General features: G+C 55.1%; 96 protein-coding genes and 1 tRNA gene (1 of these 97 running past the window's edge). 44 read left to right on the top strand and 53 right to left on the bottom strand.

All coding sequences use genetic code 11. From position 1 onward, the window contains the following. Positions 1-99 precede the first annotated feature (99 nt). The 6 genes from AC5S26_RS13415 to AC5S26_RS13440 all read left to right on the top strand — a co-directional run bounded on the left by AC5S26_RS13415 (position 100) and on the right by AC5S26_RS13440 (position 4,849). Positions 100-363, top strand: a complete 264-nt coding sequence (locus tag AC5S26_RS13415; protein WP_494186109.1) for a helix-turn-helix transcriptional regulator — start codon at positions 100-102, stop codon at positions 361-363. A gap of 588 nt (positions 364-951) precedes the next feature. Next, on the top strand, positions 952-2,049 hold the full coding sequence (locus tag AC5S26_RS13420; protein ID WP_494185421.1) for a glycosyltransferase: 1,098 nt from the start codon (positions 952-954) through the stop codon (positions 2,047-2,049). 210 nt (positions 2,050-2,259) lie between these two features. After that, positions 2,260-2,529: a hypothetical protein gene (locus AC5S26_RS13425; protein ID WP_494185422.1), complete on the top strand. Its 270-nt coding sequence runs from the start codon at positions 2,260-2,262 to the stop codon at positions 2,527-2,529. Between the two features lie 24 nt (positions 2,530-2,553). Further along, positions 2,554-4,107 carry a GMC family oxidoreductase gene (locus AC5S26_RS13430; RefSeq protein ID WP_494185423.1) on the top strand — a complete coding sequence of 518 codons (1,554 nt, stop codon included), beginning with the start codon at positions 2,554-2,556 and terminating at the stop codon, positions 4,105-4,107. Between the two features lie 180 nt (positions 4,108-4,287). Continuing rightward, positions 4,288-4,539, top strand: coding sequence for a tannase/feruloyl esterase family alpha/beta hydrolase (locus tag AC5S26_RS13435; protein WP_494185424.1), 252 nt, complete (start codon positions 4,288-4,290; stop codon positions 4,537-4,539). An 88-nt stretch (positions 4,540-4,627) separates the two neighbouring features. Beyond that, positions 4,628-4,849: a hypothetical protein gene (locus AC5S26_RS13440; RefSeq protein ID WP_494185425.1), complete on the top strand. Its 222-nt coding sequence runs from the start codon at positions 4,628-4,630 to the stop codon at positions 4,847-4,849. A gap of 463 nt (positions 4,850-5,312) precedes the next feature. Here AC5S26_RS13440 and AC5S26_RS13445 read toward each other — a convergent pair whose 3' ends face one another. Then, complete coding sequence (locus AC5S26_RS13445) at positions 5,313-5,912, bottom strand: helix-turn-helix domain-containing protein (protein WP_494185426.1); 600 nt, start codon at positions 5,910-5,912, stop codon at positions 5,313-5,315. A gap of 326 nt (positions 5,913-6,238) precedes the next feature. Between AC5S26_RS13445 and AC5S26_RS13450 the strand changes: the two genes are divergently transcribed. The 4 genes from AC5S26_RS13450 to AC5S26_RS13465 all read left to right on the top strand — a co-directional run bounded on the left by AC5S26_RS13450 (position 6,239) and on the right by AC5S26_RS13465 (position 8,956). Then, the gene (locus tag AC5S26_RS13450; RefSeq protein ID WP_494185427.1) at positions 6,239-6,811 is read left to right on the top strand and encodes a cupin domain-containing protein; all 573 of its coding nucleotides are present in this window, start codon (positions 6,239-6,241) and stop codon (positions 6,809-6,811) included. A gap of 534 nt (positions 6,812-7,345) precedes the next feature. Further along, on the top strand, positions 7,346-7,825 hold the full coding sequence (locus AC5S26_RS13455) for a nuclear transport factor 2 family protein (protein ID WP_494185428.1): 480 nt from the start codon (positions 7,346-7,348) through the stop codon (positions 7,823-7,825). 620 nt (positions 7,826-8,445) lie between these two features. Continuing rightward, a complete protein-coding gene (locus tag AC5S26_RS13460; protein ID WP_494186110.1) occupies positions 8,446-8,799 on the top strand; it encodes a two-component regulator propeller domain-containing protein in 354 nt (117 codons plus the stop codon). Next, the gene (locus tag AC5S26_RS13465) at positions 8,759-8,956 is read left to right on the top strand and encodes a hypothetical protein (RefSeq protein ID WP_494186129.1); all 198 of its coding nucleotides are present in this window, start codon (positions 8,759-8,761) and stop codon (positions 8,954-8,956) included. Before AC5S26_RS13460 ends, AC5S26_RS13465 begins: the two co-directional genes overlap by 41 nt. A 283-nt stretch (positions 8,957-9,239) precedes the next feature. Here AC5S26_RS13465 and AC5S26_RS13470 read toward each other — a convergent pair whose 3' ends face one another. The 7 genes from AC5S26_RS13470 to AC5S26_RS13500 form a co-directional block, all read right to left on the bottom strand. Further along, on the bottom strand, positions 9,240-10,481 hold the full coding sequence (locus AC5S26_RS13470; RefSeq protein WP_494185429.1) for a M28 family peptidase: 1,242 nt from the start codon (positions 10,479-10,481) through the stop codon (positions 9,240-9,242). A gap of 132 nt (positions 10,482-10,613) precedes the next feature. Next, positions 10,614-11,012, bottom strand: a complete 399-nt coding sequence (locus AC5S26_RS13475; protein ID WP_494185430.1) for a hypothetical protein — start codon at positions 11,010-11,012, stop codon at positions 10,614-10,616. Between the two features lie 102 nt (positions 11,013-11,114). Continuing rightward, a complete protein-coding gene (locus AC5S26_RS13480; protein ID WP_494185431.1) occupies positions 11,115-11,255 on the bottom strand; it encodes a hypothetical protein in 141 nt (46 codons plus the stop codon). A gap of 40 nt (positions 11,256-11,295) precedes the next feature. After that, entirely contained in the window at positions 11,296-12,210 is a 915-nt protein-coding gene (locus AC5S26_RS13485; protein WP_494186111.1) for a carboxypeptidase-like regulatory domain-containing protein, read from the bottom strand. A 943-nt stretch (positions 12,211-13,153) separates the two neighbouring features. Further along, entirely contained in the window at positions 13,154-13,543 is a 390-nt protein-coding gene (locus AC5S26_RS13490; protein WP_494185432.1) for an FCD domain-containing protein, read from the bottom strand. A gap of 60 nt (positions 13,544-13,603) precedes the next feature. Continuing rightward, on the bottom strand, positions 13,604-13,807 hold the full coding sequence (locus AC5S26_RS13495; protein WP_494185433.1) for a GntR family transcriptional regulator: 204 nt from the start codon (positions 13,805-13,807) through the stop codon (positions 13,604-13,606). 54 nt (positions 13,808-13,861) lie between these two features. Beyond that, positions 13,862-16,066, bottom strand: a complete 2,205-nt coding sequence (locus tag AC5S26_RS13500; protein ID WP_494185434.1) for a M20/M25/M40 family metallo-hydrolase — start codon at positions 16,064-16,066, stop codon at positions 13,862-13,864. 352 nt (positions 16,067-16,418) lie between these two features. On the opposite strand from AC5S26_RS13500, the gene AC5S26_RS13505 reads away from it, so the two are divergent. Together AC5S26_RS13505 and AC5S26_RS13510 are read left to right on the top strand one after the other, a co-directional pair. Next, complete coding sequence (locus tag AC5S26_RS13505) at positions 16,419-19,517, top strand: TonB-dependent receptor (RefSeq protein ID WP_494185435.1); 3,099 nt, start codon at positions 16,419-16,421, stop codon at positions 19,515-19,517. 78 nt (positions 19,518-19,595) lie between these two features. Further along, a complete protein-coding gene (locus AC5S26_RS13510; RefSeq protein ID WP_494185436.1) occupies positions 19,596-21,080 on the top strand; it encodes a M28 family metallopeptidase in 1,485 nt (494 codons plus the stop codon). On the opposite strand, the gene AC5S26_RS13515 is transcribed toward AC5S26_RS13510, so the two are convergent. The 5 genes from AC5S26_RS13515 to AC5S26_RS13535 form a co-directional block, all read right to left on the bottom strand. Continuing rightward, on the bottom strand, positions 21,081-22,883 hold the full coding sequence (locus AC5S26_RS13515) for an amidase (RefSeq protein ID WP_494185437.1): 1,803 nt from the start codon (positions 22,881-22,883) through the stop codon (positions 21,081-21,083). It lies immediately after the preceding gene. A 60-nt stretch (positions 22,884-22,943) separates the two neighbouring features. Beyond that, entirely contained in the window at positions 22,944-24,008 is a 1,065-nt protein-coding gene (locus AC5S26_RS13520) for a M28 family peptidase (RefSeq protein ID WP_494185438.1), read from the bottom strand. Positions 24,009-24,291: 283 nt separating this feature from the next. Continuing rightward, positions 24,292-25,314, bottom strand: a complete 1,023-nt coding sequence (locus AC5S26_RS13525; RefSeq protein ID WP_494185439.1) for an acetamidase/formamidase family protein — start codon at positions 25,312-25,314, stop codon at positions 24,292-24,294. A 70-nt stretch (positions 25,315-25,384) separates the two neighbouring features. Then, positions 25,385-28,915, bottom strand: a complete 3,531-nt coding sequence (locus AC5S26_RS13530) for a TonB-dependent receptor (protein ID WP_494185440.1) — start codon at positions 28,913-28,915, stop codon at positions 25,385-25,387. A 133-nt stretch (positions 28,916-29,048) separates the two neighbouring features. Beyond that, positions 29,049-30,392, bottom strand: a complete 1,344-nt coding sequence (locus AC5S26_RS13535; protein WP_494185441.1) for an acetamidase/formamidase family protein — start codon at positions 30,390-30,392, stop codon at positions 29,049-29,051. A 207-nt stretch (positions 30,393-30,599) separates the two neighbouring features. Here AC5S26_RS13535 and AC5S26_RS13540 point away from each other — a divergent pair, with 207 nt between their 5' ends. Next, the gene (locus AC5S26_RS13540; RefSeq protein ID WP_494185442.1) at positions 30,600-32,066 is read left to right on the top strand and encodes an amidohydrolase family protein; all 1,467 of its coding nucleotides are present in this window, start codon (positions 30,600-30,602) and stop codon (positions 32,064-32,066) included. 5 nt (positions 32,067-32,071) lie between these two features. On the opposite strand, the gene AC5S26_RS13545 is transcribed toward AC5S26_RS13540, so the two are convergent. Genes AC5S26_RS13545 through AC5S26_RS13560 form a run of 4 tightly spaced genes read right to left on the bottom strand, consistent with a single transcriptional unit; the run spans position 32,072 to position 34,538 of the window. Then, positions 32,072-32,725, bottom strand: coding sequence for a response regulator (locus AC5S26_RS13545; protein ID WP_494185443.1), 654 nt, complete (start codon positions 32,723-32,725; stop codon positions 32,072-32,074). After that, positions 32,718-34,007, bottom strand: a complete 1,290-nt coding sequence (locus tag AC5S26_RS13550; protein ID WP_494185444.1) for a PAS domain-containing sensor histidine kinase — start codon at positions 34,005-34,007, stop codon at positions 32,718-32,720. Before AC5S26_RS13550 ends, AC5S26_RS13545 begins: the two co-directional genes overlap by 8 nt. Next, entirely contained in the window at positions 33,901-34,326 is a 426-nt protein-coding gene (locus tag AC5S26_RS13555) for a C-terminal helicase domain-containing protein (protein ID WP_494185445.1), read from the bottom strand. Before AC5S26_RS13555 ends, AC5S26_RS13550 begins: the two co-directional genes overlap by 107 nt. Continuing rightward, positions 34,323-34,538, bottom strand: coding sequence for a hypothetical protein (locus AC5S26_RS13560; protein ID WP_494185446.1), 216 nt, complete (start codon positions 34,536-34,538; stop codon positions 34,323-34,325). Before AC5S26_RS13560 ends, AC5S26_RS13555 begins: the two co-directional genes overlap by 4 nt. A 930-nt stretch (positions 34,539-35,468) precedes the next feature. Here AC5S26_RS13560 and AC5S26_RS13565 point away from each other — a divergent pair. From AC5S26_RS13565 to AC5S26_RS13575, 3 genes are all read left to right on the top strand, one after another. Beyond that, positions 35,469-35,735: a hypothetical protein gene (locus AC5S26_RS13565; RefSeq protein WP_494185447.1), complete on the top strand. Its 267-nt coding sequence runs from the start codon at positions 35,469-35,471 to the stop codon at positions 35,733-35,735. A gap of 34 nt (positions 35,736-35,769) precedes the next feature. Next, a complete protein-coding gene (locus tag AC5S26_RS13570) occupies positions 35,770-36,072 on the top strand; it encodes a hypothetical protein (RefSeq protein ID WP_494185448.1) in 303 nt (100 codons plus the stop codon). Positions 36,073-36,208: 136 nt separating this feature from the next. Then, positions 36,209-36,436: a hypothetical protein gene (locus AC5S26_RS13575; RefSeq protein ID WP_494185449.1), complete on the top strand. Its 228-nt coding sequence runs from the start codon at positions 36,209-36,211 to the stop codon at positions 36,434-36,436. A 713-nt stretch (positions 36,437-37,149) separates the two neighbouring features. Here the strand turns inward: AC5S26_RS13575 and AC5S26_RS13580 are convergent. Beyond that, on the bottom strand, positions 37,150-37,833 hold the full coding sequence (locus AC5S26_RS13580; protein WP_494185450.1) for an HflX GTPase family protein: 684 nt from the start codon (positions 37,831-37,833) through the stop codon (positions 37,150-37,152). A 450-nt stretch (positions 37,834-38,283) separates the two neighbouring features. Here AC5S26_RS13580 and AC5S26_RS13585 point away from each other — a divergent pair, with 450 nt between their 5' ends. Continuing rightward, positions 38,284-39,153 carry a dihydrofolate reductase family protein gene (locus tag AC5S26_RS13585; RefSeq protein ID WP_494185451.1) on the top strand — a complete coding sequence of 290 codons (870 nt, stop codon included), beginning with the start codon at positions 38,284-38,286 and terminating at the stop codon, positions 39,151-39,153. A 178-nt stretch (positions 39,154-39,331) separates the two neighbouring features. Here AC5S26_RS13585 and AC5S26_RS13590 read toward each other — a convergent pair whose 3' ends face one another. Together AC5S26_RS13590 and AC5S26_RS13595 are read right to left on the bottom strand one after the other, a co-directional pair. After that, complete coding sequence (locus AC5S26_RS13590; protein ID WP_494185452.1) at positions 39,332-40,054, bottom strand: hypothetical protein; 723 nt, start codon at positions 40,052-40,054, stop codon at positions 39,332-39,334. Between the two features lie 196 nt (positions 40,055-40,250). Continuing rightward, on the bottom strand, positions 40,251-41,582 hold the full coding sequence (locus tag AC5S26_RS13595) for a peroxidase family protein (protein ID WP_494185453.1): 1,332 nt from the start codon (positions 41,580-41,582) through the stop codon (positions 40,251-40,253). Between the two features lie 170 nt (positions 41,583-41,752). Between AC5S26_RS13595 and AC5S26_RS13600 the strand changes: the two genes are divergently transcribed. The 3 genes from AC5S26_RS13600 (at position 41,753) to AC5S26_RS13610 (ending at position 44,048) form a co-directional block, all read left to right on the top strand. Continuing rightward, on the top strand, positions 41,753-41,884 hold the full coding sequence (locus AC5S26_RS13600; RefSeq protein ID WP_494185454.1) for a hypothetical protein: 132 nt from the start codon (positions 41,753-41,755) through the stop codon (positions 41,882-41,884). A gap of 563 nt (positions 41,885-42,447) precedes the next feature. Beyond that, a complete protein-coding gene (locus AC5S26_RS13605) occupies positions 42,448-42,699 on the top strand; it encodes an outer membrane beta-barrel protein (RefSeq protein WP_494186112.1) in 252 nt (83 codons plus the stop codon). A 104-nt stretch (positions 42,700-42,803) separates the two neighbouring features. After that, positions 42,804-44,048, top strand: coding sequence for a ComEC/Rec2 family competence protein (locus tag AC5S26_RS13610; protein ID WP_494185455.1), 1,245 nt, complete (start codon positions 42,804-42,806; stop codon positions 44,046-44,048). 209 nt (positions 44,049-44,257) lie between these two features. Here the strand turns inward: AC5S26_RS13610 and AC5S26_RS13615 are convergent, their stop codons facing one another. From AC5S26_RS13615 to AC5S26_RS13625, 3 genes are all read right to left on the bottom strand, one after another. Continuing rightward, positions 44,258-44,539 (bottom strand): hypothetical protein, encoded by a 282-nt coding sequence (locus tag AC5S26_RS13615; protein ID WP_494185456.1) that lies wholly within the window; start codon positions 44,537-44,539, stop codon positions 44,258-44,260. 20 nt (positions 44,540-44,559) lie between these two features. Then, the gene (locus AC5S26_RS13620; RefSeq protein ID WP_494185457.1) at positions 44,560-44,952 is read right to left on the bottom strand and encodes a hypothetical protein; all 393 of its coding nucleotides are present in this window, start codon (positions 44,950-44,952) and stop codon (positions 44,560-44,562) included. A gap of 491 nt (positions 44,953-45,443) precedes the next feature. Further along, on the bottom strand, positions 45,444-45,791 hold the full coding sequence (locus tag AC5S26_RS13625) for a DNA methyltransferase (protein ID WP_494185458.1): 348 nt from the start codon (positions 45,789-45,791) through the stop codon (positions 45,444-45,446). 428 nt (positions 45,792-46,219) lie between these two features. On the opposite strand from AC5S26_RS13625, the gene AC5S26_RS13630 reads away from it, so the two are divergent. Continuing rightward, positions 46,220-46,768 carry a tyrosine-type recombinase/integrase gene (locus AC5S26_RS13630; protein ID WP_494185459.1) on the top strand — a complete coding sequence of 183 codons (549 nt, stop codon included), beginning with the start codon at positions 46,220-46,222 and terminating at the stop codon, positions 46,766-46,768. Beyond that, positions 46,702-46,902, top strand: coding sequence for a tyrosine-type recombinase/integrase (locus tag AC5S26_RS13635; protein WP_494185460.1), 201 nt, complete (start codon positions 46,702-46,704; stop codon positions 46,900-46,902). Before AC5S26_RS13630 ends, AC5S26_RS13635 begins: the two co-directional genes overlap by 67 nt. Positions 46,903-46,988: 86 nt before the next feature. Here AC5S26_RS13635 and AC5S26_RS13640 read toward each other — a convergent pair. After that, positions 46,989-47,064 (bottom strand) — tRNA-Ala (locus AC5S26_RS13640). A gap of 205 nt (positions 47,065-47,269) precedes the next feature. On the opposite strand from AC5S26_RS13640, the gene AC5S26_RS13645 reads away from it, so the two are divergent. Together AC5S26_RS13645 and AC5S26_RS13650 are read left to right on the top strand one after the other, a co-directional pair. Continuing rightward, entirely contained in the window at positions 47,270-47,986 is a 717-nt protein-coding gene (locus AC5S26_RS13645; protein WP_494185461.1) for an RNA polymerase sigma factor, read from the top strand. Further along, positions 47,983-48,666 carry a zf-HC2 domain-containing protein gene (locus tag AC5S26_RS13650; protein ID WP_494185462.1) on the top strand — a complete coding sequence of 228 codons (684 nt, stop codon included), beginning with the start codon at positions 47,983-47,985 and terminating at the stop codon, positions 48,664-48,666. Before AC5S26_RS13645 ends, AC5S26_RS13650 begins: the two co-directional genes overlap by 4 nt. Positions 48,667-48,984: 318 nt before the next feature. On the opposite strand, the gene AC5S26_RS13655 is transcribed toward AC5S26_RS13650, so the two are convergent. The 3 genes from AC5S26_RS13655 to AC5S26_RS13665 all read right to left on the bottom strand — a co-directional run bounded on the left by AC5S26_RS13655 (position 48,985) and on the right by AC5S26_RS13665 (position 50,848). Continuing rightward, entirely contained in the window at positions 48,985-49,734 is a 750-nt protein-coding gene (locus AC5S26_RS13655; protein ID WP_494185463.1) for a hypothetical protein, read from the bottom strand. Continuing rightward, positions 49,724-50,071 (bottom strand): PadR family transcriptional regulator, encoded by a 348-nt coding sequence (locus AC5S26_RS13660; protein ID WP_494185464.1) that lies wholly within the window; start codon positions 50,069-50,071, stop codon positions 49,724-49,726. The genes AC5S26_RS13655 and AC5S26_RS13660 overlap by 11 nt, the downstream gene beginning before the upstream one ends. Positions 50,072-50,323: 252 nt before the next feature. Continuing rightward, positions 50,324-50,848: a GIY-YIG nuclease family protein gene (locus tag AC5S26_RS13665; RefSeq protein ID WP_494185465.1), complete on the bottom strand. Its 525-nt coding sequence runs from the start codon at positions 50,846-50,848 to the stop codon at positions 50,324-50,326. Positions 50,849-51,523: 675 nt separating this feature from the next. Between AC5S26_RS13665 and AC5S26_RS13670 the strand changes: the two genes are divergently transcribed. Further along, positions 51,524-51,886: a PadR family transcriptional regulator gene (locus tag AC5S26_RS13670; protein WP_494185466.1), complete on the top strand. Its 363-nt coding sequence runs from the start codon at positions 51,524-51,526 to the stop codon at positions 51,884-51,886. Beyond that, positions 51,883-53,013 carry an alpha/beta fold hydrolase gene (locus AC5S26_RS13675; protein WP_494185467.1) on the top strand — a complete coding sequence of 377 codons (1,131 nt, stop codon included), beginning with the start codon at positions 51,883-51,885 and terminating at the stop codon, positions 53,011-53,013. The genes AC5S26_RS13670 and AC5S26_RS13675 overlap by 4 nt, the downstream gene beginning before the upstream one ends. Positions 53,014-53,160: 147 nt before the next feature. Here AC5S26_RS13675 and AC5S26_RS13680 read toward each other — a convergent pair whose 3' ends face one another. The 9 genes from AC5S26_RS13680 to rlmB form a co-directional block, all read right to left on the bottom strand. Further along, entirely contained in the window at positions 53,161-55,044 is a 1,884-nt protein-coding gene (locus AC5S26_RS13680; RefSeq protein ID WP_494185468.1) for an AsmA family protein, read from the bottom strand. Between the two features lie 20 nt (positions 55,045-55,064). Further along, positions 55,065-55,859, bottom strand: coding sequence for a signal peptidase I (lepB, locus tag AC5S26_RS13685; RefSeq protein WP_494186113.1), 795 nt, complete (start codon positions 55,857-55,859; stop codon positions 55,065-55,067). 190 nt (positions 55,860-56,049) lie between these two features. Then, positions 56,050-57,795: an oleate hydratase gene (locus AC5S26_RS13690; protein ID WP_494185469.1), complete on the bottom strand. Its 1,746-nt coding sequence runs from the start codon at positions 57,793-57,795 to the stop codon at positions 56,050-56,052. Positions 57,796-57,957: 162 nt separating this feature from the next. Then, complete coding sequence (lepB, locus tag AC5S26_RS13695; RefSeq protein ID WP_494185470.1) at positions 57,958-58,839, bottom strand: signal peptidase I; 882 nt, start codon at positions 58,837-58,839, stop codon at positions 57,958-57,960. Further along, a complete protein-coding gene (gene rnc / locus AC5S26_RS13700; RefSeq protein WP_494185471.1) occupies positions 58,836-59,681 on the bottom strand; it encodes a ribonuclease III in 846 nt (281 codons plus the stop codon). The genes lepB (AC5S26_RS13695) and rnc overlap by 4 nt, the downstream gene beginning before the upstream one ends. 62 nt (positions 59,682-59,743) lie before the next feature. Next, positions 59,744-61,549, bottom strand: coding sequence for a tetratricopeptide repeat protein (locus AC5S26_RS13705; RefSeq protein ID WP_494185472.1), 1,806 nt, complete (start codon positions 61,547-61,549; stop codon positions 59,744-59,746). 133 nt (positions 61,550-61,682) lie between these two features. Next, positions 61,683-62,615, bottom strand: a complete 933-nt coding sequence (locus AC5S26_RS13710; RefSeq protein WP_494185473.1) for a rhamnogalacturonan acetylesterase — start codon at positions 62,613-62,615, stop codon at positions 61,683-61,685. Positions 62,616-62,796: 181 nt separating this feature from the next. Then, positions 62,797-64,893, bottom strand: a complete 2,097-nt coding sequence (locus AC5S26_RS13715; RefSeq protein WP_494185474.1) for a M1 aminopeptidase family protein — start codon at positions 64,891-64,893, stop codon at positions 62,797-62,799. A gap of 23 nt (positions 64,894-64,916) precedes the next feature. Continuing rightward, positions 64,917-65,717 carry a 23S rRNA (guanosine(2251)-2'-O)-methyltransferase RlmB gene (gene rlmB / locus AC5S26_RS13720; protein WP_494185475.1) on the bottom strand — a complete coding sequence of 267 codons (801 nt, stop codon included), beginning with the start codon at positions 65,715-65,717 and terminating at the stop codon, positions 64,917-64,919. 207 nt (positions 65,718-65,924) lie between these two features. Between rlmB and AC5S26_RS13725 the strand changes: the two genes are divergently transcribed. The 6 genes from AC5S26_RS13725 to AC5S26_RS13750 all read left to right on the top strand — a co-directional run bounded on the left by AC5S26_RS13725 (position 65,925) and on the right by AC5S26_RS13750 (position 71,427). Beyond that, complete coding sequence (locus AC5S26_RS13725; RefSeq protein WP_494186114.1) at positions 65,925-66,542, top strand: RNA polymerase sigma factor; 618 nt, start codon at positions 65,925-65,927, stop codon at positions 66,540-66,542. Beyond that, positions 66,539-66,928 (top strand): hypothetical protein, encoded by a 390-nt coding sequence (locus AC5S26_RS13730; protein ID WP_494185476.1) that lies wholly within the window; start codon positions 66,539-66,541, stop codon positions 66,926-66,928. Before AC5S26_RS13725 ends, AC5S26_RS13730 begins: the two co-directional genes overlap by 4 nt. Further along, complete coding sequence (locus AC5S26_RS13735; protein WP_494185477.1) at positions 66,925-67,470, top strand: zinc ribbon domain-containing protein; 546 nt, start codon at positions 66,925-66,927, stop codon at positions 67,468-67,470. The genes AC5S26_RS13730 and AC5S26_RS13735 overlap by 4 nt, the downstream gene beginning before the upstream one ends. 39 nt (positions 67,471-67,509) lie before the next feature. Further along, complete coding sequence (locus AC5S26_RS13740) at positions 67,510-68,322, top strand: LytR/AlgR family response regulator transcription factor (RefSeq protein WP_494185478.1); 813 nt, start codon at positions 67,510-67,512, stop codon at positions 68,320-68,322. A gap of 89 nt (positions 68,323-68,411) precedes the next feature. Next, positions 68,412-68,738 (top strand): PadR family transcriptional regulator, encoded by a 327-nt coding sequence (locus tag AC5S26_RS13745; RefSeq protein WP_494185479.1) that lies wholly within the window; start codon positions 68,412-68,414, stop codon positions 68,736-68,738. Positions 68,739-68,772: 34 nt separating this feature from the next. Then, on the top strand, positions 68,773-71,427 hold the full coding sequence (locus tag AC5S26_RS13750; protein WP_494185480.1) for an ABC transporter permease: 2,655 nt from the start codon (positions 68,773-68,775) through the stop codon (positions 71,425-71,427). A gap of 14 nt (positions 71,428-71,441) precedes the next feature. Here the strand turns inward: AC5S26_RS13750 and AC5S26_RS13755 are convergent, their stop codons facing one another. The 4 genes from AC5S26_RS13755 to AC5S26_RS13770 all read right to left on the bottom strand — a co-directional run bounded on the left by AC5S26_RS13755 (position 71,442) and on the right by AC5S26_RS13770 (position 74,339). Further along, complete coding sequence (locus tag AC5S26_RS13755; protein WP_494185481.1) at positions 71,442-72,113, bottom strand: BON domain-containing protein; 672 nt, start codon at positions 72,111-72,113, stop codon at positions 71,442-71,444. Positions 72,114-72,231: 118 nt separating this feature from the next. After that, positions 72,232-72,873, bottom strand: coding sequence for an O-methyltransferase (locus tag AC5S26_RS13760; RefSeq protein ID WP_494185482.1), 642 nt, complete (start codon positions 72,871-72,873; stop codon positions 72,232-72,234). 107 nt (positions 72,874-72,980) lie between these two features. Next, a complete protein-coding gene (locus AC5S26_RS13765) occupies positions 72,981-73,412 on the bottom strand; it encodes a hypothetical protein (protein ID WP_494185483.1) in 432 nt (143 codons plus the stop codon). Between the two features lie 12 nt (positions 73,413-73,424). Further along, positions 73,425-74,339, bottom strand: a complete 915-nt coding sequence (locus AC5S26_RS13770; protein WP_494185484.1) for a hypothetical protein — start codon at positions 74,337-74,339, stop codon at positions 73,425-73,427. 106 nt (positions 74,340-74,445) lie between these two features. On the opposite strand from AC5S26_RS13770, the gene AC5S26_RS13775 reads away from it, so the two are divergent. Then, positions 74,446-74,736: a hypothetical protein gene (locus AC5S26_RS13775; RefSeq protein ID WP_494185485.1), complete on the top strand. Its 291-nt coding sequence runs from the start codon at positions 74,446-74,448 to the stop codon at positions 74,734-74,736. A 98-nt stretch (positions 74,737-74,834) separates the two neighbouring features. After that, positions 74,835-75,158, top strand: a complete 324-nt coding sequence (locus tag AC5S26_RS13780; RefSeq protein WP_494185486.1) for a DUF2934 domain-containing protein — start codon at positions 74,835-74,837, stop codon at positions 75,156-75,158. A gap of 434 nt (positions 75,159-75,592) precedes the next feature. Here AC5S26_RS13780 and AC5S26_RS13785 read toward each other — a convergent pair whose 3' ends face one another. From AC5S26_RS13785 to AC5S26_RS13800, 4 genes are read right to left on the bottom strand one after another with little or no spacing between them, the layout of a single operon-like run. Next, the gene (locus AC5S26_RS13785) at positions 75,593-76,285 is read right to left on the bottom strand and encodes a hypothetical protein (protein ID WP_494185487.1); all 693 of its coding nucleotides are present in this window, start codon (positions 76,283-76,285) and stop codon (positions 75,593-75,595) included. Further along, positions 76,285-77,865, bottom strand: coding sequence for a hypothetical protein (locus AC5S26_RS13790; protein WP_494185488.1), 1,581 nt, complete (start codon positions 77,863-77,865; stop codon positions 76,285-76,287). The genes AC5S26_RS13785 and AC5S26_RS13790 overlap by 1 nt, the downstream gene beginning before the upstream one ends. Then, entirely contained in the window at positions 77,862-79,643 is a 1,782-nt protein-coding gene (locus AC5S26_RS13795) for an ATP-binding protein (RefSeq protein WP_494185489.1), read from the bottom strand. Before AC5S26_RS13795 ends, AC5S26_RS13790 begins: the two co-directional genes overlap by 4 nt. Positions 79,644-79,654: 11 nt before the next feature. Then, the gene (locus AC5S26_RS13800; protein ID WP_494185490.1) at positions 79,655-80,395 is read right to left on the bottom strand and encodes a response regulator transcription factor; all 741 of its coding nucleotides are present in this window, start codon (positions 80,393-80,395) and stop codon (positions 79,655-79,657) included. A 211-nt stretch (positions 80,396-80,606) separates the two neighbouring features. On the opposite strand from AC5S26_RS13800, the gene AC5S26_RS13805 reads away from it, so the two are divergent. From AC5S26_RS13805 to AC5S26_RS13825, 5 genes are all read left to right on the top strand, one after another. Then, positions 80,607-80,987, top strand: coding sequence for an MGMT family protein (locus AC5S26_RS13805; RefSeq protein ID WP_494186115.1), 381 nt, complete (start codon positions 80,607-80,609; stop codon positions 80,985-80,987). A gap of 7 nt (positions 80,988-80,994) precedes the next feature. Continuing rightward, positions 80,995-81,336, top strand: a complete 342-nt coding sequence (locus AC5S26_RS13810; RefSeq protein WP_494185491.1) for a DUF488 domain-containing protein — start codon at positions 80,995-80,997, stop codon at positions 81,334-81,336. A 426-nt stretch (positions 81,337-81,762) separates the two neighbouring features. After that, positions 81,763-84,201: an arylsulfatase gene (locus AC5S26_RS13815; RefSeq protein WP_494185492.1), complete on the top strand. Its 2,439-nt coding sequence runs from the start codon at positions 81,763-81,765 to the stop codon at positions 84,199-84,201. A gap of 301 nt (positions 84,202-84,502) precedes the next feature. Next, on the top strand, positions 84,503-87,751 hold the full coding sequence (locus AC5S26_RS13820) for a TonB-dependent receptor (RefSeq protein ID WP_494185493.1): 3,249 nt from the start codon (positions 84,503-84,505) through the stop codon (positions 87,749-87,751). 63 nt (positions 87,752-87,814) lie between these two features. After that, positions 87,815-89,998 carry a formylglycine-generating enzyme family protein gene (locus AC5S26_RS13825; protein ID WP_494185494.1) on the top strand — a complete coding sequence of 728 codons (2,184 nt, stop codon included), beginning with the start codon at positions 87,815-87,817 and terminating at the stop codon, positions 89,996-89,998. On the opposite strand, the gene AC5S26_RS13830 is transcribed toward AC5S26_RS13825, so the two are convergent. Further along, on the bottom strand, positions 89,995-91,056 hold the full coding sequence (locus tag AC5S26_RS13830; protein WP_494185495.1) for a LacI family DNA-binding transcriptional regulator: 1,062 nt from the start codon (positions 91,054-91,056) through the stop codon (positions 89,995-89,997). The two genes, AC5S26_RS13825 and AC5S26_RS13830, sit on opposite strands and share 4 nt — an antisense overlap. A gap of 187 nt (positions 91,057-91,243) precedes the next feature. Between AC5S26_RS13830 and AC5S26_RS13835 the strand changes: the two genes are divergently transcribed. Together AC5S26_RS13835 and rbsK are read left to right on the top strand one after the other, a co-directional pair. Then, positions 91,244-92,236 carry a GRP family sugar transporter gene (locus AC5S26_RS13835; RefSeq protein ID WP_494185496.1) on the top strand — a complete coding sequence of 331 codons (993 nt, stop codon included), beginning with the start codon at positions 91,244-91,246 and terminating at the stop codon, positions 92,234-92,236. 16 nt (positions 92,237-92,252) lie between these two features. Next, the gene (rbsK, locus tag AC5S26_RS13840) at positions 92,253-93,173 is read left to right on the top strand and encodes a ribokinase (RefSeq protein ID WP_494185497.1); all 921 of its coding nucleotides are present in this window, start codon (positions 92,253-92,255) and stop codon (positions 93,171-93,173) included. 83 nt (positions 93,174-93,256) lie between these two features. Here rbsK and AC5S26_RS13845 read toward each other — a convergent pair whose 3' ends face one another. Next, positions 93,257-95,680: an ABC transporter permease gene (locus AC5S26_RS13845; RefSeq protein ID WP_494185498.1), complete on the bottom strand. Its 2,424-nt coding sequence runs from the start codon at positions 95,678-95,680 to the stop codon at positions 93,257-93,259. Between the two features lie 279 nt (positions 95,681-95,959). Between AC5S26_RS13845 and AC5S26_RS13850 the strand changes: the two genes are divergently transcribed. After that, a complete protein-coding gene (locus tag AC5S26_RS13850) occupies positions 95,960-98,440 on the top strand; it encodes a phosphocholine-specific phospholipase C (RefSeq protein WP_494185499.1) in 2,481 nt (826 codons plus the stop codon). Between the two features lie 267 nt (positions 98,441-98,707). Here AC5S26_RS13850 and AC5S26_RS13855 read toward each other — a convergent pair whose 3' ends face one another. The 3 genes from AC5S26_RS13855 to AC5S26_RS13865 all read right to left on the bottom strand — a co-directional run bounded on the left by AC5S26_RS13855 (position 98,708) and on the right by AC5S26_RS13865 (position 104,110). Next, on the bottom strand, positions 98,708-102,085 hold the full coding sequence (locus AC5S26_RS13855; RefSeq protein WP_494185500.1) for a carboxypeptidase-like regulatory domain-containing protein: 3,378 nt from the start codon (positions 102,083-102,085) through the stop codon (positions 98,708-98,710). A gap of 476 nt (positions 102,086-102,561) precedes the next feature. Next, on the bottom strand, positions 102,562-103,197 hold the full coding sequence (locus AC5S26_RS13860) for a TetR/AcrR family transcriptional regulator (protein ID WP_494185501.1): 636 nt from the start codon (positions 103,195-103,197) through the stop codon (positions 102,562-102,564). A 103-nt stretch (positions 103,198-103,300) separates the two neighbouring features. Continuing rightward, complete coding sequence (locus AC5S26_RS13865) at positions 103,301-104,110, bottom strand: SDR family NAD(P)-dependent oxidoreductase (protein WP_494185502.1); 810 nt, start codon at positions 104,108-104,110, stop codon at positions 103,301-103,303. A gap of 518 nt (positions 104,111-104,628) precedes the next feature. Between AC5S26_RS13865 and AC5S26_RS13870 the strand changes: the two genes are divergently transcribed. Continuing rightward, entirely contained in the window at positions 104,629-108,237 is a 3,609-nt protein-coding gene (locus AC5S26_RS13870; RefSeq protein WP_494185503.1) for a TonB-dependent receptor, read from the top strand. 145 nt (positions 108,238-108,382) lie between these two features. On the opposite strand, the gene AC5S26_RS13875 is transcribed toward AC5S26_RS13870, so the two are convergent. Then, the gene (locus AC5S26_RS13875; protein ID WP_494185504.1) at positions 108,383-110,047 is read right to left on the bottom strand and encodes a glycoside hydrolase family 28 protein; all 1,665 of its coding nucleotides are present in this window, start codon (positions 110,045-110,047) and stop codon (positions 108,383-108,385) included. Positions 110,048-110,322: 275 nt separating this feature from the next. Here AC5S26_RS13875 and AC5S26_RS13880 point away from each other — a divergent pair, with 275 nt between their 5' ends. Further along, positions 110,323-111,327: a LacI family DNA-binding transcriptional regulator gene (locus tag AC5S26_RS13880; RefSeq protein WP_494185505.1), complete on the top strand. Its 1,005-nt coding sequence runs from the start codon at positions 110,323-110,325 to the stop codon at positions 111,325-111,327. A gap of 353 nt (positions 111,328-111,680) precedes the next feature. Here the strand turns inward: AC5S26_RS13880 and AC5S26_RS13885 are convergent, their stop codons facing one another. From AC5S26_RS13885 to AC5S26_RS13895, 3 genes are all read right to left on the bottom strand, one after another. Then, entirely contained in the window at positions 111,681-112,400 is a 720-nt protein-coding gene (locus AC5S26_RS13885; protein ID WP_494185506.1) for a response regulator transcription factor, read from the bottom strand. Next, entirely contained in the window at positions 112,397-112,675 is a 279-nt protein-coding gene (locus AC5S26_RS13890) for a hypothetical protein (protein WP_494185507.1), read from the bottom strand. Before AC5S26_RS13890 ends, AC5S26_RS13885 begins: the two co-directional genes overlap by 4 nt. Positions 112,676-112,810: 135 nt before the next feature. Continuing rightward, positions 112,811-115,343, bottom strand: partial view of an outer membrane beta-barrel protein gene (locus tag AC5S26_RS13895; RefSeq protein WP_494185508.1) — the 3' portion only. Its footprint extends 815 nt past the window's final position; 2,533 of the gene's 3,348 nt are visible here — the last part of the coding sequence; the start codon falls outside the window, past its right edge — the gene reads right to left on this strand; the stop codon is at positions 112,811-112,813.

Genomic DNA, 115,343 nt, shown 5'->3' on the forward strand with positions numbered 1-115,343 from the left:
TGCGGACTAGCTGATCCAAATATCGCGATTGTCCTCAACCTTATGCACCGGGATCCGAGTTACAGGTGGACCCTGAAACACTTTACGCAAGCAACAAGCATGTCACGGTCGGCGTTTTTATCGCTCTTCAAAAGGAGAGTCGGAACCGGGCCTCTCAACTATCTGTTACGGTGGCGGATGCAGCTAGCCGCCAAGCGCCTGCTTGCACGGAAAGAATCTGTCACCACGATTGCTTTGTCGTTGGGCTATGAATCGGAAAGCTCCTTTGGTAATGCATTTAAGCGAGTGACAGGGCAGTCTCCCAGAAGTTTTACTGCGGTAGATTTTGACGGAAATTTTCGAAACGGACGTCCCGTTGCCTAATATCTCTGGTCACAACCGGAGCACGTCCCTCTACACATCTCTTTGACCTTTGAATCGACGTTATGATTCTCTTATTTTGGATAATCCGGCGTTGACCCTAAACGTCTGGGTTGAGATCAACTCTCGCTTCGACGATTGGGCCCCGTTCCCTTTTGGCTGAGCTTCTGTCCGGCAAAGATGTTCATCTACCTGCTTGAAACATCCCAGTCGAAGTAACGAATCCCGGGGAAATGCTTGGACGATCAATAGAGTTGTGCGGTCGATCCAGCATAGAAAACTGATTTCCTTCACCCTATGATTTTGCAATGGAGGAATTGAAGCCTCGTGACGTCTACTGCCGTACTTTCGATTCATCCGAACACTGTTCATGCAGACTTGAGATAGGAATTTGAGGGTGAAATTATGCGAATCGGTTTTCTTAGCCTACCTGTAACTGGGCATGTTAATCCCATGACAAGCCTGGCTCGTAAGCTCCAGTCACGCGGTCATGACGTGGTATTTATTTGTCTGGCTGATATGGCGCCTTTTGTTGAGGCGGCGGGACTACCATTTGTAACCTGTTCGGAGACGATATATCCAGCCGGCTCGATGAAAACGTTCGTAAGCCGCCTCTGTGAGTTGTCAGGTGCGGATGCTCTACACTTTACCGTCAATACGATGATGAAGGGATATACCGCATCCTTATATAAGACCCTTCCGGATACACTCTCCAAAGCTGGGGTGGATGTGCTTGTCCTTGATCAGTATCAGCCTTATGTTGAATTGATACCGATGCACCTTCGAATGCCCTTCGTCCATGTGTCCAACGCGCTTCACGTTGACTACACGGGACGCACTCCTGTCTGTTTCATGGATTGGCAAAACGAGACTGGAGCTGATGCTATTGCCAGAAACATCGAGGGAGTCCGACTCTCGAGAAGAATCCTGGAGCCTTGCACGGCCATGGCCCAGTCTTACGCAAGCGAGGTTGGGCTCTCCGTTGACTGGAATAATCCGCATTCAACACTTTCTCCTCTTGCCTGGATTACCCAGTGCCCCAGAGAATTCGACTTTGATTGCGCTCCCGACTTTTCCCAATTCCACTATGCCGGACCATTCCACGATGGGCACGGTCGGATGGACTTCGATTTTCCATGGCAGCAGCTCACAGGTGCGCCGCTCGTCTACGCTTCGATGGGCACGCTACAGAATGGATTGGTAGAAGTTTTTCGTTCGATCACGCAGGCTGCGCTTGGATTAAAGGAACTACAGTTTGTCCTTGCTGTTGGTGGCCAGCTCGATCCGAAACAGCTCGGAGACCTCCCTGCGAATGTGATTGTGGTGAGACACGCCCCCCAAATCGAGCTTCTCAAGCGCAGTTCCCTGTGCATCACTCACGGGGGATTGAACACCGTCCTTGAATCCCTTTCCAGCGGTGTGCCTATGGTTGCGCTACCCGTAACGAGTGATCAACCGGGTGTGGCCGCGAGGATAACGAACCAGAATGTGGGCGTTGTCATGTCCGCGCCCCAGGCGTCTCCAGAGAATTTTGTAACGGCGATCAAATTGGTGTTGGAAGTTCCCACGTTCCGAGATAACGCTCAAAGAGTGCAGCAAACAATTCGCAGCGCGAACGGCCTTTCGGTCGCCGCAGGCATTCTGGAACGAGCATTTGATCTGGAGGCGAGGACACACGGGCGGGCCTAAGATCGCCTCCCATATGCGCCCGCATAGTGAGGCGAAGACGACCATGCGACATTTTGGTTTGGTCCGGAAAAGGCCAATTGATTTCGCCAAGGCTTCAAACCAATGTGTTCCCGAGAGTTCTGAAGAACAAAAAGAGGAGATCCAAGTGAGTCAGGTTCAACTGGAAAGCGCCTGACAGCAGGGAGATGTGATGGATCGAACTCTGATCAAATGGGGAATCTGGGTCCTATTCCTTCAGAGGTTGCTATTCCAATAAGCTGGGACCGGCCGGGAAATGCCGCCGGAATTGCACATCATGGCGCAGGCGAATTTATCGAAGATCTAACAACTGAACGCCAGAGTGAGTTGATTGATAAAGTTTTGCGGGATTCGAGCTATCGCGCTCGAGCCAATTACATCCACCAAATGATTGCAAAGACCCACGGGCTGGATCGCGCTGCCGATACTGTAGAGCAGGCATTTCAGAATTATCCAGACTGAGATCATGACAGAGAGGTGATTTACATGCGTCGTTACGATTATGTGATTGTGGGAGCTGGCTCGGCCGGCTGTGTATTGGCAGCAAGATTGTCAGCAGATCCCGACGTCAAGGTTGCCCTTTTGGAAGCAGGGGATGAAGATTCGGCCAATGAGATTCGTGTTCCGGCCGCAACTCTTCAACTTGCAAAGACGAAATATGATTGGGACTTTTATAGTGAAGCCGAACCCGGATTGGGCGGCAGATCTGTTCCCCTCGCTCGCGGCAAAGGGATCGGCGGCACTTCGTCAATCAATGCGATGGTTTATATCCGCGGCAACCCCGCGGATTTCGATAACTGGGAGAGGGGCGGCGCTTCAGGCTGGTCGTACAGGGAGATGTTGCCCTATTTCATCAGAGGAGAAAGCAACGAACGAGGGGAAGACCGTTTTCACGGCCGGTCCGGGCCGATGAACGTGCAGGATGCCCGTTACGTACATCCACTCAGCAAACGGTTCATCGAGGCGGCGAAGCAGGCCGGCCATCTTTATAACGAGGACTTTAACGGCGCCACGCAAATAGGCGTAGGACATTTTCAACTTACGCAGCGAAATGGAGAGCGCTGCAGCGCTGCTGATGCGTATCTTCACCCGGTGCGGCAACGCTCCAATCTCGACGTGATCACCGGTGCATTGGCACTCAAGGTGCTGCTGAACGGGACCCGGGCCACCGCCCTGTCGATATTCCGGTGCGGCCAGGAAGAAACGTTGCAAGTAGAACGTGAAGTCATCCTCTCTGCTGGCACTTATGGTTCGCCCCAGCTTCTTATGCTCTCCGGTATTGGTCCGGCTCCTCAGCTCAGAAGCTTCAATATAGCTACGGCCGTAGATCTGCCAGTCGGTGCGGATTTGCAGGACCATGTTTTGACGGCTATCACCTATCGCACGAGCGAGCCCTCGTTGTTGAGGGCGGGTACGGCGGCCGATGTAGAACTCTATGCGAGAGAGCGGAAAGGGCCGCTGAGCTCGAATGGGATTGGGACCGGTGCATTTCTTAGCACCGTGCCCGGCGAGACAATACCTGATATCGAGCTGTATATGGCTCCCCTGCTCATCGACGATCTCTACTCGCCCCCGCGGGAAGATGGCTTTGGTATCGCGGCTTCGCTGTTAAAAACAAGCAGCAGAGGTACAGTTACGCTGCGATCGCCTCGCCCCGATGCCAAGCCGCGAATTCTTACAAACGTTCTCACAACTCCTGAAGACCAAAGAACAATGGTCAACGGAGTAAAGGCGGCGATGCATATTGCGCGGCAGAACAGGTTGGCCGAAGTTCGCGTCTCTGACGCAAGCGTGCCCAAGTCGGAAAGAGAAGCCGACATCCTTGACTACCTCCGAAACAAGGCAATGACGGACCGTCATCCGGCCGGCACGTGCGGAATAGGCCGGGTGGTCGATTCTGAATTGAGGGTTTTGGGTATTGGCGGCCTGCGCGTAGCAGATGCGTCCGTGATCCCAACAATACCAAGGGGCAACCTGAATGCTGTTGTTCTAGCCATCGCAGAGAAGGCGGCAGACATGATTCTTCACAACGCAACGTAGTGACACTGAGGCGGGACAGAGGCGAGTATGACCTTGTAGTGGCGCACTTGCTAAAACTGTCTGGATGAAGCTAATTTGTCTTGAAAACTTTAGAAGAGATCGTTGGGGGAATCAATAGCGGATAAGTTGGATGGGAAGATTGCCGTCATCATGGGAATCGAAGTCCTCTGTAGAAACTGATTGTCTGATACGTCTTCCTCTCCTGCCTTAATTGCAGCTGCAGTCCCGAACCAGGACGACTGGTTCCGTCCCTTTATGGTCCCCGGCATGGACCATTGCGGGGGAGGAACCGATCCCAATCAGTTCAATAAGCTCGCTGCGCTCGAACGCTGGCGCGAACAGAACGAGCCCACAGAATCTAAAACCGCTGCCAGAGTCGATGGAAGTGGCGTCATCGACATGACTCACCCGCTCTGCCCATACCCTCAATAAGCTGTCTATAGAGGGATCGGCAGTACCAATGACGCCGCCAACTTTACCGGCAAGCTAAGGGCAACGGACCACGGCTGCGTCAGAGCGGATGTCGGCTATCCGGAAACTGGGTGGACTAGGAACGGGAAGTCTGCTCGATGCTCTGAATCCGGCTAATGAGCATGGTTCGGCAATTGTCGCACCGCTGGTGCGACAATTGCCCTGGTCTCATAACCTCTTCTCATTGGCGAAACAGCTCATCAACGGGAAGACTTCGAAGCTGGACCTGTCCACGTACAAGACTCGTCCGCATCCACAGAAGGCTCCCTGACATTTGAGAGGATCGATTTAGGGATAGGCAGTTCATCCTCATAACTAAGCAGGTAGAGCATGAGACCCTTTTGTTTTGGGTCTAGTGGAGCTCCGATTGCCGCCAAGTGTTCGCGACCACTAATTGCCATTTCGCCGATGCCGAAAGTATTGGTCTGCACGAAAGCTTAGCGCATGATGCCTAGCGCCTTTGCCTGAGTATCATCTTTCGGAACGACAAAATAAGGCTGATCAAAGAGTCCCGGTGACAAAATGACTATGAAGCCGCAGTGAAGAAACTGGTAGACGCAAAAAGGAAGGGAATGTGCGGAATCGCCGTTCTTTGGCGATTTTCCGCATTTCCATCCGTGCCGGCCGCGCGAAAATATTTGACGGCCGCGAAGATTATTTTCCATAAGCCGACTCATCGGGACCAAATTCAGTGTGAAGCAGTATCTCGTGGATGAGATTACAGCCAGCAACTATCAGCGGACGAACTCTCGCCGATAGTTGCTGGGCGAAGCCTTGAGAAGTCTTTGGAATACCTTGGCAAGCTGCTGGGAACTTTGGAAACCACAGGCGAGCGCAACCTCGATGACCGTTTTATCGGAGGTTCTTAATAGCTCTTTGGCTCGTTCCACCCGCGCCCGCAGAAGAAACTGGTGGGGAGGGCACCCGGTAGATTTGCGGAATGCCTCCGAGAAATATGCCGTACTCAACCCTGCTGTCGCGGCAAGGTCGGCGACGCTGAGACTCCGATCGATATGCCCCTGAATCCTTTCTGTAACCCTGCGCAATTGAAGGGATGACAAGGCCGCAGTGCCCGGCTTCAGAGGTCTGCGGAGGATGCCGCGGATCTGCATGAGTGCTGCGGCAAGAGCCGTAGCGACACTATCCAGAAAGATCCTGCCCGACGGAAACCCGTTTACTTGCTCTGCTTCCACGGCCTCGACCAAAGAGACGATGCGCCGGTCCTCAAGATAAGGCGTCCCCTCGATCTCGACCTTGTTCGTTCCCGTAGCATCGGCGATGTCTTGAAGAGCAGCATCCGGCAGTTCGAGCATCAGCATCTCTGCCTCGCTCATCCAGCGGACCCACTCTTCTGTGTTTCTGCGGGCGAGGATCAAATCCCCGGAAGCATAACGATATCGAATCATACGGTCGGGTTTGAGACCGTGATCGAAGCACCCCCTTTTGACGACCTTGAAAAGACATTGCTTCGTGAACGTCTGGGGGACGCTTTCCGGAATGGGTATCGTAACAAGCCGATGCAGTCTGAGCTCTTCGTCCATAGAAGGATTGTAGTGAAACGAGAAATTTCCTGAGATTTGGGAACAAAACGAATGTCTTGACACGCAGGATGTCACTCTGGAAGGTCTCATCAAGAGAGAATCCAAACTCTGGAGAATCGATGACCATAAGCAACCAAAACCCCACCCCAGCCCCAGATCAGATGTTCGATGTATTTGGTGTCCAGCTTCAGTTTCTGGTCTCTCCTGAAGAGACCGGGAATCGGACTAGTCTCTATAAGGGCATACTCCCATCCGGAGTCGTTATCCCGTTGCACAGCCATCCGGATTCCGAAGTCTTCTACATGCTTGAAGGGACGCTCGAGGTCTATCAACAGAACGGCGAATACAAAGGCTGGCATTCGGTATCGGCAGGTAATGCGATAGCCGTGGCTCCTGAAGTAAAGCACGCTTTGCGCAACACTTCATCAGCTCCATCAGCAGTCATTGCTGTAACCGAGCACGGCCTCTACGATTTTTTTCGCGAGATTGCAAAGCCCGCCCAGCAGGGATCTACGACGCCTCCGTCGCCTGAGGGCATGCAGCAATTCTTCGCCGTGGCCGCGAAGTATTCTTATTGGATGGGATCACCCGAAGAGAACGCCGCTGTTGGCATCAGGCTCGGCTTAGCGACCTCCCCACACCAGCAAACACCTCCCCCAAATGAAGTTCGATTCGATACGCAACGGGGTTAAGTAACGGGTGAAAGGCCTTTTGCAAATCGAAGCGAGCTCAGCTCAGCGTGAACGGCCATTACTGACGAGATGGGCGTTTCTGAGGATTAATTCGATGCATCCATTTACAGTGGGAGAAAATTCCATGAGCTAGCGCGGGTAGTTCCGCATCGGTTCCAACTGCCGAGCTAACCGGTATCGGTGGCAAACTTTGTTTGCATTAGGTCGAATGCTCAAGGGTTCTCTTAGCCCGCATCCTAAGTTGGTACTTTGAGAAGCTTACGATCTATGCCCAACACAAATTCGGCTGTAGACACAATCGTACACAATGTAGTCAGGTCTGAAGCATCACCGCAAACCCTCCTGCAGCCGAGCCTAGTCGGACGGGTTTTGGCAAATGCACTGTAACTTCGCGCGGCGAGAAATCGGTCAGAGCGACTGGACGCTGTGGCTGGATGTTCTATGTGGCTCTCGGCGTAATTGGGCAGTATCACCAAGTGTGCGGAAGAGCCCAAAGATTCTGAAAAACAACATCTCTAAAGGAGTAAATGACCCATGGGAAACAATCTTTCTATCAATGCAGCTTATCCTGATCGCGTACAAATCATCGATGCTTTATATCGACTTGTTACAGGAATCGACGATAATGATCCAGCCCTACTAATGAGCAGTCTAACTAGTGATTGTCACGTGGATTATCAAAAAGCGGGTCAAATCATGGGGCTGAGTTTTCCGGTTTTTGACGACCGCGACGCAGCCATAGGGACAGTCCTTGCTATGGTAGGTCCTCTGGATACCCTTCATAAAGTTTCCACTTCCCGCGTCTGGGTAAACGGCGACACAGGGAATATGGCTGCGGTGGTAGAGGCTCAGCATTTCCCGCACAACAACCGCTCACGACATCTGATGATGAATAGCCGTTACGAACTCGAAGTCAGGAAGGAGGATAGTGCATGGAAGATATCCAGCCTTGTTTGCAATTTAGTTTGGTTCGATGGCGATCCCCAGGTGCTCGTGGATCATTTGCCAAAGTAGGATGAGAATATGCTCTTATAGAGACTAGTCTGATTCCCTGTCTCATCAGGGGCAACTAGAAACACTCTCGTCGGAGTAATTGTTCTCTATCAGCGACAAATAGCTGACTCACTCATCGACAAACAAAATCGAGGCAAGTTGCCGAATAGCTGGCTCTTCGGGTGCCCTTATCTTCCTTCTGCATGGCAATTCCACCTCCCTCGTACCCCTGGCGTAACTTGTTGCCGCATCCACAGGAATGCCGTCAGACGGTTCCGAAAGGGTATACTGCGAGCTAAGTATCACATATCACGAGATTTAGTTAAATTAGCACGCTTTTGACCACTGACGTCTGCACCTATAATCTGTACCCGAAAATGCCTTGATAATTTGCAGTCGTGCAATCGGCAGCGACGGTCAAGTTTGCCAGCAATCTTCATTTGCCAAAGCTTAAGTGATCGTCGATGCACAAACATGACCGCCCATCCATATAAGGTTGTGCGCCGACCATCTGCGCCTTAACGGGGACGATGGCCTTAGAATGTTGGCGTTGGCCCTAAAGGTAAACGGTGCGCGATCTTCTAAGAACACTACTCCGAACGATTCCCGCAACAGTCTTCTATTTAGCAGCTTTCATTTGGATGTTGTCGGCACAGTCATGCTTAGCACAATACAGGTTTACACAATGGACGGCTGACACGGGCCTACCACATAGCAGCGTGCGCGGTATAGTGCAGACACCCGATGGTTATCTCTGGGTAGCTACTCTGAACGGGCTGGCGCGTTTCGACGGTGTCCGCTTCAAAGTCTATGACAAAAGCACTACACCTGAGATTAGTTCCAGCCGATTCATCACGATGGTGCCCGGCGCAGGCGGGGATCTATGGATGCTGAGCGAAGACTATAACCTCGTACTCATGCATCGTGGCTCATTCATAACGCTTGATGGGCGTCATGGCGTTAAACCTCACCGAAGTAAACGCGATCACTTATGACAGCGGCAAAGTCTGGGTCTTGTCTGAACACAACGTTCTTTTGTGGGATGAGACTAAACAAAGATTTGAACGAGCAAACTTAGCACAGATGATTTTCAGTTCGATGCGCTTCGATGGCGCGGAACTGGGTTTTGGGCCCAGCGTGGCCAGCAACTAATCTGTTTCAATCGGGTCAACTCACAACCTTTGTCATGCCTAAGGGGCTTGATTGATCCGAAATCCGTGGTGTGGTGATGAACGCCAATGGCGATGGGTGGATCGGAACAAAAGACGGACGAATCGGACGTCTCGCCGATAAACCAGGTTCGTTGACTCATGAGCTAGCGAGTTTCGCTTTGCACGGCCTCTCGAGTGAAGATTGGAAGGTTGATGTTACTCCTGATCGTTTCGAATCAGAATCGACGGTTCATGAATCCTTCCAAATTGCCTCATAAGTCATGTCACAAACTATCAACCTGAGTATTAGGTTGGCTGGCTGCCGTGCCTTGCAAGCAAGCTACGTGTGGGAGGAGGGACAGCGCGAGCGCCGCGCCACTAATGCTCATAAGAGGCAAAGCCTGCAATCTCCCTGAGATTTTATTTGGCTTCATGAATTGAAAGAGGATCGGGGGTGGGGATATGCGGAAGCATGTCCTTGCGGATGGCGGTGTTGTAGACGAACCATGCTTCAATAGCTGACCCTTGCATGACATCGCCGGGACGCGATCATAAAGATCCATGTTGGAGTGATGGGTGCGTGTGGCATACTCCATGGGATCCTGCATGAATCCGAAACCGGGCAGACCGATCCACAAGAAGCTGGTGTGGTCAGTTCCTCCGGGTTCGCGCGTGGGCGCGGCAGTAGCTCCTGTGACGGCGGTGATCTCGAGGTCACGGATGGGGCCAATCCAGGAGGAGAAGATCGCGGCGGTTATATCAGAACCCGCGGCAGCGATGCCACGGAAGCGTCCAGTGCCGGAGTCGTCGTTGAAGCTGGCATCCAGCTTTGCGTACTCCGCGGTCTGCTTCATCGTGTCGCGAGGAGCAGAGTGCTGTTGAACATATGCCTTGGATCCGAGAAGGCCTTCTTCTTCGCCACCCCAGAGCGCAATTCGCACGGTACGAGCCATTGGTTTGTGCAGAGTGGTGAGGATTCGAATGGCCTCGATGGCAACGGAGGATCCAGTGCCATTGTCGGTCGCCCCGGCGCCTCCCTGCCAAGAGTCAAAGTGGCCGCCGAGCATGACAATCTCATCCTTCTTCGTGTCTCCGGGAATCTCGCCGATGATGTTGAAGCCCATCTGATCTTCCTTGCTGTACTCGGTCTCGATATCGAGGGTGAGTTTGGGCGTGGCGCCATGCTCCAGCAGCCGGCAGACACGGTTGTAGTGCTCAGGGGTGATGGCGACCATAGGGAGAGGTGTGGGATCGGCTGGATTCTGCGAGCCGCCGAAGGTAGCAAAGACCGTACCGCCATCGCCATTGGTGCCGTAATTGACGGCGACGAGAGCGCCTTCGTCCTTCAGAAATTGGTTGGTGTCGTTGCGAAGTTTAAGAGCCGCGACGCGATCGATGGGAGCAGGACGAGCGGCAACGTTGGCTGGAGCCCCAGGGAAGGTTCCCAGATGGGAAGGATCGGGAACCCTGGTGCGCGCCTCGATCTGTTCCTCGGTGAGACGGCGGGCTTCGGGTTCGGTATGCATGAGGATGACTTTGGGATCGGCGATGAGGACGATCTTGCCGCGTAACTTGCCCTTGTATTTCGCGAAATCGGCCTGTGAATGAATGGGAGCGAGAATGGCTTCGCCGCTTACCGGGCCGTTAGTGCCTGGAGTTCAGGCCAAAGGAAAGCCAATGAGCGGAGCATACGCGGGATCGATGAGCGCGCCATAGAACTTTTTGATCTGCCAGCCATCACCGAAGGGCCCACATTTTTCGAGATGGACGTTCTGCACGCCATAACCGCGAAGACGCTCCATAGCCCATTCGGCGGCAGCACGCTGGTTACGTGAGTTATTAACGCGAGGACCGTAGACCTCGGAGAGGTAATAGAGATTATCCATGACCTGTGAGTGGTTGAAGGTCTGCTGCTTGATCTGATTGAGCACTGCAAGGTCGACCTGATCGCCATAGGGTCCTGGTTGCTGGCCAGGCTGAACCATTTGAGCCGAAAGTGTTGCCGACAGGCTGAGCAGGGCAATAGCGGAAGTTTTGAGAGTATCAACGCGAAGCATACTCTTTCACTTACCTTTCAGAAGAACACGATCTGCTGGAGATGCAGGGCAAGACAAAAAATAGATGAGCAGGAGTCGTGATCTGCAGGCTCTCGCGGATAGTTAGAAGCTGAACTTGAGAGCGAATTGCATGTTTCGCGGCTCGCCCTGCCCGAGACCAGGAGCGGAGGATCCGTTTCGAGTCTGCTCATTATAGAGATTCGTGGAGACACCGTTGGGAGCAAAGTTGTGAAGTTGCAGCATGGATCTCGCAGGGGAGATCCATGCATCGGAGAGAACGGTGTCACCAACACTGTTGTTGGCGTTTGCAATCTGGATCTCCCCGGCGAGGAAGAAGAAGGTATGATCCTTCCAGAGGGGGGCCGCCCAGTGTGAAGCCGCCCTGGTGGTTCCGAATCTCAGGGACGCGAGTATGGGGTGCCTGTACGGCAGAGCGCCAGGCGAAGAATTCGTTGCGATCAAAGTAGAAGACATCACCATGAAGTTGATTGGTCCCACTTTTGAGTACCATGTTGGAGTTGGCGCCGCCGTTACGTCCCATATCGGATTCGCCACTGGCCTGCATGGAGAACTGGTCGATAGCCTCAATGGGAACAAGCCCGCCCGCGATTCTGGCGACACCACCCTGATTGGAGGCGACGTTATTAGACCAGGGATCGTTGTTGTCGGCTCCGTCAATCTGATAGTTGATTCCGTTGGTACGGGCTCCATTGACGCTCTTATTGATATTTACACCAGCGGAGAGCGTGACCATTTGAGTAAAGTTTCTGCCGTTCAGTGGGATCTCCTGAACGGATTTCGCATTGACGACAGCGACCAAAGAACTGGAGACAGTGTCCGTCTGGACTCCACTGGCTTCTACGCTCACGACGGTCGACTCCTGCCCCAGAGAAAGTTCAATTTTCAGGCTCGTGGCTTTGGAGAGTTCGATCATGATGTTGTCGATATTCTTGGTGGCGAATCCGGACTGAAAGACGGAGAGCTTGTAGGGACCAACGGGAAGTTCGGGGAAACTGAAGTTGCCTGCATAATTGCTGATGATAGAAACCGCGTCGTTGGTAAGCGGGTTGGAAAGCACAACAGTCGCGTGTGCGACACCCGCTCCCTGAGGATCTACAAGAGCGCTCCACGAAAAGTTTGTCCGTGCAGCATCGCCGCGATAGTGAATGCGAAGAATACGATGAGTCTGCTCCAGAATTTAAGCATTGGCGATACCTTTCTTTTCTTAGGAGTGAAGAGGCGCACGGATTCGCAGAGGAGGGATCCCCTGGACAGGGCGCAATATACGGACGACGTCGTGGTCGGGTGATTTAGCTGCAGAGAGTCAAAGCTTGTTGACTCTTATGCCGGGGAGATAAGTGCAGAATAGGGAGGGGCACCTTAGCTGTGGTGTCTTGCTTAAAAAAACACTTTTTGGATGATCTGCTACGGATCGTAAGTGGATTAATGTCATGTGTCAATCGGGTTTTTTGCTGAAATGTTCAAAGATCCTCCCGTAATTCAGTCGCAAATAGCATTGTGGACATGCAAATGAGTCGCAAATGACATCGAGGAGGGTACACGCTAGACGTGGATGCATCAGCTGGAACCAGTGTGTGCTTGCTGGAATCAGTGGTCACGACAGGCAAATCAAGCCAAGGTTGAGATTACCTAGCTGGCGTTCCAATTATCGCAAGCTAGGCTAGACTCACTGGATTACATAGTATGAGCTCATCGTTGAACTCTGAGACTAGTTTGAAAACGTTCGATTAACTATGTTCCTATATTGTTTCCGCCACAAAAGTGCGACGAAAACTGATTTGGCTAGGCTACGCCCTGCGGGAGCTAGAGGGTAATTCGTATCACATACGAATACAACCGGGAATGCTATCGCCTATGAGGTTTCCCGCTGCGCTATACGTGCCGCCCCAACGATTTGGTTCGTGGTCCTGTCGATCACAGTTAATAGAAAGGCCGCCTTGAGGAGTATTCTGCTGCCAACGATCGCTGCAGCGCCCTTAACCATATCTTCGTCAGTGGCTCCGCAACCGCTGATATTCCCAAACTTTCTGCACCTGTCGTTCAGCCCAAGCCCGTAGCTTTTGGCGAACTCAAGGCCGGTTTATTTCCAATGAAACAAGTCGTTGAGTTTCAGAGGAATTCTATAAGGACTCTGCCCCGGCAAGAAGAGCGTTACGTACAAAGCGAATGTGCGCTTGAGTCGCTTCGCACGCTGCAACTCGATCATAAGCAGCTAAAGCGTCTGTAATTGATTTGTGGGCAGATGGCGTGTCCGACGACGTCAGCTGGTAGGTCTGACATCGACAAAGCCAAAGCTTATCCTGGATGTTGCAATGAACTCGACTTAACTGCTCGTTGCCTGTGCTGTTGACGACCGTCTGATGAAAGAGAATGTCCTCCTGGATGTAAGCAGCTTTATCATCATGATCCAGTAATTGCTGGGTGCGGTGCACACTATGCCGCAAGCCTTCGATCAGGTCGTCAGTGATCTCAACCGTTTGGGTCGCGAAGACTTCGAGTGCCTCGCGCAAGTCGTATAGATCTGTAATCTCTTTTGCACTGAACCGGTGGACATATATTCCCTTCCTAGGTTAAATGCGTAGCAAACCTTCATTTTGAAGTGCGTTGAGAGCTTCACGTACAGGCGACTTGCTTATACCGAGTCGATCGGCAAAGAAACTCTCAGTTAGACGTTCCTGCGTATCGAGACTACCTGCAAGAATGAATCGTTTGATGCTGCGATGGGCTTGATCAGTAAGTGAAGCTACAGACTCCAACTTTTCGATTGCGGGCATTCCGTAAACCTTTCTTACTGCCCCAACAATGTAAATGATGGCAGTTGCATCTGATTATTTTGTTCGCCACTCACGAGCGAGGGCGGCGGTGATATTGGCCAGCGCGTTAAGATCGCTCAAGTCCATCACCTCTCCCGGCGAATGAGAGTTCCGTAAGGGCCAGCTCAGCGCGACATCCGTTGCGCCATAGCGTTGAAATGCCGCGCCATCATTGCCTCCTCCGGTAGCTCCATATTGCACCGCTATATGGTGGGCCTTCGCAATCGACTGCACTTGCATTACGTCAGCCCAGGGCACAATGTTTGAGTTATCGATTGCACGAACCACAAACCCTTCACCCAGGACTCCATCCGCAAAGCGATGAGACTCTATCGGCGAATCGGACGAGACGAAGGTATCGATCGAAAAGACAGTTGCAGGAACAGCTCCTGCTCTATTCGCGGCTTCAGCATAGGCGATGGATCCCAACAGTCCCAGTTCTTCGCGGGTTGACCATACAAAAGTAACGTTTCGCTGAAATTTTTCGCCAAGATCCCAAACGGCATGGATCAACGCAACACAGCCCACGCGGTCGTCGAGGCTGCGCACAGACACCCTACGATCAAGCAAAGAATGAAAATTCTTCTGCACGGTGACGGTATCACCGATCTTGATACCTAACTGACTCACCTCATCTGATGAGGAGGCGCCCACATTGAGCGAAGCCGGGGTTCGGAAGTCCGTCGGAAAGTGGAACTGCGCTGTTTCAAAGTTTGGAGGAAGCGCAACGACGCTTCCACGTATCCCGCTCGCAGTATGCACCAGAGCAGGATGCCCCCAGTAGAACGAGGTCGTGCCCCCGCCTTTGTTGTCGAGTTGCAGCGTACCATCCGGATCAATCGCGCGTACACGAAACCCAAGTTCATCGGTATGCGCCATGAATACCATCCCAGGCCCGGTCGAGGGTCCCAGATGCAGAATGAGATTCCCTGCATCATCGGTCGTTGGATGAGACCACGCTGGCAGCATGTGCTGCACGGCTTCGCGAGTCCTTCCCTCTTGCTCACTTACTCCATATACCGTTGTCAGCAACTTGAGAAGTGACTCGTTCGAGGGGATCGTTTTAGGGGCAAGAGGCAGAGAAGGGTAGGCGGTCGCAGATCTTTGCTCTACTGTGACGGGTTTCATCTTTATGCCGAGGTACTCTGCCAGAAGATGAGACAGGGATTCGAGATCCCTACTGTCGATCGTTTCGCCAGAGGTGAGTGGATAAAGTACAGGGACACTGAGATGTGCCGTGTGCCGTGGCAATGGAACGGGTGGCCCATATCCACGCATCAGAATCGGCGCAGCGCGGATGGTTTGAAGTGCTTCCGTACTGACTGACCAGTTGTCATCTTCCGTCGAAGTGCGATCAGTCGATACGCTCAGAACTGCGCCTGAGCCGAGTGTGGGCTGTTTCGCGGGCAGTTCGCTTTCGCGGGAGCTACCTCGCTGAACCTGCGACTTGTTGCTTCGGCCCAGATAGATAAGTTCATCCGGGTGGAACTGCTGCAATATGCGAGTCAAGCCGCGAGAGCCCGTCCACTGCTGTGTGACAAATGCCAGTGTTACTGTGCCAGCAGGTTTTGTGTGCGGCAGCGCCTGAGCAATCTGCATCAGTAAAGCAGCTCCAAAGCGATCTCCGATCGTAGTTGCCGCCCATTGGTGCATCCCTACCGCAACAAGCCTTCTCTCAGCTGCAATGGGGCTCAAGACATCTATTCCACTGCCCAATACCTCGGCTTTGGTTCGCGCACCAACATCAACATACATATTGTCCATGTCATCAGGATCAGGAATATTTGCGCGCCCTGGCTGTAGATGGATCGACAGTCCGGCAATCACAGCGGATCGCGAACTTCCATTGCGCGTTGTCACAACCATCGGCTGAGCGTTCTGCATCTCGTTGTAGTGTGGAGGTAAACCACTCTGGGGCAGCCTCACGACACGCAGGTAACCATCATCCTCTATGCGGCTCACAACATAGCCCGGCTCATCTATTGGTGCGGCAATCATTCTGTGCGGCATTCCAGAGCCAAAAGTGATGGTTAGATTTCCCATGTTGTCGCGCTGCGGGTGAAGCCCTGCCAACTGCTTCTCGATATGCGAAACGACCGGCGCTTCATATCCACTCACAGCAGGTGCCTCAGTGAGCCACTTCAGGTCGGCTTCCACGGAAGAAGTCTGCGCCGAGCAATAGGCACAGGAGAGCAAAATGGAGAGGGCCACACGATGCATATATTTTCCTTTTACGAATGAAAAGAACGACTAGACAGCAAGCTGATATCTGATATATTACGAGACAGTTACAGGACAGAAATACAACATTCATCATTGTTTGTCGCACCTGCAACATTCAAACGCCCAATTTAATTGCAATTCCCTGAGCGGATCATGACCTACAGCTTGGGAAGCGGAAGTGCATGCGCTTTCTCAGGATGCTTTCATTTCATCGCAAATCGGATGAATGGGCGACGCATGGCGTATTTGGACATGCCCGATGCCGCTTGTTACACCTCCAGTTGCTTTTTGTGCAGCGGAGTTTAGATAGAGGGATGTCGCAACGTTGGACCACGCTTTCGGAGGCAACATGAAAAGATACGGCTTGATTTTGGCATTCGTGCTGCTTGTCGCAGCACAGGCACTCGCACAATCCACATCAACACTCTCAGGCACGATCAAGGATCCTTCCGGAGCTGTACTGCCGGGAGCGCTTGTTACAGTTCGCAATCTGGGCACGGGAGCGGAACGCGTTATCACTTCCGATACCGTTGGACAGTACGTTGTTCCATCGCTTGCGCCCGGAGATTACTCCGTTCACGTAACAGCACCTGGCTTTGGCGCCTACACCCTTCAGAAACTCACGCTCCTTGTCGATGCAAAAACGAACCTTGACATTGCAATGACTGTCGAATCTGCCGGCGAGAACATTCAGGTAGAGGGAGCGGCCCCACTGATTGACTCTGAAAGCATTACCGTCGGGCAAGTTATCGATCGGCAAACTGTTCAAGAAGTCCCTTTGAATGGACGTCACTTCCTTGACCTGACTGTGTTGACCCCTGGTGGGGTAACCGCTCCGGCAGCAGGCAGTCTCACCGCTCCGAGCCGCGGACTTGGAGCAAACTCTTTTGTCACCGCCGGCAACCGTGAGGACTCCGTGAACTTTCAGATCAACGGTGTGAACCTGAACGACATGACGCAAAACCAGATCACGTTTCAGCCTTCGATCAACACGACCTCTGAATTTAAGATCAACAACCAGACTTTCTCTGCAGAATACGGTCGTTCCTCCGGTTCAGTCGTTAACGTCAGCACTCGCTCCGGTACGAATACCTTTCACGGCGAAGCGTTTGACTACATTCGTAATGAAGCTCTGGATGCGCGCAACTACTTCAGTCCCGCAGGAACCAAGGTGGCACCGCTAAAGCGCCACAACTTCGGCGGCGCTCTCGGCGGCCCCATCTGGAAAGATCACACCTTTTTCTTCGCCAGCTACGAGGGGCTACGGCAGTCGCAGGGCCTAAACATTAACAGCGGCGTGCTTACGGACTCGCAGCGGGCCGACGTTACGAATTCTGTATCCCGGAACCTGCTCGATCTTATCCCTCGCGCCAATGACACTACAGGCTCTCGCTTTATTGGTACTGCATCCGGTCCGGTTAACACCGATCAGGGAACAATCGACGTCAATCATACCTTTGGCCCGAACGACACCGTGCATGGATTCTATGCTCTACAGAAGGACAAACGAACCGAGCCTACATTGCAAGGTAATACCGTTTCTGGCTTTGGTGACAATCGAACTGCGACGCGTCAGATTCTTACACTGAATGAGACGCATATCTTCAACCCGAGGCTGGTTAATGAAGCCCGCCTTGGGTTCAACCGTATTTCAATCTCCTTCAATCCAAACGTGACCACAGACCCGACAACGCTTGGACTGGGAACCGGAACCACTGGGCCGAACGGCATCCCCCAGATCACCATCACTGGACCTGGTCTGAACTTCGGTGGCCCCTCCAACTTCCCCCAGGGACGTTTTGACACACTGGGAATATTCTCAGATACAGCGACATACACAGTCGGAAAACACTCGGTCAAGTTCGGCGGTGAATTCCGGCGCTTTCTCAACGTAAACTTTTCGCAGGATACCGGTACGATCGGCTTCAATACGGTTGCGAACTTCCAGACCGGGAGCGCGAACAGCTTCACGATCACTCCCACGCGTACTTCTAACCGCCTTTACGCGAATGCACTTGGTGCATTCGTTCAGGACGCATGGAAGGTTACACCTACTATGACGCTTGAGCTTGGCTTCCGCTTCGAGTGGAACGGCTCACCGATGGACGGCGCGAATCGCCTCGTTGTCTTCGATCTCCCAAGTGTCTCGCTCTATCAGGTCGGTACACACGGATACGGCAACAGCCCCTACAGCCAGAACTACAACTATGAGCCGCGGCTAGGCTTCGCTTATGACGTCTTTGGAAACAGTAAGACAGTTCTGCGTGGCGCTTATGGATACATGGCCGACCAACCTGAAACCAACGTCATCAGCGGCCTGAATGGCAATCCGCCCTTTGCAAATCGCGTGACGTACAGCAACGCCACCACCACGATTCCTCTCTCCAGCCTGTATAGCTCTGCCGGTGCGGCCGGAATCGGCATCACTGGTGTGCAACGCAACCTCCGCAACGCTTATACCGAAACCTTCAACTTCAACCTTCAACAGGAGCTGCCGTATGGCATCGTCACTTCGATTGGTTATTATGGTTCTGTAGGCAAGCACCTGCGCACTCCGCTTAATGTCAATCAGCCCAACGCCGCGGGTGTACGTCCGTTTAAAGCTATATCAAGCTCGAGCCCAATATCCCACGACGCGAACATTAGCAACGTTAATATCACCCAGACTTCTTCCATCGGCATGTCGAACTATAACGCCATGTGGGCGACCGCGCGGAAGGCCTTCCACAACGGCCTGAACTTCAATTTCAACTACAACTACTCAAAATCTCTCGACACTGGTTCACTGGGCACAACGGTTCTGCAAGACGCTACACGTCCCTACCTGAACTATGGCCCCTCAGACTATGACACGCGTCATCGCATCTCGGTCAATGCCATCTACGCGCTTCCGTTCAAGGGCAACCGCCTTGTCGCAGGCTGGCAGCTCTCAGGCATCTCCCAGTGGCAAACCGGGAATCCGCTCAACATCACGACGGCATCCACCTTTACCGGAACCGCAAATGTACTTCACCCAAACCTACTTCAACCGGTGCAGTATCAAAAGACACGTCCGAGTAACTCTACTGTGCGTTGGTTGGGAGCAGACCTGTGTATAAACGGCGCAGTTACGCCAACCTGCGTCTACCAGGCGCTCACACCAACCGCGGGCTTCGGCAATCTTTCGCGCAATGCACTTGTAGGACCAGGATTCGCCGATACTGACTTCTCGATCGAGAAGAATACCGCGATCACAGAGCAGGTAAAGTTCCAATTTCGTGTGGATGTATTCGATATCTTCAACCACGCGAGCTTCGGCAACCCATCCACGACGATCGCTCTTCCTGCGGCGGGACAAACGACCATCGCAGCTAATTCTAGCTTTGGTTTGATCTCTGGTACACGCTTTCCCGTTGGAGACCTCGGCTCATCGCGGCAGCTCCAGATTGTAGGTAAGATCATCTTCTAAGCGCACACACTGGCTGTAGCCCGACGGCGCTCCACAATAGGAGCGCCGTTTCAATATCGCCCACTGCAAGGATTCCCAATGAAAACGATCTACCTCGCTGTAATCTCAGCATTCACACTTGTTTCACTTGGCTCGGCAGTCGCGCAGAAGACAAGTCGTTCGACAGTTCCGAAGCTGGACTATGAAGCTTCCGGTTCACCACTGAAAGCAGCGCCAGCTGATCCGCAGATTCTGGCCGCACTGAAGTCAGTCTCTACTGAGCAGATCAAGGCAAACATCATCCACCTCGTAGAATTCAACAACCGCTCCACCATCTCATCGACTGAGACTGACCTTAAACCTGGGACTGGCGTACTCGCTGCTGCCGATTGGATCAAATCGCAGTTCGATAGCTACAGCAAAGACTGCGGAGGTTGTCTCGAAGTGCAATTCGACGAGTTTGTCGAGCAGCCTCAGGCAGGCTTCAACAATAGTCGTCCGCGCATTATCAAGCCGACGCCGCTTCGCAATGTCTTTGCAATTCTGCGTGGATCTGACCCGATAGCAGCGAAGCGCATGTATCTAATCACAGGCCACTATGACACCCGCGAGACTGATGTCATGAATACGCATGACTTCGCTCCCGGCGCCAACGATGACTCCAGCGGCACCGCCGTCTCCATGGAAGCTGCACGCGTGCTTAGTAAATACAAGTTTCCGGCGACCATCGTCTTCGTCGCCGTTGCTGGCGAAGAACAGGGGCTTAATGGCTCCCATCACCTCGCCCTGCGAGCCCAGAAAGAAGGTTGGCAGCTTGAAGGAGTACTGAACAACGACATCGTCGGTGGTGACACCACGCCAGGAGATACGCTCCAGAACAAGCAGCGCATCCGCGTCTTCTCGCAAGGTATCCTGCCGACATCTCCCATCGAGCTAATCCGCCAGACCCTTAGTATTGGCGGCGAAAACGAGACACCATCCCGCCAACTCGCGCGACAGGTACTGGCAGTAGATCGCGCCTATCTCTCAACCGGACGCGAACCCTTTCACGCTGTTATGGAGCTTCGCCTCGACCGCTTTCTGCGCGGCGGCGATCACAAATCGTTCAGTGATGAAGGCTTTCCGTCAGTCCGGTTTACAGAGTGGCGCGAGAATTACGATCACCAGCACCAACACGTCCGCACTGAGAATGGCAAAGAGTACGGAGATCTGCTCAAGTTCGACGATTTCAATTACATCGCACAGGTCGCACGCCTCAACATCGCCACGCTTGCATCACTGGCGAACTCCCCTGGAGTGCCACAGCAGCTTCGCGTAACCACTTCAAATCTGGATAATGACACCATACTCAAATGGGAGGCTCCGACGAGTTTTGGTGGCGACGTGCACTACCAGATCGTATGGCGCGAAACAGCCGTGAACGATTGGCAATACGTCGCGGACGCGAAAGACTTCCCTGGCCCCGGACCAAATTCAGTGCGGCTTCCTGTATCAAAGGATAATGTCTTCTTCGGAGTTCAGGCATGCTCCGTGAAGCAGGTTTGCAGCCAGGCCGTTGCTCCGATTCCAAGCCGCGAACGATAGCTAGAATTCTGGCGGATGCTCATCGGTCACACCGAAGGCACGCTCAAGCGCGAGTCCAACTCGTCCAAGCGTGCCTTCGTCAAATAACCTCCCTATCAGGGTGACTCCGTGAGGAACGCGGCGCGGTGGATCGAATCGAGGCAGCGGATGCTCGGGGTCAGGAGCCCAGTCGCTGCGTGCCTGCGTGACCTCAACAAAGCCAGCTCGCATCGTCAGCGATGGATGTCCGGTAAAGTTTGTGATCGTCAGCATTTCGTTACGCAGCGAAGGCACCAGCAGCAGGTCCACTTGCGAGAAAATACGCGCCATCTCTATCGCGACCATCCGACGCAGACGATCCGATTGTACGAAGTCCACAGCGGAGAGGAATCGCGCCTGGCGAAAGCTGTTTGGCCATGCATCGGGGACCTGCGCCTTCAACTCATCCACCTTGTGGCTTAGCGTCAACTCTTCGAACGCTGCAGCAGCCTCTGCAAAGAGAATCAACTGAAGCGAGTCGTACGGCCAGTCCGGTAACTTTACCTCAACGGGTGTCATCCCCAACTTACGCACAGCCTCAAGAGCTGCACGATCTACCGTTGTTGCCGGAGCTTCATTCATCCACGTCGGAAAATAACCAACCTTCAGACCGGCGACTGAAGCCCGCCCATCATAGTTCAGCACGGAAGTAACACTCGAGACATCTCCCGCATCGGGTCCGGAGATCGCCTGTAGAATCAGCAGCGTATCTTCGACCGAGCGGCACATTGGGCCCAGCTTGTCGAGAGACCAGCACAGCGTCATCGCTCCCGTACGAGCAACACGACCGTAGGTTGGACGGAGACCGTTTACCCCGCAACGCATGCTCGGACTGACAATGCTGCCTCCTGTCTCTGAACCAATCGAGAAGCCGACGAGCCCTGCTGCCGTTGCTGCACCCGGGCCGGCACTCGAACCCGAAGCCCCCTCAACAAGTAGCCACGGATTCAACGTCTGCCCACCAAACCATATGTCATTCAGCGCAAGGGCACCAAGGCTGAGCTTTGCAATAAGCACCGCTCCAGCTTCATGAAGCTTGCTCACAACCACAGCATCTTTGGTGGGAATACGTCCACGATATGGTTCTGCACCATATGTGGTTGCAATACCCGCAGTATCGAGCAGGTCCTTAGCTCCCCATGGAATACCATGCAGCGGGCCGCGATACTTACCCATAGCGATCTCCGCGTCGGCCTGCTTTGCTTGTCGCAGCGCCAACTCACGGGTAAGAGTAATCACACAACGAAGTCGGCTATCGTGACGTGCGATACGCTCCAGATAGATATTCGTCAGTCGCTCGGAGGTAAGCTGTCGAGTCTCAACCCAGCGCGACAGTTGCGACACTGAAGCAAAAGCAATCTGATCGTCGTTCGCGGGCAACTTCCTTACATTGACATTGCTGCGAACAAACTGGCTCGGTTCGGATTGAAGAGCATGGCCTGGCAACACAGGATTCCATGTCGAGTACGGCGCAACTCCATCGGGTACTGCAACCTTACGCGGCCCTGTGCGACGTTCGTAAAGTGATGCCATCGAGTTTCGCCAGTTGCTTGCCGCCTTGGCGCGATCATGTGCAGTCATCTCGACCTGCACGAGCTTTTCGGCTTCTGCAAACGTCGCCACTGAAACCTGTGGCCCGGTGCTGGGTGCGGTACCAAAGGCCGGCGGAGCCCCAGGTGTTAGTGGCGAAGGAATCTGCATCTCAGAATTAGAAGCGGTAGCAGCTCCCACTATTCCTAGCGATGCATCCACTAGAAACCTTCGGCGTGACCTTGCTTTGCCCATAACATCTAATTTAAATGCTAAGCGCTCTCCGCAGAAATTTAGTCTGCCGTATCCCACCCACTATTTCGAAGTGGATAGTGTAGTTCCTGTCAATTTAGCAATTGCCCCGAGTGTGGTTTGGGCCGCATTCAGACCCAACCGAAAATCGTTGTCGCTATAGAACGAATAGACATCGGTAGGTTGATGATGCTGCGGATCCCAACCACTGCCCATCTGCGAGCCCCGCTCGATTTCACGGATGCTAAGCGAGGGAGTCAGATCCATAAACGGCGAGGAATCGGTATTGGTCATGTGTGGACCTAGATTCGCTGGATAATCGGTGGCATACTGATCGTCCGCTAGTTGGAACTTTTGCGCCAATACCATCGCAGCATCGGCGAACTTAGAGGTGACTTGGTACTCGATGTTAATATCCGCCTCGGGGCGCTGTTGCTTATTCATCGTCCCGTCCTTCAAGGGCATTCCATGATCGAACAGCATCATGTCGTGCTGGATCATGCCCAGCCACCTTGGCTCAGGATACTTTCCAGATCCGGATGGAGATTCGATCCCTTGCAGATCCTTACGCTGCTCTACGTAAGCCCGCGCACCATTCAAACCTGTCTCTTCATTGTTCCAGAGCGCGAAGCGGATCGAAACATCTGTGACCACATCTGGATGACTGAAGATGCGCGCAAGCTCCATCACGAGCGCAGTCCCGGAACCATCATCGTTGGCTGCTTCACCCCAGCCGATGCCGTCCATATGTGCCCCGAGGATATACATTTGATCCGGATGCTTTGAGCCAATCTTCGTGCAATAGACTTCTTCGCGAGGCCCGGGTGTGGAGGGTTGCGAGTTGAGTTCGCGTAGTTTAACGTCGGGTTGTTTCATCGGGTCGTTATTCACGGTGTCGGGAAAGATGTTACCCCGACGGCGCGATCCGCCCGGCCCTATAGAAGGGTCCGTGGGGCGGCGGCCCGCACCAGTTCTCCCGCCGGGCGGAGGCTGGTAGTCGTAATGGATGCGCTCAACATTGGCGCAGCCGTAGCTCTTCAGCTGCGCTTCGATCCAGTCAACCGCAGCACGATTCCGGTCTGTGCCTTGGCGCCGATCTCCAAACAGGGTTAGCCCTTTGATCGTCACTTTATATCGCTCAAGGTCTAAGCGATCGACTATGACCGCTATGGGATCGGACGAGTTCTTTGTCCCAGAACCCTCCACTGCAGACGCTATAGGCGATGTCTGTTGCGACCAGGCGAGAGATGTGCAAAGGCCCAGAATTAAGGCTCCAGAATACCTGGCGATCATGAGATTTTTCTTGAGTTTCCTAAAGACTTTTGCGTTTGCCATAGTTTCTTGCAATCGTAGCGGTTTAAGAAGACAGAGCAACTGCCGTATTTCAGAGAGGATCAAATAAAGGCACTTTTTACTTCTCCGAGCCAGTAAATATGTTTTTAGGACACATGGCGTGCACACCGACGTTGCCGTCAACCAGCTCAGTTATATCCAAATCCACAGAAACACTCGAAAGCATATAGGCATCGTCGCGCGTCATGTGCTTCGTCTCAATAAGAAAGTCGATCATCTCACGCAACGCGTGTTCGGTTGCCTCTTTCAAATCAGGGCTGAAACCCATTGTGATGTAGTGCGTCGGTGTTTCGGCTCGTGGCCAGCTCATTGAATGGCCCTTGTGAACGATGAACTTGAAAGTTCCGGTCAGGAAAGTCTCGAGTGCGGTGATGTCGACCTCCCCATTTCCCTGCCCAGCATGACCATCTCCCGCTTCGAACATTGCACCTTTTGCCGCTACAGGGATGAACAGCGTTGTGCCGGCAACCAGTTCCTTGTTGTCCATGTTACCTGCATGGGCAAATGGTTCAGTACTCCCAATCTTTCCCGCTGCTCCTGCTACACCCATGCTGCCGAAGAATGGGTGGAGTGGAATAGCGATGCCAGGGGCGAAGTAACCGAGCATCTTTTCCCGATCGAGAGGAATGATGCGATTGCGACTGTAGGGGAACTCCATTGGCAGGAAACCACGGTGCAGGCCAAATCCATTGCAGGCAAATGGTGCGTCGATTGTGACTTTCTGAATTTGAACCTCTAGGACATCACCAGGTTCAGCCTCCGCAATGGCCACTGGTCCTGTAAGAATATGGCCGCCCGGTCCCTTTTCGCCTACTGGATAGTTCTTATAGACCTCGTCGTTGTATGGCGGAATATCTTCTGCTTTGACCCCGCGAGCGATAAGCCTGTCAGTTGGACCGCATGTCGAAAGCGTTTGCATGACAACCGTATCGCCGCTATGAATGGTCAGAGCTGGGTGCATACTCCCGTAGTATCCCCACGACACAGTCTTTGAGGTGGCGTTTACAGTATATGGCTGCTGTGCAAACGCGTTAAAGGAAACTCCCGCTACCAAACCTGCAACTAGAACAAATTTATGCATAACTCTCCCAAATACGTCGAAATGATGGGCTACTGAACTTGGATCCAAATCAGCCAGCGGGTATCGCGATCTAATACTGATACTTGATCGCGAACTGAATTAAACGAGGTGCGACCGAAGAAGCATTGATTACACCATAACTGGCAGTTCCTACACCTGTTCCCGGATTCGCATACTGGGCATGATTCCATACATTGAAGAACTCCGTGCGGAAGGTCAGGGTTGAGGCCTCATGAATTCCTCCAACGCGGGTTTCTTTCGCGAGTGTCATATCCCAATTGTCGTTGCCAGGGCCGCGTGCCACGCTTGTACCACTGTTGCCATAGTCGGTAGCCTGGACACCGTTGAATGCTGCACTGTTGGAAACCGCTGGAGCGGCAACAAACAGCGTACTGCCCGGCGTGAGAAACGTGTTGGACTTGATGCGATCAAGTATCGCGCCGCCATTCTTATTAAGAACATCCTTGTTGCCAAGTCCAGGGGCATATTGGGCGCGACTCGCAGTTCCATAAGCCGTGCCGTTGCGAGTGTCCGTGAACGTCAGTGGTTTGCCTGACTGCATCGTTGTTACGCCTGAAAGCTTCCAGCCGCTTGTCGCGATACGGGCAACCATAGCAGCATTCTTCAACCCAGGAATCTGCCATGTGTAAGCGATTGCAAGTCGATTTGTTCGATCGTAACCAGCGAGACCATATCGAGCATATCGATCGTTGGGATCATTGCTGTTTCCACTTCCGCCGGAGAAGACACCATTTTGCCCATCGCCTCCAGTGACTGTGGTCATCGCCTTGCTCCACGTGTAAGCAGCCTGCACGAAAAGTCCGTGGCTCAGTTGCCGGCGCAAGGTCGACTGGAGACTGCTGTAGTTGGAGAAACCGTAGGTTTCAATACGAGTCACTCCACCTGGAGTAAAGCCCTGATACGGCACGCGGGCCTGTAAATTGGCCGAAGCTACTGAGTTTGTTGTGACACCATTGATCGGGTTTTGCGGACTCGCGAGGTAGGCCCTGTTGAGTGCGCGTGACTCTGCAAGACGCGTGCCGCGAGTTCCAACATAGCCAACCTCGAGCACGAACTTTGAGGGAAGCTGCTGCTCCACATCAAGGTTGTACTGCTGCACCAGGGGAGAGTCGATATTTTCGGCAACGCCAGTCACCGTAAGCGTGTAATTGGGAGAGCGTGGCCGCCAGACACCGGGTGTTAGTACTGTCGTATATGGAGTCTGGAAGGTGGCGGCCGCATTCGCCGCGCCTGTAAGGCTCGCCGAGCTTACAAATGGCTGGTTGCCAAGCGTCTGCAGTACCGAGTTCGCATTCGGCAACGTATAGAAGACGCCATAACCGCCTCTGATCACGCTTGTGCTCTCGGAACCGAATGGCTGGTACGCAAATCCAATGCGCGGGCCGAAGTTATGCATCGGAAGATCATTGTTTCCAAGGCTCATGCTGTTCGAGCGCGTAATACCGTCGGGAAGGGCTCCCGTGTAATTTCGCGGTACGACAAATCCCTGAAAGGAACCTCCGGTGGGGACAGGCTGAAATGGAGTGACTAGCGAGGGCCAGAAAGTGGTCAGCACGCCCTTGTTCGTGCTGACTCCGCTATTCAGCTCCCAGCGTAAACCAGCGTTTATCGTGAGATTCGATCTCAACTTAAGGTCGTCTTGGATGAACATCGCCATCGCAGTTCCGCGATAGCCCTTATAGTACGAACCCTGCTGACTGCCGCTGGTATTTACGTTGCTGAAACCCGAACCCGTGCCAGCGGCACTCAAACCCAGAAGAAAATCCTGAAAGGTGAGGAAATTCAGGCTTCCACGCTTGTTGTTTGGATCGTCGAAGTTGAACTGGTTCTTCTCTCCAAGGAAACCTGCGCGAATGCTTTGTTTCCCGTGGGTCCATGAGATCTGATCGCTGATCTCGAAGGTGTTAACCGCGGAAAACGAGACGTCGTTGTTGACGCCGCCGAGATTGAAATAGCCTGTGGTCGAGATAATCGGCGTCAACGGATAGGTGGGATCGCTGGGAGCAGTCATGCCGATCTGGTCGTAACGCAGATTGGCTTGCGTCTGCAGTCTTCCAGTGTTGCGAATGTATCCAACCAGTCCCTCGTTCAACAAATGAGACGTTACCGCAGAGGTTAGTTTGAGGATGGCGACCTGGCTGTTGAAGGTCGGAGTGACACCGTTTCCGGGCGTGTTCGTCGTGCTGCTGAAAGGTTGGTTCTGTGGTTGGTTGGAATAGAAGTAGCGCTGCGAAAATGTGTGTTTTGCCGACAACACGTAGTCGGTGTTGACCATGAACTGATCTTCGCTATAGTGCGACGGAATGCTGAACGTCGACAGTCCTACGCGATTGCCGTTGGTGTCATTGCTGACCCTCTGGGGCGTTGGAATGAGATAAGTACCGTTCGCGATTTTTTGATTCAGGAGATTGAGAGCGACAGGATTGATGTTGCTGCCATCACAAGCAACGTTCGTACCGCCGAAAAACGGAGCCCATTTCGCACGCCCTGCGGCCGTAGTAGATGTGGCACCGTTAGGGCAAGCGATTGCGCCGATCGCGGCGCGGCTCCGGTCGTCGGTTAGCGGGAACAAGGTGTTGCTGGCTAATGAGCTTGCACTAAGGCCATTGACCTGACGTGTTCCCTGATACGTGCCAAAGAAAAAGAGCTTATCTTTCATGACGGGTCCGCCGATTGATCCGCCGAACTGGTTTTGTTTCATTACGGCGCGGTTCTGTCCGCCAATCTTGAGAAACGTATCATTCGCATTCAAAACGTCGTTACGGAAAAATTCCCACACCGCCCCGTGGAAGCTGTTCGTTCCTGACTTTGTGATGACGTCCACATTCGCGCCAGCATCACGTCCAAAGCCAGCATCGTAGTTCGTTGTTTGAATCTTGAATTCCTGGAGCGAATCGGGATTTGGAATCGCAATACCCGCCTGCTGCACAAAATCTCCCGCGCGTCCAGAGCCAAAATTGTTGATATCAGCTCCGTCCATGTGAAAGTTGTTGCTAATACTACTTGCACCGTTGACGTAGACATCCTGCGTACCCTTGCCCAGAGAAGCTGCGTTATTCACGTCTCCTGCGACACCAGCAGACAAGGTCAGGACCTGTGTGTAGTTGCGATTTGTGAGCGGAACCTCACGGATGGTACTACCTTCTATTACGGTGCCGAGGGCTGCGTTCTCCACCTGCAGCGCTGGAGCCATGTCGTTCACTTCAACGGTTTCTGTCGAACTGCCAAGTACAAGCTTCGCATCGGAACGATAGGTTTCAGTAACGACGATCGTGACCGGAGGCGGCTCCTGCGTTTTGAAACCAGAGGCGGCGATGCTGATCTTATAAACCTCAGGAGGAAGCAATCCTACTGTGTACTGACCATCGCGATCGGTCTTCACGGTACGCACCTGAGCGGTAGCCTGAGATGTGATCGTCACCGTGGCATCGGAGATCACAGCCCCCTGAGGATCGGTGACGGTGCCGCGAATAGCGCCCGTCGTCGAGGTCTGACAAAAGCCTGTAGGCACTGGGATCAGCATCGTGAAGACGGAGAATACACCAATGCGAAGACCAGAAAGGGAGCGCTTCCAGTTCATATCGAGACCTCTTTTGAGTTGAGTGACTCGATTGTGTCAAAAACGAATCTTTTGTGAAATTCGGTTAAATACTGTGCAAGCGAGGTGAGGACTACGTAAAACTACGTAGTCCTCACCTCGAAATCCCGCATTTCTAGTGTTTGACAGCGGTCAGCATGGCGAGCGCGCTCTTTGGAACTTTCGAAACGACGTCGAATTCCGGATCGACCAGCTCAGTCACCTCGTACTTCATGACGGCTCCGAGAAAGAGCGCGACTTCGCTATCCGTGAGTCCGTAATCATGTTTGATCCAGGTCGCAAGCTGTGCCGTGGAAACCTTCAGCGCCTCTTGCAGCGAACCCGCTACGCCGAACGAGATGATGTACTCTCCGTCTTCTTCACGCACACCTTGCGTCTGATAACCCCGGATCACTTCAACAGAGAAGTCTACGGCCATTGAAGTCTCGAGCCCTGTTTGTGTGATCTCTCCATCTGCCATAGCAGCGTGCCCATCACCAAAACCAAAGAGCGCTCCGGGGTGAAAGACCGGAAAGTACATCGTTGTGCCGGAGACAGTTCCGTTGTAATCCAGGTTGCCACCATAGGACCCAAGGTGGGGACCAGTGAATGCCTCGAAACCGGGCGGCGCAACCGAAATGCAGCCCAGCATAGGCTTCATGGCCAGTTTGAAGTTCTTAAGCGCCTCGGTCGGATGCGAGAGTACTGCGGTCCCTGTCGCATTATCGAGGAGATATTCACCGTTGAATCCAGTGTCGTATTTGGCGGCGAGATTATAAGCAGGTGTCACGCCGAACTGCTGGATTCTGCTGCCCTGGCGCGCTGTCGAACGGTTGGGAGCAATCTTGATAAGGTGGACGACCAGGGTATCGCCGGGCAACGCCCCTTCAACATAAATCGGGCCAATATTTGAATTGCCTCCCAGCGCAACCCGTTTTAGATTTTTGTCGGTGCCCGCCGAATCAGGGGCCCAAGTGTGGACGATATCGCCAGGAAAGATGTGAATGCCTGGCTTGTTGCCGGCATAGTAGTACGCTTGGAACGTTGTCGGCTCGTAATTAATCTCACGCAGCTTTGCCGGCGGCTCCGGTTTACGTGTGAGGACGAACTTCATCTCAACGGTGACCGGCGCACGGTTTGCAAATCCTCCTCCACGACGACCCAGACCTGCGAGCATACCCGCTCCCTCGATAGTGTCGCCAGATAGTTTTCCGGTCATGGAGCCAATATTGCTACCTTCGCCATTCGTTACGGCAAATGTTAGGTCCGCCCCTTTGACGGAGCCGCTAATTCTGTCTGCACCCCAGCTCCCGGCAAGAGAGTTCGCCGAATTCTGAAGCGTTACATGAGCGTATGCGGGTTCCAGCAGTGTGGGCCCTGTAATCTCGGCTATCCACTTACCGGAGAGATCAGCTGCCAGCGTTAATTGCGCACTTACGATTAGTCCAGCTATCAACAATGCTGATCGAAACCAACGCATAGATTTTCCCCTTCGGACGACAAAAATGCTGTTGCTATACGGTTCCTTCAACTCTCACATCTATTGCCTTCCTTTCCTATTAGTAAAACTACGTAGCTTCTTGGCGAATATTTGTGGAGCTATTGAGACAGCGCATATTCTTCACGGCCTTCAGAAAACTTTTGTTAGATTGATCAAAACCCTTCCAGTCAGAAAGTCTTTCAAGCCATGCGAATTAAACTTGCGGTTTGTGTCTCACTATCGATCTTTGCTTGCTCGGCAATTGCACAGCGCAATCTACAAGCGAACAACGGCGAAAAGTATCACTACGGAAAGAATCTGCCGATTAAGGTGCTCGCGCATGTGCGCGTTATCGACGGTACGGGCGCACCCGCAATGGAAGATCAGACGATCGTTGTTGAAGGCGCAAAGATAACGCGCATCGGCAAAGACATCGCCCCCCCGGAAGGATCGGAGGTTTGGAATCTTGAAGGGCACACAGTGCTTCCAGGTCTCGTGGGGATGCACGACCATATCTACTATCTCCAGCGACCGAACACAGATGCTTCAGGCTCCGAGGGGCCGACGCTTCTGCCTCAGATGACCTTCTCTGCGCCACGAATGTATCTCGCCAATGGCGTCACGACAATTCGTACTGCCGGCTCTGTTGAACCCTATGCCGATATCAACCTTCGCAAGCTGATAGATGCTGGTCGACTGATCGGGCCGCATGTTGAGCCTACGGCGCCGTATCTTCAGGGAGTCAGCGATATCTTTATGCAGATGCATACGCTCAGCGGCCCGGATGACGCGAGGACCTTTGTTAAATTCTGGGCTGCTCAGGGAACGACTAACTTCAAGGCATATATGCACATCACCCGGGCCGAGTTGGAGGCCGCGATCAAGACAGCTCACGAACTCCATCTGAAGGTTACTGGCCATCTATGCTCCGTGACCTATCCGGAAGCTGCGGAGCTGGGCATCGATAACTTGGAGCATGGTTTTTTTGTAAACACACAGCTTGATCCCGGCAAACAGCCAGATGTCTGCTCACCGGAAACCGGGAATGCAACACTTGCGAAAATGACGCCGGATAGCACAGAGGCCGCGGCTCTGATCAAGTTACTTGTCGATCATCATGTAGCAATCACCAGTACATTGCCTGTCTTTGAAGCGAACCTGGCGGGCAAGCCGGCCCTCCGGCAGAAAGCCCTTTCTACCCTGACGCCTCAGGCGCTCGAAGCGTATCTTTATGGGCGCAACCGGCGCAACACTGCACCGGAGACTCCGCTCACGCAGCGGGCAACGCAAAACTACAAAAACGCGGTGAAGTTGGAACACAAATTTGTCGAAGCAGGGGGCTTTCTGATGGCCGGGCTTGACCCGACGGGCAACGGCGCTACTCTGCCCGGCTTCGGCGATCAGCACGAGGTGGAGTTGTTGGTGACAGATGCCGGATTCACTGTGCCGGAGGCTATCAAAATTGCAACGCTGAACGGCGCCACTTACCTGAACCTTCAATCCAGGACAGGATCGGTGCAGATCGGGAAAAACGCCGACCTCATGATCGTCAAAGGGGATCCATCCAAGACGATTTCTGATATTGAGAATGTAGAAATTGTTCTGAAAGACGGCGTCGCTTACGACTCAAATAAGCTGCTCGATTCCGTCAGAGGGCGATACGGCGAATACTGATCTGATCAGTTTGCGCCTACGATTCCATGGCGTATCGCATAGCGCACAAGTTCTGCGATTGATCCGAAGCCAAGTTTCCGATTAATGTGGATCCGGTGTGATTCGACGGTTCGTACGCTGATATTGAGTTTAAGTGCGATCTGTTTACTCGAGACGCCATCTGCGAGCAAAGACAATATCTCGCGTTCGCGCGTTGTAAGCTTAACCTTTTCCTCCTTGTCATTCGCGTTGCGCCCAGTCAGATATCCTTCCAGAACCACGTCGGCAACCCGCTTTGTGAAGAAATGTCGCTTCTGCGCCACCGCTTCAACGGCCTCGATCAGGTCTTGATCTGCATCAGTCTTCAAAACGAAGCCCTTAGCACCCGAGCGCAGAACCTCGCGAATCACATGGTTCGAATCGTGCATCGTTAATACAATGACTGACGTGGCCGGCGATACCTGCGTAATCTGAAATGCCGCTGCCGGCCCATCGAGCTCAGGCATCGAAAAATCGATGATCGCGACATCAGGCTTCAAACTCTGTGCCTGCTCTACCGCGTCGGCACCGTTGCAAGCTTCGCCAACCACCGTCCATCCCCCGCGCAAAGAAATTAAATTTCTTACGCCGCGGCGAATAAGTTCATGATCATCTGCGATAAGAATGCGTAGATCAGGCATTGGTCTCTCGATCGATTGGTAGCGCTGAGATCACGGTTGTTCCATCATTTGTTTGTTCCATTCTCAGATGTCCCCCAAGCTGTTCAAGTCTTTCACGCATGCCTGAAACACCCACGCCGCTGCGATCGTTTTTGAGGTTCACCATTGCTACCTTTCGCCCCTCATCGGAGACGATGAGAGTTAGCCATCCCGATTGTTCCCATAGCGACAGATGTACCACGGGACTTCCGGAGTGGCGCATCACATTCGCCAAAGCTTCCTGCAAGACGCGAAATATGGTGATCTCGATCACATCCGCAAATCTTCCCAGGCTGTCCTGAATATCGAGGGTAACGTGAATTCCACTGCGCAATTCAAACTCAGTAGCGAGCCGGCTGACGATGGGCTGCAATCCTTCATTTCCTAATAAAGGCGGATGAAGGAGATAGGAAGCGCTTCTTATCCGCGATGAGCACTGGAGCGCTATCTCTTTTGTTTGCGCTACCATCCCCTGCAGCGTCGCATCACGATCCCCAACCATCTTTGACAACATTGTCAGGTTCCAGTTGAGAACCGCCAACTCCTGCGAAGTCGAGTCGTGAAGGTCTCTGGCGACACGCCGACGTTCCTCATGCTGCGCATCATTCAGCATTTGTGAAAGTTGCTTATATGCTGTTTTTGCGTGATTGCGCTCGGTTATGTCCTGATAGACGCCGTACACTCCGTTAAGGATGCCGTCGACAATGAGCGGAATACCGTAGATCTCAACATCAACGATCATGCCGTCTTTACGGCGACGTTGAGCAACGGTATGAACTTTTTCGCCCCGCAACACCGTAAGGCTAAGATTGCGAGCTTCGTTAGTCGTATCCGGAGCCGCAATAAGCTGGTCGATATCTGTGGCCAGCATCTCTTCCTGCGTAAACTGGAACAACGCTATGAAGGCAGGATTGCACATGACAAACCTGTGCTCATGGTCCAGTGCGACGATCGCAACCGGGCTGTGCTCAAATAACGCCTGTAGACGCGCGGCAATGGTGCTGGCATTCGGGTCGAGAGACGCCGATTCGGAAACTGCTTCGAGCGATACAAGATCTCTCATCGCAGACCTCATTAGTTGAATTTTCAGAGATAAGTCGATCCGACTTAATGGCAGTATAGCGCTACCAGAGTCGGTTTTTGGAAGTCTTTGGGCCTCATGAGCACGTTCCGCTCGGCCGAGTCCGGCGCGACGATGACCGCTCTGTCTGAAGGGCAGTGTAATCGAGCGCAACAGCCGCGATACGGTGATCGGGATTGACATACTCGTAGACCCGCTGTTGCTTCTGCAATATCTCGGTTGCCTTGGCTGGGTCATTGCAGCGAAAAGCAGCGACCGCTTCTCGCGTCTGTTCTATGGAGCTGGGCTGGCGGAAATCGACTGCTGCCGTTTTGCTGATGTCGGTTGCAAGCCTTTGGCCGAGTATCTCTGCGTTGTTTGTATAGATGTGAGCATCTTCGGAGGCGCGAGAGATCGCAACATATGCAAGGCGACTGTTGATGAGGCTGCGTGAAGAATCGGTATCTAGATTATTAGCGATCACTCGGTCAGCCGTGAGGCCCTGGGAACTATGCAAGGTCACAGCATAGCGTAGTCGAACTGGCGCAACTTCTCCGTGTCAAAGGTGACTTGTCGTTTCGCTTTGCCGTCCAGCTCGACGGTCATCTTGCCGTCCTCGAGCTTTACAATGGTCGCGAGGTCGCGGTTCGCTATCTTGAACTTCTTTTCACCGGCTGTAAATTGAATTCTGTCTCCAGTCGCAAACTCACGTTCGATTTCTATAAAGACTTTCACTCCACGGAGCCGCTTAGGGTCATAGATAACGGTCGTTCCGTCTTATTTCTCGACTGTGAGCATGTTGGAGCGAGCGTCAACAGAGCGAACTATAGCAAAGCTGTTGCGGTCTATGCCTTCCATCTTGCTGCCCGTTGCGTACTGCAATACCTCGCCGAGGTTATATCGTGTCGCCCGCCCAGGTTCGATCCGCGCCGGTCATATCAGAGCGGTGCAACAGGATCCGAAGCTGTGATGCTTACGGAAGAAATGGGTGCGCGAACAATGAGCTGCCGTCACGCACGGTCAAGCGATCAACCAACGTACTGACCAACGAAACAACCGTCGCCAACTCAACTACACGCCTGCGATGGCTTTGCCCTCAAATGGAGAGGAGCTTAGTGTTCCTATTGGAAGCTTGACGTCTTTCCCGCGCCGTTTTGTTTGCAGGCAAGCTTCAGAGATGAGACTATCTTCGTCGGAAAGAGGACTAGCTCCCGGTCGTTCGGTAAAAGGACTTGAATCGGTCCCTGATCAGAGGTAAGACTGACGGAGCTTGATAGCGGGGCACGCCGGTGTTGTAGCACCGACGTATCCCTGATCACCCATCACCTTCCGAAGAAAGGCGACGCAATGGCTGTCTCTAAAAGTACCCGTCCATCTACCTCCGACACAAACCAGATTCTTCGCACGATTCTCAAGAGCAACCAAGTCAACTCCGACTGAGAGCACGGTTGGAGCCGTGCCCTGATCCAGAGCGAGACCGGCGATCCTCCGTTACGGTTCCCTCTCTACGAGTGTCTCTGCCAGATCAATGTCCACGCACAGGGGCTGGTCGATGCCCTGAGACTGGTCAGCGACAAATTTTCGATCAACCAAACCTGGGCCGTCTATCAGCAAGCTCTGGTGCAGTATGTTCGGGCGGCCGCGACTCGGAACATCATGGATGCCATGTCTGAGGTCGAGCATACCGAGGCCTGGCTCTTCCAGACTCTCCAACATCAGAAAGAGAAGAAGTTTGCAGATCCGGATGATGTCTACTTTGAAGTCCGCGATCGCGAGGCGGAACGCGCCAAACAAGGACTCTCACCTCGCATCGAGTTTCTCGACGCTAAGCCGAAGACATCATCAGAATCCAAAGTCGCCGAGCCCAAAACACCGATTGAAAATCCGGCTCTGATCTCCTGCTGGTCTGAAGAAACAAGTTCACGGATCTAACCGCAGTCTAGGACTGCAGAAGGGCTGACATGCAATGGATCGTAACGCGATCACTTATTTGAGCGAATTGAACAAGAGCATGGACGGAGTCTTTGGCATGCTGGAGAAGCTGTGCGGCTATCCTGAGCTTCAGAAGGACAGCTTCACTGTTCTCAAGGCAAGCCTTCGTGAAGAACTGGGAAATGTGAACACAAATGTTCTCGACGCCTTAGAGGATTCCGAGCACAAAGCATGTTTTGTTGCTTATCAGCAACGCAAGGAATACGAAAAGGCCATCCGGGACCCGAACGACTGCTACCTGATGGTCATACAAAGGGAGAAGGAGCTCGAAGAATAGGGCCAGCCATCGCAGATCAAGGTGATCTTTGGCGTCAGCGAGAGGACACGCGACGAGATCCTGAGCCCTGATTTCGCTGAAGATGAAGAGTCCGAAACGGGATCAACCGAGTCCTCGGCTCGATCTGGAGGCGATCATGGACGACAGGGACTACAGACGGAGGTTGATTGCGCGTGTGGAGGCTCTCAGGAAGGAGGCGCTGATGACGGGATTGGAGTTCCACTCCCGCATTGGAGCCGTGGAGTCGAGAGATTGGATAGGGTTTACGGCCATCGGCAACGAGAAGTACTTTTCTCTGAAGGCCATCTCCAGAATCTGCGACCTGTTCGGTCTTGGTGCCGAGCTGCTTCAGTTCAAGCCTTGAAATGGATACGACCAACATCAGGCCCGGATGCTGATCTCATCTGTAGCGAATCAGTCTGGGATAATAGCAACATCTGTTACGCATCTGCACCGGATGACGGACAGATGGACTAACGGATGTCTCACAGATAATTTCGGTACTGCTTTTGGTCTCTGTTCGGTCCAGACGGAGATCAAATGAGGATACCGATGGATACCAACTCAGGACCTCACCTGGACCGAAGTCGGTATAAGGCTTTAGTCCAGCAATCATCCTTACGGAGTGCTTCAGGATGCCGAGGGGGGAGCGACCAGCGGCGTTAGCGGCAACCCGCGAGGGTGGGGTCGCTCCCCCCTCGGCCAATAGTTGTGCCATCTTTCGCCGTGTGCTAAATACTTGTTTCTGCTTAGTTTTCCTTTTAACAGTTCGCTTCCGGATAGACCGCCCACTAGACCCTAGATCCGGTTAACAGAATCCATTCTCAGCCGTGCTAGTGCCTGTAGCTTGGATCTGTCAAAGCTGATAAATACTAGGCAGACTTGGTTCGAGTCTAGTTCTTGGTTAGCCTCGTTTCACCTAGTCATCTTTTAGACGGAAGCCGCTCGCCTTTCGTCACACCCTCTCTTGAGAGAGGCGCCATTCTTGAACAGTATCGACGTGAGTGGTCTGCTGAGACGCCGGCACAAAGGCGCAGGGGATGAGGGCTTACGAAGCCAGAAAATCTCTTCGCTTTATCACTCTCTGCGTCGTAAGGCTACTGTAAGACTGCCGCGATCATATTTGTCATGGAAACGGCGGTACCGGTCAAGAAGGGATGCCGGCCCGCGTGCTCGAAAAAAGACCAGGTCTACTTCGAAGTGTTTCTCGCCGATGACGTCTCCCGCTTCCAGCGAGGCGAGGATGGATCCTTCAGATTGAGGAAGCCTAAAGCTAGATTCCACGACTGGGTCGGCTACGAGAGCAGTATCGATCGCTTTTATCAGTTGTTCAATGCCCGTCTGCTGTAGGGATGAGACGGGAATTGCATCGCGATCGATGGAGAGGTGAGTAAGTTCTTGGGGTGAAAGTAGATCAACCTTGTTCAAAACGTGGATGACAGGTTTAGTCGAGACCGCAAGCTCGGTTAAGACCTTTTCGACCTGAGTTTTCTGTTCTTCGCGGATGGGGCTGGCGGCGTCCTGGACGTGAAGAAGAATCTCGGCTCGCTCGACCTCTTCGAGGGTAGCGCGGAAGCTCGTTACCAGCGTGTGTGGAAGGTTGCGGATGAAGCCAACTGTATCGGAGAGAGAATCTTGCGACGGGAAGGAAGCCGCAATTGCCGGAGTTTGGAGTCGAGAGTAGTGAACATGCGACCCGATTTCAGTACTCCAGCCTCGGTAAGCGCCTTGAAAAGGGTGCTCTTGCGAGGGGCGAGACATCCAGGACATCCGAAGATTGATCGAAACATTGCGGATGCTGGAAATGTCGACAGACTCTACGAAGAAGAGGATGACGAACTGGAGCAGATTGGCTTCGACACTATCTTGGCCGGGGCCTTCCTCTTGGGCAAAGACGCGCGGCGCATAACCGAAGAGAATGTGCGAACTCGACTTTCGAACTCGTTCTCAGGAAAGGAAGTCCTCGAGCTGGTGTTCCAATTAGCCCGCACGATGAGCGCCTTGGACGATCGCACTGAGTCAGCGGAAGCCCTCCTCAGCGGTTTTTTCGCGGAATGGGACTCGTGGACCTCTTGTAGCTCCTAAAGTTCGGGGCGCCCTGTTTCAATTTCCTAATTCGTCCAGCGGGAAATCCGATTTCAGATGCCCACCAAGACACTAGGGTCAGAACTGCGCCGTAAGACTCTTCCGGATTGAAGTACGCTTTTTGCTATGGAACCTATTCGCACACTGTCCGCAACTCAACCCACTGAGCCTTTGGGAACAGCCCTCCCCGAGGGGCTTCGCGCCAGATACGACGGAAATCTTTCTTTTCCATCCGCTCCGGAAGAGCGTCCCTATTGCATCGCAAACTTCGTGTCGACACTCGACGGTGTCGTGAGCTTCAATCTGCCGGGTCAGTCGGAAGGAGCTCAGATCAGTAACTCGAACGAAGAAGACCGGTTCATTATGGGTCTGTTGCGGGCCTCAGCAGACGCAATTGTAGTGGGCTCGGGGACGCTTCAGGCCGTCGGTCCGCATGGTTCCTGGCTCCCGGAAGCGGTCTATCCGGCAGCGAAAGATTTATACCAAAAGTATCGGACCGAGGTGCTCCGAAAGCCGGAGTATCCACTCGTAGTGATTGTCACGGGAGCAGGCCGACTCGACCTTGCCAGCGCCGTGTTTCATACACCGCGAACCAGGGTGCTCATACTGACTACGGAACAAGGCAAACGGAGGTTGTCGCAAAGTGGATCGGAGGCGCTCGCTTCAGTCGAAGTGAGGGCGCTTTCTGCGAAAGAAGAGCGCATATCTCCTTCCGCGATCCTTACGTTGCTTAGGCAGGAAGCCGGAGTGGAGTTGCTGCTACACGAAGCCGGCCCTACGCTCTTTGGCGAATTTCTCGCAGGGAGCTTCATGGATGAACTTTTCCTGACAGTGGCGCCTCAGATTGCGGGGAGAGACGCAAGGCAGCCCAGACCAGGGTTGGTTGCCAACGTTCAGTTTTCGCCCGCGACAGCTCCCTGGTGGAAGCTTCTTAGCGCAAAAAGTGCAAAAGATTACCTCTTCCTGCGTTATCAGGTTGTATATCGGGGCGCATAGAAAGCCTGCACCCAATCGCTCTTCGGGATGATCGGCAACTCGGAACAACCGCGCGATCGAACTCCACGACGGTACTCAGTGAATCATGACTATTCGCGATTCACAATGCGAGGTCACGCTAAGACCGTTCATTCATACCGACCGATAGCACAGACAGAAAAAGCATTTCCGCGATTGGCTAGGCGTGATGAAGGGACGAGTCTGCACCATCCTCTTCTTCACTATCTTGATGGTGGGGTCCGGATCCAAGGCCAAGGCCGCCCCCCGTGCCACCGCCGCCTATGCCACCTCCACCACCGCCGCCTTGACGCCCTTCGGCCTTATCTGCCTTGTCGCGACCGCCAGAAGCGGCCGGCCGCGCCGGGCCTTGTCGAGGAATCACCAAGTCGGCTGGGATGGGATCGAGATCGAGTGCCTCGCGAATGAAGGCGCGCAGCGATACGACCAGTTCCTGGGTATGGACCAGTTTGCCCGTGGCAAGCTCGTGCGCGGCATGCACCGCCAGCCGTACCTGTTCCTCGGTGCCGAGCAGAATGATGTCGGATAAGGCCGCCTCGACCGCATCCCGGATCCGGCGTGCCCGATCCGAACCTAGCGAATCATCCACACTCAGGTTCAATGGGGGCGCCGAGACGGCCGTCGGCGCCCCGGCGTGCCGACGCAAATCACGACGATGGATGGGATCGACGGTCAAATCGCCGGTGAAAGACCCGCCTAACGTCTTGTAGGCGGCGATCAGAGCGCGCAGTCGCTCGTTGATCTGACGATTCATACGCTCTCGGCGCTGCTGAATCGTAACCATCGTAAGCAGCCGGATACCGACGCCAATCAGCGTAATGACCGCAAGGCTCAGCAGAGTGGTGATGAGAGCATGCAGAGAGCTGAAATCGAGATTGCGCAACTTGACCTCCACAGGAATTGGACCGGACGAATGATCGTCCCGAATCGAACGTTCCTCGAACCTGCCCTGCAGCGAAGGCGTGGCGGTCAACCTGCGTTAAGACCGTCTCCGCGACAAAGGGTGGCGTCAGGAAAGAATACCGTCTTTTGATTCGGCTGATGTGGACCCCTCAAGGTTCTTGAGGAGAAGCTGGCAACTAAAAGGCCAGTAACTCGCTAAGTGTTTTTTTAGGGCGCCACTCCTGGCGGCTCTGGCGAAAAGATGTCGCATCCGCACTTACGAGTCCAACCAGTACTTCAGCTACAATCCGGGCCCCCACTGGGCCGAGACGATGACCACCCGCGCAGACGTCAGCTTCCCGCAGGATGTAATACCAAAGGGGTGTATCGCCACACCAACCGGTCGAAGCTATGCCCACGTCGTCTGTGGTGAGTGGATCTATCCCCAGGTGGCGTGCCACAGCCTCCCCAGAGGGCAGTCCCACACCTTGCCCTCGTTGCAAGTCGCGAACGGCGAGAGAATGGTACGCCTCGATTTCCGTTTCTCCGGTGACTGCTACCGGCAGCTCGATTAAGGCTTTTACAAGTTTTCCATCAATCTTCTTGGCCCGCTGTGCGGAGGGGGCACCGGGCGCGTCGAAGAACAGTCTCCAGTCGACCGCGTGCTCGCGCGGTACTGCACGGAATCCCAGGAGGTCAGGAAAGAGCGGAACCGGATTGCCTTGTAAATTCAAGTGGTAGCCGTGGCGAATCTGAGAATGGCCGTATCGATACGCGGCGTCGGCAAATTCGAGCGGAATAAAGGCGTCGTGACCCGGACGAAAATACCGCGGACCTTCTTCGAGCACCTCATTAGCAACGGTCGGTCCGACGAGCGTGGGCAGAAACTCGTGTAGAACGATCCACTGATAGTGCCAGCGCAGCTGCCGGGCGGCTTCGTCGAACACGCAACCGTTTGGTACTCCTGCACGTCGGGCGTCATCGACAAACGAATTGTGAGCTTTCAATACAGCGAGGTGCAATTGAGAGATCAGCATATGCGAATCGTTGCGCGGGTCACCGATGATCGCGGTGCCCTCTGCGTTCCGCTGTATGTCGGTTCCGATCTCGCCAATCAAGAACTTCGCCGGGTCGTCGCGTTGGTAGAGGAACGGATGGCCGGTTGGTCCGTCACCGTACAGGGATTCAAGGTTGAGTTTCGGACCGCGGGCGTTGTGTAATCCGGCCGTGTTGGTATGAGCTCGCAGTGTCGATCGATCCGCGGTTATATCGTGAGCCACAAATTGACCGAAAATAGGCCAACCGGCCGCAGTGTCAGCCAAGGAGTCGGGAAAGTCATCGACGTCTCCGCAATCACAAAGACCACCGGCGCTTCCGAGCGCGTACAGAAATTGCTCGTCGGCCTGAGACGACGGAAGTTCGGGAAACATCCGCGCATAAGCTGCTGGGCCAAGCGGTGCATCAATTGCAGCTCTCGCTCGTGCGAACGACAGACAGTGACTTCGGACCGAGGGGGTCGGTTGATTCATGAGTTCTCTTCCTCCTTACGCCAATGTCACTGAGGCCCAATAGCCTTTCCCACGGTTTGATCTATCTCACATGTCTTGTGTGAACGCATTTGACCCGTTCCTACCGTTCCTTCCGCATTAAGGAATAGAGACAGATAGTAGACCTAACCTTTCGCGATAGGAGAAGCGTCATGGCAAAGATTATCCAGTTCGATCCGTCCCGCAAAGTTCCTCAAATGTACTACACCCAGGAAGCCCTCCGCGGCCAGCTGCTTCAGTTCAATCCCTCACAGCTTCCGTCGAATCGGCAAGTGTCGCCGTAAGCGATCCAGACCACTTGGAAGCTTTTGCAGGTCACAACCCGATCCGCGTGAGCTGGCAACCTACGCGATGCCCCACTGAAATCTCTATTCAAGTGTCAAATACAAAAGACAATGCGACAACTTTAACCAGACCTCAATAACTTACATATAAAGAGGATGCGACAAAACCTGTGAAGTGGATGCACCAAAGCTGCAAAAAATTACCAAGTCGATGCAGCAATCCTTCAAAACTGCTAAGTGGATGCACCAAACATTTCTTGACGCGAAAAAACAGAGCTTGGTCAGACCTTTCTGCCAGTTTTCCAAGCGAAAGGCGGTCCCGAAATCCCGAGGCGCTCTTCGAGATAGTTGTTCGAGGCCGGTAGGGCTAAATGAGTGTAAGCCCTATTCTCGCTAGTCCTCGAAAACGCCGCAGCATTCCGCAATAGACCGCTAACTTCTTCCCGGTGGCAGGCAGATTGATCCGACGATCTTTAGCGTCACGACTAAGCCGCTTGGAGCAGAGCAGGTAGCGCTCCACGCAACTTCCTGCGTGGCCTCGGTGAGGCCCAAGCAAGCTCGCCATACAACGGAGCTTCCCCTTGTTTGAACAGTCTCAGCTTCAGTTCCGTGCTGAGGCTTTCAACATCGCCAACAACCCGACGTTTGGATCGGTCAACACTACTTGTGGTGTCACGGCACCTGGCGCGACCTGCAATAACACGCTGATGGGGCAAGCCACAAACACTCTCTCGAACGCTTTGGGTGGCACTTCGACCCTGTATCAACAGGGCGGTCCGAGATCCCTTCAATTCATGCTCAAGTTCCTCTTTTAAGCAACTGCGGCTGTCTCAACGCCTCTCGACTTTGCTGTAGAGAGGCGTTGGCTCTATGTAGTTCCATAACAAAGAGAGCGAAGGTGTTCGACTCTGGAGACCCTATGAACAGACGTAGATTTTTACAACTCATCTCGGCGACTGGCCTGTACGGTTCTTTGCGGGATTTTGCTCAAGGCATCTCGCAAACTCTACCCCCCTGGCAACCAGGGATGCTCGACATCCACCACTTGGCCTACGGTCGCGGTAACTCAACGTTCATCCTTTGCCCCGATGGCACGACCTTCCTCATTGATGCAGGTGTGACCACAGACTCCACCAAGGTCGCCTGCACTCAGAAACCGGATGCTCACATCCGACCAAGCGAATGGATTGCCTCCTACGCCACAAGGCAGATGAAATCGGCTGGACGCAGAGAATTGGACTATGCGCTCATCACGCACGTTCACCCAGACCATCTTGGTGACCCCGGGGAAAACACGGTTTCTTCGTCGAAAGGTGATTACAAGCTCACGGGAATCACCGATGTCGATGAGCGACTGCCTATTCGAAGGCTAATCGACCGGGGATTTCCGGACTACATCTATCCAACACCTTGGAAAGTAGCCTTCGCCGAAAACTACGAAGCTTACGTTAAATCACGCCAACGTTTAGGTGAGATTACGGAACGCATTATCGTCGGCAGTTCAAATCAGATTCGTCTCCTGCAGCATCCCGACAAGTACGGCAACTTCGCCGTTCGCAATCTCGCTGGTAACGGCGAGGTATGGACAGGAGTTGGGGAACAGACAAAAAAGACCTTTCCTGAATTGAACACACTGACTAAGCGGGACTACCCGAACGAAAACATGTGCTCGATCGCGCTGCGTCTGAGCTACGGGAAATTCGACTACTTCACAGGCGGGGATCTTCCGACCATCTCGGAGGAAGATGCGGCAGAACCTTCGCGCGATATCGAAACAGCCGCAGCGAAGGCAGCAGGACCTGTTGAAGTAGCGGTCACGGACCACCACGCGTATCTGGACGCCGTCGGCCCGAATCTTGTGCGTGATCTTCGCCCACAGGCATTCATCATTCCTGCCTGGTATGTCAATCATCCGGCAACACTACCTCTACGCCGGATGTTCAGCCGCAAGCTCTACCCCGGCGATCGCGATGTTTTCGCGACATGCACCATGGAGGAGAATAGGGTCTACAACGGACAGTTCAATTCGAAGATGAAGAGCTTCGATGGCCATGTTGTAGTGCGAGTCGCACCGGCTGGAGAAACGTTCCAAATTATGGTCACAGACAATTCAGACGATTCGGATCGAGTGAAACTCGTATCAGGTCCCTACCACTCCAGCTAGGATCCGATCCGCAATTACGTGGGAACATATATAGCAGATCAGAATATGGAATCATTCTCTTGGCAAGTGTCCGAAAAACCGGCTTTTCGGACACTTGAATGGCTTCTTCAACTGTTGATAACAGGGCAACGCACTCATCGTAAGCCCACAAACACCCTTTCGGAAAGTTGACCTCTGCAGTCCAGACCTCGAATTGGCCTTATAGAGCTTTATTCCCACCTTCCGCCAAACCCACCTCTAACTTCATCCAATTCATAGAAATTGGGAAATTCGAAGGTCTTACCTGCTTTGAGGGAATCTGTAGCGTGCTTTGCCAGCTCCGGAGAGACGATTCGCTGAAAGTCTTTCTCGAAGGTTCCGACATTGACGCACCACCACTTGTGTGTCGCCGCTTCGGAGGCGGCGATGAACGTCACCGTCTCCAGAGATCCCTTCGCCGCTCCCTCGTTCTTTAGGAAAGGAACCGCAATCAACTTGTATTTAGCAACCATGGTGCCTCCTTTCGGAGCGATTAGTGGGCGAATGCTTGTTGGGTTTCATAGCCTGACGGACGAGGGCATTGACTGTAGGCATCCCATAGTTCGGCAAGAGCATGATCGTCCTCCGCGAACCGATAAGCTACTGGTCCGTGAACGCGGTGGAAGATGCGCATTGCCTGCAGCACACCGTTGTATATGGGAAGAGACGATCGAACGCAGTCTGTGGCGGAGGCGTGCCAGCCAGTGATCTGGTAGTCGACAAGACAACTGGCGTCAAGCGGGGAGAAGCGCACCATGACGTTCATGCCAGAAGTGGAGAATATTGCGACGGTTATTGTGTCGTTGAGAGTCGACCAGGTGAGGTCCGAACTGTGATCGAATGTTGAGAGTAAGGCTTGAAAAAAGCTTCTGATCTGCGTGGTCATCGCTTCACTTTTTTCCCTTCGCATATTGATCTTGGGCCTACTGAGGAACAGTAGTGTGAAAGGAAGAATAGCAAAGAAAAGGCGAAACTGGTGGCTCTTAGTTGTTCATTAAATCGATGACCCAAGGGATTGTGGTTTTCAGGGTGGCGATCTGATGTTTCCGCTTAGCAGCCGCTTAGGCCCAACCAGCCTTTTGTGCAGCTGCGATTTTTGCGCCCTGCCTCGAGACTCAAACGCCGCGTAGGCTTTGTGGCTACCGAACCGATCGATCTCGGTCTTCCAGGTTTGCGTGAGCAGTTGAGTTCGCGTATCTCTTAGGCATGTTGTAAACGTGTAATCTCTGCGTCGATGGCAGCCAATGTCTGAGAGGTATTCAAACTATCTCTCTTTAGGAATTGCTACTCGATCCTATGCCCACTTTATCGAATAAGGCGTTCGAGGAGATAGCTATTTCAAGCCATGATGGGAGGAGAGAGCGCCGTAACAGGGAGTCAAGGCTGCGCCACAAAAGGCGCACCGCACGGCGGACCTGGCCTTGACTGCCAGGCTCTTGACGGTGCAAAAATCCTATGTGGCACGAATGCCATCATGTTGCAGCCGCCGAAAGGCGGCGCACGGTACTGGGCATCCAGTTCGATTCCTAGATACCGACGATCGAGTATCTTCGCGGCCAAAAGGGTGGAACCCGATCCACAGAAAGGATCGAGGATGAGATCTTGCTTCTGCGTAAAGGCTTCGATCAATGGCTTCAGCGCTCGAACGGGGTTCTGTATCGGGTGGAGCCTGTCGCCGGGATTTTTGCTTTGCTGCCACGAGCCAGTTTCAACTTGCGCAGCCACTTCTCCACTGCAACGGTTCGCACATCGCAGTTTGTACTTTCCCCACTTCTTCAGGACATGAAAATCGAGGATCTCTCGATGATTGCAACGGGTCGAATAGGCCGTCCTTCCTCGTCATCGATGCCCTCGTCAAGAGAAAGCTCGTTCTCCTTGAAGTGGTTAATGAGAGCATCGATCGAAACCGGCTGCAGACCCGCTTTCGATTGCTCTTCGTTGATCGTGATGCGTAAAATTCGGCGGCCTTAAGCGCGCTCGCTTCTGTCGGATACTGCTTGACCGTCCCGAGTTTGACCTTCCGGCGAATCCGTTTCCCATTGGCGTCCTCTTCCCGCCAGCGGAAGATCCAGCAATCCGGACCCTGCTTACGCTTTACGCGGTACACCATTCCTTGCTGATATCGCGTGCGCTGAAACATTACCATCCGGGCAATGATGAGTGTTCTGTTCAATCACGCCATCCGTTACGAGTTCATGCCGCAAGGCACGAACCCCATCACGTTGGTGCGGCAGAGCGGAAAGCGTATGAAGACGCCGGACATTCTCGAGGTGAGCGAGTTGAATGAATTATTCAATCAGCTATCACATCGGGACCGTGCGATGGCACTTCTCGACACGGTGACTGGACTTCGCAGGAGTGAACTGATCGGACTGAAGTGGAGCGACGTGGATCTCGAGAAGCTAGAACTCTCGGTGGTTCGGTCGGTCTATCGTCAGTGGGTGGGCAGGTGCAAGACGGAGATTTCCAAGAAGCCTGTTCCGCTCGATCCGTGGGTGGCTGAGGAACTGCTCACCTGGAAGGAGGTTGCTCCTTATAACCAGCCAGACAATTGGGTGTTTGCCAGTACGCGTAAGAGAGGTAAGCAGCCTTACACTCCCGACTCCTTATTAAAGAGGTGTATTCCTCCGCAGCAGTGCGGGCGAAGATCACCAAGCACATCGGTTGGCATACCCTTCGGCGCACCTTTTCGACTCTGCTGAAGGCGAACGGAGAGGACATGAAAGTGGTGCAGGAGCTTCTGCGGCACGCGACGGTAAAGATGACGCTTGAGGTCTATGCTCAGGCGGTCACCCCGGCAAAGGGAAGGCGCAGTCGAAAGTGGCGGGATTGCTGAAGGAGGGGCGAAATGAGTCAGTTTGCTTATTGGACCCTAAACGGACCCTCGGCATTTTCGCTAATGGCACAAGTTGTTGAATTGATTGGTGGACCTGATCGGGATCGAACCGATGACCTCTTCCATGCCATGGAAGCGCGCTCCCAGCTGCGCCACAGGCCCACTCTCTTGGAAGGACTCGTTCTATTTTCTGCTACCCGTGAGCATTCGTCAAACCAGGCGGGAACTTCGTGCAATTGATTGGTGTCTAAGTCTATAGAGTGAGCGATCACTCGGCCGCCGGCGGCGCAGGTTTCTCACCCTATGCATCGGAAATGGTGCATTTGCCATGCGTTCCACAAAAGTTTTAGTGTAGAGGTCACCCGATATGCAGGCGGGCACGTTCGTGGGAAATCTGACCAGCGCGATAGGGATAACGACTGAAGAAGCCGCGCTCGTCGCCGACCTTAAGGCCGGCAGCGAGGACGCCTTTGGCATCCTCATCGCGCAATATCATCAGCCGCTTTACTCTTTGATCGCCCGCAGCCTGACGGACTCCTCCGAGGCCGCCGATATTACTCAGGAAGTCTTTATTAAGGTTTTCCGGAATATTCGCGGCTTCCATGGCGAATCGAGCCTGAGGACCTGGCTTTATCGGATTGCTCTGCATGAAGCTTCGAACCAGCGGCGCTGGTGGTCGCGCCATAAGAAGCAGGAGCTCACGATCGATTCGACGGTCGATTCTGCCGATTCCGGTGACGAAGGCATGTCTCTTGCCGCCACGCTTGCGGATACAGGTGGCTCCCCGTTCGACCATGCCGCTCAGGCTGAGGTGCGGCAGAGTGTTGAAGAGGCGCTGCGCCAGATTCCCGAAGTCTTTCGAACCGTTGTGGTGTTGCGCGAGATCGAGGGCTTCGCCTATGAAGAGATCGCCGAAATCCTGAACGTCAACATTGGAACGGTCAAGTCCCGGCTGACCCGGGGACGTTCCGCGCTACGTGCTCTTCTGGTTGTCGACTCAAAGAAATCCGCTTCTTTTATAAACGCTTCTCCATCCAACGTTAAGACCGGGAATGTTTCCAACCCGGAGACGGTGACGAGATGAACTCCCCACAGTGCGGCAAGGTACGGTCTTCGTTCTCAGCCTATTTGGATGGTGCGGTCGACGGTCGGCAGATGCAGGCGATGGCGGAGCATCTGCGTGGATGCGAAGACTGCCGTGGAGACTTCGAGGCTTTGCGGAAGATGCAGAGTTCGCTGGTTTCGCTTGGTCCGGCGAGAGCTCCAGCGGACTTGGGGACGCGTCTTCGCGTCGCGATCTCACACGAGATCGCCTCCAGGAAGCGGAGCTGGCGCGACGTCCTCGCTTTGAAGTGGGAGAATACGATTCGCCCCTGGGCGGTTCAGGTCTCGGCAGGCGCAGCCTGCTCGGTTGTGCTGGTGGGTTCGATCATGGTCCTGCTGGGTCTCTTTGCCGCGCCCCAGCCGGTGATGGCCAACGATGAGCCGCTTGGAGCCATGACGTCTCCTCATTATCTTTATTCGGCTGTGATGCCGAGGCCCATCGTCACGGACCGGGACTCCGCGATCATCGTCGAGGCGTTCGTGAATGCCCAGGGAAGGGTCTACGACTACAACATCGTCTCCGGCCCAGAAGACGCCTCCGTCCGGAACCAGGTGGCCGATCAGCTTCTCCTCAGCGTCTTCGAACCGGCCCGGGTTTTTGGTGCGCCCGTTCGCAGCCGGGTGGTCATGACCTTTTCGGGAATCTCCGTCCAGGCATAGTACCCCCCCCCATACTTTTTTGCGCAAAGTCTTGGATCTAAAGTAGTTAGGTCCGGACTTCGTGCGCATACTCAAAGAGAAGGCTTTCTTGAGGGGATGTCTATTGCTCCGAAAAGCATGGATTCTTCCTTCATCTCTTCATCGCTAAAACTTTATCCCTGCCTACCAGCATATCGGATCGGGGGGATTGAATCGGCAACTCTATGTTGCTGATTTTTAGCTGTTTAGGTTGGAATTAGGCTTGACAGAGCTTTTGTGGCGGTCAACACGTAAAAGTAGACGGATTCTTTACCGCACCGATATGGAATCGGCTACGGTCTACTTCAATTCCGCGAGACTCGCGCGCCGGAACAGTAGACCTGCGGCAGTGAACAACACCGCCTGGCCAGTATGCCCGACGGCCATCCGGCGAGCCATGTCGGGCGGAGCGCCGGATGGCAGCAGCAGGGCAATCACCGCGAGCGTCGCCGCCATCGCAAACAAGGTCCGGGCCAATCCTGGCGCCTTCAGCCGTGCCAGACAGGCCCCAATGAATCCCACTATGAGCACGCTGAGAAACCACAGGCGCTCCGGATGTCCCGAGTCCGCCGTCTGGACCATGGTCGACCACCCCAGGGCGAATCCGGTCACGAGCGCCACACCAACACCTGCCTTGTAGGTCCACACGCCCATCTTCCTCGCGATCAGCGCATACGCCATCCCTGTCCCAAAGAAGAGGACGTAGACCAATACAAATGCGCGCGGGGGCCAGTTCCATCCCGGCGTCACACGCGATGCCACCAACGGCACCATTAAGAGGCCAAGCGCCACCAACGCTACGCGCAGCACTGTCTTACTCATCTGTGCCATATGAGCTGTGTTCTCCTTAATGATTCCTCCCGATGTCTCGAAAAAGACCCACAATGCGAGCCCGAACAATCCGCGATTGGCGTTTCGGCGCTCCCGGCACAGATCGTGAAACGCCTGGGCCATCCCCTCGCCATACCGATCGTGGAAAGGCCGCGGATACAGCCGCAGCAGCATCGCATATAACGCCCGGTAACGCTGGGCAGCGACGTCACTGGCCATAGGCAAACCGTCCTTCCGCCAACGCCACGACGCTGCGATACCGCGTCAGCTCTGCTTCCAGCGCCGCACGCCCCTCGCCTGTCAGCTTGTAATAGATCCGACGCTCGTCGTCCATCTCCGGATCGACCCGCTTATCGCTTTCCCGGATCAGCCCGGCCTTCATCATCCGCCCCATCGAGCCATAGAGCGTCCCCGGGCCCATTTTCACCTTGCCCTGCGAGTCTGCTTCCACCTGCTTCATGATTCCGTACCCGTGCCGCTCTCCGGTCGAGAGTGCCAGCAGGATGTGCAGCACTGCGGGAGTCAATGGAGCCTGTGGAGTATCCTTCTTTGTCATGCGTCGGACAATATATCCGTTGCGGATATATTGTCAATGCTGAATTACGAGGGAAGGTGGGCTGGCACCCTCGTTTAGTTCTTTGGATCGGGCCCGGGGAGTCGGCTATCCAGAAGGTGTCGCGGATTAGGAGACACCAGTCGGCTTTTCGTCGCGAATAATTGACGACGACAACGGCGTTTATGAGGACCAATCTGCCCGGTTTCCGAACAGCCGACTTTAGAGGAATTCATACAAACCCGACAGAATTACCTAGTAATCACCCTTTTTCCAACGGTCGCGCATTAGCTTTCGTGTCGCGGCGTCCATTGGTTTTCTGGGGAGCTTTGGCTTTGCCCCATTTGTGATGACTGAAGGCATCGCTGCAATCAAGATAGCCTCAACTTCGTCTATGTGACTAGGATCTTTCACCAAGAAAACGGAGAAATAGTTCCAAAAATAACCCCGCAGCGAACCGACGTTATTCGCATGTGCTCTCAAACGGCTACGAAGCTTTTGTGCTTGGCCGACGTAGTAAGGTTCATCATTTCTATAAAGGATATAAACCCCCGGATTGTCCAACTCCCGGATGGTTTTCGCGATTGATGGAGTCTTCCCGGGTTGTCCATTCGCTTCGGCTGGCGTAGTAAAGATCGCTCGCGGCCACATACGAATAAACTTCCCTACGAGCTTCGGCGTAATTTGCTTTCCTTCATCCAAATCGTCCTCTTCAACTTGCTCTTCATCAGTTTCCTCAACAGCGACATTCTTCATTGAAATGCTTTTCTTTACTGCCATGCAAATTCCTTTCCCCTTACGCTGTGAGCTTTGAACTTCAGTAGAGGCGGGGTGTGAAAGCCCTAAAGGGGCACCCCGAGCTAGGATATAACCTTCGTCTCGATTGGTGATCAGATTGATCTAGTATCTAAAGGTCGTCCTATCAGGATGCGTCTCCATTGGGAGTTTTTGATTCCCGTACTCATCTTCCTTTATTCGTGTCTTGTGTCTATCGGATCCGATGATCCTCTGGGTAGGTAACGGAGACACCCCTCAACGAGATTAGTACCGGGAAGTCGGTTTGTGTTTACTGACCGGGAGTCAAGGGAGCCCGCGAATCTCCAACTGCTTCCACTGGGACTCATTTGAAGTTAGTTCTTCGGATTGTTCCCGGGGAGTCGACCATCCAGAAGGTGCCGCGGATTAGGAAACGCCAGTCGACTTTTCGTCGCGAATGATTGATGACGACCAGCGCGTTTATCAGGACTGATCGAACCGCGGGGACCATGCTCCAATTGATCAAACAAACGAATACCGCCACGCCACTTTCCACGACAGCGCGGCCTCTCAATGCCTTACCCTTCACTCCAGGGCGCTCCGCATACGCTCAGCCCATAAAGCTACCTCGTTGCTTCACTGCTCTTGACTGACACTATCCATATCGGATATATCATAAACCGATATAGAGGTTCAGCCATGTCGAACACGGCCCTATTCGATGAAAACCTGCTAGAGAAACTTCCGTTGCCCACCGCGTCCTTCTTTGTGCTCTTCGCTTTGGCGGAAGAAGAGAAGCACGGCTACCGCATCATGCAGGACATCCGTGAACTTTCTGAAGGAACGTTCTCGGTCGGCCCTGCAACGCTGTACACAACCATCAAAAAGCTCACTGAACAAGGTCTCATCACCGAAACCTCGAGCACAATCGAGGACAGACGCAGGACCTACGCTTTGACCTCAACGGGAAAGCGCCTCCTCGGTGCTGAATTTCAACGTCAACAGGCGCTACTCAATCTCGCTCGGAGGAAAAAACTTCTGAAGATTGGGGATCAGAAATGAATCCTTTAAAACAACTGCATTGCTTCTTCTTTGACCGACTCCTCATGCTTCAGAGCGATGATCTGATCGCTCACTACGGCGATGAAATGCGTTTGGCCTTCCGGGATGAACTCGACCGCGCTCGGCAGCAAGGGACCAGTGAAATCCTACGGGTGTGGTGCGAGGTGCTCCGCGAAGCTGTAGTGCTCTCCGCTCCCAGATGCCTGGAACGAGCGCAGCTCGTGCTTACTGCTGCTATCGTCGCGAGCGCCCTTACTATTGGCACTGCTCTTGGCTTTTGCACGGTAGGGGGAAGTTCGATCGTGCGCGCCTGCTCTCGGGAACAATCCGTCTCTCAAGCGCCCTCGCCGCACGAGAATCAGGGGGGACTAGTGCAGCTTCCCAAAGGCGAGCATATGTTCCTCGAATGTTCCGGGGATCAGGACGCAATTCCTACCGTTATCCTCGCTACTGGCAGAGGGCTAGGCACAGCTGGTGCGTGGGCGAAGGTGCAGGAAAGGGTAAATCCGTCCATCCGGGTCTGCAGTTACGACGCCCTCGGCGCTGGACGAAGCGACCACCTTCCGAACGATGCCCATCCCGAGCGCCGCCCTATCGATAAGGTCATCGCGGATGATCATGCCCTCTTTGAGGCTGCGCACCTGAAGCAGCCTTACATTCTCGCCGGGGCGTCAGACGGTGGCATTCTCCTGCGACGCTACCAGCAGGCGTATCCCCATGAGATCGCAGGCTTCGTCTTCGTGGACTCAGCGCACGAGGAACAGGAATGGCGCATGGCAGCCATCTCAAATCAATTGGATCCCAACTGGAATAATCCCTTGTTTCTACAGGAGAACGGGTTTCTTCCAGACCATCAAAAACTCGCCTGGCACGCAGACATACCCCTCGTTGTCTTGGAGCGCACAGAAAAGGCTCCGGCTTCAGCCTTTCCGATGTTGAATCAGCAACAATTGGATGCTCTGAATGTTGAGTGGCACGAACATCAGGTAGATCTCGCGAAGAGATCGAGATATGGGCAGCTCAGAGCAATACCTGATTCCGGACACTTCATGCACCAGCAGAGGCCGGACGCGGTCGCAGATGCGATACAGGAAGTCGTCCACCAAGTCCGAGCGAAAGCTCGATGAGACATGTTCGGGATCAGTACTGACATGTCGGCTTGTGTTTACGGATCGGGAGTCAAGGGAGCCCGCGCCCCGCTCTTCTTCATCATGCTCCGACGTGATACACGCCACGGATACGTGTCAACCGTTTTGCTTCGGAACAGGTGATCTTCAGTGAACGCGCGGAGGGAGAGCAGTCGAGGTCTGATTGGGATGGGTTGCGGTTTCGGTCCAGGTCTGAGGGCCATGCCAGTCCCGAGTGGCAGTGAGGTCGATACGGAAGGGGGTGGTGGCGGGATGGTCGGGGGGAAGAGCTTGCAGGAGGCCGTCTCCCAAGGGTGGAAGGGCGCGGGCGAGGGATTGCAGCCGTTCCGCCGTGGCGGTTCCGGTGAGATGGATGGTATAGCCTGCTTCATCGAAATGGCCTTCAAGGGTGGCGGGATCGTGACCCCCCAGGAAGAGCGGCGTCGGGGCGAGAAGGAAGCCATGGGCAGGTGACCTTGACGCAGTCAAGACGCGATGACGAGACACGGTTCCATTCCCGGCAGCGTGAAGATGGACATCCGTGGAGAGCAGCGTTACCGGAGAGTTCTCCGCCGATTCGCCGCTGATGGATGGAGTGCTGATGAGAGACGTGCTTTTTTCGCCTGCCGCCCCGGGAGCATTCAGGGTCGCATTGCTTAGAGTGAATTGCCCCTGCCAATGGTTCGCATTCGAGTTCGAAGAAGATTCAGTCCGGCCAGCGTTGGACCCCTCGTAGGTCAGGCTGCCGGTGAGAAGCCCAGTGGCCGTGAGGTCGGGAGAGACATGAGGGCTGGTGGCGCGAAGCCACGAGAGAAGAGTCGGGGCGGAGATTCCGGCGGTCCCCAACTGCAGCGAGGAATCGCGAAGGTGATGAACGTTGGGGATGGAACCGGTGAGTGCGATGGTCTGGGTGTGAGACGAGGCCGCAGGGGGCCAGCTGCAACGAAGATCCTGGAGGGAATGGAAGAGTCCGGAGGCGGTGGCGTAGCACTCCACTTCCGCGGAGAGTGGCTTTTCAGGGACAAAATCGGCGGGGCGGGTATCGACGAGGTGAAGGCGGGTGGTGACGGCGCTTTCGCCGATGGTGCCGCGAATGTTGGTGGACAGGTTCATCTCCCCGCGCCAGCCGGCGTCGCGGCCGAAGAGAACGCGGGTGGCCTCACCGAGAGGGGCGTCATGCCATTGGCCCTGAAGGTTGAGGGATACCTGGCTAAGGGAGGCAGCCGCGCCGAGGGTGGATTCAAGCTCGATGGTTCCGGCATCGGAGACGTTGGAGTCGGTGCGGGTTGGATGTGCGCGCAGCCGGAGGTGCCACTGATGGGGATCGGGAAGCCAGAGAGAGAAGTCCGCATCGACGAGCGAGAAGGGAAGCTTCTCCTGTGCCTGCTTGAAGTTGAGCCGGGCGCCGGTCGCCTCGATATAGGGGAAACGCGGCGCTGAGCCGGCGTGGCGCTGCGCCGTAGGAGCAGTCTCGATGTGGGATGCCTGAAGGAGGATGCCCTCAATGTTCCATCGGCCATCGGCAGCGTGAACAAGATTGACGCTGGGCTCGGTGAAGCTGATGGTTGAGAACTCGACATGGCGGCGCCAGAGAGAGGAGAAGCGCAGGGTGGCCTGGACCGAGTTGGCGCGAATAATCGGCTCGGAGCCAAAGGCCGGATCTTCTCCGACGACCAGGTTTTCGATAGTGAAGCCGGGCAGTGGAAGCAGCGTGAGCGAGATGCGGTCGAGGTGAACCGGGCGGCCGAGGCTGTCTCCGATGCTGGTAGCGACGCGCCGTTGGTAGCGCCCGAGATTGATCAGAGGGGGAAGGAAGACGAGCAAAAGAAGAGCGAGGATGCCGAGATAGAGGAAGCGGAACCGGCGCAGGTGGGATGAGGGGGACGGCGCAGGGGCACCCGAAGGTTCGCCTCCGTGGGGTGCCGATTCGACCCACGAGGGCAGGGAATCGCGCTCAACCAAAGGTTCGGGTGGAAGGGAGGTGTGGTCGTGGATGGACGAGGCGTATTGGGATGGATGAATCTGCCGCATGGACGGGCGTGTGGAACCCTTTAGCGAATGAGATGGAAGGTACGATTCCAGCGTGTTTGATCGAAGATGTGGATGAGGATGTGGCCCATGAACGAGAGCCGCTGTCCGATGCTCTGCTTATCGATCTGATCGGCGGGGGTCTCGAAGGACCAGTAGACGAACATCGGGCGGCCAACGATATTTTCGCGAGGAACGAAGCCCCAGTAGCGGCCGTCGAGCGAGTCGGGGCGGTTGTCGCCCATGGCAAAGACCTTTCCAGGGGGCACGACGAGGTCGCCGTTCTGGATGTTCTGGGGCAGTTCGTATTGCCATGAGGCCGTGACCTGGTACATGGGATCGGGCGGAATGCTGGGAAAGTCGTCGCGGTAGGGGCTGTACTCGTGCTGGGGGTTGCCGTCGGAGACAGGCATGGCGGCGTAGGGCTCTTTTTGGGCGACGCCGTTGAGGTAGACAACCCCGTTGCGAAGGTGAATATGGTCGCCGGGAATCCCGATGGCGCGTTTAACCAGGAAGAGGTCAGGTTCGCCGGGCTTGAGGAAGACGATGATGTCGCCGCGATGGACTTCGCGGTAGTAGACGAAGGGAGCCCAATTCGCAGGCGGCGCGAGCGAGACGCGATCGACGAGGACGTGGTCGCCGATCAAAAGCGTTTTGACCATCGAAGCGGACGGGATCTCGAAGTTCTGGAAGACGAAGGTCATCACAAAGAGGCCGACGGCGAGCACACTGGCGATGGAGGCCAGGGATTCGAGCGGCGTTTCGGTCTGCTGCGCCGCTTCGGATGGTGCGGCTTCTACCTTCTCAACGGATTCCATTGTCTTCATCGACGGGCTTTCTCCACGTGTCTCTTCAGTGTATCCCCGATGGGCGCGAAATTTCCGGGAAAACCCCGGGGGCGGGAGGTGGGAATCGGCGCCGATGCATGGGAGAATTCCGAGCTATTACGACGGCGGGATCTTTCAGCGCTTATTCGTGGAAAAATTCGCTTCTGAAGGGACATCTCCATCAGATAACCCCATACTCTTCCAGTAGCTTGCCGATCATGGTCTTCTCGACATACTTTTTCGCGAAGGAGGGGATGGGTAGCTTCTCGCGGTCGCGGAGGAACGCCGTTGATTTGATCAGCTCGCGCACATCGTAGACGGAGCCGAATACTTCCGGAACGCCACGCTCGATGTTCAGTAGCTGATACACGGCTTCCATGGCGGTGCGCACGGAGTACTCCGTCGTAAAGATACAGTCGCGCGTCGACTCCGCGAATTGGCCGATGAAGGCGAAGTTCTTTACGCCGTCCGGAACCACCTTCGGGCGGTCTGTGCCATTGCGCGTCAGGAAAAACGCGGTAATGAACGGCATCATGCAGGGCCGCGTGATCGCACCGCTTGCGGCCAGCTCGTCGATCTCGTTCAGCGGGACGCCGAGGTGAAAGAGCCACTCTTTCGTAATCTCCTCGCCGGTGCAGTCGCGCATCGATTTCTTCACATAATCGCCTGGCCTGTCGGTAAACAGCCCATAGAACCACACGACCGTCTGGTCCTGCGGCTGCTGCCTGAAGTGCGGCTGACGGTTCACCGTCCAGCTCAGCAGCCACGACGAGTCGCGCACGCTTACGATGCCGCCTGTAACCACCTTGCCGGAGCGCGTCGGCCGTTTGGCGATCTTCTCGATACACGCAGGAATTCGCGCGTCCAGCGTCGTGATGGAAGCGGAAGCCCACTGGGACTCCTCCGGCCGCATGCAGAACTTGTCCGGCCGGCCGAACGACGGGTGCTGTGCGGCGATGTTGCGCCACAGATGCCAGCTTCCTCCATCGTGCACGATTGGGTCGAACTTCGCGGGGGTGTGATGATCGCCCCACTCGGAGTTCTCCACCAGCGAGCCGTTGGTGACGAACACCAGCTCGTTCTCGGTGAGGTCCACGCCGCCGACCATGCCCTCGTGGATCCAGTCGATGCGGCGGGCCACCTTCTTCTCCGGTGTGATGTCGAAGGCCACATTCATTACCTGCGTGTCGAACTGCACCTTCACACCCTGCTTCTGGAGCCATGTAATCAGCGGAAGCACCAGCGACTCATACTGGTTGTACTTCGTAAACTTCAGCACGCTGAAGTCGGGCAGGCCCTGGATGGCGTGGATGAAGCGCTGCACATACAGCTTCATTTCCAGGGCGCTGTGCCACTCCTCAAAGGCGAACATTGTGCGCCAGTACAGCCAGAAGTTCGATGCGAAGAAGTCTTCGCCGAAGACCTCGTTGATGCGCTTCTCATACAGCTGCTCCGGCAGCGCGAGCACCAGCTCGATGATCTCTCTCCGCGCTTTCCCGGTCAGATCGAAGTCCATGCCCGTCTTCGCGTCTTTGCCCTGATCAATCGTGGCGCGCTGCAGCGAGTAGTTCGGGTCGTCTTTGTTCAGCCAGTAGAACTCGTCCAGCACCGACGCGTCTTCCATCTCCAGCGAAGGAATCGAGCGGTAGAGATCCCACAGGCACTCGAAGTGCGCTTCCATCTCGCGGCCGCCGCGAATCAGCCATCCCGTCTCGGCATTGCCCGCGCCGTCCAGAGCGCCGCCGCCGATCTTCGACGCTTCAAGAATCGTGATGCGGTCTCCCTTCATCTGGCCGTCGCGGATCAGAAATGCCGCAGCCGCCAGTGAAGCCAGTCCTCCACCAACCAGGTACGCCGACTTCTCCTCTACGCCAGCAGGCTTCCGCGGACGAGCAAACGCCTCATAGTTTCCCTTGCTGTAGTACACGAAAACCTCCTGTTGCCTGGAAATTGCAGTCACTCGATCAGAGCTGCGCTACGCGCAGTCCAGATATACCTCATCCGAGTGAAAGCGGCATTTATGTGTGGGATGCGAAAAGCCTAGGCATTTGAGTGAAGCCGTCCGCATTTTTTGGGGGCGGCTGTCTCACTAGCGGACGATACGGAAGATTCTGTCCCAGCGGGCGAAGTTATACAGGGGCGGCTGGATGGCCGGCGGCCCGAGTGCGACTCCGGCTGTGCGTGGAAGCGAGTAGCCGGAACCGCCGCCCTGACGCAGGGAGAAGTAGATCACCAGCGGACGTCCCACGATGTTTTCCCGGGGAACGAAGCCCCAGTAACGGCTGTCCTCGCTGTCGTTGCGATTGTCGCCAAGGACGAAGTAATCCCCGGCGGGGATGATGAGGTCGCCATCGTCGATGAGCCTGCGCATGCGGATCCACCAGCGGGAGTCGATGGCGGGGTCCGCGTTCTGGAGCCGGGGGAAGTTGTCGCGGAAGTTATCGGGAGCCGAGGGGCGATAGACGGCGTAGGGCTCTTCGAGCCGCAGGCCGTTGACGAAGACGTGTCCCCCGCGCAGACGGATGTGGTCCCCGGGGATTCCGACGACGCGCTTCACCAGGTGGGTATCGGGGTCGATGGGGAAGTGGAAGACCACGACGTCGCCGCGATGGATCGTCGGGGATGGCAGAAACAGGGAATCGGCGGAGTCCGCCGTGATCTGTTTGTCGACGAGGAGGAAGTCACCGATCAGGAGCGTTGGCTCCATCGAGCCGGAGGGGATGCGGAAGGGCTGGAGGGTAAAGGTAACGATGAAGATGGCGACGACGATGATGGCGATCAGCGACTGTATCGCGGCGAGGAATCCAGGGGGATGAGAGTGGACATAGACGACTCGACGCCGTGGCTGGGGTCCGCCGGACGGAGTGGAGGAGGGAGTAACGGGAGGCGGAACTCCAGGTCTGTTGCCCTCCTGCACATCGTTCCGGGCGTTCTTCTGCGTCGGAACGGAGGTGAGGGCGGGGCCGCTCATCTTGCGACTCCAGCTCGGGCACGCGTGATTGGGACGGGTTGTTCCGCCGCAAGTGAGGCAAGGTTTCGTTCGGCCTGAAGGCGTTCAAAGGCGATGCGCGCGGCCTCCTGCTGGGCCTGCTTCTTTGTCGTGCCCTCGGATTCGGCCAGGGCGCGGGAGTCGCCGAGACCGTCGGAGATACGGACCTCAACACGGAACAGCTTCTGGTGGTCCGGCCCGCTCTGCGCGGTGAGGACGTATTGGGGCTGGCCTGCTCCGGTGGCCTGCAGGTATTCCTGGAGGGCGGACTTATGGTCGCCGATGGCCCCGCTGAAGGTGTCTCCGGCGCTGAGGGCTCCCTGGAGATCGGGGAGGGAGGGCTCGATGATGTGACGCTCGATGAAGGCGCGCGAGACCTCCATACCGCCATCGAGATAGAGCGCGGCGATAACAGCTTCAAGAGCGTTGGCGAGCAGGGCGGGCTTCTGGCGGCCACCGCTCTGCTCCTCGCCCCGGCCCAGGCGGAGCATCGCTCCGAGGCCGATGCGCAGGGCGACGGCTCCTAGATGGCGGCGGCTGACAAGGGAGGCGCGCAGGCGGGTGAGTTCACCCTCGCGGGAGTGCGGGAAGCGGCGATAGAGGCTCTCGGCGACGGCCAGCCCCAGAACGGCATCGCCGACGAACTCAAGCTGCTCGTTGTCGGTGTCGGGGTTGAGCAGGGTCTCGGGGCTGGTCTCGTAGGCCAGCGAGCGGTGGGTCAGGGCCAGTGTCAGCAGTTCCGGGTGTTTGAAGCGGTGATCCCATGGTTGGGCAGGTGTCTCGCTCGATAAGATTCGGGCGGACTTTCTTCGGCGCGTCGGCATGCTCCCTCGCTCGGAATTCAAAGTACCGAATTGTTGGACGCTCTGAAGAGGAGAGTTGCTTCTCATCGGGGCGGAGGCGGCGGTCGATAGGCGTCCTTCTCTGCTTTGCCAGTGGGGTCGATGGGCTGGTTGTCTTCGTTGTTGTCGGACCGCCGGGGGAGAAGGAAAGGCTCCTTCAGGCCCTTCTCGGCTGCGGCTTTGGTGTCGGGCTGGGAGTCGCGAACGGCGAGGGCGGCTTTGTACTCGGCAACGGCCTTGGTGCGCTCGGGATGCTCCTGGCCGGGATTTTCGGGATCGAGGGCGACGTCGTACAGGCGTCCAAGATAGATATGGGTCCAGGCCAAGGTGCGGGGGTCCTTGGCGAGGGTAAGGGTCTTGTTCAGGTGGGCAAGAGCGGATTCCGGGTCGCCCTGAACCAGCTCGATGCGGCCGGCGAGATAGTTGGCCTGGGGATCATTGGGATTGGTTTTGAGAGCCTCGTCGGCCATCATCCCGGCGCCGGCGGTATCGCCCTTCATGAGCTTCATCTCGGCAAGATCGAGGCCTTTGAGCTGGCGGGGCGCGCGTTTGACGAAGTCGTGGCTGCCTTCGGGAAGGAAGGCGACCTTTTCGGCGGTGTGACGCTCGCGGTCGACGTCCATGCCGTAGACCATCTCGGCAATGTCTTCCTTGAGGCTGCCTCCGTCCTTCTCCATCTGGCCCAGCTTGTCGTAGAAGTATCTGGCCAGGACCCAGCCCTGACGCACGTCGAGATCGACCTGTTTGCGGCGGACGGCTTCGGCCTCACGCTCCCAGGCGGTGAGCTCGGCCTCATAGTTGGTCATATCGGAGCGCTGTTTGACCTGACTGGGACGCTTCGGCTTGGGAGTCCCGGTGTCCATGGTCTGGGCTTCGACGGCCTTGATGAGATTTTCGGTGATGAAGGCGGAGATGTCGGACTTGTACGTGAACTCGAGAGGAGCGTCCTGTACGGCCTTGAGCAGGGGGAGGAGGCGGTCCATGGCGCTGGCGCGGGCGTAGACCAGGGGCTCGATCTCGTAATGGAGATAGGTGTGGCGGATCTGGTCCATGTGAACCTGGCCGAACGGTTCCCCGGAGGGCGAGGCGATGACGATGTAATCGCTGCCGTAGATGCGCGCATTGGTGGTGGCAGGCGCGAGCATAGGTTCAAGAAGGACGAGAAAACGGCGTCCATCATAGCTGGAGACAGGGAGCCGGAGATAGATATTTGTATTGAGGACGGCCTTGGTCAGGGGATCGTGGACCTTTTCTACCAGAGCCTCGTATTCGGCACGATGGGTGATCCAGATGCCGTTGAGGTTGATGTCCTCGGCGAAGGTGCGGAGAAGCGGAAGAACGTTGACGACCTGGGTGGAGTCGGGAGGAAGGTCCGGCTCTTCGACCGACGGGTTGAGCTGAGGGGGAGGATTGAGATAGAGCGAGAGCGAGATGTACTGGGCGAGATTCAGGCCAGGCTCCGAGAGAGTGTGCTGGCGGATATAGGCGCAGAGAGCGTCGCGGTGGTCACGGGCCTCGGGTGTGGCGGAGGCGAGTGCCTGGTTGATCTCATTGCGAATCGTCTTGCGGACCGGAGCGGAGTTCTCGAGGTCGGCGTCATAGCCGCAGGTATTGAGGGCCGCGGCGAGATAGAAGAGTGGTTCACTGGTCTCAAGCGTGACGGCAGCTCCGCCAGCTTCGGGCTGTGTGACGCGCGGGCGGGCGGGAGGGCGCTTCTGCTCGTTTTCCAGCGTGGACGAGGATTGCGATCCGGAGGAGCTGGATGATCCCTGGGTCTGGGCCTTGAGTCCGGGGCTCAAAAGCGTCGTTGCAAGGAAGAAGGATGCCGCGGTTTTGGAGGAAAAAAGCACGTTAATATTTGACTCTTTCAGTGGAGTTTAGGGGAGCGGTGGAGGCAAGCGCAAGATTCAAGTTGATGGCGGGCGGCCACGATCTGTTGGAAAGAGCCTTCTTTTTCAAAAAGATGGATCAAGAGCAAAGGATTTATGTCTTTAGGACAGGCATGGTGGCGGGGATAGCTTCCGCCGCAGGGGAAAGGTATTTTTGCAGCGGATCGGGGTGCAGCAGCTTAAGTCCCGTAATGACTGCCTTTGCGTTGATGCGAGCACCTTCAAGGCTGGTGTGGGTATGGGGATCGGCGAAGAGTGGTTCGACAGCCTGCTCCCCCAGAGAGTCGTACTGACGGGCGATGATTTCGTTGAGGTCGATAAAGGGCACATGTTCCTGCTCGGCAATCTGGTGAGCCCAGCCACCGTAGTTGTCTGCCCTGCTGCGGACAACCCGGCCATCTTTCCAGATCTTGCGCGGGATGAGTGAGCAGACGATGATTGTGGCCCCTTTATCGTGGGCCTGCTGGACATATTGCCGCATATACGAGCCGTAGGTATGGACGGTCTCGTGGCGTTTCAGGATCGGATTTTCGATCTCGCGGGTCTCCTCGCCGATGCCGGGAAGGCTGCCGCGGGCGCGGCTGGTGTCGTCGAGCGGGCCGGAGTCGTTGTGGCCGAACTGGATCAGGATGAAGTCGCCGGGCTTGAGTCGATCGAGGACTTCTTGCCAATGACCCTCGGTGATGTAGGTGCGGCTGCTGCGGCCTCCGATCGCGCGGTTGACGACGTTGATCTTTGCCGGATCGAAAAAGTCGACGAGGGGTTCGCCCCAGCCCCATTGACCGTTGGCTCCGTCGCCGTGCCCGTTGCGTACGGTGGAGTCGCCGACGAGATAGAGCGTGGGAAGCGCGGGATTTTTCGGCTCGGGAAGATTGAGCTTCGCCTGAACAGCGGGATCGGTGCCTTGCATTTGAGATGAGGAAGGGGCGGGTGTTTGGGCCCGTGAAGCGATAACAACTGATGCCAGAACGGCCAGCGACAGCAGCGACGTAGGAAGAGAAGGTCTGGTTCTGGGGCTGAGGTTCATAGGCTATGGCTTCGTCTGAGAATCTTATATTTGCGACGGTTGGGCAAATTTGTCGTGTTTCCTGGCCCTATTTTGTGACTGTACAGACAAATACAGGGATTCCCATTCGACTTCGCTCAGGGCAGGCTTTCGACTCCGCTATGCTGCGGTCAAAATGACGGGTGTGCTTTCAGTGGAGGCTTTATTGAGTGGGGGCCGCTGCGAGGTGAAGTTCACGGGTGTGGAAGGGGGCGGTGGTCTCAGGGATGGTGCCGTCGTTGACCTGGACCTCCTGAGGGACGCCTTCGAAGAGGATGCGGGTGGAGATGCTGGAGCGGGGCGGGATATGCGCCTTTTCGGTCGAGGTGAGATTTCCGGAGCGGACCGTGACGGGAACATCCACGGTGACGTAGCCGGCGTTGTGGATCTCGACGGCGACCAGCCAGCTCACTCCCTTGCCGTTACGGGCGGGGAGGTCGCGAGGCGTGACATTGACGATAGAAAGGTCGGCGAGGCCGCGATCGTTGTAGACCCAGTCGTCGAAGATGCCGGAGAGATTTTTGTGACACGAGGCTTCGAGGACTCGCTGGAAGGCGTGGGGGTCCTCGGGAGTGGAGGGGTCGGCATGGCGCACCTCGTCGCGGTAGGTCTGGAGCGCGCGTTTGAGGGGGACGTCACCGATGATGGAGCGCAGCAGCCAGAGGACGGCGGCGGCTTTGGCGCGGTAGTAGACCTCGTCGTGCGCGGCGATCAGGCTCTGGCCGGGCTGGCCTGGGGGTGGGGGCAGGGTGGAGGGCAGCGCAGCCGGCGGGGCGTTGGGGTCCGGTTCGGCGGTCGAAGGGTTTGATGAGCTGGAGGAGCTGACGCCCTGGGGGAGATGCTGCGAACCCGGTGCGGTGGAGGTCACTTCCGCGGGTTTTTCGGGCTCGACGAGAGTGAGGGGATTGGTGAGCTGACGGAGCTCGTCGAGGGCCTTGTCGCGGCCATCGGTCGATTCGGTATAGAGGAGCGAGATGAACTGCGGAACGCCTTCGTTGAGCCATGGGAGCGAGGAGCGGAACCAGGCATGGGCAAGCGAATGGACCATCGCCGGGGTGATTTGGCGGGCGTCGGTTGTGCTGAGGGGGACGGCGAGGAAGGCGTCGTCCTCGAAGGGCTGGCCGGGGTGATCGATCAAGGTTAGAGAGGTGAGCGGGGCGGGGCCGAGCCAGTCGCGGAGGAGGGGGGCGACATTCTCGGAGGCGGCGGTATAGGGAGCGATGGCTTCGGGGCGCGTGGTCGTTACCTGGAGGAGCTGGTTGTCGGAGGGACGGGAGGCCTGGGAGGTAACGAAAAGACTGGCAGTGCGGAAGCCGAGGGGAGCGGAGGGAAAGTCAACGGTAGCGACGCCGTGGGATTCGGCGACAGGGGCGTCGGGCTCCTCGGTGACGTGCGTGAGGGGCAGGCGGCGGCCATTGAGAAAGGCGTCGACGGGAGGCTCGCCGACGTATTCGATGGAGAGCCGGAGATGAAGGGTCGCTGGGGCCTGCTGGAGGCGTGAGAGGCCGATGGCCTGGAAGAGCCGGGCACCGTCCCCGAGGAAGAAGGCAGGGGAGGAGACGGGATACCAGAGGACGTTGCCGAAGCCGCGGAGGGCGGTGATATCAGGCGAAATCTGGTCCCAGTCGGCGTTGGCGGCCTGCTGCGGAGGAGCGCCGATACGGGTAAGGCGTTCACCGGAGGCGACGATGGAGCCGGAGTAGAAGCCGGTGAGAGTAAGGCTGGAGCCCGGAGGAATGGGCTGGGAGAGGTGGACTAGAGCTTCGGTGGCCTGGCCGGTGTGGTCGGCGTCGGTAGGAAGGGTGTGTTCGGTGACAGTAAGAGGAGTAGAGGAGGTAAGGCTCTCCCAATGGAGGGTAGAGGAGAGCTGGAGTGCGAGGTGGGAGACCGGGGAGGAAGAGGTATTGCGGACGGTAAAGCGGGCTCGAGCATCGAGATGCGAGGTCGCGGGGGCGAGATGGAGGTCGAGGTCCCAGTCGGTAAAGACGATGGCGGAGCGCTGAGCGTCGGTGATGGAGGCGACGGCCTTCTCAGGGGTTCGGGCGAGCTTGCCGGTATGGGATTGATTCTGGGCGTCTTCGTTGCGGTGGAAGAGGACCTGACCCTGGGGGGAGGGATTGCCTGCGGGCGCATCCTGCGAACCCACCTTCGTTTCGGGCCTACTTGCGTCGTCCCGGGCCGAAGAGGGGGCACCCGGCTGCTGGGTGGAGGCGAGTGTGGAGGCGAAGAGGAGGGTGACGAGCGTGAGTTTCTTTGACAAACGGAGTTCCTGGGTGCCTGCTGCTAAATGCTGCCGAGACCTTTGCGCTTTTTGGCAGTCGGAGGTGCGGTCGCGGTCTTTGGTTGGACGGAGGAGGCGCGTCGCTGGCGCAGGGCCTCGTACATGACTACGGCTCCGGCGACGGAGACGTTGAGCGAAGAGACCTGGCCGGCCATGGGGATGCGCAGGAGGTGGTCGCAGGTCTTCTTGACGAGGTCGTGTAGGCCGGCGCCTTCCCGGCCAAGGACGAGAACGCAGTCGGTGGCGAAGTCGAAGTCGGTGTAATCGGGGGTTCCGCGCTCATCGAGGCCGATGACCCAAACGTTGGCCTTCTTCATCTGCTCGAGGGCGCGGACGAGATTAGTGACGCGGGCGATGCGGACGTGCTCGGAGGCCCCGGCGGAGGTTTTGGCTACGGTGGCGGTGACGGGCGCGCTGCGTCGCTCGGGAAGGAGGATGCCGTCGACCCCGGCTCCGTCGGCGGTGCGGAGGAGGGCGCCGAGGTTGTGGGGGTCTTCGATGCCGTCGAGGGCGAGGAAGAAGCGGGGGCGACCGTTTGGCGCGGGGGCAAGAAGATCTTCGATGGTAAGGAACGCTCTTTCGCGAAGATAGGCGACGACGCCCTGGTGTGCCTCGGTTTTGGCGACGCGGGTGAGCTGATCGCGGGGCTCAACCGCGACGCGGATTCCGGCGGAGCGGGCGAGGGAGGAGATGCGATCGAGCTTGGCGTCGCGGCGCTCGCGGGCGACGGAGATGCGGTCGAGACGACCGGAGCCGGCCCGGATGGCCTCTTCAACGGGGTGGAGGCCGTAGAGAACTTCCATAAGATCAAGTATCGCAGGGAATAGGAGGACGTCAAAAATCTGGAAGGAACGTCTTACAATAATTAAGATAAGAACAAAGTTAGCCGGGAGATTCGGAGAGTGGGTCGTTCCGATGCAAAGCGAGGTTTTTCAGGCCAGAAGTCTCAGGACCGAGACTTTTTAGGCGGATCTCGCGTCAGTACCACAGTGAACTCTGGAGCCCTATCCATAACCGCGGCGCAGGTCGCGCTGACCCAGGAAGAGAACGGGGCGATTGCGCGTGGACTCAAGCGGCAGGACGCCGAGCTGATGGACCAGTTGATTGAACAATATCAACACCGTCTGCTGCGGTACCTGCTGTTTCTGACAGGGCGTCGCGAGGTGGCTGAGGATCTCTTCCAGGAGACCTGGATGCGTGTTCTGGTTCGTGGCGCGCAGTACAACGGCAAGGCGAGGTTCGATACCTGGCTCTTTACGATTGCCCGCAACCTTGTCATCGACCTTTCGCGGAAGCGAACCATGTCGAGTCTGGATGAGATGAGCGAGAGCAATGAGGACGACCGGCCGTTTGAGGTGATGATGACTGGGCCTTCTCCGCTCGAGCAATTTACGTCGAGGGAGGACTCGGCGGAGGTCGGCGAGGTTCTGCTGACCCTGGAGGCCTCGTATCGCGAGGTCCTGGTGCTGCGGTTTTATGAGGAGATGTCGCTAGAGGAGATCGCCGGGGTAACGCGGGCGCCGTTGTCGACGGTGAAGTCGCGACTGTACCGGGGACTGGCGTCGTTGAAACCCGAGCTGGAAAGACTGAGAAATTGTCGTCCTGCGGTGGCGGAGGCGAGGGGATGAGCGAATTGATCGATGGTGGGGTGGAACACCAGAGGGCTCTGGCGCGGGAGGCGATGGCCTCGTTGAAGGTGGAAGCACGGACATCGCTGGTGAACCGGACGCACAGGGTGGTGCGGGAGCGCGCGAAACAGATGTCCGCGCGGCGGACTCAGATCCGCAGTCTTTGGGCACCGCTGGCAGTGTGCGCGTCGATGCTGGTGATCCTGGTGACGGCCGTATGGACGCTGCTGGACGAGTATGAGCTAACTCCGACGGGAATGCCGGACGCGAGCGACCAGTACATGGTGCTGCTGCTGTGGTTTCTTCCGGCTTCGGCCGCGCTGCTGGCGATGGTCTGGTTTCGCCGTGCGCAGAGCAGGCGTTCCAGGGGAGAGATGGCACAATGACGTCCCCGATCTCCAACGAGAACCGCCTGAACGAATTTCAGGCGGGGCAGGAAGATGAGCTGAGCCTGATCCCGGCGTGGTCGGTTGTGCTGGCGGTAGCGGTTTTCGCGGCGGTTCAGTATCTCTTCCATGTGGTGATGCCGCACCACAAGCACGAGATGCTTCCGATGCGGCTGCTGATGGGCTACTCGTGGGGAACAGCTTTTGCCAGCTACGTTCTGCTGGTGGGTTATGTAAGCCGTGATGTGAAACGGCGCAGGATGCCGGCACCTCTGTGGATGCTGATTGTGGTGCTGATGCCGGGCGGCATTGGCGCGGTGGTGTACTTTCTTTTGCGGCAGCCTCTGCTGCGTCCCTGCCCGCATTGCAGAACGGAGATTGCGTCGAGCTGCCACTTCTGCCCACAGTGCCAGTTCCAGATGGCACCGGTATGCGGACAATGCTTTCGCGGGGTCCAGATTACGGATGTTTACTGCACGCAGTGCGGACATGACCTTGCGCAGGACCATGCTCCGGCGAGGCTGCGAGCGTATAGTGACTAGTGGTGCGTTTGTACCGGTATAGCGCATCCAACGGTCGAGATGGCTCTTACAGCACTAATCATTGACGACGAACCGCTGGCACGGCAGGAACTGCAGTATCTGCTGGAGCGCGCGGGAGGGGTGGATGTCCTTGCCCAGGGGACCAATGGAATCGAGGCCGTGGAGCTGATCCGGACGCATAGGCCGGATGTGGTGTTTCTCGATGTGCAGATGCCGGGACTTGATGGATTCGGGGTCCTGAAGAAACTGCTTGATCGCAAGGTGCCGCTGCCGCAGGTGATCTTCGCCACGGCCTATAACCAATATGCGGTGCGAGCGTTCGAGGTGAATGCAGTGGATTACCTGCTGAAACCATTCGATCGCAAGAGGGTGCTTCAGACGATCGAGAAGGCACAGAGCCGCCTGGCCCAGGGTGAACGTACGGACGGAGGGACTTCAGCCGATACGGAGTCCAAACTGGACGCGCTGTTACGGCTGATGGGGGAACAGGCCCAAGCGCCGATGGCGAAGGCTCATACCAGCAAGGTGGTTGTGCGGGCGCAGAGTCGTCTTCTTCTGGTGGATCAGAAAGAGATCTGTTTCGCCTCGATCGATGAGGGGACGATCACGGTCGTGACGTCGACAGTTGAGGGGCACTCGAACTGCCGGACGATAGAGGAGTTACAGGACCAGCTCGATCCCGAGGCGTTCTGGAGAGCGCACCGGTCCTTCCTGGTGAATATCCAGCACATCCGCGAGGTGGTGCCGTGGTTCAAGTCGAGCTACCAGCTGAGGATGGACGATCCGAAGAAGACGGAGATTCCAGTAAGCCGGGCGCAGACCAAGCGGCTGAAAGAACTCTTCAACCTTTAATTTTTTTTTGAAACGCGGGAACCATCCGGGATCAAGCTGCGTATCGATGCCTAGACAATCTACAACATAGTTGTGTAGATAATCATAGTATGGGAAAACCGAACGATTTAGTGCAGGGAACGCTGGGTTTGCTGATTCTGAAGACGCTGTCGCTTGAGCCGAAGCATGGGTGGGCGATTGCGAAGAGGATTCAGCAGATCTCGAACGATGTGCTGCAGGTGCAACAGGGTTCGCTCTATCCGGCGCTGCAGAGGCTGGAGCAGCAGGGCTGGATCCGGTCGAAGTGGGCGGAGACGGAGACGGGCCGGCAGGCGCGGTTCTACTCGCTGACGGCGGCGGGGCGGGCGCAGCTGGAGAAGGAACGAGAGATGTGGTCACGGCTATCGGCGGCGATCGACCTTGTGATCGAGAGTTAGACCAACGATTTGTTACGAGGTGTTTATGCGTTGGATGGATCGAACAAGAAAATCGGCGGCGACGTTGTTTCGTCGGAAGAGCGAGACGACCAGGCTGGATGAAGAGATGCAGTTTCATCTGGAGCAGGAACAGGCCGAGCGCATGGCTCGTGGACAGACACCGGAAGAGGCACGGAGGGCAACGATGCGTGAGTTTGGGAATCCGACATTGTTGCGTGATGAGGCTCGGCGCGGTTGGAGCTGGGGTTGGGTGGAGACGCTGGCACGGGACGTAAAGTACGCTGCACGCGGTCTTCGCAGGTCGCCCGGATTTGCGATCACGGCGATTGCGGTGATGGCGCTGTGCATCGGGTCTACGACGGCGCTGTTCACCGTTGTCCGCGCGGTGCTGCTGGAGCCGTTGCCGTTTCGCGATTCGGACAACCTTGTGATGGTCTACGAGCACTGGCGCGCCAACACACTTGGCAATCCCTATAACCCTGTTGCTCCAGGGGATTTCATCGAGTGGCGCAAGAGTACCCACGGATTTGAGGACATGGCGTCGTATCACTCGACGAACTTCAATGTAAGCGGAGACCATGGCGAGCTGCCTGAGGTAGTGAAGGCGCAGCAGGGGACGTGGAACTTTTTCCCTCTACTTGGCGTTGAGCCGGCATTAGGCAGGACGTTTCGAGAAGAAGAAGACAGGGTCGGCAGTGATCATGTGGCTATGCTGACCTGGAGTTTCTTCCAGCGACGATTTGGCGGTGATCCTTCGATTGTGGGGAAGACCGTTCAACTGGACTTAAAGCCGTACATGATCGTTGGTGTTTTGCCGAAGTCGTTTGCATATCCCGATGCCCGGTCGCAGCTATGGGTTCCTTACGCGGACGGCAAGACGGCAGAGAAGCTGGGTGAGCATGACAATCACTATCCCTTTGTCGTCGCGCGAATGAAACCGGGTGTGAGCCTGAAGACGGCCACCCAAGAGGTGAGTGCGCTGCAGTACCGGATGCACATGGAGTACATCGGCAGCCCGGTGGCAGAGGATGCGCTGTCGCGCCCGATGATCGACGATTTAGTGGAGGACGTGAAGACCCCACTGCTGCTGATGATGGCGGCGGTGGGATGCATGCTGCTGATCGGATGCCTGAACGTCTCCAACCTGCTTGTCGCTCGAGGCGCTGCACGGCAGAAGGAGATGGCGATTCGCGGGGCTCTCGGTGCCGGACGCATTGCGCTGCTGCGCGAGCAGATGACCGAGACGATGATTCTTTGCGCGTGTGCGGGCGTGTTGGGGCTGGTGCTGGCGCTGGCGGGGACGGCGTGGCTCAAGGTGCACTGGCATGGGTTGCCGCGGGCGGAATCGGTTCATGTAGACGGGGTTATCGTGTTGTTTACGTTTGGCGTTATTTGCGTAGCCGCCCTCCTTGCCGGCCTGCTGCCGGCCCTCTCGGCGACGCAGAAGGGAATTCTTGGAGCGCTGAAGGATTCCTCGCGGTCTGTTGGAGCGAGCGTGTCGCGGGCGCGGCTGCGCCAAGTGTTGTTGAGCGTGGAGATTGCGCTGACAGTTGTGCTGCTGATTGCCGCCGGTCTGCTGCTGAAGAGTTTTGTGCAGCTGAGGACGACGGATCTGGGGATTCCAGGCGATCACGTGTTGACGGTGGCATACAGCCTCCCGAAGGATCAGTACAGTAAGCCGGAACAGAACATTACTTTCTCTGACTCGCTGCTGGAACGCGTGAGGCGCATCCCCGGAGTGGAGTCGGCTGGGCTGGGTTCAACGGTGCCGGGAGCTGGTTGGGATGGCGACCGAGTCTTCATCGTTCCAGAGCGTCCGAACTATGAATCCAACAAACAACCTGATGCAATGATCCGGTATGCGGACCCCGCGTACTTCAGGACGCTTGGCATTCCGCTGATTGCGGGAAGGGTGTTTACCGGACACGATCGGCTGGATCAATCCAAGAAGGTCATCGTCACTGAGGAGCTGGTGAAGCGATACTATTCCGGCGAGAACGTGATTGGGCGCACGGTCGTGATGGGGACAGACATCACGAACAAGAAGGATACCTACGAGATCATCGGCGTCGTGGGCAACACGCTGTGGCGCGTGGGTGAGCCGACGAAGGCGACGATGTATTATCCGGTCCTCTCAGGCGACAACAACTATAGACGTACCCTGGTTGTCCGCACATCCGGCGATCCGTTGAGCTATGCAATTCCCATCCAGAAAGAGATCGCCGCGCTCGATCCCCGGCTCCCCGTAGTCGACGTACTTACCATCCCGCAGATCGTCGGCGAATCGACAGTGAACCAGAGCCTTACGGCTTCTCTCGTGCTGGCGTTTGCCGCGTTGTCGCTGATCTTAGCGGGGGTGGGTCTTTATGGAGTGTTGTCCTATGTTGTCACGCAACGCGTGACAGAGATTGGGATACGGATGGCGTTAGGTGCGCAGCGCGGACAGGTGCTTGGGATGGTGCTGCGCGATGGGATGGGGCCGGTAGTGGCTGGCCTTGCGATCGGTGTAGGAGGCGGTGTGGCTGTCGGTTACGTTATCCGTTCGTTACTTTACGGAACCAAACCATTGGACCCGATGGTGTTTGTCGTGATGGCAACGACGCTGTTGCTGGTTGCAGCTATGGCGTCCGCAGCGCCTGCATGGCGGGCTTCAAGCGTGAACCCGATTGAGGCGCTGCGGGCGGAGTGAGTGTTGCAGCCTGATTACTGTGGCTCTTTGCCGGGTGCCTGTCCCTGGACGACGAGATCGTTGTCGACGCTGAAGGCGCCGGGGGCAGAGTTCGCCTGCATGAAAGCGATTGTGGAATCACTCTGATTGAGAACGACTCCATAGAGTGTGACGTGTCCGTTGTTCACGATGATGTGGATAGCGTGATAGCCGATTGGAGGATTGTTGGTGATTCCACCAGCCATCATTCCGAAACTGCGGCCTCCAGGTCCCATGGCCTGGGCAAGCGATCCCTGGTTGGCGTTGTATTTGCGCAGGGCTGCCTGAGTGTAGATGCGGTTATAAACCGCAGCGCGGATGCGGTCGTCGTTGGGGGAGAGGGGCAGGACCTTGATCTCATTGTCCACTCCTGCAATACCCGGAATATTTTTGACGGCACGACCTGCATCGTCTTTGAGGACAGGCCGAGAGGCGTATCCATTCAGGACCAGAGTTCTTCCTTTGAAGCCAAAAGTGATCCAGTCGAAGACTGAATAGTTATTGAGGCTGAGAAGTTTTTTGCGAACGTCATTTACGATGCGAGTGCCGTCCTCCTGGGATAGAGGGGCAGCCTGCTGGACGTTTTGCGCCGGCGCAGCCGTAGGAACTGCCAGGGTGAGAGAGAAGAGCGCGGCGGCAAGGCAGGATGCTGCGGTAAGTCGAGCCATGAGAGATCTCCTTAAGCATCAAAAAAAACGTCTGGCGAGATGAAGATAAACGAGATTTCGTACGTGGTCCAGAGCATGGGTCTACGGGGGAAGGCATCCTGGAGATTCGAAGGATTCACTAGGATCGTCCTTCCCGTCTTTGCGCGAGAACGAGTCCCCTTGGCGTGGGAAGGAAGATGCAGGACAGAAGGCCCTCGGATTCCATCTTGAAGGCTGCGTCACGGACGACTTTCAGGTGCGAGCTGGCATCGTGCATCAGGATGAGGCCAGTGGGCCGAATCTGGGGGAGGAAGCGTTTGACCTCGGCTTCGCGGATGGGCATATCGGAGTCGGAGAAGAACAGGTCGATGGTTCCCTCGACCTGCATCTCCAAAGAGGATTCGTTCCGAAGCTCGATCCACTCCGCCAGACCGGAGGCAGCGATCTTCTCCCTGGCTTTGGCGAAGACGACGGGGTCGAATTCGCAGGAGACGATCTTGCCGAAGCCGTTTGCCTTGAGGGCCTTCGCGATCCAGAGGGTGGAGACGCCGAGGAAGGAGCCTGTCTCGACGACGAGAGACGGCTTGAGGGTGGTTACGAGGGTGTAAAGAAATTCGAGGACCTCCGCCTCCGCAGTCATCGAGTCGTACATGTGCCAGCGCTCGGGGTGGGGGCACTCGGGAGTGGCTCGGTGGTATTCGGGCAGGAGAACTCCGGCAGCACGTTCCGCCTGAAGCATGACCTTATGCTCCTGCTTGATCTTCTTTTTGAACAAACCCATTCTGCGGCGACCTTCCGGTTTTCATTATAGGGAGGCAGCGAAAGCTCCGGCGCCTTCCATCACCTGCGAGGCAATTGTGCTTTGCTGCGTCGAGCCTGGAGCGACTTTTATAACAGTGCGGGTGCGATGCTGAGGACCTTGGCAATGGCAGCTATCACGCTCGATGCGGTGGAGATGTTTTTTGTGATGCAGTTGATCTTTTCCTTGATGTCATCGAGAGCTTTGTTGTTGTCGTCGATCTTTGATTTCAGGGCAAGAAAGAGAGCTGTATTGGCTTCGAGCTTTGCCCGATTGAGGTCGGTAAGGATCTCATAGATGTGGTCTCGGGCGCCTTGAATTGTATCTTTGGCGTTGAGATCGGAGGCGTCCCAATAGGCGCGGCCGAGGATGTCGTAGAGCGCCTTATAGGCCTCGACGATGTCGGGATTCGTAAGTGCAGGAGGGAGGTTGGAGGGGGGAGTGGCCGGTGGTGCGGCGGCTGCGGCCGGGAGCTGTGCTGGAGAGGCCGTTTTCTTCGCAGAGATTTTCTTAGGTGGCATGGAGTCCGTCCTTTATTTGGAACTCGCGGAAAGGGATTCATAGAAGGTAGCCAAACCTTCGGCGGAGGCGCGAAGATCGGCGATGCGGGCCTGGAGGGATGCACTGTCTTTGCTGGTCGCGGCCACGGCGAGCGCGTGATGGGTGACGGCTAGCTTCTGGATAGAGCTCTGGAGGTCGGCGAGCATATCGTCGGTCGCCTTTTTATTGGCGAGGATGCGAGGAAGTCGCTCAATCTCCGCACGGCGTTCCCCGGCGGAGAGCGAGGAGCCGGCGTGGCGGATGAAACCGTCCTGCTGGGCGAGAAGTTGTTCGTAGTCGCGACCAGCCTGGTCGCGGAGGATTCCAAGATCGCTGGAGAGCAGCTTCGAGAGGGCCTCGATATTGGGATCCATGTCGCGAATGACCCTGGGAACGGAAGATTTGACCTGCCGACTGACAAGAAAATCGCCGAGCGCCTTGAGAGCGGTACTGGCGGCATTGGCTTCGGTGGAGGTGATGTTGATCCCGATGGGGGTGGAAGCTGCGAGAGCATCGCCCAGGGACTTGAGATTCGAGCCGCATGCGGCAGCGGCCTCGTCGAGTTTGGGTGAGGAGACGCCACTGGAGAGGTCGGCGATGGTCTGTGCATAGGTGCGGAGCCCATCGAGGACGTCGCTGCGGGCCTTGAGGCCCTTTTCGTCGATAAGAGGGCGGATGGAATGGGGATCCATCGGTTGGGGAGTGTCGAATCGAGCGACGAGCAGAGACGCCTGGGCTTCTTCGTTGAGCCGCACGGCGGCACGGTAGGCGTTCCGGGTGTTCTCGACGACGAGGCTTGCGGCGCTGGAGAAGGCAGCCGTGTTGCGTGCCAGCGGAGACAGAGAACAACCGGCCAGCGAAAGCAGACAGACGCAGAGCAGGCCCGGCAAAAGTTTTCGATTGCGCATGATGCAAGGGAAATTCGTGCGGTTTCGTTTTGTCAAGACGAACGACCATTTACTTTCAAGAGAGAGGCATTCGCGGCGCCGGACAGGCCGCATTGCGGAGGCGAGCGTGGCTCGATTGGCGTTGCGGGCGTTGTTGTGGGTGCTTGCGGGGGCAGCGGTGATATGGGCTTCGGATTGGCTGGTCTGGCAGGGAAGAACACTGGCTGGTGGCGGCTATGGAGTGATGTCGGTCGACCGGTTTGTTGTAGCTCCGCTTAAGGGAAACAAGGAGCAGTATTACCCGGATGGCAGGATGGAAGTGCGGTGCACGCGATCGTTGCTGCCGGAGGGACTACCGCAGGCAGGAGGCAAACCCTGCTGGTGGATCGAACGGAATCCTGTCTTTTTTGATCGCTAGGGGCAATTCGCAAGAGGCGCAGAGCCGCATGGTCTTCTAGACTAGAGGCAGATGCCCGGCACGTTGAGGCAAAGATTCCCAGGTGAGGAGAGTTTGCGATGAGTGTCGAAGGTGAGAAGAAGAAGCCACGGAAAGCCCCGGTGAAGAAGGCGGCTGCAACCCCTGAGGATGTCACAGCGGAGAAGAAGGTAAAAGCTGCGGCACCGAAACCATCTGTTCCGAAGAAGAAACCCGCTGCGAACGCCGTGAATGAAACGCCGATCACGGAGTCCGCGGCTATTCCGGCCAGGGCGAAGACATCGCCGACCCATGCCCAGATCGCAGAGCGGGCGCATGGGTATTTTGTGGATCGCGGTAGGCAGCATGGGCATCACGAGCAGGACTGGCAACGCGCTGAACGGGAGCTTCGGTCGGAGCACTAGGTGAGTTTCCGATGTAGGCGGCAAGTCCTTCTATTCGCAGGAACGGGATCGGCGGCGCAGAGGATTATTTTTCCGGGGCCGCCGATTGCGAATGCAAAAAAGATAGAACCGGATGGAACGTGGCACTAGCCAGGGCGAAGAGTGCATTTCCGAGCCACCGGCACTCATGAGGGATACAGGTCCGTTGAACAGGTCGCCGGTGATCGAGAACAGAGGCGAGTTCGCCGGGATATGAATCCTGTTCCAAGCGACTTGCGGATTGCCGCGCAGGCAGAATCCAACGCATAGAGCAAGGTGATACATGCAAAGTTCTGCATGAAGAGCGGGATTCCTCTACTAGCGATGTGTAGGATGTGTAGATGGTGGGCGGCACGGATATGAGGCAGGTGAGATAGACCGCCGAGACGAGATTTGTTGTATGCGCGGAGCGGAAGTTAGTAGATCGGGTGGGTATCCACGTCGTAGGAGCGGCCAAATTTATTGTGATGCGGCTCGCGGTCGGGCTGGTCGGAGCGAATCTCTCCCAGATCGGCGCTGTCGCCGGATATGTGAATGCGCCTGGTTTGCTTGTCGAGAGCATTCTGGCGTTGCCCTTCAATCCATATGTGCAGGTCATAGTCACCGTCGGGGACGCTTGCAATCCGGAACTCGCCCTTTGAGTCAGCGATGCTGTAGTACGGGGTGTTCAACGTGATGACGACTGCGCTCATCTCGGAATGAATATTGCAGAAGATGTACGAAACTCCCTCCCGGGAGAAGACGACACTGCGGGTGGAACCTGCTTCATAGAGCCCGAGGTCGAAGCGCCTGCCGTCGAAGAGCGAAAAGACGTTGTGAAAGAAGGGGTCGGTGTTTGGAAATGCAACACTGCTGCCCAGAGGGACGACCAGAAGATGGGGTGTGAAGGTCTTGTTTTTCTGCAGAAGCGTGAACCGTCCAGGAGTAACAGGGCGAGGGAGATCCTCTCGCAGAGACTTCAGCCAGATGACCGCTGCAGGGGGTTTCTCCTGCGCAGGCGGTTTGATTGAGAGATGACCCGAAACTTCCGCAGCGCGAAGAGGATTGCTGCAGCCGAGAGCCGCACCGCTCGCCAGGGCGAGCATCAGGACGCTCGTCCGTCTCGACATCAGAACCGGTACCCTGCGCCGAGGCCGATTACATCGCTGGAATTCGTCGGGCCGGCGGCGTAGTTTGTCCACAACTTCCTGTATTCGAGAGAGAAGAGCAGATAGGAGCTGGGACTATAGATGACGTTCCCGAAGACTGTGCGGTTTCGAGAGAGTCCGGAGTAGGGTTCGGTGGGCGAACTCACGAGGCTCCGGCGGATATCGTTGGCAAAGGGATTGTCGATGCCGTAAGCGCCATTGAACTCCAGCCGTTCCCTCGCTTTGAATTTGAGCTGAGCCCAGCCCCCGATGTCATCCAGAGGATGCAGAACTCTTGTTGTTGGAAAGTACTCGTACACATAATCCACATATCCCCCGGCGCCGAGACCGCCGAGAGCCTGCCCTCTATATACGTTCGACAAAAACTCGAAGTGGGAGCCGAGAGGGAGCCGCAGATCCAAAGTTCCTGCCCAGGCATTGAATCGGACATTGCTGCTTGTCATGTGCGGGCTGAAGTAGCCTCCTACGCCGATCTCGGGGCCCTGACCATTCTCTCCCTTGGCAAAGGCGATCCTGGCGTTGGTCCCGGGCCATCGACTGCGCTCGGACTGCCAGGCCGGCGGGGGAGTTGTGGCGGTGGTCGCGCCTAGACGTGGAGGGTTGGGAACACTCACCAGACCAGCTGCCAGTTTCAGCATGGAATCGTGTAGCGGAATCTGATGGGAGACAGCGATCTGGGGAACCCACGACCACAGGTTTCCGCTCCACGCCAAAGGAGGCTCACCGACCGCGACCAGAGAACTTGGGGTGTAAGGAGCGATAAGACTCCGATCGAGCGCGACAAATGCGCGGGTGCGATCCCAGTTGAGACCTGCATGCGCGGTACGCAGCCGAAGCAGGCCATTGGCCGCGTAGTTTGATTGAGAGCCATTGGCGAAGAAGTCTACACGAACGTCGGCATCGCTGGCGGCTCCCATTAGCCGTGGTCCGCGAGCGTCGATTCCCAGCACGGTCTGACGAAGGGAGAGGCCGGTACTGCCACTGCCCGGAAGCGCATAGGTCGGGTCTTCCGCTATGTCGACCTGGCGTGTATTGACGAAAGCGTTGAACAGCAACAGGCCGGTGACTTTGAGGGGATACTTCGACTCGGTTTCTACCTTGGTCTGCTCGTGGGTCGCGATCTGCGACTCATTGATGGCCTGGCGTTCGCGAATCTCCTCAAGAGAGGCCGCGGAGGGGCCTTGCGAAGTGGATTCGCCTGTTACCGTTACAGGCGGTGGGGCGGCAGGAGCGGGTGTACCGGACCTCTCAGAGGCCAGCTGCTGTTGCAGGGCGACAAGCTGCTTTTGCAGCTCTTGCAGCTGGTTTTGATACGCATTCATTTGCGCCTGCGCCTGCGCAACAGCGGTAGTCAGCTTTTGCACCTTTTCTTCCGTGGTCTCGGCGGAAGGCGATTGGCCATAGACTTGAGCGATTGCGGAGTGCGGCAGCGACAGCGCTGCAAGAAACACAGGAACCAGGTAGAGGACGCGGCGCACTCCTGAGAATCCCGGCGCTGGGAATCTCGAGGGCGGATTGCCGGGTTCCGGACTGCGGTTCATGACGTGAGCAAGGGACTCCGCGTGTTGGCTGGGCCTGGCGACATCTGGCGTGAGACCTGGAGGCGAAAAACGGTTTTACCCATTTGGCTACTTACCAGTTTTACATCGCCGCCATGCTCCCGCGCTACACTCCAGGCCAGGGTTAGGCCGAGGCCGGTGCCCTTCTGTTTGCCCTGGCTCACAAAGGGATCGAACAGGATCTCGCGAATTCCCTCCGGAACTCCCGGTCCACTGTCGGTGATGGTGACACTTACGGTGGTTTCGTCGCCATGGAGGGAGACGACAACCTCACGTTGTCCACGGCTCTGCCGCGCGGACTGGCAGGCATTCAACAGAAGGTTATAGAGCGCACGTTCGATCTGTTTTGCATCGAGCGCGGCCGTCGTGTCCGTAGAGCTTTTTTCCGTGTGAAGGGTTACTCCTTCAGTGTCGGGATGCGTGCGAACGAGTGCGACGGCTCGATCGACCAGAGAGTCCATTGTGAGAGGGATGCGTTGGAGGCCCGCTCCCGTACGGCCGAAGATCAGAAGAGTATCGAGCATATCAGTCGTTCCATTCACGGCGAGCCGTATCTCTTCGAACAGCTCTGCGCGTTCATTGGCGGGCAGCATGGGAGAGGCGAGGAACTCGGCATTGGCATATACAGCAGCGAGGTAGTGCCTGAGATCGTGTGAGACGGAGCTTGCCATTCGGCCGATTGTCGCCAGCCGTTCGGATTCGAGCAGAGCACGATTAGTCTTTTGAATCTCGTCACGCATCTGAGCGAAGACACGGCTTAGGTAGCGAACCTCCTGGGGTCCGCCCTGAGGCAGGGAGTATCGCGGGTTCCCCTCGCCAAACGCCCGTACTCCTGTGGCAAGATGCTCGAGCGGACGCGTCACCATACGGGCGAGAAGAATCATTAAGATGGCACCGGCGATCATGGCGAGCAGGCCGACAAGGAAGACAAGCCGGTTAATCTCGCGTTCCGCGCGGTCTGTGGCGTCGAACGACTTCATGATGACCAGGCGCAGGGGAAAATCAGCGGCAGCGGTCAGATCCCGGCTGATGGCCAGGAAACGCTCGCTTCCGGATCTCATAATGTTCTCGCTGCTGGGATCCAGAGAGGGAATGCTTGCCCGCAAGGCGCCTTGCTTCTCGTTCGGGAGGGTGGTGACAGCGATGGAGTTGCCGGTCACGAAGGCGGCTTCGGCCCCGGCTCCGCGCCCAATCTCCAATAGAAAGTGCTGATCGATGGCATAACCGCTGATCACATAACCGAGGAGGGTTCCGGTTTTCTCGCTGCCGAAATAGAGCGGACGGACTGAATACTCGTACAAGTGGCCGGCGCTGACAAGGTAGCGCTTCGCGGGATCCCGGATTCCACGCTGCAGATCGCTCTTGAGAACGCTGCTGTCTACTTCCTGCGCGTCTGCGGCGAGGACTGTGCCGTCGGGGTCGGCGAGCGCGAAGAGATCATTTCCCCCGGTTTTCCAGAAGTCAACCGCGCCATCTGCAATGGTCCTGGAATCACTGGTAGTCATCAGCGCTTTCAGGCTGGGAAGGCTGGCCAGCAGGGCGTTTTCGCGCTCGAGAGCGGAGAGCCTGCGGGCTTCGAGATCCTGAAAAGTTCCGACGGAGTTTTGAAGCTCAGAGGCAAGGATTTCCCGCGCACGCTGCCTGAGCCTGTTTCGGATGATGAACAAGCTGGAGCATGTGGTCGCTGCGATGATGAGGACCAGCGAGATCAGCAGAAGGACACGAGTCCGGACACCAGGTCCGTGGCTATCGCTTAACACGGAACCTTCCTTTAAGGGACAAACTTATAGCCTGCACCATATACCGTTTGCAGGTAGCGGGGCTCGGCTGAGTCGGGTTCCAGCTTCTGCCGCAGCTTGAGGATATGGTTATCCACAGTCCGGGTGGTGGGGTAGGACTGGTATCCCCAGACTTCGTTGAGCAGCTCTTCACGGCTGAGGACCCGTTCGGCGTGCTCGACGAAGTATTTCAGCAATTTGAACTCATGCGCGGTGAGGGCGATGGCCTTCTCGGCACGTCGGGCGCTCATCTTGGCGAAGTCGATTTCGCAATCACCAAAAGAATAGGTGACCGTAGCAATTGGCTTGTGCCGGCGGCGCAGGGCGGCCTGAACCCGGGCCATCAGCTCCCGGGGGCTGAACGGCTTGGTGACGTAATCATCGGCACCCAATTCGAGCAGGAGAACCTTGTCGGCGACCTCGCTGACAGCGCTGACCACGATGACGGGAGTTTCGGGCTGCTCGGCTTTAATAATCTTGCACACATCTCGTCCGAAGACATTGGGGAGCAGAAGGTCGAGCACAACTGCAGAGGGCTTGATGGCACGAAAGGTGTCGAGACCGGATTGCCCGTCGCTGCATAGCGTAACCGCATACCCCTGGTCGCGAAACATCCTGTGGAGGACCTTCTGCATCCTCGGGTCATCTTCGATGACAAGGATCTGGGTTCCGCCCATAGAGGGAGGAACTTCGGCGATCTTCGCATCCATCACGATCTTGTCATTTTGCAGCATAAAAGTATTTTTACTCCGTTACGACCACATTGAAATCGAAAGGGAGTATGGAATGACAATTTTCTGACAATTCGTAGACAATACGTTCAGTTGGAGGGTTTGGATTGGATCTTGGCCGCCGAAATCATTTCTCCTGTCGGGTCATATCTCTAAGATGCTGGAAATAAATAGGTTTACTTTGAGGTAAGTTCCTGAAAGAGAATCATCCGTGATGCGACATGATCCAATACCTCCCGATCTGAAGAGATGGTTGCTGAAACGTTCGACGAAAGGCGATAAGACCCGCGACGAGGCATTTCAGAGAATCATCCGCTCCATTCCTAAAGGAAAGGTCTCGACTTACGGAAAAGTTGCGGCTGCGGCGGGCTATCCTCTCTACCATCGTGCCGTTGCCCGCCTCCTTCGTACGGAACTGGCCAATGTGTTGCCATGGCACCGAGTGGTGGGGGCTGGCGGTGAGATCAAGTTACGCTTCGACGCGGCGGACGAGCAGCGATTGCGCCTAAAGAGCGAGGGCGTTAAATTTCTTGGAAAGCGAGTAGATATGGATAAGCACGAATATGCTCTGCGAAGCTGGGAGACATTTGACTGAGTCAGCCATGGAAGTCCGAATCAAACGCGTTTACGAAGCAGCTGCGAAGAGTGATGGCACCCGAATCCTCGTAGATCGTTTATGGCCTCGTGGACTTCGCAAGGCGGACGCGCACATCGACCTTTGGTTGAAAGAGATTGCCCCCACGCCGGAGCTGCGCACTTGGTTTGACCACGATCCGGCCAAGTTTACGGTATTTCGGGATCGATATAGAGCGGAGCTTCAGACAAGGTCGGAAGAGATCAACGCGATTAAGGAATACGCTGCGACGGGACCCGTGACACTCGTCTACGGTGCTAAGGATGAACAGCATAATCAGGCTGTTGTATTGCAGGCATTTCTCCGGTAGCCATGATCGCGGAGAGTCCCTATCTGTAATTAGGGTGCCTATCTGTATTAGGCACTGTTCCTTCTTGTTTCTCAATCCAGATGCCTAGTCCATATAGATGTAGGCAACAAGGTTGATTCCAACCGACGCATTCGCCGAGCTAAGACTCACAATCGATCCGCGATCCTATATTGCGCACGAGGCGGTGAAACAAAATGATGCAAATTTTTCTAATCAGAAATTCGTTTCGATTTGGTTTTCATCCTAAACAGGAGCCTTGAATGCCAAGTCGCGGATAGATCCTCCCCGTTGCAGATAATTTCTATGAATTGCGAGTTTTATCTCAAGGGGGCTTGACGATGCGGGATTATACGCAGTAGAAAGGACATTCTAAATGAATCGTTTCATGCGATGACATTCCTGGAATGTGATGGAGAGACTGACGCTGTGAGAATATCTGGTATAGCAAGACGGGCAATACTTGCGGGGAGCCTGGGAACCCTATCGATCAGCCTGCTTCACGCGCAGACAGTGTTGCCTGCTTCTGAGGGGCGATTCGCAGGCAAGATTGACCACGACGCACGTCGGGCGACACCGGCCTGGCCTGACGAAGTGCACGCCCCTAAAGGTGCACCGAATGTTCTCCTGATCCTCGTAGATGACGTTGGCTTCTCCACGACGTCCACTTTTGGTGGTCCAGTTGCCACTCCTAATTTTGAAAAGCTGGCGACGCGGGGATTGCGTTACAACGAGTTCCATGTGAACGCGATTTGTGCGCCGAGCCGTGCAGCGTTGCTCTCCGGCCGCAACAACCATGAGATTGGCTTCGGTACGATCACCGAGCATGCGCAGGGATATCCGGGATACAACTCGGTCTGGCCGAAAAGCTCGGCTTCTATCGCCAAGGTTCTTACGGAGAGCGGCTACAATACCGCCGCTTTTGGCAAATGGCATAACACGCCGGTATGGGAGATTAATGCGGGAGGGCCATTTGATCGTTGGCCTACGGGCGAGGGCTTCGAGTACTTCTATGGTTTCCTTAGTGCCTTCGATAATCAATACTATCCGCGGCTTTATCGCAATACGACTCCTGTAGAGCCAGTCAAGAAGGTCGAGGACGGTTATAACCTGACCGCTGATCTGACCGACGATGCGATAAGGTGGCTGCATCGCCACGATGCCGCGGCACCCGACAAGCCATTCTTCATGTATTTCGCGACCGCCGCTACGCATACCCCGCATCAAGTGCCCAGAGAATGGGCGGACAAGTACAAGGGAAAATTTGATGAGGGCTGGGACAAGATGCGTGAAGAAATCTTCGAGCGTGAAAAAAAGCTTGGAGTGATTCCGCAGAACGCAAAATTGAATCCCCGACCTGAGGGGCTTGCCGCTTTTGACTCTTTATCGCCTGCTGAGAAGAAACTGCTTACACGGCAGGCCGAAGTCTATGCCGGCTTTACAGCTCAAACTGATCATGAAATTGGACGTCTGTTGAAGGCAATTCGGGATGAAGGACAGGAGGACAATACTCTTGTGATTGAGATCTTCGGCGACAACGGCGGCAGCGGCGAAGACGGCCCCACCGGCTACGATATGCGGCGAATCAATGGACAATTGAAGACCATCGCACAACGAGCAGAAGCCGACGATGAACTAGGCAGCGAACTCTACATGAACGCTACGGCGGCGCCCTGGGCATGGATGTTCTGCACACCTTTTCAAGGCACGAAGGCGGATGCCTCCCACCTTGGCGGTACGCGAGATCCCATGATCATCTCCTGGCCTACGCGTATCAAGCAGACGGGTGGTCTGCGCAGCCAGTTTGGACATTTGAATGACATCGCTCCAACCATCTATGAAGCCGCGGGTATCAAGCCACCGGATGTCATAGATGGAGTCAAGCAAACCAAACTCGAAGGCACTAGCCTGATCTATACCTTCGATCAGCCCAGTGCGCAGAGCCGCCATCACGTCCAGTATTTCGAGACGAATGGAAACAAGGCCATCTATAAAGACGGTTGGTGGGCAGGCAATCTGCTGCGCTCTTCATGGGATCGCATTGGGAGCCCTGGTTACGAACCGGAAAAGCTGCTGAATGACAACACGCATTCATGGGAGCTTTACAACCTCAACGAGGACTACAGCCAATCTGAGAACCTGGCTTCCAAATATCCGGAAAAACTGGCAGAGATGAAAAAGCTTTTCGACTCTGAAGCGAATCGCAATTTCGTCTACCCTCTACTGCCGCTCAGACAATTAATCAATCGACCTGAAGACAAGCGAAACAAGTTCGTCTTCCGCAGTGGAGTCGAGCGCCTCGCAGATTCGATGAACCCCCATACAGGAGCAGGGACCGGTTATACCATTCGGGCCGACATTGAAAGCAATGGCACCGCCGAAGGAACGATCTTCGCGCAAGGGGGCAGATATGGAGGGTTCACGCTCTTCGTAAAGAACAATCACGTTTACTTTGAGATCAACTCGTTCGGCCATTCAGCCGGACAGCTTATATCGAAACAGCCGCTACCGAAAGGCCATTCAGAGATCATTGTGGAGGTATTACCCGAACCGAAGAAATCTCAGGGTCAGGCTGCCTCGGCCAGTACCGGTGACCGAAACCCGTTCCCAGGTACAGGTTCGCTTTCTCTGAATGGAAAGCAGGAAGCAACGACCAGCTTCCTTAATGTTCCAGCAGGTGGAGGTTATTGGTCAGCAGCGGAAACACTGGACGTCGGCAGTGATCTTGGCTCAGCGGTCAGCACCGAATACCATAGTCCAAATCGCTTCTCGGGTACAATCGAGTCCGTGACTTTGGAACTGCATGATCGCGAAGGCGCCGCCAGTCCCAAAGAGAAAGCCGCCGCACAAAACGATGGGCATTCCTAAAGACAGTTCGGTCCAACAGATCTATCTTCTGCAGTGCCGCCGCGCTTTCGTGCGCGGCGCTGCGGCTTGTTGTTGTGACTCCTGTTGCATGTGCGATGAGATTCGCGCGAACACCCCTCAAATTTATTGTTGACAGTTTCTGAATAGCGCATATACGCTAGCTTTCGCTGAAATGAAACGTTTCATTTGGACCGTTTCAAAAATGCGGGAGCTCTGGTCATGACTCTCCCAGGTCTAGGCGAGAGGGCTCTTTTAGCCGCTATGAAAGCGACATCTACCGCATCAGCCGGGAGGATTTTCCATGCATCGTCAAAACAATATCGTTCACCAAGCCCTTTCAATTTGTGTTGCTTTGTTGCTTTTGGTTGCACTCAGCAGAGATGCCAATGCTCAAACGACTACCGGATCGATTTACGGAACGGTGACGGATACAAGCGGAGCAGTTGTGCCGAATGCCGGGGTTACGGTAACCAATGCCCAGACCGGTGTGAAGAAGGCGGCACAAACGAATTCGACCGGAGACTATACGTTTCTTGTGCTCGATCCTGGCGAGTACGCTGTAGCAACACAGATTGGAGGATTCAAGACACAAACGCAGAACGGTGTTCGCCTCGATGCCGCACAGAGCGTACATATAAATTTCGAGTTGCAGATCGGTTCCATGGATCAGAATGTCGATGTTCAGGCGGACACAAATCTTGTCGACACACGTGAGTCGCAAATTGGCGAGACTATTGAACAAAAACGAATTCAGGATCTTCCGCTCAACGGTCGAAATGCGTATGACCTTCTTCCTACGTTGCCAGGAGTTACGAACTATGCTCCTGATGTGCCGACCGGATCGCGACAGGGAACTCAGATTATCGTCAATGGAATTCCGGCGGAGAACACGGCATACTATCTCGATGGCTCGTACGACACAAATGTTTGGCGATTTGGTGGCAATCTGCTCCCGAATCCCGATGCGCTTCAAGAATTTCGCGTTCTGACGAGTAACTTCGATGCGGAGTTTGGCCGTTCGGCAGGTGGCGTCGTGCAGGCAATTACGCGTTCCGGTACGAGCCAGTATCATGGTCTGCTCTATGAGTACATTCGCAATAACATCTTCAATGCGAAGAATTGGTTTCTGACGACCGTGACACCATTGCATCAGAACCAGTTTGGCGCGAACTTTGGTGGTCCCATCCCAAAGTTGAGAGACCGGGCTTTCTTTTTTGTCAGTTATCAAGGTCTTCGTGTCAGCCAGCCAGCCAATGTCGCTTCTTCCTCGCTGATCACCCCGACGGCTCTCGAACGCAAGGGAGATTTTCGTAGCTCTCCTGCAGCATTGCGGCCCAATGTTTCGTGCAATGGCGTTCAATATGTCATCTGCCCGAATCTACTGGATCCGGTTGCGCAAAACGTCCTCGCGTTCGTTCCTGTAGGCAGTTCCGCACCGGGTTCGGGCTATGGACGTCCAGATCAACAGGCAGCTAATGCAAACCTCAAAGCTGATCACGGGATAGCGCGTGTGGACTATCACCTGGGCCAGAATCACCAGTTGTCGGGCATGTTCTTCATGTCCCGTGGAACGTCGAATGCTCCCACGGTTGGCGGAAATCAGATTGTTAGCTATGCCGGTATGACGAACTATGAGGGACAATACAACGGCGTCGCAAGCGACACCTGGACCGTTTCAGCAAACAAGGTGAACAACTTTCGCGCTTTCTACTCGCTGAATCACTACATTATTGCGAACATCTACGGCAATCAGCATATGCTTCCCGATCTTGGCAGCCAAGCCGCCATGGGAGGGAACTACAACGCGCAGCCTTATTTCAATGTCACGGGTTACTGGCAAATGGGAACCAGCAATGCCGGTCCCAATGATTTGCCTTCCTCAACGCTGGGTGCCTCGGATACTTTCAATTGGGATCTAGGAAAGCATCAGTTGAAGTTCGGCGGCTCCTACATGTGGCATCGTTTTTCGAGCACTGGGGGCGCATCTTCGAACGGACTCTTTGCCTTTACCGGCTCGACGACCGGCAACGCTCTCGCAGATTTTCTCGAAGGCAAAGCGAACTCACTCACTCAGAATAACGGGGTATTCTTTCGCAGCCATTCGCAGGATCCATCGCTGTTTGTCCAGGATAACTGGCGAATCACTCCTCGGTTGAGTCTCAATCTGGGACTTCGTTGGGAGTACTACCCGATGTATACCGGCCAGAACAACACCGCCACCTTCGTGCCTGGCGTTCAATCTACCCGCTTTCCAACCGCTCCACTTGGACTTGTTTTTTCAGGGGATAAGGGCATCCCGGATGGGATACTGCACACGCCCTGGAACACTTTCGCTCCGAGATTTGGCTTTGCCTATGATGTTTTTGGAACAGGCAAGACTTCTGTTCGCGGATCGTATGGACTCTTTTACTCGGCGATCGATCAGGTCTCGGTCTCCAACAACCTGGTTCAGCAGCCATTCTCGCGCTCGGTGACCGTCGCAAAGACTCCTAACCTGGTTACACCATTTGCTCCTGCTGCGGATCCATTCCCATATACAGCCGATCCTGCAAACGCGGTGTTCCTCTCAGGAGCCAATATCTTCGGTATGCCAGTGGATAACAAATACATTCCCTCGGTTCAACAATACGGCTTGGGAATTCAACAGCAGTATGGAACAAAATGGAGTTCCGAGGTTCGTTATGTCGGAAACCTCGGCAGGCATTTCTACATCACCACTGATCAAAACTCTCCGATCTATAAGCCCACCTGCACCAGTGCTACGTGCGGCAGCACTGCCCAGCAGAATGCGCGCCGTCCTTATCAGCCGACTCCGGGGAAATACACTTTCGCTTCGATCTCTATTGCCGGACCTCAGTCCAACACTGTCTATCATTCGCTACAGGCGACGCTTTCCCGAAGATTCGATCGCCACTTCTCTTTGCAGGCGGCTTATGTGTGGTCCAAGGTCATCGGCTTTGGACCGGTCGTCAACGCCTATGATGTGGGCAGCAGCCGAGGCGTCCTGTCGATCGATGTGCCTCATAACTTTGTTGTTTCCTATATCTATGTGCTTCCGGGAGTGACTCGCTTCGGACTTCTTGGGAAGCAGGTCCTGAGTGGATGGCAGATCAATGGCATCACCTCGCTTCGGTCCGGGCAGCCCTTCAATATAACTTCGGGGACAGATACAAACTTTGATGGCAACAATAACGACAGGCCAAACGTTGTGGGCAATCCCATACTTCCCGGTGGGAGAGGACGAGTCGACACAAAAAACCAGTTCTTCAACACGGCTGCGTTTGCTTCACTCCCCTTAGGAACTCCTTATGGGAATGCACAGTTCGATATGCTTTATGGTCCGAAGTACATCAATACGGATCTCTCCGCGTTCAAGACATTCCAGATTTACCACGAGACGAATCTCCAGTTCCGGGGTGACGTTTTCAATGTCTTCAACAATGTGAACATGAACAACCCGAACAGTACGAGAAGCAGTCCGGCTTTTGGGACCATATCTGGCGCTTCTGCACCGCGCATCGTACAGTTCGCTCTCAAGCTGGCGTTTTGATGGATGGTCCCATGACAAATGAGCCGGTTAAGCTTATCGCTGTGTTTCTGGAGAATTGAATTAATGCCCAAGAGATCATTTTTTGCTGCTGCTCTTTTTATCTTGTTCCTCCTTCGCGGAGCTGATTTGTTTGGGCAGGATCCCGCTGTCCGTGTAAACGGATCGCTTCTTGACGGGCCTGCCGAGTCGGAGAGCTTTGCCAAATGGTTCACAGACATGAAGCGCTGGCGGGTCGAGCAACTCAAGCGTATCGGTTACGACGACGCCGAATATAAGCGTCCTGAGTTGCTTTGGACCCAAAGCAGTTACATCCAGCCGCAGATGATGATTGAGGATCGCTATTTCTACGATCCAGTTGCGGGGAAGTATACGGTCGACCGTTATCTTGACGATCTCGAGAAGCGTTATGGGGGCATCGACGCAGTGCTTGTATGGCCGACGTATCCCAATATCGGGATCGATAGCCGTAACCAGTTCGATATGTTTCACGATATGCCTGGGGGCATCGAAGGAATCAGGCAAATGATTGCCGACTTTCATCGCCGCAAGGTGCGTGTTCTCTTTCCCGTTATGTTGTGGGATCAGGGTACGCACAACCCCGACAAGCCGGAACCGGATATGCTCGCGGAACAGCTCGCAGCTGTGGGGGCCGATGGCGTGAACGGCGATACGATGATCGCCGTACCGCGTTCTTTTCGTGTCGCCTCTGATAAAGCTGGTCATCCGCTCGCTTTTGAACCTGAGCATCTTACTCAGGATGAGGCACTCGCCTATAACAATATGATGTGGGCTCAGGCAGTTCCCCAGGGACCTGTACAGCAGCAGGGCCCGGCGAGAAGGTATCTTGGCGTAGCGGGACCCGAGTTTGTCGATAAGTACAAATGGCTTGAGCCTCGCCATATGACCAACATCTCTGATCGCTGGCAGCGAGACAAGAATGTTGACCTGCAGTACGCCTTCTTCAACGGCGTCGGTATGGAGACCTGGGAAAATATCTGGGGGATCTGGAATGGCATGACATCTCGCGATTCGGAGACGGTTCGCCGCATCGCGAAGATTGAGCGGAAGTTTGCGCCGAATCTAACCAGTGCTCAATGGGAGCCACACACTCCGACCCTGCGTTTCCAGGTCTACGCCAGTAAATGGCCAGAAGGGAATCAGACGCTCTGGACCATCATCAATCGCAACGAATACGACATTGCGGGCGAACAGATATCGCTTCCCGTGAAGCCCGGCTTACATTACTTCGATCTTTGGCATGGAGTTGAGTTAAAGCCCGCTACAACGGGAGAACACATCACCCTCAGTTTTGACATCGAGGCCAATGGATTTGGCGCTGTACTCGCTACAGCCTCCCCGGAACCCGATCTTGAAAAGTTTCTTGGCGAGATGAAGACGTTGAACGGCGTCCGGTTGGATAGTTTCTCGAAGGATTCGACTGTTCTCAAGCAGACCATAACCGAGGTAAAACCCACAAAAAAAGATGAGACCACACCGGAGGGAATGATTCGCATCGCAGCGCCGCAGTTTGATTTCGACGTCGATGGAATCGAGATTGAAGGAGGAAATCTTGCTGGTGTCGATGTCCAGTATCCCTGGGAAAGCATTGCTAGTCGTCATCATCGTCATCGGATGCAGGTCGCTCCGTTCTATATCGACAAGTATCCGGTCACCAACGCGCAGTTCAAAAAATTTATGGATGCAACGAACTACCGGCCCGGAGACGATCATAACTTTCTGCGCGACTGGTCAAAAGGGATCTATCCCGACGGCTGGGCGGACAAACCCGTAACCTGGGTCTCGCTTGAGGATGCACGCGTCTACGCTGCATGGGCCCACAAGCGTCTTCCGCATGAATGGGAGTGGCAGGTTGCGGCTCAGGGAACGGACGGTCGCAACTATCCGTGGGGCGCAGAATGGGACCCGTCGATGGTTCCTGCAGTCAATCGATCGCATAGCGCCTCCGGCCCCGATCGAGTAGACGCGCATCCTCACGGCGCCAGTCCGTTTGGTATCGAGGATCTCGTCGGGAATGTTTGGCAGTGGACTGATGAGTATGCGGACGAACACACACGCGCAGCCATTCTCCGCGGTGGAAGCTATTACAAGCCTGCAGGGTCTGTATGGTATTTCCCGGAGGCATATGATCTCCACCAGCATGGTAAATACCTGCTGATGTCTCCCGGTCGAGATCGCGCAGCGACTATCGGGTTTCGCTGCGTGGCCGATGCAGAATCCGGTTCCTAGTGAGTTTTGAGACGAGGATTAATCGCTCGGCTCTTTTTCGAATCGTCGCTCTTCATTGGCGCCGCTGTTGATTCCTTGAGCCGCAGCTGAGGCGCAAGTGAGATTCTTCTTGCCGCGCCATCGGCTCCCCGCGCGCGATCGATGACGATCTGTGCAGCGTCGGCTCCAAGTTTATAAGCGAATTGATCTACAGTGGACAACGCAGGCACCGTCGCATCACTGTCATCCAGATTGTCGTATCCCACCAGGGACAGATCCTGCGGACAGCGAAGTCCGACCTCTCGCGCGGCTGCCAGGACGCCAAACGCAATCAAGTCGTTCGCAGCGAAGATTGCGGTTGGCCGTTGTGCAAGCCCCAGTAGCACCGCAGCCTTCTTGTGCCCTGCGGCTTTGTTGAACTCAGCCTGTTGTACGTAGTCGGCTGGTATGGGCAAACGCGCGTCTTTCATGGCTCGCTGATAACCATCGAGACGTGCCTGAGCACTGGGTCCTGGCAATGGGCCGGTGATCGTCGCAATCCTCCGGTGTCCCAAACCGATAAGATGTTGAGCTGCGGCGTAAGCACCCTGCTCATGGGCGCTGGTCACCGCGTCGCCACGCCATTTCGGCGGAATGCGATCCATGTAGACGACGCCGCACCCCGTCTTCAGGTATTCCTTCGCCTCCTCCGTACCCTTGCTCAGGTCTGCCGGAACGATGATGAGTCCCGACGGTCGGTAGGTCCGCATCTCATGGAGATAGGTCGTCTCTTTCTTGAAGTCGTTATCGGAGTTGCATAGGACGAGGCGAAATCCATTATTGAATGCAACATCCTCTGCCCCACGCACGGCGCTGGGGAAGAAGGGATTCATTATGTCGGGAATGATCATCACGATCATGTCAGTCTTGTCTCTACGGAGCGCTCTGCCTAGCACGGAGGGCTGATATCCCAATTCGCGAACTGCCGCGTGTACACGATCTCGGGCGGCCTCTCTTACTGTAGGCAGGCCGTTGAGCACATTGGAAACCGTCCCGATGGAGACACCCGCCAATTTTGCAATCTCTTTGATAGTTGCCATGAATCCTCAATCGTTTTTTGAAGACGAGTCTATATTGCGAATCATCGTGCATTCGAAAAGAGCGCAAAGGTATGAACTGAATAGATATGAACTATTGACATCGGCTTTGATAGGCATGTAGCGTGAACCATTCAATGAATCGTTTCATTTTATCGCATTCTGATCGTCCGAAGTTTTGAGGTGCTGTATGTTCCTGCCGCAAAGTTACGAGATAGCCCTGCTCTTCATGATCGGGAGCATGTTGTGCTGGGGTTCCTGGGCCAATTGCATGAAGCTTTGCCCTGGCTATCGTTTCCAGCTGTTTTACTGGGATTATGTAGTGGGGCTTTTTGTCGGTGTCTTGTTCTGGGGCTTCACGGCGGGTTCTACGGGAACAGGTCCCCATTTCCTTCGTGACGCAATTGCCGCTCCCTCGAAGTCCATTTTGCTCGCTATGCTCAGTGGAGCCATCTTTAATGTCGCCAACCTGCTTCTGGTTGCTGCGATCGAGCTTGCCGGAATGGCAGTCGCATTTCCGGTCGGCATCGGGTTGGCACTTGTGGTCGGCGCACTTAGTAGTTACGTCATTGCTCCTCAGGGAAACCCTCTTCTACTCTTTGGAGGTATCGCCCTCGTAATGATTGCCATCTTCTGTGATTCACTGGCTTACCGCGCGAGAGAGACAGATCGTCGCAGCGGCAATATGCGAGGTATTGTGATTAGTCTCGCGAGCGGACTACTTATGGGCAGCTTTTACCCGTTGATCGCAAAGGCCATGGCAATGCCTAAAGCGCCGGGACCATATGCAGCTGCACTCTTCTTTGTCCTGGGAACGGCTCTTTGCTCGATCCCCGTCAATTTCCTGTTCATGAGGAAACCTATCGATGGAGGACTTCCTGTTGACTTCAGTGGTTTCACGGCGGCACCTGTACGATGGCATCTCGCCGGCATTCTTGGCGGAGCGATCTGGGTCACAGGAGCGACCTTGAACTTCGTTGCATCCACCGTCAATTTCGTCGGGCCCGCCATCTCTTACTCTATTGGACAGGGGGCAACCATGATCTCTGCTTTCTGGGGTGTCTTTGTATGGCGGGAATTTCGTTCGCCCACCTCGCGAGTCAGGAATCTTCTTATCGCGATGTTTGCTTGTTTCATCGCCGGTCTCGCATGTATTGCTGCAGCCCCAGTCTTCGGTAAATAGGTAAAAGGAATGCCCCATGAAGCCCATCGTCGTTGTAGGTAGCATTAACATGGACCTCGTATCACGGATTGAGCGCATCCCTCGTCCTGGGGAGACCCTTATCGGATCCTTGTTTGAAATCCACTCGGGCGGCAAAGGAGCCAATCAGGCCGTCGCCATCGCGCGTCTTGGCTACCCTTCTATTCTGCTTGGAGCGCTGGGGGACGACATCTTTGGCCAGAAGCTTCTCGCTACACTTACCGATTACGGAGTCGATACCTCGCACATCAACGTCGTTGCAGGAGCTTCGGGAGTTGCCAGTATTGTGGTCGACGCCGCAGGCGAGAATACGATCATCGTCACGCCAGGAGCCAATGCTCATGTAACCCCGGACTATCTATCCTCAAAGCTGGGGATTTTCAGGAGTGCTGGCATGGTTCTTGCGCAACTGGAGATTCCTGTCGCAACTGTCGATTGGCTTGCAAGTGTTTGTGCTGATTTTGGTGTGCCTTTTATGCTGGATCCCGCTCCTGCCTGTCCCCTTTCTTCATCTACTTTAAAGAAAATTGTCTGGTTTACGCCGAATGAGACAGAAGCGAGCTTCTACTCTGGGCAAGCGCAAACCATCGAACAAACTGTGGCCGCACTCTTTCAACTGGGAGTCGCCAATGTCATCCTTAAGCGAGGTGCTGAGGGAGCTATCCTGGCAACTCAGGGTGGCGTTATCACTTCCACAGAAACCTTTCCGGTCGATGCTGTGGATACGACTGCCGCGGGCGATGCCTTTAATGGTGCGTTCGCAGTCGGGCTGATGCAGGGTCGTTCTATCGAGGAAAGCGCACGCTTCGCGGCAGCGGCCGCAGCAGTCTCCGTCACGCGTCGGGGGGCGCAACCCTCCTTGCCCGACGAAACGGAAGTTAGGTCATTCCTAGAATCTCAAATTAAAATGCGGAATTGATCTGGGATCGCCAAAGTAGTAAAGCCATAGCTACTACACCAGGGCGCTCTTGACGGTGATTGCCATTTTTTTCTTTTCCTAATTTACTCTGCCCTAAGCGCCTGCATGGGTTCGACAGAGGCGGCACGCCGGGCCGGAAGGAAGCAGGCTGTGATCGCGGCGAAGAGTAAGAGGAGGGCGACGGAGGCAAAGACGGAAACGTCAAGCTTGCCAATTTCATAGAGCATACTCTGCATGCTGCGGCCAACGAAGTAGGCTCCGACGAGGCCGATGGTGAGGCCGATAGAAGCAAGAACCAGGCCTTCTTTGACGATAAGAGCGACGACGCGGCCGCGGTTTGCGCCGAGTGCCATGCGAAGGGCTATCTCGTGCGAGCGCTGCGCCACCGAGAAAGACATGACGCCGTAGACACCGAGTGCGGCGAGGAGAAGCGCGACGGCGGCGAAGCTGACGAAGAGGACGAGGGTGAAGCGGTCGTTGGAGAGAACGAGCTCGCGAATCTCCTCCATGGAGCGGGGCTGGGCGAGGGCGATCTCGGGATCGACGGAGTGAACGGCTGCGGCGATGCTTTTGACCATGGTGGCGGGGTCATTGACGGTGCGAACGCCGATGCCTGCGTTGGACCAGGGGATCTGCCAGAAGGGGATCCGCATCTCGGGGCGAGGGTCTTTGGATTCCCGATTATGGACGGTGTGATAGACGCCTACGATCTGCCACTCCTGGGGAGGCCCGAGCTTGGTGACGCCGGGGATCAGCTGTTCGACGGAGACACGCTGCCGGAGCGGGTCGACGTCTTTGAAGTATTTTTTGACGAAGTCTTCGTTGACGACGGCCACTTTCACGCTTGAGGCGCTGTCCTGATCGGTGAAGGAGTGGCCACTGACCATGCGAATGTCGAAGGTCTTGAAGAAGTCGGGGGTGACCATGCCGAAGCCGGTGTTGGGGCGCATGGAGGGGTCGTTGAAGGCTGGTTTTCCGACGATGGTAAACGGCATGCCAAAGCCTGCGCCGAAGAGAGGAAGGCCGGTCATCGCGGAGGCTGAGGTTACGCCCGGGACGGCGTTGACGCTGGAGAGAATCTGTTTGTAGTAGGCGATGATCTTTTCGGGGTCTTTGGGGCGCGAGTCGGGAACGGGCAGAAAGAAGGTGAGGACGTGATCGGTGCGCAGGCCGAGATCCACACGAAGGAGATTGAGAAAGCTGTGTATGGCGAGTCCGGCGCCGGTGAGCAGGGCGAGGGCGAGGGCGAACTCGCCGATGACGAGGGACTGGCGGAGGCGATGGCGGCCTGCTCCTACGCCGGTGCGGTTGCCTTCCTTGAGTGATTCGCCAGGATCGACCCGGGAGGCATACCAGGCGGGCGCGCTGCCGAAGAGGAGACCGGCGAGCGTGGTGGCAGCGAGGGTGAAGAGCAGGATAGGAAGGTTGAGGTGGAGGTCCGCCTCATCGGGCAGGGTTCCGCGAGGCATGATGGCCTTGAGCCCCTGGAGCATGGCGTAGCCGATGCCGATTCCGAGGAGTCCCCCGGTGACGGCGAGCAACAGGCTTTCGGTGATGAGTTGTTCGAAGATGGTCCTGCGGCTGGCTCCGAGTGCGCTGCGGACGGCGAGTTCCTTCTGGCGGGCGAGACCGCGGGCGAGGAGAAGATTGGCGACGTTGACGCAGGCGATGAGCAGGATGAAGGCAACGGCGCCGAGGAGAAGCCAGAGGGTCTGTTTGCGTTCGCTGGGCAGGAAGTCGTTTTTGAGCGGTTCGACGAAGACGCCCCAACCCTTATTGCTTTTGGGATTGGCCTGGGCGATATGGGCGGCGACGGAGTCCATGTCAGCCTGCGCCTGTTGGACGGTGACGCCGGGTTTGAGACGAGCAATGGAGAGGAGCCAATGGAAGTCGTGGTTGATCTGCTCGGGTTTGAAGACGAGCGGTACGGTGAGCTGGGATTGGGCCCGATCGTCGAGGCCAGGGGGCAGGACGCCGACGACGGTGTAGGGCTCGCCGTTGATGCGCATGGGTTGGCCGATGATCTTGCGATCGGAGCCGAGGTGTGCCCAGAGCTTGTGGGTGAGGATGACGACGTGATTCTTGCCCTCAACGCCCTCTTCGGGGAGGAAGTCGCGGCCAAGGAAGAAAGGACGACCGACCATTTTGTAGAAACCGACGGTGACCTGCCTGCCGTCGATGTTTTCGGGCTCGTCCTTGCTCGCGATGTTGAAAGAGTCGCCGGTGAACGCGTTGATGTCCTGGAAGCTTGAGTTTTCGCGTTTCCAGTCGGTGAAGTCTCCGGCGGAGATTCCGTTGTGGAATGTCTGAATCTTTGACCAGACGACAACGAGCTGGTCAGGTTCGGGGTACGGCAAGGGAGCAAGTAGAGTGGCATAGTCCACGGTGAAGATGGCCGTGTTTGCGCCGATGCCGAGGGCCAGGGTAAGTAGAACTGTGAGGGTAAGGCCGGGATTCTTCCACAAGGTACGCGCGGAATAACGGAGATTACGAAGGAGACTCGACACGAGACGACCTCACGTTCCTGTTCAGGCCTTGATGCATTGAGATTAAGTTGCCGTGAGCAGAATAGTCGATTGCGAGCGTTGTAAGTTGATTTTTCTACATTTGCTCGACACTCCTCGCATTAGCGAGAAAGAGAACATATTTGCCTATAGCATCAGTGTTGCTGACCTTTACGTTAAATGGCGTTCTAGCTGAGATGGAGGGCTCCGCATGCCTGTAATCCATTCCACACGTCGACGCACTTCATGGTTTGGTAATGTTTTTGGTGGAGAATTCTGGATATGGCATCGAGGCGTGATTTTCTGAAGGCTGCGTCGCTTTTGGCGGGCGGCGCGGGTATGGCTGGCGTTATTCCTGAGTCGGTGAAGCGGGCGTTTGCGATCGAGCCGACGCTGGGATCGACGTACAAGGATGCCGAACACATTGTGATCCTGATGCAGGAAAACCGGTCATTCGACCATACGCTGGGTTCGCTGCAGGGGGTGCGCGGATTCAACGATCCGCGGGCGATCCGGCAGGCAAATGGAAATTCTGTATTTCTGCAGACAAGCAGCGCCGGTGAGACGTTTGCACCCTGGCGGCTGGATATCAAAGACACGAAGATTACGTGGATGGGTTCGATTCCGCATAGCCGCAATAGCCAGGTGGACGCGTGGAATGAAGGCCATCATGATCGATGGATTGACTCCAAACGTTCCGGCAACGCAGCGTATGGACATATCCCGATCACGATGGGGCATTACACGCGCGAAGATTTGCCCTTCTATTACGCATTGGCCGACGCATTTACAGTGTGCGATCAGAACTACTGCTCCGCTATGACGAGTACAACGCCGAACCGATTGTTCTCCTGGACCGGAACAGTGCGCGATGAGCAGCATTCTGGGTCGCGTGTATTCATGAGGAATGATCAGATCATGATCGGTGGCCAGAAGTGGAAGACATTTCCGGAGCGGCTGCAGGAAGCGGGCGTGAGCTGGAAGTTTTATCAGAACGAGTTGACACGCACCTCCGGTCTGCATGGAGAAGAGGGGTCGTGGCTGGGGAACTTCGGAACGAACGTGCTGGAGGCGTTCGCGGCTTACAATATCCCGGCATATCACTATGCCGGGCCAAATCTACAGAAAGAGCTGGCGATTCGAGAGGAGCGCATCCCGAAGACACAGGAACTTCTTGCGAAGACAACCGACCCGAAGATGAAGGCGAAGCTGGAGCAGAAGCTGAAGCGTGATGAGCTGGATCGTGAAGCGTTGTCACGGCAGCTTGCGGCAGGCTCAGGCAAGGAGTTGTATGCGAAGCTTTCGCCGCAGCAACAGGCGCTGCATGATGCCGCGTTTGTGGTAAACGTGAATGATCCACACTACCGGTCGCTGGAAACATTGAAGTTCGACGGACAGGAGATGGACGTGCCGAAGGGAGACATTCTGCACCAGTTCCGCGATGACGTGCAGAACAATAAGCTTCCGATGGTTTCCTGGTTGAGCTCGCCGGGGCACTTCTCGGATCATCCGACTTCGCCTTGGTATGGAGCCTGGTACGTGTCGGAAGTGATGGACATTCTGACACGCAATCCCGAGGTGTGGAAGAAGACGATCTTTATTCTTACATATGACGAGAACGATGGGTACTTCGATCACGCCCCGTCCTATGTGGCGGCTGATCCGCAGCTTCCCGAGACGGGTAAGGCGTCGTCGGGGATCGATACATCGTTGGAGTACACATACAAGGAAGATGAGTTAGCGCAGGGCGTTAGTCACGAAGAGGCGCGGAGTGGGCCGATCGGAATGGGCTTCCGCGTGCCCATGGTCGTTGCTTCACCATGGAGCCGCGGTGGATGGGTGAACTCGCAATTGTTCGATCACACATCGATGATTCAGTTTCTCGAAGGCTTCGTAAAGGATAAGACCGGCAAGACGGTGCACGAAACGAATGTGAGCGAGTGGCGACGAGCCATTGCGGGTGACCTGACCAGTTGCTTCCGGACGCACACGGCCGATGACGCGAAGCTGGATTATCTTGACCGCGACAAGTTTGTAATTCAGATCCGCGAGGCGAAGGACAAAGAACTGCCTGCGAACTTTAAAGCATTGACCGCGGAGCAGATCGCGGAAGTGAACCAGAAGCTAGCGGCGTCGCAGTGGATGTCGAAGCAGGAACCGGGCACAAGGCCGGCGAATTCGTTGCCGTATGAGCTATATGCTGACGGTACGTTAAGCGCGGATGGCAAGCGTTTCGTTTTGACGATGAAGGCGGGCACGGCGGTCCATGGAACGAAATCCATGGGAGCGCCGTTCAATGTGTATCTGCGCGATGGTGGGAAAATGGTTGCGGGGACGTACGCGGTAAAGGCCGGCGACACGTTGACGCAGAGCTTTCCAGTGAATGACGGGAAGTATTCGATTGATGTTCATGCCCCGAATGGGTTCTTTCGGAGTTTCAACGGGACGGTGAACGTGCCGGTGACAGTGCAGGCCATGTATGAGCATAAGGGTAGAAGACAGAGCGGTAATATCGCTCTGCAAGTGAAGAATTCGGGCAAGACTCCGGTGCAGATTGTAGTGAAAGACCACTCCTACGGATTGGCTCCGGTAATGAGGAGTGTGGCGGCTGGCGCGGTGGAAAACGTTGTGATGTGGTCGGGGAAGAGCCACGGGTGGTATGACATTTCAATCAGCGTTGAGAATGCTGAGGTCCGTTACGCGGGGCGTGTTGAAACGGGAGCTACGAGTATCACGGACCCTGCGATGGGTGGGGTGGCATAAGAAAGAAGTCACCCAGATTTTCTAATCGTTTTTGTTGCCGGTTCTACAACCATCTCTTGTTCTCGATGCCGTTTCGGACGATTACGCGTATCCACCATACTCATGGCCTTCCTGCCAAGAGAGGTGGATACGTGTCCGTGTCGTCCGAATAGAACCTGCGGCAATATGGCTAGGAAAATATCCCGTTTGGTCTGAGGAGATGCGTTTGGCGTACAGCATTTCTCCCCGTTCGCGAGCGAACGTACCGGCTGACCGTTGAGCTATTTTTCAAAATGAGAGGCGCGCACTCAACTGGATCTCTCTTCCGGGAGTAGTGACCTCCGTAATCGATCCAAACCCCGCCGTATTCACAAACCGATTCGGTGTGCCAAGGTTTGTGTGATTTAAGGCATTGAAGAACTCGCCGCGCGTCTCGAGCCGCAATGCTTCGCCCAGAGCGAAACTACGAACGACACTGATATCCACTGTTTCCATCCCTGGACCCGGTACTGAATTCCTTCCCGTATTGCCAAACGTATAAGCTGGAGGAGCGGCGAAAGCAGCAGGGTTGAACCAAGTTGTTGAATTGCGGGTTCCTGGACCAAATATTGGTTTTCCAGTTGTGTTCGCCCGTACAGGGTTCTCCCCTAATGCAGTTCCAGCATTCGCCGTGTCTCCAAATACCGAGATCGTCAGCGGAAACCCACTCTGTAGCTGAATAATTGCTGACGTCCTCCAGTTCGCTGTCACCGCTCTCGTCATTCTGTTCAACGCCCAAGTTGGCACGTCGTACACAGCGCTCAACGCAAAGCGGTTGCGCACGTCACACGCGGGGCCTTTCTCCGCGGCCAGATTATTGTTGTTTTGTGGAATGGCTGCCTCAAACATCGGCGAACGGAAATCCGGCGCATTGGAAAGGCTCTTGGACCAAGTAAAGTTCGCCAGAAGGCTCAAGCCTTTCGCCGCGTGTCTGCGCACATTCACATACCCAGCGTCGTACCAGCTTTGCGCCGAATTCTCCAATAAGTTGATCGTACTCACTCCAAACGTGGTGCTCACGACGTTGATATCAGGCGGCAACACCGTATTGGGGACGAAACTGATCTTCGTGAAGGGTCTGCGTGGCTGAATCAGACCTGGTCCTGGCTGTGCATTGTTAATCAGGTGGGCCCGTTGCAAATGGAAGCCGCGGGAACCGAGATAGCCGATTTCGAGCACCGTGCTCTTGTCCAGGCTTTGCTCTATGGCAGCGCTCCATTGCTGAATATATTGAGGCGCAGGGTTTGTCTGCATTCCCGTGAAACTCACGACGGTTACTCCCAGGACTGCGGGAGCAAAGTTGAACGTCGAGATTGAAGGTGTAAAGTTGTCGCTCTGATTCGTCTCTGGAAAAACATACGGCACATTGTGACGTTGATTGCACCACGTGTTCATATCTACCGGAGTGAAAAAGACACCGTATGCCGCGTGCAAGACCAACCCGATCTTCGGCACACTATGGGAAATACCCAGCCGAGGGGCGAAGTCTGCCTTGCTCGGATACATCAATCCCTCCGGATATCCGTTCTGACCGCCGATGAAAACGCTAGGCGTTCCATTCTGCGCGAATGTCAGGTTGCTGTTCGTGTATCGAATATCCACCAGCGCGCTCATATACTCGTATCGCACGCCGTAATTTAGAGTCGTGTTCTGGGTTACACGAAACGTATCCTGCGCATACCCATTCGCATACCATTGCCTCAGATTCATCTGAGGGATTCCAGCCTGTCTCTGCCTTACCGCTGGCAACCCCAGCAGGAAACTCGCCAGAGCCGATCCTGTGCCATTGTTTGCTCCAATGTCGGTCGTGAATCCGTTTGTGAACTGATAGTAGCCGCGGTTCTGGAAGAATCCCCACATCGGCCAGATGAAGCGTTGGTACACAGCACCAAATTTCATACTGTGCCGCCCTTTCACCCAACTTACCGTATCTCGCCCTTCAACCAAAGTGTCCCAGGAATGCATCGGTGTTGCCGCATAGCTATCGCCGATCGGCGAGTACCCTTGAACGTTGAAGTAGGGTGCGCCCCATGCTCCAGGACCACCAAACCCTACTCCGGCAATCCCCAATTGACCTGTAATGTCGTTTTTGTTCGCACTTTCGGTCGTGTGGTTCATACTTAGCCGCGACACGGCAATTGTCGCAACATTCAGCAAGGATGGCGTAAAGATGTGGCTATACGATCCCGCACCCTGCTGAGAAAGATTGTCATGCGGATAACCGAAGCCCGGCAAATTTTCCGGCATAAAGCCATGCTCGCCGCTCGCGCTATAGCGAATAAAAGCCGTATCTTTTGAGCCAAACTGGTGATCGACGCGTGCTGTCCCTTGATCCGTGTCGTGAATCTCGTTTCGGACATCAAGATAATTATTGGAGTCGTTTCCGGCACCTACTACCGTGGGCTGACCCATCATCGTCATTCCACCCATGCCGTCCATCATCATGCCCGGCATCGGTGTGTATTGAGTCAGCATAGTCACCGCAACTTGATTCATCCGTGATCTTGGAATCTTATTGTCAGGGAAGGGCTGACGCGTGAACTGTGGATTCTGCGCAGTAACCGGAAGGCTCGGGTTATAGGTAGGATTGGGTTTCGTTGTCGCCGGATCGTAGATTGTTACGCCGCTCATGCTGAAGTCGCCATTCACTTCATCTGCTGTCGGAACGGTCTGTGTCATCGAATCAGCTTGCACATGGCGCAGCCCCTCATAGTTCAGGAAAAAAAATGTGTGCTTTCCTATTGGAACCGGGCCACCCAACGAAGCTCCAAAATTATTTTGCACCAGATGCTTTGTTCCTCCCATGTCATTGAAGGAGTGAGCATCCAATGCTCCATTCCGAAGGAACTCATATACCGTTCCATGCAGATGGCTTCCCCCTGAGCGCGTAACGATATTTACCTGCCCACCTCCGGCACCTCCCATGTCCGCCGAGTAGCTTCCGATCTGTACGTTGAATTCCTGGATGGCGTCCGGAGACGCGCTCAGATTCTGGGTATTGAAGGTTGGGTCGGTGTTCGTTGCTCCATCCAGCAAAAAATAATTCGCGTTGGGCCGGTTGCCTCCGACGCTGATCGCTGATCGTTGCCCTGGTCGCCAGTAGAGCGGATTCATGTCTCCGGTCTGGGCCCCATGGCTTAGATGCGCACCTGGAACAAGCAGCATCAGGTCGACAAGCATCCGGCCATTCAACGGAAGCTGCGACACCGCCCGTTGGTCAACTACCTCCCCAACGCTTGCATCCGTTGTCTTCAACAGCTCCGCCGCCGTCTCGGCCGTCACAGTCTGCTTGTCCGGCCCGACCTTTAGCATCACGTCCAAGGTCACCTGTTGACCTACTTCTAGAAGCACCTCTTGTTTCGTAGGAGCGAATCCAGGACTCACAGCCTCCAAAATATAAACCCCAGGCAGAAGACCACCCATCTCATAATCTCCATGCGAATCGGCGGTAGTCTCGCGCTCACGCCCCGTATTTTCGTCGGTCAGTTTGACGTGCGCCGCAGGTATTCCTAGAGCCTGAGGGTCTTTCACTAGACCCCGCAAGGCTACGTAATTTGCTTGTGCGTCCGCTACAGTTGCTGCAATCCACAAAACCGGCAAAAAAACGAACAACCGCTTGCATCTCATGGGACTCCTCAAAGACATTTATCGATTGGGCGAGCAAGTCCGTGTTTGCCTTGCATACCTGAAGTGCTATCTGTTGGTCACAGCATTTTTGCTCATCTGGCCCGAGACTGTCCTCCTCCCAAATAGGGAACCACTTCTCCATCTTTTGATCGAGTAGGCGCAATTTTTCCAGTTTGTTATCTCGGTTCACCATCGAAGGTTTATCAGGTTCGATACGAACTATCACGATCTATGATCGAAATTTGATGTACCAAGTGCTGGCAATTATGTTGTCTGCGGATTTCATTGAGAAGCACACAGGCCGAGCCTCCGCTACTGGTGATGAGCCACTCAATGAGTTTGTCGATTTAGTCTCATCAAACCAGTTGGCGGTGAGCTGGCTCCGGATTTTGAGTCGGGTCGTCCGTTTCAACAAGTATCCGATCAGCCTGGAGTCAAACGCCGAAGTGAAAGCACGTATTCGAGGCACGAACTCTCTACTTATTGATTAGGAATCTCTCGAACATGTAGTGCAGGAAGTCCTTCAGCGGGGCATCGCTCCGGTCTGCCTGGGAGCGAAGTAAGGCTCCCTCCCAGCCATTGAGCACAAAGCCTGCCAGTGCTTCGGGCCTGGTAGATTTTGGCAACTCATCGTTCTCGATGGCTTCGCGTAGCACGGAGGTGATGACCGCCTCCCAGTACGCGAAGTTGGAACTGAGGCAAGCTTGTAACAGTGAACTGGCCCCTGCGATCTCCAGGCTGAGGGTGCCCATAAGGCAGCCTTGGATGGGTGCTGATTGCCCTGCGGTGCGGATTAGATCTTCGAAGTAGCGGCGCAACCGTCTCAATGGCGCTTGGCTCGTGTTTCCAAGGACTTCCTCGCAGTGTTCTCCTTCGAGATGGACATAGCGCTCAACTACTGCGGCGGCGAACTCCTCCTTACTGCCGAAGTGGTGATAAAACGAGCCCTTGGGGACACCAGCAGCCTTCAAAATTTCCTGTACGCCTGTAGCGCCGTAGCCGTGCTTCCGCATCAACTCGAGGCCCACGCCGATCAAGTTATCGCGGGTCGAGGGCGTCCCTGCCTTCGTGTCTGGTGTAGCTTTCGCGGCGGTTTGCGTCTTTGTCGGCATGATGCGGCTCGCTTTCTGGAGAAAGAACGCGCAACCCCCGCGCAGATGCACGGAGGTTGACGTTTCTATCGTACCGGTCTTAAGGTGCGCGAGTTTGCTTGCCTTACTGATGTGCTCCAATGCTGTAACGACCTGCGGGGTTCTTGTGAGAGAGGTTGGGAGCAAGCGCTAGACGCGCCTTTTCGTATGCCTCGAAGTCTGCAGCATTGGGAAGCGCGGGGATGGTAGCGAACTCGCCTTGATCGAGGCCAGCCAGCGAAGCGTCGACCATGTCCTCGGTGGTCATGACCCACTCGGCAGGAAGGTTATGTATCGGCACGCCCGCCTTATCCCAAAGAGGAGTCGCCGTTGCGCCGGGCAGCACCACCTGTACTGTTACGCCCTTATCTGCAAGCTCGTTCTTTAGCGAAATGCTGAAGTTTTGCACATAGGCTTTGGTGCCGCTGTAGGTGCCGTTTAGCAACTCCGGCGCGAGCGCGACAATGGATCCGATGTTGATGATGAGACCGTTCGCTCGCGCTACGAAACCAGGCGCTGCAGCGAGCGCGAGCCGCGTAAGCGCTGTGACATTGAGTTGGATCATTTGGTCGAGGTAGTTCGGATCGGACTCGAGTAGTTTGTTCGCCGCCGCAATACCAGCGTTATTGACCAGGGCAGTGATGGTGGTGTCGGTGGAGAGGCGGTCAGCAACCCGTTGTACATCAGGGGGAATGGTGAGGTCGGCCTGCAGGGTCTCGACCTTGCGACCGGTTGCGAACTGAATCTGCTTCGCGACTTCGTTAAGCTTGTTCTGGCTGCGCGCTATGAGGATGAGATCGTAACCGCGCTTCGCGAGGCGGTCGGCATAGACGGCGCCGATTCCCGTGGAAGCGCCGGTGATGAGAGCAGTACCTTTGCTGGAATGAGTGGACATGACAGTCTCCTTTTTCGAATAGCGCCCTTGGGGCGGCATGTCGATAAGAGTAGACCGGTCGGTCTATAGATTCAAAAAAAGAATATTCCCTATCCGCCTGGTCGCAACTTCATCGTTACAGGTCGGATCCTTCCTGGCTGCGCCTTATGCTTTGCCCTCCCCCGAGCCTCGCCAAAATGTTATCGGCGGTGGGTCTCGGTTTCGTAATGAAAGGCAAGTTCATTTTTTTATTGACGATGATATCGCATTGCATATAAAAGTATCCGCCAAGACCAATTTTAGCTATGCTTCGATCGCAAATGGCTACCGCGACGGGGAATTTGCTGGTGTCGTTCGGCAGGTTTCTTGATTGTTCATAGCTTCCTGGCGTCAGAATCAAAGAGCTATTCGCTAATCAGGATTGTTGATTGAGTACAGATTGACTTTGCGTGCCTGACCGGGGCATTTGAGGATTCGAAGTATTCCGGTCCATCTGTATACGTATTCATATATATGGAAAGATTTTTTGTGAGGCCTTTATGAAGTTTTATTTCAGATTGATTTTGCTGGTAAGCGTTTTCGTTTGCCTAGCCTTCCAGGTAGATGCTCAAACTTCCAGTGGCACGATAAGCGGGCACGTCGTCGACCAAACCGATGCAGTTATATCCAGCGCAGAGGTGAAACTGATCAATCAGCAGACGGCTGTCATGGTATCGACACAGGTTCGGTCGAACGGAGACTTCATCTTTTCGAACGTGCAGCCCGGGACATTCACGGTCATTGTCCAGGCAAGAGGCTATAAGGAGTTGCGCAAGGTAGACCTGCAGTTGAGCGCCTCGCAGGTCCTTTCAGCCGGCACATTCACCCTCCAGGTTGGTGAAGTCTCCCAGTCCGTTACCGTGTCTGCGGAGATTACGCCAATCCAGAACGGCAGCTCTGAGCGCTCCGGCGTGTTGGATAGCAAGCAGATCGACAATCTGCTGGCGGTCGGGCGTGATGCTATGTCCTTCGTTCGCGTATTGCCGGGCGTAGTGGGGAGTGGCGGAAGCTCAAGCCTGGGAACTTCAAACACCCCGACCATCAACGGCGTAAACAGCGAGTACAACTCAGCCACGATTGACGGTGTTACGGGCAATACCCGTGGCCTCTCAACCCTGGACACACCAGTCAACCTTGATGCCGTTCAGGAAGTTACGGTTATGGCCTCGAATTATCAGGCACAGTACGGAAAGACCGCGGGCGCAAACATCAATTTCGTTACGAAAAGCGGCACACAGCAATTTCACGGCGGACTTTACTATTACTTCCGAAACGAGGCTTTGAACGCCAACGCCTATTTCACCAAATACAACGGCAATTTGACTCGGGCTCGCTACCGCTTTAACACTTATGGTGGCACGATCGGAGGCCCGGTTTTCTGGCCAGGCCACTTCAATACCGCCAAGAACAAGCTGTTCTTCTTCGTCTCTCTTGAGAACTCACCGATTACGGCTCCAGATGGCCTCAAGACATACAAGGTACCGACTGCGCTCGAGGTGAACGGTGACTTTTCGAAGAGCTATAACCAAGGAAACCAACTCCAAGATCCTGCCCACTTGATTCGAGTTAAGGATCCCACTTCCGGCAGTGCTTGCGCTGTAAATTCTGTAACTCCGGGAGCCGGCTGCTTTCCAGGGAACGTAATTCCGGCCGGTCGAATGAACCCCCAGACCCAGGCGCTGCTCAAGGTGCTTTACAACAATACCCTCGCCTTGAACCCGGGCTTTGCTGTGAACGACCTAGGCGTCACGAACAACAATTACAACTACGCAACGAATTACTCAGGTGAGAAGCCGGTAAACCAAGAGATATTCCGCATCGACTACTTCCCGACTGAGAAGCTGCATATGTTCGGCCGGATTAACCTGGAGACAGTCAATAACAATAGCTATAGCTCCCCCGCCAACAATCTTCCCTGGTTGATGAAGGTAAACTACAAAACCTCCAATCCTAACTTTGCCTTCAATGTGATCTATACCTTCAGTCCCACGCTTGTGAATGAGCTAAACCTGGGAACAGCGGGATGGAACGAGTCGCAGCTCTATAACCAAGATGATCTGAACAAGGCTCTGTTAGACCCCAACGGATATAACATTCCGGCGCTATATCCTGGCGTTAATCCGCTCAACCTGCTTCCAAGTGTGACATTTGGCCTCACCAACTCTGCGAACTTTGGTTGGGATAGCAGATTCCCCATGGGAAATAAGGTCAGATCGTACAGTGCTACGGACAATGTGACAAAGATCATCGGTTCGCACACCTTGAAATTCGGCGTCGATGCCCAGACAGACTCGTACTTGCAGGCCAATCACAATCGTGTCGGTAACTTCTCTTATGCGCGCGACGTTAACAATCCAAACGATAGCAACTACGCGTATTCGAATAACCTGTTGGGGAACTTCGACACAATGACCGAAGTGACAGCGCTGGTCAATTACAAGCCGCGCACCAATGCGTTTGAGTGGTACGGGCAGGACCAGTGGAAGCTGAACAACAAATTAACTCTTGATTATGGAATGCGTTTCTCGTGGGCGCTGGCGCAGCGGCTGTCGGCCGGCAATAACTTTGCTCCAAGCCTGTATAAAACTTCCGATGCGCCGCGCCTTTATCAGCCGACAACAAAAGATCCAAAGACGGGGTTGCCTCGGGCGATCGATCCGACAACCGGGGCATTTGTGCCAGGAGCATGGGGAGGTCTCTTCGTACCCAATACCGGCAACCTCCAGAACGGCATCCTGAACGTGAACACTCCAGGCTACCCGCAAGGAACGCTGTATGGCAACGGGGTCATCTATGCTCCACGTATCGGCTTTGCCTATGATCCCTTCGGCCAGGGAAAGACAGTCATTCGCGGAGGCTACGGCATCTTCTACAACGTCCGTGCGCGCTCCGGCCAGTCAGGCGACATGACAAACAACGCACCGACGACCAACTCTCCGACGCAATACTACGGCAACGTCGCTACTTTCCAGAACGCCGGTTCGCTAAGTGGACCTTACACGATTGGCCATGCGATCCCCTTGCATGCTCCTGTCGTTTCCACCATGAACACGAGTTTGGGTATTCAGCAGATGGTCGGTGCGGGCATCGTTCTGGATGTGGCATATGTTGGCACATTTGGCAGGCACCTGAGCAACTACACACCCATCAATACAGTCCCATATGGCTCGCAATTTTTATGGTCGAGTCAGAGTCCTGCCGGGGGAACTCTGCCTGACAACTTCTTCCGTCCGTATCCTGGATTTGGGGGCATCAACATGCAGAACTTCAACCTCACCTCCAGTTACAACTCCTTGCAGGCTCGCGTGACCCGACGCTTCTCCAAGGGGCTTGAGTTTGGGGCGGCATATACCTGGTCCAAATCGATGGACTACGGTTCATGTCAGACTGTGTCAACCGCAACAGCGGCATCTTGTTCGGATGCTTACAACGTAACGGTTGCGATGTATCAGAACCTTCGTGCCTGGAACTATGGACCTGCCAGCTGGGATATTAGAAACAACCTGGTCGTGAATTATCTTTGGAGCCTGCCCAAAGCGAGCAGCGTCTGGAGCAACTTTCTCACCCGGGCTGTACTGGATAACTGGCAGATATCCGGCATTGCCTCCTATCTCAGCGGCACTCCGGGTGGAATCATCCTGAAAACTAGCAATGGAGCAAACATCACAGGAGGTGGTGATGGTGCCCGCGTTAACCTCTCGGGAAATCCAATGCAGGGGGCGCCGCGCACTTTCAACCAATGGTTCAACACAAGTGTGGTGAGCGCTCCTGTCGCGGGGGCTGCTGCTACCAGCGCAACCAGCGGATATAGACCTGGCGATCCTGGAAACGCTCCGAAGGTAAATTATTACCTTCCTGGCTATACCAACTTTGACACGGCACTCTTCAAGAACATCCCCATCGAGAACAAGCTGACAGTGCAATTCCGCCTCGAGACGTACAACACCTTCAATCACACTCAATTCAACTCACTCAACAACACAGCAACCTTCGCGAATGCAAATTCAGGTTCGACGACTGTCAATCCTCAAACCGATGCGACCTTTGGCAGGTTCAATGGCGCAAATAATCCCCGTTATCTGCAATTAGCGCTTCGGGTTAGTTTCTAATCGCTGAAAAGGCTCGACGCTTGGACGTTCTTCCGTCTGAAGCGTCGAGCTTTTGTTATCAAGATACGGCTTTTCGTTAGTGCGTTTCAGACCAGATGCTGGCGATACAGATAAAGAAAACGGCTGAACAAGTTGGGAGACTGAACTAGTCGCGCAACTTTACGGCCTTCTCTGTCGCGCCGTTTTGAAAGACCAGTGGTTTAGTCGCGTAGGAGATATCTCCGCCATCGATCGTGACGCGTTCATTTCCTGCGCCTTCCATCTGCAAAAATACTGCCGCTGGAGTAAGTAAGCGAGGCGATGTAACCAAAACCTGTTTACTGTCGATCATGCGAACGACTGTCTCAGCTCCGGAGTTGCCATCAACGCTGATTCCTGACACCGTCGCGTCCGTCACGTTATCAAAGATCACCGCGGGACGCAGGTCAGGCGAACTTACCCGCAGGCGAAGATTTTGTGCGGTGAATCCATGAACACCGCGTACATACAGGCCATAGGCAGGCATCGGGCCCAACATGAAATATTCGCCAGCAATTTCGGGCAGGTTGCGTTTCGCGCCATCTTCGGCCGTCCCACCGCCGCCGAAGGTCAGATTGATGTCTTCGAGCGAGATGTTCTCCATCGTCGCGCCCCCAACGCAGTTGAACGTGATGCAGGACATCTTCTCGCCCGGATTTGCTGAACTTGTAAGCTCAGTTTCCGTAAGCTGGGCGGGATTAGTGGTTACGTTGCCATGGATATGGCTGAAGGAGATATTCCGCATGACCGCAGGTGTTGTTGTGCCTGGAGGCGCGCCCGTGCTCATGTCATCCTTCACGGGTGCATTAGCGTTTTCAGGGGAAATCGGCCGTCGAGGTCCGACGCCTACATGGATTGGTCCGGTAACGTCATCTAGTACGAGATTCGAAAAAGAGATGTTTTCATAGCGAGATCCCGGGTTGCCCTGGAATTTAATCGGGCAGCCGTAGACCTGATAGAGCACGCAGTTCGATATCGAAATGTTTTGAGCGAAGCCACCGCCAAAGCGAAAGACAGACCACCGCGTGCTGAAGATGCTGTTTGCAATCGTCACGAATCTGCAGCTTCCAAACAGCGCACATGCATCGTCTTGTGATAACACAATGCAGTTGTTGACCGTGAGGTGCTGTGTGCTGATGAAGTGAAATCCATCATTATTGCCGTTTACACGGTTGTGTATATAGAGACTGTCCATGTGCACGCGTTTGCTCTGAATCACGCGGATGCTGTGGTATGCACAATCGATGAGGTCCAGGTTGCGTACAGTAAGACCCTCGCAGCGATATGCAAGGACATGATAAGGGCGGCTGGCACCACCGATCCCGCTGGGCGGTTTGGTGCCACGCACTTTTGAATGAAATTGGGCCCCTTGCCCATCGATTGTGCCAGGTCCTTCTATGGTGATGTTTTTTGCATTAACTGCAAATAGGAGAGCCCAGTTTCCATCCACAAGCGTTGTGTCTCCGCTTAGCGGAATCACGTCTACCGCGTGATATTGTTTGCCGTCACCGCTGCCCAGCAGCTTTCCACCTGCAGTGATACGCAACGTAACATTACTTTTTAGCTCGACCGTACCGATCTGAAAGATTCCCGCCGGGACCAGAACTGTACCGCCACCGTCGCGCGTGCAGGCATCAATCGCCGCTTGCAGCGCAGATGTATCGAGAGCCTTACCATCTCCTTTTGCCCCGAAAGTTCGTATGTTATAGACACGAGCGCCCAGATCGCTTATTGCTGTTGCACCGCCTGAACTTGACTGAGCCTCTAGATGATTGGGTTTCATCAAACTCATTGCTGCCGCCGCCGTCACGGCGCTTACCGGGGCTTGCCTGAGCCACTGACGTCGAGTTAAAGAGCTGCGATTCGTTTCACCAACAGTAGATTCAGTCGTCAAGGTGTGCCCTCTTGGGAAATAATGAAGAGAAAGTATATGAAATATACCGCGGCTACACCATAAATGTATCCGTATACAATCGTCAATAACGATACACTGACGACATCTGTCAGAGGGATAACTCACTCTTAAGCACATGCCTCATTCGGCACTAGGAGCTTTCAAATCTTCTTATGGACATGCGTGATATAGCGAAGCTCGCCGGAGTTTCGAGTGCGACCGTATCTCGTGTTGTTAACGGTTCCACCCTTGTCCGCCCCAGGACGGCAGAGCGCGTCCGGAAAGTAATTGAAGAGAACAAGTTTGTCCCAAATGGGAGTGCGACCACATTAAAATACGGAAAAAGCAGCACTTACGGCCTGATTATTCCTGATATCACAAATCCGTTCTTCCCGGAATTCATTCGTTACTTCGAGGCAATTCTCGTCAAGAATAATCAGGATATGTTGATGGCGACGACCGACTTTCACATATCTCAGATGCAACAAACGATACGCCGCATGCTGGTTCGCCAGGTTGATGGAGTGGCACTGCTTGCCGCTGAGATTGAAACTGGGCCCATCGAATCGCTTTTGCATAACCGTGTTCCGCTGGTCACCATGGACCGCAGGCTCGTCGCAGCTGGACTAAGTGATGTCTCCATCGACTACATGAGCGGTATGCGACAGGCGATCGCTCATCTCAAACAGCTTTATCATCGCAAGATTGCCTATATTGGTGGCTCGCCTGGTCTCACCATCTCCGATCACCGTGTTGACGCTTTTAAGGCTGCAATGTCTGAAGCCGGGCTGAAGGTTGAGCAGTCTTTCCTTCGTGTCGGTAACTACCGTATTACCGGTGGCGAAAGCGGTATGTCGGAATTGCTAGCTCTCAAAGATCGCCCTACAGCCATTTTGGCCACTAATGACCTTACAGCGATTGGTGCCCTTCGAGTGATTCATCGGAAGGGTCTTTCCGTACCACTACATTTTTCTGTTGTGGGGTTCGACGATATTGAACTCTGCGATATTGTCTATCCTCCGCTTACCACTCTACGGTTACCACGTAACACACTTGCTGAAACCTTCTTCAAAGCGCTCGAAAGCTTCAGTAAAGATCCTCACGCCATAGGGAAGAAGTATAAGGTCCGTACAGAGCTTGTTATTCGTGAATCAACTGGGATGGCGCAGAAGCCCTAGAACCAGTATTGGGCGAAGTCAGCTTTCTCAAATCTCCGCACTGACTGTATCCAAAGCTGGAAGATCAGTATTGCTCTCGTACGGGTTCTTCTCTACCTATTGATCTTCTCTGCTGCAAATCGTGTGATTCTCGTCAGCATCGTTCTATTCTCGTAACTATGATTCTAGTTGACTATTTCTTGCGAGGACGCTGGGGAACGGCCTCGCAGTTTTTCCATGCGGGAGAATGCCGGGGCTGTCACCTTTTCTCGCCCCAGCCTTTTTATTGGATTGGCGCGATTCCGTCGATTAAGGACGGGCCGGAAGTCGCCAGCTTTCTGAAGAATGCATACGATGACAAAGTAGCCTTAGTTTTACAGGTCAACCATCTCACCAGATGCGCAAAAACGATAGCCCATCCATGATTCGGTGACGATGTACCGGCGGTGATCTGAACAATCAATCTTCTTGCGAAGACTGGCGATATAGACGCGAATGTGGCCCTTGCGATCCTCGTCTACTCCCCATACATCTTGAAAAATCGCTCGGTGGGTAAGAACCTGTCCGGCGTGTTCAACGAAATAACGCAACAGCCCAAACTCTAACGGCGAAAGATGAACCGGCTGGCCACGGACAGTGACGCGATGTAAAGGAATATCAATTTGAAAGTCACCCGCGACGAGAGTTCGTTGCGTCTCTGATCCATTAATTGGATGACGCCGAAGCTGAACCTGCACCCGGGCGTGAAATTCCGGCATACTAATTGGCTTGACAACATAATCGTCAGCACCGGCATTCAATGCCTCGATCTTAATGTTCTCGTGTGTAGGATCTGAGAAAACAATAATCGGCGCTTCAGAGATCTCACGGAGTTGGCGGCAAAACTCAACACCGCTCATCTTCGACATGAATATATCTGCGACCACAAGGTTCGGCTGCCAATCTCGGGCTATGGTCATTCCTTCTACGCCGTTTGCCGCAATATGCGTAAGATATCCTTGAGATGAAAGATTTGTTTGAAAATTTTTTGCGGTTTCAGGTTGGTCGTCTACGATCAGGATCTTAACCATGGAGTGCCTATCGCCGCGCTTCATTGTCGCTCCTGTCGCGCAACGATGCGTTTTGTACTGCCACTCACAGCAATGACTCCATCTAGTTGCTCGTATACACTTGCCAATTTGAAATAAAGCCACGCACGCGGTTCGACTTCTTGTTCAGGTGCCTCGACAGCCTCAAAGTCACCGGTCATCACCACACGTTGGCACTTTACTTCTGTGGAAGGATCTCCGTTATCGACTGACCAATACAAAAGAGCTTCGGTGTAGGAGTTGAAATAAATCCTGCATACACCTGTCCATAACAAACTCATCTTTACCTCGAATTAGGACGACTCGATTGACTTGAAATTGCTCATAATCCGGAACTGGCTGGCTTGGGCTGGACCAGGAATCGATTTCAGTTCCTGGCCCAACCCAACGTTGGTTGGCTTTGCCTCCATCCGATTTTAGAATTCGAGTCGCAAGGCGATTTGTCCCGTCCTGTTTCCCGCGTTTTCTGCCGTTTGCGCTCCTGTAAGCACGCCGAATGAACTGGCGTTGCTTACATTAGTTGCCGGAGGCGCATAGTTCGTACGGTTTAATACATTGGTAAATGTCGACTCAAAGCGCAAGCGCCATGCTTCTCTGAGGGTAATCACCTTTGCCAAACCTGCACTTACTGCGATCGTGCCCGGCGCTTCAAGAATTCCAACTCCCGCACTGCCTATTCGTCCGGCATTGGCAGGAGTAGGTGCAAACGCATTGATGTTGAAATAATTCGCTGGTGAACGATGAGCAGGAATTGGATTCCCTACTCGATCAGGACGAACGATCGATCCATCGGCGGCAGGATTGGTATTGGTCTGGTCATTAGTGATGCTGTCGGTTGGCGTGAGATAGGGACCCGTTTGGAGAAGCGTAATGGTGTTGATGTTCCAGCCGCCTAAAATTCCTCCAACTACGGGTGACGAGTTTAACCACTGACGACCTTTGCCGAACGGCAGCTCGTAAGTACCTGTCACCAGCAAGCGTTGACGCCTTGTTCCAACGACATTTCCACGGTTTGCACTGATGTTAAAACGGTCCAGATCGGCGAGACCATAACGGGTTTCGCCCTGGAACGCTGTAGGTGCGTCGCCCTGGGCATCGCTGATGTTGTGAGTCCAAGAATAGTTTGCCTGATAGGATAAACCTCTAGACATCCTGTGCGTGGCCTCCAACTCCAGCCCTTGATAGTTCTGTGACCCTAGATTATAGGTTTCGAAGATAACTCCCCAGTTTTGAAATGGCGCATTCGCAAAATTATAGGGAGTTGTGCTTGGCTTCGTTTGATTCAGATTTACTGTTACGGGTAACCGATAAGAGTTCATTCCAACGTAGCTAACCCTAACTGAGGTATTGGAAGTAAGCTCTCGTTCTACTGTGAGGTTCCATTGTTCTGACTGCGCATCACGATAGTGCGGATCAGTTCCTTGCTCAAGCTCTCCACCTCCAAACTGAAGTCCGGCACCGGGGGGCGTAACTCGTGGGAAGGTGAAGGCAGGGGTACCTCCATTGTTGTTCTGCCACGTATTAACGGCAGCCTGGGGATTGCTTTCGTTGTTGTTCTGGAGTTGTCCCAGAGCAGTAACGGTGAAGATTCCGAAGCCGGCACGGATGACCGTCTTGTTGTCTTTGAACGGGCGATACGCGACGCTGAAACGTGGATCGAAGTTACGAAGATAGGTCTGACGAAGACCTTGCGGCAGATGGTCCTGACTATTTGTTACTACTGGAGTGCAAGTGGAGCCGTTGTAGTTAGGGTTGACGTTACCAAGCCCGCACGCATTGAAAGACGCCAGGAAGGCGGGAGCTGTTCCGAGACCATTCAGCAAAACGTCGTTGACGATGATTGCACCTTGACCATTCGCACCAGGGCCTGTGTAGTTAGGATCGAAGTTGGCCTGAATTCCGTTCTTGTCGACAAAGGGAGGCATCAATTCCCAACGAAGGCCGATGTTGACGGTCAATCGATCGTTGACCTGCCACTGGTCTTGACCGTAGATACCTGTCTGAAGGCCACCCGCATTGTCTCTCGGTCCCGTGACAGCAAAGTATGACGTATTGGGAGCACCAAGAAGAAAATCGCCGAAGGCATTACCCGTAAATACTGACTGATTGAAGGTGAACAGTCCGTAGTCATCAGAGGGAGTTTCGATCTCGGGGACTGCGAAACGCACCCACCGGAAATCTGCGCCGACTCGAATTGTATGTCTACCGCGGTTATAGGTGAGATTGTCAGCGATTTGTTTCGTCGTGGACTCAGTAGGTCCGACGTGATCTCGGCCGATCTGGGTAAAACTTGTTCCATCGGAAAAGACAATCGATGGAAAGCCCTGGTCCACCGGATGATTCGAAACATTGACGCCCTGATCACCGCCGACTTGAATATTCAATCCTTGCAGAGCTGCAGCGCCCTGAATCGCGAAGTTGGGCGCAAGGATGGTATCAGTGAACCCGTAGCGAAACTCGTTCAAAAGATGGCTGTTGATTACGTAATTGTGAGATACCAGGAAGCTCCGGTCATGCTCGGTGTCTACATCGTTTGGCAAAAGCGGGTTAACCACATTTACCGTTAGATTCTTTCGATTGAATCGCGCGTATACCTGCTGTTTCGAGTTGATGACCTGATCGAGTCTGGCATCGAATCCATCTGTATTCGAGGGAATCGGTACCAATGTCTGGTAGTTGATTGAACCGTTCGAGGTGGGTAGGTTCGGCAACGGATAAAACTGATTCAGCAATGCTGTAGCTGTCGGGTTGATATTTGTAATGGTGCTGTTTTGATAATTCTGGCCTGTAAAAGGATTTCTTAAGGTAGACGCAAGCGCACTTAGGTTCCCCGCTCTTTCCTCGGCCGTGGGAACCGTGTATTGCTGTGCCTGCGAGGTTCGTCTTCGGTTGCCCTCGTAATCGAAAAAGAAGAAAGTCTTGTTATGGCCGTCGTAAAGATGAGGAATC

This window comes from Edaphobacter sp. FHG110511_03 (genome assembly GCF_059115365.1).

Excerpts from the sequence above, each read along its gene's own strand:
- AC5S26_RS13415 (WP_494186109.1), top strand. The coding sequence starts at position 100 with ATGTCACGGTCGGCGTTTTTATCGCTCTTCAAAAGGAGAGTCGGAACC.
- AC5S26_RS13420 (WP_494185421.1), top strand. The coding sequence starts at position 952 with ATGAAAACGTTCGTAAGCCGCCTCTGTGAGTTGTCAGGTGCGGATGCT.
- AC5S26_RS13425 (WP_494185422.1), top strand. The coding sequence starts at position 2,260 with ATGGGGAATCTGGGTCCTATTCCTTCAGAGGTTGCTATTCCAATAAGC.
- AC5S26_RS13430 (WP_494185423.1), top strand. The coding sequence starts at position 2,554 with ATGCGTCGTTACGATTATGTGATTGTGGGAGCTGGCTCGGCCGGCTGT.
- AC5S26_RS13440 (WP_494185425.1), top strand. The coding sequence starts at position 4,628 with ATGTCGGCTATCCGGAAACTGGGTGGACTAGGAACGGGAAGTCTGCTC.
- AC5S26_RS13445 (WP_494185426.1), bottom strand. The coding sequence starts at position 5,912 with ATGAGCGAGGCAGAGATGCTGATGCTCGAACTGCCGGATGCTGCTCTT.
- AC5S26_RS13450 (WP_494185427.1), top strand. The coding sequence starts at position 6,239 with ATGACCATAAGCAACCAAAACCCCACCCCAGCCCCAGATCAGATGTTC.
- AC5S26_RS13455 (WP_494185428.1), top strand. The coding sequence starts at position 7,346 with ATGGGAAACAATCTTTCTATCAATGCAGCTTATCCTGATCGCGTACAA.
- AC5S26_RS13460 (WP_494186110.1), top strand. The coding sequence starts at position 8,446 with ATGTTGTCGGCACAGTCATGCTTAGCACAATACAGGTTTACACAATGG.
- AC5S26_RS13465 (WP_494186129.1), top strand. The coding sequence starts at position 8,759 with ATGGCGTTAAACCTCACCGAAGTAAACGCGATCACTTATGACAGCGGC.
- AC5S26_RS13470 (WP_494185429.1), bottom strand. The coding sequence starts at position 10,481 with ATGCATACCGAACCCGAAGCCCGCCGTCTCACCGAGGAACAGATCGAG.
- AC5S26_RS13475 (WP_494185430.1), bottom strand. The coding sequence starts at position 11,012 with ATGCTTCGCGTTGATACTCTCAAAACTTCCGCTATTGCCCTGCTCAGC.
- AC5S26_RS13480 (WP_494185431.1), bottom strand. The coding sequence starts at position 11,255 with ATGCTGCAACTTCACAACTTTGCTCCCAACGGTGTCTCCACGAATCTC.
- AC5S26_RS13495 (WP_494185433.1), bottom strand. The coding sequence starts at position 13,807 with ATGCCCGCAATCGAAAAGTTGGAGTCTGTAGCTTCACTTACTGATCAA.
- AC5S26_RS13500 (WP_494185434.1), bottom strand. The coding sequence starts at position 16,066 with ATGCATCGTGTGGCCCTCTCCATTTTGCTCTCCTGTGCCTATTGCTCG.
- AC5S26_RS13505 (WP_494185435.1), top strand. The coding sequence starts at position 16,419 with ATGAAAAGATACGGCTTGATTTTGGCATTCGTGCTGCTTGTCGCAGCA.
- AC5S26_RS13510 (WP_494185436.1), top strand. The coding sequence starts at position 19,596 with ATGAAAACGATCTACCTCGCTGTAATCTCAGCATTCACACTTGTTTCA.
- AC5S26_RS13515 (WP_494185437.1), bottom strand. The coding sequence starts at position 22,883 with ATGGGCAAAGCAAGGTCACGCCGAAGGTTTCTAGTGGATGCATCGCTA.
- AC5S26_RS13525 (WP_494185439.1), bottom strand. The coding sequence starts at position 25,314 with ATGCATAAATTTGTTCTAGTTGCAGGTTTGGTAGCGGGAGTTTCCTTT.
- AC5S26_RS13530 (WP_494185440.1), bottom strand. The coding sequence starts at position 28,915 with ATGAACTGGAAGCGCTCCCTTTCTGGTCTTCGCATTGGTGTATTCTCC.
- AC5S26_RS13535 (WP_494185441.1), bottom strand. The coding sequence starts at position 30,392 with ATGCGTTGGTTTCGATCAGCATTGTTGATAGCTGGACTAATCGTAAGT.
- AC5S26_RS13540 (WP_494185442.1), top strand. The coding sequence starts at position 30,600 with ATGCGAATTAAACTTGCGGTTTGTGTCTCACTATCGATCTTTGCTTGC.
- AC5S26_RS13545 (WP_494185443.1), bottom strand. The coding sequence starts at position 32,725 with ATGCCTGATCTACGCATTCTTATCGCAGATGATCATGAACTTATTCGC.
- AC5S26_RS13550 (WP_494185444.1), bottom strand. The coding sequence starts at position 34,007 with ATGTCAATCCCGATCACCGTATCGCGGCTGTTGCGCTCGATTACACTG.
- AC5S26_RS13565 (WP_494185447.1), top strand. The coding sequence starts at position 35,469 with ATGTCTGAGGTCGAGCATACCGAGGCCTGGCTCTTCCAGACTCTCCAA.
- AC5S26_RS13570 (WP_494185448.1), top strand. The coding sequence starts at position 35,770 with ATGGATCGTAACGCGATCACTTATTTGAGCGAATTGAACAAGAGCATG.
- AC5S26_RS13575 (WP_494185449.1), top strand. The coding sequence starts at position 36,209 with ATGGACGACAGGGACTACAGACGGAGGTTGATTGCGCGTGTGGAGGCT.
- AC5S26_RS13580 (WP_494185450.1), bottom strand. The coding sequence starts at position 37,833 with ATGTCTCGCCCCTCGCAAGAGCACCCTTTTCAAGGCGCTTACCGAGGC.
- AC5S26_RS13585 (WP_494185451.1), top strand. The coding sequence starts at position 38,284 with ATGGAACCTATTCGCACACTGTCCGCAACTCAACCCACTGAGCCTTTG.
- AC5S26_RS13595 (WP_494185453.1), bottom strand. The coding sequence starts at position 41,582 with ATGAATCAACCGACCCCCTCGGTCCGAAGTCACTGTCTGTCGTTCGCA.
- AC5S26_RS13600 (WP_494185454.1), top strand. The coding sequence starts at position 41,753 with ATGGCAAAGATTATCCAGTTCGATCCGTCCCGCAAAGTTCCTCAAATG.
- AC5S26_RS13610 (WP_494185455.1), top strand. The coding sequence starts at position 42,804 with ATGAACAGACGTAGATTTTTACAACTCATCTCGGCGACTGGCCTGTAC.
- AC5S26_RS13615 (WP_494185456.1), bottom strand. The coding sequence starts at position 44,539 with ATGGTTGCTAAATACAAGTTGATTGCGGTTCCTTTCCTAAAGAACGAG.
- AC5S26_RS13620 (WP_494185457.1), bottom strand. The coding sequence starts at position 44,952 with ATGACCACGCAGATCAGAAGCTTTTTTCAAGCCTTACTCTCAACATTC.
- AC5S26_RS13630 (WP_494185459.1), top strand. The coding sequence starts at position 46,220 with ATGATGAGTGTTCTGTTCAATCACGCCATCCGTTACGAGTTCATGCCG.
- AC5S26_RS13645 (WP_494185461.1), top strand. The coding sequence starts at position 47,270 with ATGCAGGCGGGCACGTTCGTGGGAAATCTGACCAGCGCGATAGGGATA.
- AC5S26_RS13650 (WP_494185462.1), top strand. The coding sequence starts at position 47,983 with ATGAACTCCCCACAGTGCGGCAAGGTACGGTCTTCGTTCTCAGCCTAT.
- AC5S26_RS13655 (WP_494185463.1), bottom strand. The coding sequence starts at position 49,734 with ATGGCCAGTGACGTCGCTGCCCAGCGTTACCGGGCGTTATATGCGATG.
- AC5S26_RS13660 (WP_494185464.1), bottom strand. The coding sequence starts at position 50,071 with ATGACAAAGAAGGATACTCCACAGGCTCCATTGACTCCCGCAGTGCTG.
- AC5S26_RS13665 (WP_494185465.1), bottom strand. The coding sequence starts at position 50,848 with ATGGCAGTAAAGAAAAGCATTTCAATGAAGAATGTCGCTGTTGAGGAA.
- AC5S26_RS13670 (WP_494185466.1), top strand. The coding sequence starts at position 51,524 with ATGTCGAACACGGCCCTATTCGATGAAAACCTGCTAGAGAAACTTCCG.
- AC5S26_RS13675 (WP_494185467.1), top strand. The coding sequence starts at position 51,883 with ATGAATCCTTTAAAACAACTGCATTGCTTCTTCTTTGACCGACTCCTC.
- AC5S26_RS13680 (WP_494185468.1), bottom strand. The coding sequence starts at position 55,044 with ATGCGGCAGATTCATCCATCCCAATACGCCTCGTCCATCCACGACCAC.
- lepB (WP_494186113.1), bottom strand. The coding sequence starts at position 55,859 with ATGGAATCCGTTGAGAAGGTAGAAGCCGCACCATCCGAAGCGGCGCAG.
- lepB (WP_494185470.1), bottom strand. The coding sequence starts at position 58,839 with ATGAGCGGCCCCGCCCTCACCTCCGTTCCGACGCAGAAGAACGCCCGG.
- rnc (WP_494185471.1), bottom strand. The coding sequence starts at position 59,681 with ATGCCGACGCGCCGAAGAAAGTCCGCCCGAATCTTATCGAGCGAGACA.
- AC5S26_RS13710 (WP_494185473.1), bottom strand. The coding sequence starts at position 62,615 with ATGAACCTCAGCCCCAGAACCAGACCTTCTCTTCCTACGTCGCTGCTG.
- rlmB (WP_494185475.1), bottom strand. The coding sequence starts at position 65,717 with ATGGAAGTTCTCTACGGCCTCCACCCCGTTGAAGAGGCCATCCGGGCC.
- AC5S26_RS13730 (WP_494185476.1), top strand. The coding sequence starts at position 66,539 with ATGAGCGAATTGATCGATGGTGGGGTGGAACACCAGAGGGCTCTGGCG.
- AC5S26_RS13735 (WP_494185477.1), top strand. The coding sequence starts at position 66,925 with ATGACGTCCCCGATCTCCAACGAGAACCGCCTGAACGAATTTCAGGCG.
- AC5S26_RS13740 (WP_494185478.1), top strand. The coding sequence starts at position 67,510 with ATGGCTCTTACAGCACTAATCATTGACGACGAACCGCTGGCACGGCAG.
- AC5S26_RS13745 (WP_494185479.1), top strand. The coding sequence starts at position 68,412 with ATGGGAAAACCGAACGATTTAGTGCAGGGAACGCTGGGTTTGCTGATT.
- AC5S26_RS13750 (WP_494185480.1), top strand. The coding sequence starts at position 68,773 with ATGGATCGAACAAGAAAATCGGCGGCGACGTTGTTTCGTCGGAAGAGC.
- AC5S26_RS13755 (WP_494185481.1), bottom strand. The coding sequence starts at position 72,113 with ATGGCTCGACTTACCGCAGCATCCTGCCTTGCCGCCGCGCTCTTCTCT.
- AC5S26_RS13760 (WP_494185482.1), bottom strand. The coding sequence starts at position 72,873 with ATGGGTTTGTTCAAAAAGAAGATCAAGCAGGAGCATAAGGTCATGCTT.
- AC5S26_RS13765 (WP_494185483.1), bottom strand. The coding sequence starts at position 73,412 with ATGCCACCTAAGAAAATCTCTGCGAAGAAAACGGCCTCTCCAGCACAG.
- AC5S26_RS13770 (WP_494185484.1), bottom strand. The coding sequence starts at position 74,339 with ATGCGCAATCGAAAACTTTTGCCGGGCCTGCTCTGCGTCTGTCTGCTT.
- AC5S26_RS13780 (WP_494185486.1), top strand. The coding sequence starts at position 74,835 with ATGAGTGTCGAAGGTGAGAAGAAGAAGCCACGGAAAGCCCCGGTGAAG.
- AC5S26_RS13785 (WP_494185487.1), bottom strand. The coding sequence starts at position 76,285 with ATGTCGAGACGGACGAGCGTCCTGATGCTCGCCCTGGCGAGCGGTGCG.
- AC5S26_RS13790 (WP_494185488.1), bottom strand. The coding sequence starts at position 77,865 with ATGAACCGCAGTCCGGAACCCGGCAATCCGCCCTCGAGATTCCCAGCG.
- AC5S26_RS13800 (WP_494185490.1), bottom strand. The coding sequence starts at position 80,395 with ATGCTGCAAAATGACAAGATCGTGATGGATGCGAAGATCGCCGAAGTT.
- AC5S26_RS13805 (WP_494186115.1), top strand. The coding sequence starts at position 80,607 with ATGCGACATGATCCAATACCTCCCGATCTGAAGAGATGGTTGCTGAAA.
- AC5S26_RS13810 (WP_494185491.1), top strand. The coding sequence starts at position 80,995 with ATGGAAGTCCGAATCAAACGCGTTTACGAAGCAGCTGCGAAGAGTGAT.
- AC5S26_RS13820 (WP_494185493.1), top strand. The coding sequence starts at position 84,503 with ATGCATCGTCAAAACAATATCGTTCACCAAGCCCTTTCAATTTGTGTT.
- AC5S26_RS13825 (WP_494185494.1), top strand. The coding sequence starts at position 87,815 with ATGCCCAAGAGATCATTTTTTGCTGCTGCTCTTTTTATCTTGTTCCTC.
- AC5S26_RS13830 (WP_494185495.1), bottom strand. The coding sequence starts at position 91,056 with ATGGCAACTATCAAAGAGATTGCAAAATTGGCGGGTGTCTCCATCGGG.
- AC5S26_RS13835 (WP_494185496.1), top strand. The coding sequence starts at position 91,244 with ATGTTCCTGCCGCAAAGTTACGAGATAGCCCTGCTCTTCATGATCGGG.
- rbsK (WP_494185497.1), top strand. The coding sequence starts at position 92,253 with ATGAAGCCCATCGTCGTTGTAGGTAGCATTAACATGGACCTCGTATCA.
- AC5S26_RS13850 (WP_494185499.1), top strand. The coding sequence starts at position 95,960 with ATGGCATCGAGGCGTGATTTTCTGAAGGCTGCGTCGCTTTTGGCGGGC.
- AC5S26_RS13855 (WP_494185500.1), bottom strand. The coding sequence starts at position 102,085 with ATGAGATGCAAGCGGTTGTTCGTTTTTTTGCCGGTTTTGTGGATTGCA.
- AC5S26_RS13860 (WP_494185501.1), bottom strand. The coding sequence starts at position 103,197 with ATGCCGACAAAGACGCAAACCGCCGCGAAAGCTACACCAGACACGAAG.
- AC5S26_RS13865 (WP_494185502.1), bottom strand. The coding sequence starts at position 104,110 with ATGTCCACTCATTCCAGCAAAGGTACTGCTCTCATCACCGGCGCTTCC.
- AC5S26_RS13870 (WP_494185503.1), top strand. The coding sequence starts at position 104,629 with ATGAAGTTTTATTTCAGATTGATTTTGCTGGTAAGCGTTTTCGTTTGC.
- AC5S26_RS13875 (WP_494185504.1), bottom strand. The coding sequence starts at position 110,047 with ATGAGTTTGATGAAACCCAATCATCTAGAGGCTCAGTCAAGTTCAGGC.
- AC5S26_RS13880 (WP_494185505.1), top strand. The coding sequence starts at position 110,323 with ATGGACATGCGTGATATAGCGAAGCTCGCCGGAGTTTCGAGTGCGACC.
- AC5S26_RS13885 (WP_494185506.1), bottom strand. The coding sequence starts at position 112,400 with ATGAAGCGCGGCGATAGGCACTCCATGGTTAAGATCCTGATCGTAGAC.
- AC5S26_RS13890 (WP_494185507.1), bottom strand. The coding sequence starts at position 112,675 with ATGAGTTTGTTATGGACAGGTGTATGCAGGATTTATTTCAACTCCTAC.